This is a genomic window from Streptococcus sp. S1 (assembly GCF_034137685.1).
GTDB lineage: Bacteria > Bacillota > Bacilli > Lactobacillales > Streptococcaceae > Streptococcus > Streptococcus dentalis.
In genome coordinates this window covers 57,672-173,014 of the sequence record NZ_CP139418.1, presented here as the reverse complement: position 1 = coordinate 173,014, position 115,343 = coordinate 57,672, and the positions used below count along the sequence as shown (strand labels likewise).

Genomic DNA, 115,343 nt, shown 5'->3' with positions numbered 1-115,343 from the left:
TGCGATAGATGGCTTGTTGGAAGTGGACAAGTACGGGAACTTAATCCCATCGCTTGCTAAAGACTGGACTGTTTCCAAGGATGGCTTGACCTATACTTATAAACTCCGTAAAGGGGTCAAATGGATGACTTCTGAAGGGGAAGAATATGGAGAAGTCAAGGCCCAAGACTTTGTCACAGGTCTCAAGCACGCAGCAGACAAGAAATCACAAGCAATTTACTTGGTCCAAAAATCTGTCAAAGGCTTGGATGATTATGTTTCAGGGAAGACAACTGATTTTTCAACAGTTGGTGTAAAAGCTATTGACGATTACACCGTTCAATATACCCTGAGCCAACCAGAAAGTTTCTGGAATTCTAAGACTACGATGGGGATCTTGATGCCGGTTAATGGAGAATTCCTGAAATCTAAGGGAGATAACTATGGTCAAGGGACCTCTCCGTCTAGTATCCTCTACTGCGGTCCTTATTTGATCAAATCCATCACTTCTAAATCTTCTGCGATATTGGAAAAGAACCCAACATACTGGGATGCGGATAATGTTAAGATCAGTAAAGTGAAGCTGACCTATTATGATGGGCAAGACTCCGAGTCTCTGATCCGTGGATTTGATAACGGCGACTATACAGTTGCTCGTGTCTTCCCAAATGGTTCCAACTATAAGAGTGTAGAGAAGAAGCATAAGGACGACATTGTCTATACTGACCAAGGTTCCTCAACCTACAACCTTTCCTTCAACATTGACCGTCAGGCCTATGAAATCACAAAGAAGACTACTGATGCTCAAAAGACTTCAACTAAGAAAGCAATCTTAAATAAGGACTTCCGTCAAGCCATTATGTTTGCCTTTAACCGCAAGGCTTATGTAGCGCAAACTAACGGGGAAGCGGGTGCCAATAAGGTCATCCGTAATACCTTTACGCCACCAAACTTTGTCCAAATCGATGGCAAACAATTTGGTGATGCAGTAGAAAAAGACTTGGAAGCTTATGGGGATGAATGGAAAGGGGTCTCTGTCGCAGATGGAAAAGACACCCTCTACAATCCAACCAAGGCCAAAGAAGAGTTTGCCAAAGCCAAGGCAGATTTGCAAGCTCAAGGAGTTGAATTCCCAATTCATTTGGACCTTCCAACTTCTTCAACTTATACAGATGGGATCAAACAAGCTCAATCCTTTAAACAGTCAGTTGAATCTACACTAGGAGCAGAAAATATTGTCATCGATTTGAATATGATTTCTGAAGATGATCTGCAACGGGTTACCTACTTTGCTGAAAGTGCTTCGCAACAAGACTGGGATTTGAACAATAACTTGGGTTGGGGACCAGACTATACGGACCCATCTTCTTACATCGACATCACTAGTGGTAAATCCGGCGAAAACGCCAATTCTTACTTTGGATTCGATGCTGGTACGGATAATGCAGCCGCAAAAGCAGCTGGTTTTGATGAATATGATCAATTGATCGAAGATGCGCACAATGAAACCAAAGATGTGAACAAGCGTTACGAAAAATATGCTGCCGCTCAAGCTTGGTTGACCGATAGTGCCCTCTTGATTCCGATCCATTCAGATGGAGCTTCTCCAGTCGTTCGTAAGACTGTACCATACTCTGCAGCCTTTGCTTGGACAGGCCACAAGGGTCAATCCTTCAACTATAAATATTTAGAAGTTCAAGACAAGGTCGTATCGGCTAAAGACTACGACAAAGCGCGTGATCAATGGAAGAAAGAAAAAGAAAAATCCAATAAAAAAGCGCAAGAAGAACTTGAAAAGCATGTGAAATAGACTTTTCTTGAAGAAAACAGGAGAGACAGGTCCCGTATGGGACCTGTCTTTTTCTTTGTCTGAACCTTTAAAAATCGCCTAAAAATGGTATAATAGGAGCATCACGAAAATTGGAGAGACGCTATGAGTTTTTACAATCATAAAGAAATCGAGCCTAAGTGGCAAAAATACTGGGCTGACCATCACACCTTTAAGACAGGAACAGATGCTTCAAAACCTAAGTTTTATGCATTGGACATGTTCCCTTACCCATCTGGAGCGGGTCTTCACGTAGGACACCCAGAAGGCTACACAGCGACTGATATCCTTAGCCGTTTCAAACGTGCGCAAGGTTACAATGTCCTTCACCCAATGGGATGGGATGCTTTTGGTTTGCCTGCTGAGCAATACGCTATGGATACAGGGAATGACCCAGCGGAATTTACAGCAGAAAACATCGCCAACTTCAAACGCCAAATCAATGCGCTTGGCTTCTCTTACGACTGGGACCGTGAAGTCAATACGACAGATCCGAACTACTACAAGTGGACGCAATGGATCTTCACTAAGCTTTACGAAAAAGGCTTGGCTTATGAAGCAGAAGTGCCAGTAAACTGGGTTGAGGAACTAGGAACAGCTATCGCCAACGAAGAAGTTCTTCCAGATGGAACATCTGAGCGTGGGGGCTATCCAGTTGTTCGTAAACCAATGCGCCAATGGATGCTTAAAATCACGGCCTATGCGGAGCGCTTGCTGACTGACTTGGATGAGCTGGATTGGCCAGAGTCTATCAAGGACATGCAACGCAACTGGATTGGTAAATCAACTGGTGCTAATGTAACCTTTAAAGTTAAGGGAACAGATAAGGAATTCACCGTCTTTACGACTCGTCCAGATACCCTTTTTGGTGCGACCTTCACTGTTTTGGCGCCTGAACATGAACTAGTAGATGCCATCACGACACCTGAACAAGCTGAGGCTGTAGCGGACTACAAACACCAAGCCAGCCTCAAGTCAGACTTAGCTCGTACAGACCTTGCCAAGGAAAAAACAGGAGTTTGGACTGGTGCTTATGCGATTAACCCTGTCAATGGCAAAGAAATTCCAATCTGGATTGCCGACTATGTCCTTGCTAGCTACGGAACAGGTGCTGTTATGGCCGTACCTGCCCACGATGAGCGTGACTGGGAATTTGCTAAACAGTTTGATCTTCCAATCGTAGAAGTCTTGGAAGGTGGAAACGTAGCAGAAGCTGCCTACACAGAAGATGGCCTTCACGTCAACTCAGACTTCTTGAACGGTCTCAACAAAGAAGAAGCGATTGCTAAAATTGTAGCATGGTTAGAAGAAAAAGGATTTGGTCAAGAAAAGGTTACCTACCGTCTCCGCGACTGGCTCTTTAGCCGTCAACGTTATTGGGGTGAACCAATCCCAATCATTCATTGGGAAGATGGTACTTCAACAGCTGTTCCAGAAAGTGAACTCCCACTTGTCTTGCCAGTCACCAAGGACATCCGCCCTTCAGGTACTGGTGAAAGCCCACTAGCTAACTTGACAGACTGGCTGGAAGTGACTCGTGAAGATGGTGTTAAAGGTCGTCGTGAGACGAATACGATGCCACAATGGGCCGGTTCAAGCTGGTACTACCTCCGCTATATCGATCCACACAACACAGCGAAATTGGCTGATGAGGACCTTCTCAAACAATGGTTGCCAGTCGATATCTATGTGGGTGGTGCAGAACACGCCGTGCTCCACTTGCTTTACGCTCGGTTCTGGCATAAATTCCTCTATGACCTTGGTGTTGTACCGACTAAAGAGCCATTCCAAAAACTCTTTAACCAAGGAATGATCTTGGGAACTAGCTACCGTGACCACCGTGGTGCTCTCGTGGCAACTGACAAGGTTGAAAAACGTGACGGTTCCTTCTTCCATGTAGAAACAGGGGAAGAGTTGGAGCAAGCACCAGCTAAGATGTCTAAATCCCTCAAGAACGTGGTGAACCCAGACGATGTGGTGGAACAATACGGTGCCGATACCCTTCGTGTCTATGAAATGTTCATGGGACCACTCGATGCTTCTATCGCTTGGTCTGAAGAAGGTCTGGAAGGAAGCCGTAAATTCCTTGACCGTGTTTACCGTTTGATCACAAGTAAAGAAATCGTTGCGGAAAACAATGGCGCTCTAGACAAGGTTTACAACGAAACTGTTAAGTCTGTCACTGAGCAAATCGAGTCAATGAAATTCAACACAGCCATTGCTCAATTCATGGTCTTTGTCAATGCGGCTAATAAGGAAGATAAACTTTATGTAGACTACGCCAAAGGCTTTATCCAATTGATTGCCCCATTTGCGCCTCACTTGGCAGAAGAACTCTGGCAAACAGTCGCAGCAACAGGCGAGTCTATCTCTTATGTGGCTTGGCCAACATGGGACGAAAGCAAATTGGTTGAAGACGAAATTGAAATCGTCGTTCAAATCAAAGGAAAAGTCCGTGCTAAACTCATGGTCGCTAAAGATCTTTCACGCGAGGAATTGCAAGAAGTCGCTCTAGCTGATGAAAAAGTCAAAGCAGAGATCGATGGCAAAGACATCGTGAAAGTGATTAGTGTACCTAACAAGCTTGTAAATATTGTTGTGAAATAAAAAATGAATCCTTCAGAGTTCAGCTCTGGAGGATTTTTGTAAAAAGGCAAAGAGTCGGTTTGAAAATAGTTGTTGGTTGGATGCGTGATATCAAAAAAGCTTCGGTAGGAAGAAACCTACCGAAGCTTTTTAACAAATTTCATTCTGCATTACAGTGAACAGACTGCATTACAGTGAACAGATGTAAAACTCAGTGTTGTTTTACAAGGAGTTTAAATGTTTCTCTTCTTCCAAGGAAAATGTTATTTCTATATCGAAATAGTTGACAGATGTAACAGGCAGTGGTACAATTACTTTGATATTTCGATATAGAAATAAAAAGGAGACAAAATGGACAAGATGCAAGGGGGATACCAAGCTTTACAGATACGCTTATTGAACGGGCGACTTTTTCAAAAACTCTTGAGCAAGGAACCAGATGCCCAATACCGAAGTGAACAGGGGAAAATTTTAACGATTTTGTGGAAGCAAGAGTTGGGGTGCGCTACTGCGACAGATATCGCTCTTGCGACGGGTCTAGCCAATAATACATTGACCAGTATGGTTAAGAAATTGGAAGAACAAGGTTTGGTTACGATTCAACCTTGCACGCAGGATAAAAGGAAAAAATATATTTCTTTGACAGACCTTGGTTGGGCGCAAAAAGAAATCGGTGACCGTGTCAGCAAAGAACTGGGAGAGATTTTTTACCAAGGCTTTTCGGATCAAGAAATCCGAGAATTTGAAGCCTATCAAGAGCGTATTATCACAAATCTAAAAGCTAAAGAGAGTGAATTATAGTAGAGGGAAAATGCTTATGATTGGTATGACAGGTGTAACAGGGAAATTAGGTTCTTATGTAGCTGATCTCATAGATCAGAAGGGAATTGCTTCTATCCATTTGGCAAGAAGCCCAGAGCGCGCAAAAGTTTATGCGTCTGCGGAAATCCGTAGAATGTCGTATACCAATACTCCAGAGGTGGTTGAGGCCTTGAAGAGTATCGATACCTTGTTGATGGTCTCTGCTCGAGAAAATCCAGAGCGTGTCAAGGAGCACAAGGAGTTTTTAGATGCTGCAAAGCTGGCGGGGGTGCAGCATATTGTTTATACCTCCTTTTATGGGGCAGATGAGAAGGCAACGTTTACTTTGTCTCGAGATCATGCCCAGACGGAAGCCTATATCAAGGAGTTAGGATTCACCTATACTATTTTGAGAGATAATTTTTATTTGGATTTCTTGATTGATATGGCACTTGAAAATGGAGAAATTCGCGGTCCGGCTGGTAGTGGCCTGGTATCAGCTGTTGCCCGTAAGGACACATCTAGGGTTGCAGCAGAGATTCTTTTAAATCCTAAGGAGTGGGAAAATCAAACCTTGAATCTGACAGGGCCAGAGGATCTTTCCATGGAAGAAATCGTAGCGCTTCTCTCAAAAGAGACGGGTGTCGCCATCACGTATGTGGATGAATCAGTAGAAGAAGCCTATGAGTCACGGAAAAAATGGCCAGCACAAACTTGGGAGTACGATGCCTGGGTCAGCACCTATACAGCGATTAAAGCTGGGGAACAAGCTGGGGTTTCTACAGATGTCGAAAAAGTCCTAGGGCATCCAGCAAGTAGTTTATTGGATATTCTTAGAGACAGAAAACTTATTGAGGAAAAATATGATTGAATACAAACATGTAGTCTTGCGCTACACGGAAAAGGACATTTTGAAAGATGTCAATCTCCGCATTGAAAATGGAGAATTTATGGTACTAGTGGGTCCTTCGGGATCTGGAAAAACCACCATGATCAAGATGGTCAACCGTCTCTTGGAGCCGACAGATGGCAATATCTATATGGATGGAAAACGCATTAAGGACTACGATGAACGGGAGTTACGTCTCAGTACTGGCTTTGTCCTTCAGGCTATTGCCCTATTTCCAAACTTGACCGTTGCTGAAAATATAGCTCTGATTCCTGAGATGAAGGGCTGGAGCAAGGAGCAAATCGCTTCGAAAACAGAAGAACTCTTGGCCAAGGTGGGGCTTCCTGCGGCAGACTATGCTCATCGGTTACCAAGCGAGTTATCTGGTGGAGAGCAACAACGGATTGGCATTGTGCGAGCTATCATTGGGGAACCAAAGATTCTATTGATGGACGAACCTTTTTCGGCCTTGGATGCCATCTCCCGTAAGCAGTTGCAAACTCTTACCAAAGAATTGCACAGAGAATTAGGTATGACCACTATTTTTGTGACCCATGACACAGACGAGGCTTTGAAATTAGGCGACCGGATTGCAGTACTGCAAGAAGGAGAGATTGTACAGGTAGCGGATTCTGAGACTATTCTTGCCCAGCCAGCCAACGACTTTGTCGCAGATCTATTTGGAGGTGCTCACCATGTCTAAACTACTTGCAACCTTTCAAGAACGCTTTGGGGACTGGCTCGCTGCACTGGGGCAACATTTGCAACTGTCATTACTGACCTTGCTCCTTGCGATTTTTCTGGCTGTTCCTCTAGCTATTTATTTGAGTATCCACAAAAGAACAAGCAACTGGGTTTTACAGCTAGCTGGGATCTTCCAGACCATTCCTTCCATGGCTCTTTTGGGCCTCTTCATTCCTATTATGGGAATCGGGACGCTTCCGTCCTTAACAGCTCTTGTCATCTATGCCATTTTCCCCATCCTTCAAAATACCATCACCGGTTTACAGGGGATTGATCCAAGCCTTGAAGAAGCAGGAATCGCCTTTGGGATGACCAAGTGGGAGCGACTCAAGAAGTTCGAGATTCCCTTGGCCATGCCCGTCATTATGTCTGGGATTCGCACGGCAGCCGTGATGATTATTGGGACAGCTACCCTAGCTGCCTTGATTGGAGCTGGGGGACTCGGTTCCTTTATCCTCCTAGGGATTGACCGCAATAATGCCAGTCTGATTTTGATCGGTGCCCTATCTTCTGCCTTCTTAGCCATCGCATTTAACCTTCTTCTCAAATGGATGGAAAAGGCCAAATTGCGGACCATCTTTGCAGCCTTTGCTGTGATGGTTATTGGATTAGGAGCTTCTTATACGCCAAGTCTTCTTCCCAAAGCGAAAAAAGAAAATCTGGTCATTGCTGGGAAGTTGGGTCCTGAACCTGAAATTCTCGCCAATATGTATAAGATCTTGATCGAGAAAAATACGGATATGACAGTGACTGTCAAACCGAATTTTGGGAAGACCACCTTCCTCTATGAAGCTCTAAAAAAAGGGGATATCGCTATCTATCCAGAGTTTACAGGTACGGTGACCGAAAGTCTCCTCAAGCCGGCACCACAAGTCAGTCATGATCCAGAAGCAGTCTACAAAGCTGCTCGAGATGGGATCAAGCGACAAGACGACCTAGCCTTGCTCAAACCTATGGCTTATCAAAATACCTATGCTGTTGCAGTGCCTAAGAAGATTGCCCAAGAGTATGGACTCAAGACTATTTCAGATTTGAAAAAGGTGGAAGGACAACTCAGGGCAGGCTTTACTCTTGAGTTTAACGACCGAGAGGACGGAAACAAAGGCTTGCAGAAGATCTATGGTCTCAACTTACAAGTCTCCACCATGGAGCCAGCCCTTCGCTACCAGGCGATCCAGTCTGGGGATATTCAAATAACGGATGCCTACTCAACAGATGCTGAACTTGCTCGTTATGACCTGGTGGTCCTTGAAGATGACAAGCAACTTTTTCCACCTTATCAAGGGGCGCCCCTCATGAAAGAAGCTCTTCTTAAGAAACATCCCGAATTAGAAGCTGTTCTCAATAAGTTGGCGGGTGAAATCACAGCAGACCAAATGAGTCAGATGAACTACCAAGTCGGAGTAGAAGGTAAGCCTGCTGCTAAAGTAGCGCGTGACTTTTTGGTAAAAGAAGGGTTGATAAAAAATTAACAAACCATTCTCAAGTCTTTGCACTTGAGAATTTTTTAATAGAAAGCAATTTTATTTCCTTTCAGCAAGCTTTTGGGGTAGAAGGGGAGACCTTCCTTCAAAAACTCTCCATTGAGTCTGGCTTAAAATTGTGTTACAATAAGCCTTGAAAATGAATGAAAGCATATGGAAAATAGTATGAAAAAGCAACCAGTGATTGGAATTACAGGAAATGAAAGACCCTTCCCAGATGATCCGGACGCGAACATGAGCTATGCGGCGACTGGTTTTGTCGAAGCGGTCAAAGAGGCAGGAGGGATTCCCTTGATCTTGCCAATTGGAGATGCGGCCTTGGCCAAAGACTACATATCAATGATTGATAAGCTCATCATCACCGGTGGGCAAAATGTCTTGCCCAAGTTTTACGGAGAAGAAATCACCATCGACAGTGATGACTACCTCTTGAAACGCGATCTCTTTGAGTTGGCCTTGATTGAAGAAGCGCGTGCGGCTAAAAAAGCTATCTTTACCGTTTGTCGTGGGACCCAGCTCTATAATGTCGCTCTGGGGGGAACTCTGCATCAAGACATTGAACACCACTGGCAAGACAATCCAGGTCAGTACACCAGCCAAGAGTTGGTGACCAAGGATCAGACGGTCCTGCAAGAGATCTATGGTAAGACCAGTCGCATCAATTCTTTCCATCATCAAAGTATTAAAGACTTGGCAGATGGCTTAGAAGTGATCGCGCGGGATCCGAAAGATGACATCATAGAAGCCGTTCAATCCACAGATGAGATCCGTTTCCTCGGCGTTCAGTGGCATCCGGAACTGCGTTTTGATAAGAGCCCAGCAGATCGAAAACTCTTTGAATATGTCGTGAATGAATTATAAAGAGGACCAGCTCCCTTAGGAATTTTTCCTAAGGGACTTTTTCTTTAATCTGCGTAAGAAAGACTGTAAATTGTGCCTAGGTTTTGGGGGAGGATTCGCTACAATAGAGCTAGTAGAATGAGGAGGATTAGGACATGTATCAATTTCCAAAGGATTTTTTATGGGGAAGTTCGACCTCGGGCCCTCAAACGGAAGGACGTCTAGCCCAGGATGGAAAGGGAGACAATCTCTGGGATTACTGGTATAGGATCGAGCCCAACCGCTTTTATCAAGGGCAAGAACCGGACAAAACATCGACTTTTTATGAACACTGGGAAGAAGATTTGGACCTCTTGTTAGAAACTGGCCACACGGCCTTTCGGACCTCTATTCAGTGGTCACGTATTTTCCCAGAAGGACGAGGAGAGATCAATCAAGCAGGCGTTGATTTCTACCGGCGTGTCTTTGAAAAGATCAAAGAAAAAGGGATTCACCTCTTGGTCAACCTCTATCATTTTGATTTACCGATGGCTCTTCAAGAGCAAGGGGATGGTTGGGAAAATAAAGAAACCGCCTATGCTTACCAGGAATATGCGCGTTTTTGTTTCAAGACCTATGGGGATCTGGTCGATCAGTGGATCACCTTTAATGAACCCATTGTCCCTGTGGAGTTTGGTTATTTTTATGATGCCCATTTTCCTCATAAGGTAGACGCAGCAGCAGCAGTAAAAGTAGCCTACCACACCCAGTTAGCAAGCTCTCTAGCAGTGAAGGCCTGTCACGAGGTGGATCCTAATTACCGTATCGGGATTGTGCTCAATTTGACACCAGCCTATCCTCGGAGCCAGCATCCAGCAGATGTGAAAGCTGCGCGCATTGCCGAGCTCTTTCAAGCCAAATCCTTCTTAGATCCATCTGTTCTTGGTCATTATCCTGAAGAATTAGTGGAGATCCTACGGGAGCGTGATCTCTTACCAGATTATGATCCCTTTGAATTGCGCTTGATTGAGGAAAATACAGTGGATTACCTAGGGGTTAACTATTACCAACCACTCCGTGTGGCGGCTCCTCGTTATGCTCCAAATCCAGCATCTCCCCTACTCTTTGAGCAATTTTATGAACCTTATGTTATGCCAGGGCGCAAGATCAATCCCCACCGTGGTTGGGAAATCTATGAGCAAGGTCTGTATGACATTGCCCAAAATATCAAGGAAAACTATGGCAATATCGAGTGGATCCTGACCGAAAACGGGATGGGGGTTGAAGGAGAGGAAAAATTCCGAAAAGATGGAGTGATCCAAGACGACTACCGGATTGACTTTGTTAAAGATCATCTTCGTGAGCTCCACCGGGCTATTCAAGATGGTGCCAACTGTAAAGGCTATTTGATCTGGACCTTTATTGACTGCTGGTCATGGCTCAATGGCTATAAGAACCGCTATGGTTTAGTTGAGTTGGAGCTTGAAAGTCAAAAACGAACCCTCAAAAAATCCGGCCATTGGTTTAAAGAACTAAGCCAAGCCAATGGATTTAAAGACTAAATCGAGATCCGTAGCCCATCTTCAATTCGTATTGAGCCTCCTCGCATCATCATTTTAAAGCTTGGAGTCAAACAGTTCTCCAAACAGTTTGACTCTCAATTATTCCGAATGTCTGAAACCATTCTGTTTCAGGCATTTTTCTTACAGTGGAAATTTTCTTGGTTGACTTTATCTCTAATCTTAACCCTAACTTAACTAGACCAATTTTCTTGGATTTCCTAGTTGACAAACTAGAAGAAGCATTGTATACTGACTCCGCTGGTTGCTTTTTGGTCAAATTAGACTAGACCAATTTTAAAGTAACTGAGAAATCGACTATAGGTCGTTTGACTAAGTAAAGGGGAAAGTATAGCAAGGCTATATCGTAAAATCTATGTGCGGAATCGTTGGTGTTGTAGGAAATACAAATGCTACTGATATTTTGATTCAAGGACTTGAAAAACTCGAATACCGAGGCTATGACTCTGCGGGTGTTTTCCTGGCTAGTGAAGGCAAGAGCCAATTGGTAAAGGCAGTTGGCCGCATTGCAGAATTGTCGTCTAAGGCAGAAGGTGTCGAAGGGACAGCTGGGATTGGACATACCCGTTGGGCCACTCATGGAAAACCAACTGAGGACAATGCCCACCCACACCGCTCTGAAACAGGTCGCTTTGTTTTGGTCCACAATGGGGTGATTGAAAACTACCTTGAAATCAAGGAAGAATACCTAGCAGGTCACCATTTCAAGGGGCAAACAGATACAGAAATCGCAGCCCACTTGATCGGAAAATTTGCTGAAGAAGATGGCTTATCTACGCTCGAAGCCTTCAAAAAAGCCCTCCACATCATCCGTGGAGCTTATGCTTTTGCTTTGATGGATGCGGAAGATCCAAGCATCATCTATGTGGCAAAAAATAAATCACCACTCTTGATCGGTCTTGGCGATGGCTACAATATGGTCTGCTCTGATGCCATGGCCATGATTCGTGAAACCAACCAATACATGGAAATCCATGACCAAGAGTTGGTGATTGTCAAGGCTGATAGCGTTGAAGTGCAAGACTATGATGGAAACGTCAAAGAACGGGATAGCTACACGGCTGAACTCGACCTTTCTGATATTGGAAAAGGGACTTACCCATACTACATGCTCAAAGAAATCGATGAGCAACCAACTGTCATGCGTAAGTTGATCCAAGCCTATACAGATGAATCTGGTCAAGTAGTGGTAGATCCAGCTATTATCAAGGCTGTTCAAGAAGCGGACCGCATCTATATCCTTGCGGCTGGTACCTCTTATCATGCTGGATTTGCGTCTAAAAAAATGTTGGAAGAGTTGACAGATACCCCAGTAGAACTCGGTATCTCCTCTGAGTGGGGGTATAGTATGCCACTTCTTAGCAAGAAACCACTCTTCATCTTTATCAGCCAATCTGGTGAAACAGCCGATAGCCGCCAAGTATTGGTCAAGGCCAATGAAATGGGCATTCCAAGCTTGACAGTGACCAATGTTCCAGGTTCAACTCTTTCACGTGAAGCAGACATGACCATGTTGCTCCATGCTGGTCCTGAAATTGCGGTAGCTTCTACTAAGGCCTATACGGCTCAAATCGCAGCTCTTGCCTTTCTTGCTAAAGCTGTTGGGGAAGCCAATGGTAATGAGAAGGCCAAAGCCTTTGATTTGGTGCACGAATTGTCTATCGTTGCCCAATCAATTGAATCAACCCTTTCAGAAAAAGAAGTGATCGACGAAAAAGTTCGTGGCTTGTTGGAAACAACCCGCAATGCTTTCTATATCGGACGTGGCCAAGATTATTATGTTGCTATGGAAGCCAGTCTGAAACTAAAAGAAATTTCTTACATCCAATGTGAAGGCTTCGCTGCGGGTGAGTTGAAACACGGGACCATCGCTCTGATCGAAGACGGTACACCGGTCATTGCCCTATTGTCTGATCCAGTCCTAGCCAGCCACACACGTGGGAACATCCAAGAAGTGGCAGCACGTGGGGCTCATGTTTTAACCATTGCAGAGGAAAATGTCGCTAAAGAGACAGATGATTTGGTCTTGACAGCGGTTCACCCTTACCTCTCTCCAATCTCAATGGTGGTGCCGACCCAATTGATTGCCTACTTTGCAACCCTTCATCGTGGGCTCGATGTTGATAAACCACGGAACCTTGCTAAGTCTGTAACAGTTGAATAAATTTGTTTATATAGAAAAAAACATCCTCGTTAGGTTTTTCCTAGCGAGGATGTTTGCTTTTAAGGGGCACAGCCGAATCCACAGCCCATGATTGGTTAGAGGATGGGGAAATCATGATCATTGGTCTCAAAATAAGCCGATCTTTCCAGCTCAAGTCATTAACTGGGCGGACCCATCGTGAAGGCCTTAGCCTAGCCGCAGGTCGTAAACTTTTCGGCGATCGTGCCGTCTTGGGTGGCTTTGTCAATGGCAAGAAAGGTTTGCTCTACCAAGGGAAACGAGAAGCTATCGAGCAAGAAACTCGTCGCTTGGTGGCAGAAGCCGGAAGTCGTGGTTTGATCCTTGGAGCAGACTGTACTGTGCCAGATGATTTCCAATTGGAACGCTTAGATTGGGTACGTCAAGCAGCTGTATTGTAAGAAGAAAGGAGAGGGAGATGAAAAAGATCAATGTATGGTGCATCCTGGTAACCGTTTTGTTTTTGCTTCTAGGGCTTAGTAAAGCTGCTCTAGCAAGCAGTCAGGGGAAAGCAAAAAAAGATCCAGATATGGCAAGACTGGAGAAAATTCCAGCCCATAGCCTCTCCCTCATCCGCCCATCTGATCTAGCAGGAATTCTTCTTCTTGAAGATCAGTGATAAAAAAAGATGAAGAGCTTGATAAAAAATATATATTAGTCAAAGCATCATTGAAGTGATAAGATAACAAACAAGAAAAGATAGAACGAGGTAAGAACATGTCATCAAAAAGAGAATTAGTCTTAAAAGCTTTCAAAGGAGAAGCAGTTGACCGTGTGCCAGTTGGATTTTGGCATCATTTTACAACAGAAGAAGAATGGTTGAAAGGATTTTCTAATCCGGAAATTATTGAAAAAAACCTCAATGGCCATAAAAACTTCCTTCACAAGGTCAAACCAGACTTTGTCAAACTCATGAGTGATGGTTACTTTGCTTATCCAAATCCAGCCATTCACAAAGGCCTTGAAAATATCTCTGACTTAGCAGGGATTGAACCACTCGGAGCAGATCATCCATGGATCACAGAGCAAGTAGAGCTCGTTAAAAAAATCCGTGCTGGTTTTGAAGAAGACATTGTGGCTATCTACAATATCTTTGCTCCGGTGACCTACTTCAAATGGTTGGTCGGAGAAGTTTCAGGAGGAGATGACTTGATCGCCAACTTCATCGATCAAGATGCAGCAACTCTTAAAAAAGTATTGGATACGATTGGCCAAGATATTGCAAGTTTGAGCCAACGAATCATCAAAGAAGCAGGGGCAGACGGGATCTACCTCAGTGTTCAAAGCATCCAAGATGCGCGGGTTACACAAGAAGTCTATAAAAACATTATTGCACCGAGTGAACTCCATGTCTTAGAGGCAGCCAATGAAGCCGGTGGCGTAAATATTCTTCATATCTGTGGCTACGAAGGAGCTCGCAATGATATCCATCTCTTTACAGACTATCCAGCCCAAGTCATTAACTGGGCAGTCGGACCAGAAGGAATCAGCCTAGCAGAAGGACGCGAAATCTTCGGTGGACGCACTGTTCTAGGTGGCTTTGAAAATGGCAAAACTGGTCTTCTCTACACAGGAGACAAGGCTGCGATCCAAGCAGAAACCAAGCGCATTATCGCAGAAACAGGAACGACAGGCTTGGTCATTGGTGCCGATTGTACCATTCCAAGTGACATTGATGAAGAACGAATCGAATGGGTTCGTGAAGCTGCAGCAGAATAAGGAAAATAGAAAGAGGGAGAACAGAGTATGAGTAAAAAAACATGGATTATCGGTGGGGTGGCAGTACTTGCCATTGCAGGTGCAACCATTCTTGGACGGAGCTTGAACCATGCAAACGACAGCAAAGGCTCAACAGGATCGAACAAGGTAACAACCTTGAAAGTAGCCCACACTCAAAACTATGTACCGTATGATTTCGTCGATGAAAAAGGGGAATCTGATGGCTATGAAGTAGCCGTTCTCAAAGCCATTGATGAAAAACTACCGGACTACAAGTTTGAGTACACTGGAACAAGTGATGACGATCTCTTGATCGGTCTAGAATCTGGTAAATACGATATCGGAACCAAAGGAGCTTGGTATACCGAAGAACGTGCCAAGAAATTTATCATTCCAAAAGAACCAATTGGAGCAAGTATCATCGGATTTACCGTACGAAAAGAAGATGCGGATAAATACAAGAACATCGATGACTTCGCCAAAGAAAAAGGAAAATTGGTTCCAATTTCACCACAAAATGCACAATGGAATGTTATTAAAGAATACAATGAAAAACATAAGGACCAGCAAATCGAATTAACAGCTGCGGAATCTTTCAAAGTCGCAGATGCCTATGCTTGGGTGCTTGAAGGACGTTACGATGCCTTCTTTGATATCAAACTTTCCTTTGAAAAAGCTGTCACAGATAAAGATGGTTCTTATCACCAATATGCGGACAAACTGAGCTGGTTTGCCTACAAAGGAATTCCAACTTACCCATTGATCCATAAGGATAAGAAAAACGAAAAATTTGCGGAAGCCTACAGCAAGGCTATCAAAGAATTAGAAAAAGATGGCACACTTGCTAAATTGTCGAAAAAATATTTCGGTGAAGATGTCTTCAGTTATGTAGATAAAGAGAAATAAGATGGAACTGGGTGCGCATAGCCCCAGCTTCCTTATTTCTATACGGATACAGAAAGGAAAAGAAACATGGTCTCATACGACACTTCCAAGGTCTGGTCTTTTCTCCCAACCTTGGTCCAAGCCCTACCAGCGACCCTAGCTTTGATGGTGTTAACGACGCTTCTAGGTTCGGCATTTGGCTTGGTTTTGACCTGGGCACAAGTATCAGAAGATAAGGTAGGAGCAGGTCTGGCAAAAGGCTATGTCTTTACTTTGCGTTGTACCCCTCCGATTGTCTTGCTCTTTTTGGTCTTTTATGGACTGCCCCAATTTTTGAACTGGTGGTTGGGAGTAGATATTGACCACTGGTCCAAGTTTGTCTTTGTCCTGGTTGCCATGTTTCTTCTCTTTGCCGCGATGATTTCTGAGGTCTTCAAGGCAGCCTATTTGGCCATTCCAAAAGGTCAGATGGAAGCAGGCTTGAGTATCGGATTGACACCAGCTCAGACCATTTGGCGGATTGTCCTTCCCCAAGCCTTTCGCGTGGCTCTTCCAAATATGACGACTGCCATCTTGAACCTCATGCGTGATGCCGCTTTGGCTTATACCATTGGCTTTATCGATATCATGGGAGCAGGCAACAACTTGATCAGCCGCAATCTTGGAAATTATTCCCTCGAAACGTATACAGCTGTCGCAGTGATCTACTGGGGAATTGCCCTTGTGATCTCCTTCTCCGCTCAACTCCTTGAGAAACGACTCAGTGTAACAGAAAGGTAGCTTATGGATTTCAATTTTATTAGTAAAGCATTTCTAGCCACCTTGGGTGGTGTTCCAGTGACCCTTCTGATCATGGTCGTGTCGATCCTTTTGAGTTTCTTTCCAGCCCTCTTTTTGGCACTCGGTCAGATCTACAAGGTCAAAGGGGTTCGCAGTTTCTCAGTGGTTTACTTAGCCTTTATCCGCGCGACGCCTCCGATTCTCTTGATTCTCTTCTTTTATAGTCTCTTCCCTAGTCTCTTAAATAGCTTTTTTAAGAGCATTGGTAGTCACTTTAATGTCTTTGAGATCAATCCCATTTACTATGCCTTTATCATCTTTAGCTTGATGACGATGGGGAGTCTGGCTGAAATTCTCCGGTCAGCCATTCTGACCGTGGATAAGGGCCAGCTAGAAGCAGCGCAAGCCATTGGTTTGACTAATCGCCAAGCCTACATCCGCATTGTTTTTCCACAAGCCCTGCGTGCGGCCCTGCCCAATCTGTGTAACCTGGTTATCAACTTGGTCAAAGGAACTTCCCTTGTCTTTGTCATGACCATCAAGGATATCACCGCCATTGCCAAGGTAGAAGCCTCTTATGGCTATCAATATTTTGAATCCTATCTAGTGATTTTTATTCTTTATATTGTCATTTGTGGGGTGATTCAGTGGGGATTCAATCGCTTAGAAAAACGCCTGACACTCGCATAGAAGAAGGAGAAATAAGAAGATGTTAGAAGTAGAACACGTATCGAAAAAATTTAAGGACCACCAAGTCCTGGTAGATGTCAATCTCAAGGTCAACCAAGGGGATGTGGTCGTTATTTTGGGTCCATCTGGATCAGGAAAAACAACCTTCCTTCGTTGCCTCAACCACTTGGAAAAGGCAGATACAGGGCACCTAACCCTAGGTGGAAAAGAGTATGACCTCTCAAATCTCAGCAAAAAAGAGATTCAAGAAATCCGCCAAAAGACAGCCTTTGTCTTCCAGCATTACAATCTCTTTGCCAACAAAACAGCGCTTGAAAATATCTTAGAAGGCTTAGTTGTGGCTCGTAAGATTCCAAAAGAAGAGGCCATCCAACGGGCAGAATCAGCCCTTGAAAAAGTTGGTCTCCTCGCTTACAAGGATTACTATCCTTCGCAATTGTCAGGGGGCCAGCAGCAACGGATCGGAATCGCGCGTGCCATCGCAGTGAAACCAGACGTGATCTTGCTGGACGAGCCGACTTCAGCGCTAGACCCAGAGTTGGTCGGTGATGTCTTAGATGTCATGAAGCAATTGGCCCAAGAAGGAGTAACCATGGTTGTGGTGACGCATGAGATGGGCTTCGCGCGTGATGTGGCCAACCACGTTATCTTTATGGACGGCGGACACATCATCGAAGAAAACGAACCCCATGAATTCTTCAACAGTCCAAAAGAAGAACGAACCAAACAATTCCTTTCACGGATTCTATCCGACGCCACTTATAGCGTCGAATACATGATTTAACAGAGACACACCCAGTAAGGGTGTGTTTTTTTGAATTCTGGAAAAAATTTTTAAAAATTGGCTCATTTTTTAAGAATCATTACGAATAATATAAGTGAGAGGGAAATATGACTGATAAAAAACAAGGATTAATGCTACTATTTTTACTGACTTTGTTTCTAGGAGGTTGTGGCCTTTTTACGGATCAATCTGCTGAGAGAAGGAAAATGATTCAGATTGCAGAAAGCACGAAAATGGAGCGAGCGATAAAACACTTTTTAATTAGTATCGATCCTAAAGCTTTCACTTCAGAAGGGGTCATTCACTCCTATACCCTGATAAAAGGTGAATTGGAATACAATCCAATGGGGGGGATGAATGTCTATCTCGTTATCAATGGCGATAAAAAGTTAACGATCGATACGACTGTTCAAATGGAAGATTCAGGACAGTTCGAAGCAGGTAGTTATGGTATTTCAGCAAAATTAGATGATCTGTTAAGTAAAGCAGAAGAGACTGGGAAATAAACTCATTCAGGTAAATACCCCTAATATAGGAAAATAGAAACATTTCTGGATCAAAACCAATATGTTACATTAATAGCTAGTGCTTGTAACGATTTGGCAACATTTTTTAACAAAAGTAACATTTCAGGTTTCTTAGAATTTTGTATAATAAATTCTAAGAAACCTGAAGAAAGAATGGGAAGAAGATGAAAAAAAGTAAATTTATTGTGTTGATAATGGTAGTATTTAGCCTGAGCTTAGGAGGCTGTAGCTTTTTTAATGGACAATCTGCCAAAAAACAAGAAATGATTCAAATTGCAGAGAGTAAGAAAGCTAAAGATGTGATTGAAAATTTATTAAGGCAAGAAGATCCAAACGCATTTACAGATAAAGGAGTTATAAAAAGTTACAAGATAAATGAAAATTCATTGAAGTATAATCCAATGGGAGGATTAATAATAAAAGTTATAATCAATGATGATAATAACCTAACAATTACAACAACTTTAACAGAGGAATCAGATGGCAAATTTGAACAAAATGGTTATGTCATCTCAGGAGAATTATCAGATGAATTAAGAGGTAAATAATGGCTTTTGATAAATCATTTTCAGATGAAATGAAGAAAGAAATTGCGTATAAAGAGTATGAGATAGAAAGCTATAATCAAGATGTACGATTGAAAACCGGGGAATACATTGGCAATGTCGCTCACATCTATGATAGTGTAAATGGCAATGAAGAGCAGGTCTTCGTTATTACTAACAATGGCCAAGGCGAAAAACAAAAAGCAGTCCCTTATTCTGCTTCTGATGAAGATCGTTCCCAAATTCATGACGTGACAGTTTTGATGAAGGGATCTGAGACTGAAATAAGTACACAAAAATTACTCCATGATACATTTACGGATTGGGTAAAGACAGATCTGCCAGCAGCTTCCAATATTTTGAACCCTGTTGGAGCAAGCGAGTATGCAACAGATTATGCGAAGAATTATGCGCGAGATAAGGCCAAGGATAGTTTTAATAATGCAGTAGAAGCTTTTGAAGATGCGATTATTCCTACTTCTGTTAATCTTCCGCCGGAGGCCACTCCCGTTGGCAGGTTCATACAAAAAGCGCTGGATAATCCTGTCAGCAATTTTGTACAGGAAAAAGCATCAGATGTAGCCGGCTTTTTTGCAGAAAGAACAGCCGAAGAACAGGTTAAATTTCCTACTTTAATGGGAGCTGCTTTTTTAAAAAAATACAATGAATTAACCGGGACTTTCCCGCCTCCACAATTTAAAGATGCTGCAGCTCATTTGAAAGAGGTAATCCGAAAATACCCCAATGCTAAGATCGACCTATACGGTCACTCTCTGGGGTCTATGGATATTCAGTATGCTCTTGCCTGCTTGACAGAAGAAGAAGCTTCTCATATTGGGACTGTCCATCTATACAATGGTCCTAATGCCTATTCCATCTTAACACCCGAGCAAAAAGCGCGTATAGATTCGCTGAAGTACAAGATCTACAACCATATTGACCATAAAGATTTGGTTAGCTTGGGCTATCAGGATTCTGGAAGCAAGGAATCCAGTGGGATTGTCAAGCACCTCAAAACTAAGAATTTGAAAAATACGGGCCTGCAGCACATGATGCATGGTTATATCTATGATAAGAATGGGAATTTGGTTCTTGAAAAGGGAACGGAAGCCATCACTCGGAAGGAAATCATTGAAGAGCGGATGAAGGTTTACTATCGCCTAAAGGATAAATTGCAAAAAACAGGTGGTGGACTGAGCTCAAGTGAACGGATCTATCTGGATGCTTTGCAGGCTCGTTTGGCTTCTGATGAGCTGATTCGAGTAGTGGATGAAGGGCTGGAGCAAGCTCAGAAATCTAAGGCACAACTGGATACAGATTTAGAAACTTTGGAGAAAGTATTACAGACCGTTCCGAAAGGCTTCATTCTTAATCTTGCGGAAGTAGAAGAGGCCTATGCACAGGCTGGTGCAACAAGGCAAACAGTTGTCACTGAAGTAAGAGAAAGGTTCGACAATCGTTTGGCTGCATATCAGTCCTTATCGAATGAATTCCATGCTTTAAGCGAGCAAGTGAATGCAGGAATTGAGCTCTTAAAAGCAAAAGATCAAGAAATAGCAGGAGAAATGAACCAGTGGGAACAACTAGCTTATTAATTTCATCTACTCATTCGAAAAAGGAAAAGAAACTAGATCACTTGGAAATAGAGTTCCGAAAAGCGCGCTTGGAGCTAGATGAAAAGCGTTGCCTAGTGGAAAGAAAACAGCAGCTCTTCACCCAGATGCTGGAAGAAGAGTATGCGATGGCAGCTTCCTTTTTACAAAAGCAGGAGGTTGATGTCAGTTGTGGATGGGAGTCCCTCCATCGCTGTATAGAAGAGTATGATCTCGAAGCTAGAGAAGCTGCACAAGTAGCCTTCAAACAGATCGAAATCGAGGAAGAGAATTTATGGCAATCCTACCGGAAAGATAGACGCCAACTGGAAGAGGAGTTTGCACAAGATAAAGTTTCATAGTATAGAAGAGGAGGAAGTATGGGTGATAGTCCAGTCAAAGATTTCTTTGATTTAGATATGAAAGATAAGATGAGGATCATCGAAAGCCGAAAGAAACTTGAAAAAGATTTAATCCGGGTTGTCTATGCGCCCGTTTTATTGACCTGCAAGGCAGGAGTTGAGAAACGTTACAATGATGGCTTGACTGCGATTGCAACAGTAGCCGAAGAAGACGTCCAGGTCGTTGGAAAGCAACTGGATCAGTCCATGGTGGGTCAATTTGCTAAAAATGTACAGATATCTATTCAAGAAAAAGCTGGGAAATTTAAATCTATCTAGCCAAGAACATCCATTTAAATATGGAATCTGGAGTGACGTCCAGATTTTTTTAATAAATTTAAAAAATTATGTAAAAAAGTGTTGACAAAGAAATTGGTCTGCGTTATAATAATTTATGTAAACGAAAAGAGGTTGGAGAAACCTAGTGGTTTACAAGATCAATAGTGGAAAGGAGATGGTAATATGCTATTTCCAGAATTAAGACAACTAATTGATAAAAGGAAAAATAGAAACTGTTAGCCTGTAGGGCTATTATTAAATAAATGAATTAAAATTATGTAAACAATCAAATAGCAGCCAATTGGTCTGCTAATTTTCAAGAATGAATTAAAATTATGTAAAATAGAGGTATACAATATGAATAACAACTTTAACAATATGGATGATCTTTTCAATCAACTAATGGGAAATATGGGTGGTTTTCGTTCTGAAAGCCGTCGCTACATGATCAACGGTCGTGAAGTGACACCTGAAGAATTCGCTATTTACCGCCAAACTGGTCAACTTCCAAATGAAGGGAGTGATCAAGTGCAACACCATCAAGGTAAAGGAATGAAACAAGATGGGATCCTTGCAAAACTTGGTCGCAACTTGACCGAAGAAGCTCGTGAAGGAAAATTGGATCCGGTCATCGGACGTAATAAAGAAATTCAAGAAACTGCTGAAATCTTGTCTCGTCGCACCAAGAACAACCCTGTCCTTGTAGGGGATGCCGGTGTTGGTAAAACAGCAGTTGTAGAAGGTTTGGCACAAGCTATTGTGAACGGGGATGTTCCAGCTGCTATCAAGAACAAAGAAATCATCTCGATTGATATTTCTGGTCTAGAAGCTGGTACACAATACCGTGGTAGCTTTGAAGAAAATATTCAAAATCTGATCCAAGAAGTCAAGGCTATGGGAAATGTTATCCTCTTCTTTGACGAAATCCACCAAATCCTTGGTGCAGGTAGCACAGGGGATGGTCAAGGATCTAAAGGTCTTGCGGATATCTTGAAACCAGCTCTTTCACGTGGGGAATTGACCGTGATTGGGGCAACCACTCAAGATGAATACCGCAACACCATCTTGAAAAATGCAGCTCTTGCACGTCGTTTCAACGAAGTCAAGGTTAATGCTCCATCTGCTGAAGATACCTTCAAGATCCTCCAAGGAATCCGTGAATTGTATCAACAACACCACAATGTGGTCTTGCCTGATGAAGTCTTGAAAGCGGCAGTTGATTATTCTGTTCAATACATTCCACAACGTAGCTTGCCTGATAAGGCCATCGACTTGGTCGATGTGACAGCTGCTCACTTGGCAGCCCAACATCCGGTAACAGATGTTCATGCTGTGGAACATGAAATTGAAGAAGAAAAAACCAAACAAGAAGAAGCTGCGGCTAAAGAAGATTACGAAGCAGCTTTGAAAGCAAAAGTTCGTATCGAAGAACTTGAAAAGAAAATTGAAAACCATACAGAAGACCATAAGGTAACTGCAACAATCAACGATGTGGCTGAATCAGTAGAACGGATGACGGGTATTCCAGTGTCACAAATGGGTGCAACTGATATCGAACGTTTGAAAGATATGGGTCACCGTTTGCAAACTAAGGTTATCGGTCAAGACAAGGCTGTTGAAGCAGTGTCACGTGCTATCCGTCGTAATCGTGCAGGCTTTGACGAAGGAAATCGCCCAATCGGTAGCTTCCTCTTTGTAGGTCCTACTGGTGTTGGTAAAACTGAGTTAGCTAAACAATTGGCGCTTGATATGTTCGGAACCAAAGATGCCATCATCCGTTTGGACATGTCAGAATATAGCGACCGTACAGCCGTTTCTAAATTGATTGGTACAACAGCTGGTTATGTTGGTTATGATGACAATAGCAATACTTTGACAGAACGTGTTCGTCGTAACCCTTACTCAATCGTCCTTCTTGACGAAATTGAAAAGGCGGATCCTCAAGTCATCACCCTTCTTCTCCAAGTTTTGGATGATGGTCGTTTGACAGATGGTCAAGGGAATACGGTCAACTTCAAGAACACTGTAATTATCGCCACTTCAAACGCTGGCTTTGGTTACGAAGCCAACTTGACAGAAGATGCGGATAAACCAGAACTCATGGATCGTTTGAAACCTTACTTCCGTCCAGAATTCTTGAACCGTTTCAACGCTGTCATTGAATTCTCACACTTGAGCAAGGAAGATCTTTCTAAGATTGTTGATTTGATGTTGGTAGATGTCAATAAGACCCTTTCTAAGAAAGAAATCGACTTGGCAGTGAGCGATGCAGCTAAAGAATATATGACTGAAGAAGGTTATGATGAAGTGATGGGTGTTCGTCCACTCCGTCGGGTAGTTGAACAACAAATCCGTGACAAAGTCACAGACTTCCACTTGGATAACTTGGATGCTAAACACCTGGAAGCTGACATGGAAGATGGTGTCCTTGTGATCAGAGAAAAAGACACAAAGAATGAAGACAATACTGATAAACAAGCAGAATAAGGCGAATGAGTTTGTGAAAAGTAGAGGCTGCTATCATATAGCAGTCTTTATTTTTTCTTCCCACCTGGGGGAAATTATTCGTCGTATAAGGCCAAAATCTTCCTATTTGGACTAAAAAACATCAATAATTAGTGAAATTACCCCAATTTGAGCAAATTTATTAATAAATAAAGAAAAAAAGTATATAATCTATACAAGAATAAAATTTGAGGAATGGAAGTAAGATGAGCAATACAATTGATATCTACTCAACTCCCGAATATAAAAAAGTGGAAGCTGTTGTTCAACTGATGGTTGATGGTCGCTTGACGAGCTATCGTGTTGCAACTGAAACAAACATCAGCAAAATGAGCTTGGCGACTTTGACGAAGGGTACGAGTAAAATCAAAAATATTACCTATCAAACGGCTTTGGCCTTGATTGATTGGTATGATGAGAATCATGAAAAGTATGGCATTACGATTGACTAGTCAGTAGCCCACTTTTCGTGGTTTTTTTCTTTCTCATCAAAACTTGCCCCCTCTCTGAGACTGGAGTCTGATTTTGCTTGAAGAGGATGGGAAAACTTGAAAAGACGGGCGAAATTTGATATAGTATAGCATATATGAAAATTAAAGGAGAAACATATGCAAGGCGGAAGTTTGCTAATTATGCTCGTTCTTATGGTCGGTTTGATGTACTTCATGAGCCGTAGCCAAAAGAAACAGTACCAAAAACGGATGGAAAGTTTGAATAAACTTCAAAAAGGAAATGAAGTCATCACGATTGGTGGTTTGTACGGAACCATCGATGAAGTCGACACAGACCGCAAGACGGTTGTCTTGGATGTTGATGGTGTCTACCTGACCTTTGAATTGGGAGCGATCAAAACAGTTCTTCCTGTATCTGAAGGAATCTCAGCCACTGCTACAGAAGGTGCTAGCTCAGATGCTGATTCAGCCATCGAAGAATAATCATCAAGGAAGAGGCAAGGGCCTCTTTTTTGGTGGGCAAATAGGACGATGTGATGAAGGAAAGCCTTGCTGGTTCAAAAAAGAGGCCAGAGTCCCTATTTTAGGGGGATTTATGGTATAATGAAGCGATAAATATTGAAATAGGTAGAAAAACATGTTTCGTTTTAAGAAAAAAGAAAAAATCGAGATACCTTTAGAAGTCCCGAAACACATTGGGATCATTATGGATGGCAATGGTCGCTGGGCGAAAAAGCGGATGCAACCGCGCGTCTTCGGTCATAAGGCAGGGATGGAAGCTCTCCAAGAAGTGACGATTGCAGCAAAAAATATGGGGGTTCAGGTCTTGACTGTCTATGCCTTTTCTACGGAAAACTGGACACGCCCTGAAGATGAAGTCAAGTTCATCATGCACTTGCCGGTCGAGTTTTATGATCGTTTCGTCCCCGAATTGCATCGCAACAATGTCAAGATTCAAATGATCGGTGATACCAAGAAATTACCAAAAGAAACGCTGGAGGCTTTGGAAAGAGCAGAAGCGATGACCCATCTCAATACAGGCTTGATCCTCAATTTCGCACTCAATTATGGTGGACGTGCTGAGATCACTCAGGCCGTGAAGCGGATCGCCCAAGAAGTCTTGGATGCGAAGTTCAGCCCAGAAGATATCACAGAAGAGATGATCGCAGATTCTCTCTATACTGAGAGTTTACCACGTGCCCTAAGGGATCCAGATTTGATTATCCGTACCAGCGGAGAGATCCGTTTGAGTAATTTCCTTCCTTGGCAGGCTGCTTATAGTGAGTTGTATTTCACAGATGTGATGTGGCCAGATTTTGGAGAGGAAGCACTACGAAGTGCCATAGTAGAATATAGCCATCGCCATCGGAGATTTGGTGGTGTTTAGGAGAAGATGATGACGAAAGATTTACAAAAACGTGTGATTTTTGGAGGAATTGCCCTGCTCTTTTTCATTCCAACAGTAATGGTTGGAGGGGTGTTCTTCCAGATTGTTATTGGCTTGATCGCCATGCTAGGGGTTCATGAATTGCTCAAGATGAAGGGGCTTGAGACAGCTACTTTTGAAGGAGCGCTAGCCATGTTAGCGGCCTTTGTCCTGACTTTGCCGATCGAGGACTACCTCCCTTACCTTCCAGCAGATGGCAATATGATTGCTTATGGTTTGGTTGTCTTGATTCTCATGGGAACAACTGTTCTTGCTCAGAATTACAATTATGAAGATGTGGTCTATCCCATTGCGTCTAGCTTTTATGTTGGACTTGGTTTCCATTCCTTAGTAGATGCGCGAATTGCTGGTATTGATAAGGTCTTATTGGCACTCTTTATTGTCTGGGCTACAGATTCAGGTGCTTATCTGGTAGGAAGTCGGTTTGGGAAACGCAAGCTCATGCCTGCGGTTTCTCCTAATAAAACGATTGAAGGCAGTCTTGGGGGAATCTTGTCTGCAGTTGCGGTAACTGTGATCTATATGATCGTGGATCGTTCTGTGGCGGGTGGACATGGTTTTCTCGCTATGATCTTCTTTACCATCCTCTTTAGTATTGCAGGTCAGTTTGGCGACCTCGTAGAGAGTGCGATTAAACGCCACTTCGGTGTGAAAGATTCTGGGAAATTTATCCCAGGACATGGTGGTGTTCTAGACCGCTTTGATAGTTTGATTTTTGTCTTTCCCTTGATGCATTTCTTGGGCTTGTTCTAAGACAGAAGAGATAGAAAGGAAACCACGTATAGAACGATGCAGTTTATTGCCTTTATTGTTATTTTTGGAGTGATCGTTCTCGTTCACGAGTTTGGTCATTTCTATTTTGCAAAAAAATCGGGCATCCTGGTGCGAGAATTCTCGATCGGGATGGGTCCCAAGATCTTTGCCCATATTGGTCAAGATGGAACAGCTTATACGATTCGCATTCTACCTTTAGGTGGTTATGTGCGTATGGCTGGCTGGGGTGAGGATACAACTGAGATTAAAACCGGAACGCCTGTCAGCTTGACGCTAAATGAGGCTGGTAAGGTCGTCCGGATCAATCTTTCAGGAAAGAATCTGGATCAGACAGCCCTTCCCATGAATGTTACCCAGTTTGACTTTGAAGACAAACTGGAAATTACGGGCTTGGTTCTCGATGAGACCAAGACCTATAGTGTTGATCATGATGCGACCATCGTTGAGGAAGATGGGACAGAAGTGCGGATTGCGCCGAGAGATGTTCAGTATCAGAATGCCAGCATTTGGGGACGGTTGATCACCAACTTTGCGGGTCCTATGAACAACTTTATCCTCAGTATTGTCGTCTATTCACTCTTAGCTTTTATGCGTGGTGGTGCGATTGACTACTACAGCAACAATGTTCAGGTGGCACCTGATGGGGCGCTGGCTAAGGTCGTCGGTGTCAAAAGCAATGTTCAGATCCTTCAAGTCAACAACGATACCGTTAGCAACTGGGATGAGCTGACAGATGCTGTCGAGAAAGCAACCAAGGACAGCAAGACGGCTCCTGAATTGACCCTGAAAGTCAAAACAGACGGCCAAGAAAAAGAAGTCAAAGTGAAGCCAACCAAGTCAGGGAATCGTTACTATCTGGGTGTGACAAATGGCCTCAAGACAGGATTTGTGGATAAACTCTTGTCTGGTTTTACAGATACCTGGAATACAGCGACACGGATTCTTGGAGCTTTGAAAGATATCATTTTCCACTTTAGTCTCAATAAACTGGGTGGTCCGGTCGCTATTTACAATGCCAGCTCACAAGCTGCTCAATTAGGTATTCCAGCAGTCTTATCTCTTATGGCCATGCTCTCTATTAATATTGGGATCTTCAATCTAATCCCGATTCCCGCTTTGGATGGTGGGAAAATCTTGATCAATTTGATCGAGGTCGTCCGGAGAAAGCCACTGAAACAGGAAGTAGAAACCTATATGACGCTTGCAGGTGTAGCTGTAATGGTTATTTTAATGATTGCTGTCACCTGGAATGATATTATGAAATTATTTTTGAAATAGAAAAGGATATTGTCCATGAAACAAAGTAAAATGTTGATTCCAACGCTTCGCGAAATGCCAAGCGATGCCCAAGTCATTAGCCATGCTTTGATGTTGCGTGCAGGATATGTTCGCCAAGTATCAGCGGGTGTCTATTCTTATCTGCCCTTAGCAAATCGAGTCATTGAAAAAGCAAAAGGCATCATGCGCCAAGAATTCGAAAAAATTGGAGCAGTAGAAATGCTAGCTCCAGCTCTTTTGAGTGCGGATCTTTGGCGTGAATCTGGTCGTTACGAAACTTACGGGGAAGACCTCTATAAGTTGAAAAATCGTGAAGGCTCTGACTTTATCTTAGGTCCAACTCACGAAGAAACCTTTACCGCTATTGTGCGCGACTCAGTAAAATCTTACAAACAATTGCCGTTGAATCTCTACCAAATTCAACCAAAATACCGCGATGAAAAACGCCCACGGAACGGTCTTCTGCGGACCCGTGAGTTCATCATGAAAGATGGTTATAGCTTCCATGCTAACTACGATAGCTTGGATGTCACTTATGATGAATACAAGGCAGCTTATGAGCGGATCTTCACCCGCAGTGGCATCGACTACAAAGCCATCATCGGTGATGGTGGTGCCATGGGCGGAAAAGATAGCCAAGAGTTTATGGCTGTTACACCTGCTCGTACAGACTTGGACCGTTGGGTTGTTTTAGACAAATCAGTGGCTTCCTTTGATGAGATACCAGCAGAAGTCCAAGAAGAAATCAAAGCAGAATTGCTCAAATGGATGGTCTCTGGTGAAGATACCATTGCCTATTCAAGTGAATCCACCTATGCTGCGAACTTGGAAATGGCTACTAACGAATACAAGCCAAGTAACCGTGTTGTAGCAGAAGAAGAAGTGAAGCGCGTAGAAACACCAGGTGTCAAATCGATTGATGAAGTAGCTGCATTCTTGAATGTTCCAGAAGAAGCTACGATCAAGACTTTGGTTTACATTGCAGATGGTGAGCCAGTTGTTGCCCTTCTTGTAGGTAATGATCAGCTCAATGAAGTGAAGTTGAAAAACCATCTCGGCGCAGACTTCTTTGAACCTGCAACCGAAGTGGAAGTGAAAGAATTATTAGGAGCTGATTTTGGCTCTCTCGGTCCAGTAGATCTTCCTGAAAATGTTAAGATTATCGCAGACCGCAAGGTTCAAGATAGCCGCAATGCAGTAGTCGGTGCCAATGAAACAGGCTACCACTTGACTGGTGTCAACCCAGGACGTGACTTTACTGCAGAATACGTTGATATCCGTGAAGTTCGTGAAGGCGAAATCTCACCAGATGGGAAAGGGGTCTTGAACTTTGCACGTGGGATCGAAATTGGTCACATTTTCAAACTCGGCACACGCTACTCCGCTAGCATGGGAGCAGATGTCTTGGACGAAAACGGTCGTGCGGTTCCAATCATCATGGGCTGCTACGGAATCGGTGTTAGCCGTCTTCTTTCAGCCGTTATGGAGCAACATGCTCGTCTCTTTGTCAATAAGACTCCAAAAGGGGAATACCGTTACGCTTGGGGAATTAACTTCCCTAAAGAATTGGCGCCATTTGATGTGCATTTGATTCCAGTTAATGTTAAGGATGAAGCGAGTCTTGCTTTGACCAATCAGATCGAAGAAAGCTTAGTCAATAAAGGCTACGAAGTCTTGGTGGATGACCGAAATGAACGGGCCGGTGTCAAATTCAGCGATAGCGATTTGATTGGCCTTCCAATCCGCGTAACAGTTGGTAAAAAAGCAGCTGAAGGCATCGTTGAAGTGAAAATCAAAGCGACAGGAGATACCATCGAAGTTCATGCGGATAATCTCCTTGAAACCCTTTCAATCTTGAACAAATAAGAAAAAGCTTTCTGAGCTCTCACCAGTGTGGTGATGAAACTCAGGAAGCTCTTTTTATTTTTCTTCTTTGAGGCCTTGATCTTTGAAATAGGTAAAGAGATCTTGGGGCTTGCCATTGAGGTATTTCTTGAACTCGGCTCTTTCTTCCTCCCCTTGATCTCCGTAGATGGTAGCAAACTCATCTTTCTTGATTTTTGAGAAGTCAGCCTGTAAGACTTTAGCATAGGATTGTTTATCTTTTGAAATTTGAATGCGGAAGCTAAGTCCAGGCTTACCATTTAAGGTTTTATAGATATCGCTATGTTCTAATTCTTCTTGGTAGATTTCCTTTAATTCAGGAAGATCCATGTCTTGCAAATCTGAGGAAATGGGTTCAAAACTAAGGAAAGTAAAAGAGACAATTTCCTCTTTCTTGTAGCCAATTTGAATTTTGTTTTGGTGGTGATCGCCAAGGTCACGAACAAAGGTCTTGGTTTGGACTTGCTCCTTTTTGGTTTGAGTGGTCTCTTGCTTGGTAGAAGCGGCAGTAGTTCCTTTGCCTTGTTGACCTTGGCTACAAGCGGTAAGGGCTAGTAGACAGACAGAGGCAAGTAGAAATTTTTTCATAGATAACTCCTTATAGGTTAATGGTGTCCGATCTTGTATGAAATAAGTTCTAAACAGTTCTCATTATACCATAAAAACTTAAAAAATGAAAAAATATACAAAAATTATCAAAAACCGCATCTAAAAATGCCTAAAATCAACAATTTTTATATATGTGTTGAGTTAATGAGAAAAGCCAGAGTGTCTTCTTTTCTTTCTTAAAATAATACTAGATGGAGACTACTGGGGCAAGGAATTCAGAAAATAAATTACAATTCTATGACAAAATGTTACACATTCGTAACAAGGTTACAATGTTTTATCAGTTAGCCATCTAAACTTGACATTCTAGCAATATTTCATTAAGATATTTTTAAGTAAATAATACAAACAGGGAGAAAAAGGTAAAATATACAGTTATCTGGCATTTTACTAATTCGTACTAAATGTATTGTTTATGAAAAAATATAAGGGTATCAGCCCAAAAGGAGAAAAATATGACTCAAATTAAATTAACTCCAGATGACCTACGTCAATCAGCACAACGCTATGCGCAAGGTTCTCAAGACATCGATCGTGTTCTTACTACTTTGACTCATGAACAACAAGTCATCGATGCAAACTGGGATGGATCTGCATTTGATAGCTTTGAAGCACAATTCAACGAATTGTCTCCAAAAATCAAACAATTTGCTCAATTATTGGAAGATATCAACGGTCAATTGATCAAAGTTGCTGATATCGTTGAACAAACTGACCAAGATATCGCTGCACAAATTCACTAAGATAATCTTGAAGGTGATCTTACTTCTTGTTGGTAGATCACCCTTTTGTCTTTTGATATATAGAAAATAGGGGTTAGATTCTTAATCCCTAACCCCTATTTTGTGTCTATGAATTAGAAAAAGGAAAAGGTATGGAAGTTAAAAATATAAAATGGTTAAAATACATTGGTCAGAGTGCAGTTGTGCTCCTTTTGATGGGGTCCGTAGTGGGTCTTTATACCACGGTTCAAAAGGACCAAAAGCAAAACGAAGCCAAGACCGTGCAAACGACAGAAAACACCAAGCTCAACATTGCGGTTGTCAATGAGGATAAAGCGGTTAAGCTGAATGATAAAGAATACAACCTTGGGGCTAGCTATGTTAAGAATATCGAACGGGATAATTCGCAAAACTGGTCTGTAGTTCCTCGTGGAGCCGCTGAGTCAGGGCTTGCAGATGGCAAGTATCAGTTGATGATCGTCATTCCAAGTGACTTCTCAGAGAAGATCTTGGAAGTGAACGCGGTTAATGCAGAGAAGACTACGGTGACGTATAAAGTCAATGCGGCTGGGAATTCTCAGGTTGAAAACGAGGCCAATAAAGTCGCTAAAGATATCGTTTCAGACTTGAATAGCCAATTGGTTGATATGTATATGGTCAGCATTCTAAGCAACCTTTATACAGCTCAGAAAAATGTGGAAACAAGTAACAAAATTCAATCCACTAACATTGGTTCTTATCGAACTAACTTGCTGGATTCAGCCTTGGATTCGAAAAATATTTTCCCGAGTCTCTATAGCTTGTCTACGTCATCTGTCGAGTCTAACAACGCCTTGAAGACAGTCCTTGAGTCTTATACACAAGCATTTGATCAATTGACCCAATCTCAGGGTCAGTACGGTCAAAACTTTGACTTACTGATAAAACAACGTTCTGAGGATAAGATCAGCCAAGAAGAATTCATGAACCAGCTGATGTCCATGAACCAGTCTGTTGTCAGTGAAAAGACCCAAGAGTTGTATAAGAATCTACAACTAAATCAAGAAGCGATTACCAAACAATTGAGTCAGCCAACTGAAACAGCAGGGGATTCTTCAGGTACCAAGACCTATGCTAGCTTGACAAAAGAGGTGAATGATCGTGTGGCAGACCTCGAAAAAGGGATCAAGGCAGAACGCGACAAGTTAGATGAGCACGAAAATAACATCGAGTCTTCTGTAAAAGCGAAGATCCTTGACTACTATGGTCTAAAAGAAGGAGAAAAAGTTACTCTTCGTACCTTGCTTGGAAAGACAAGTATCAAGACGCTAAGTGAGGCACGTAATAAAGCGGATGATGACATTCGTCAAGCGATTGAAAAACTTCCGTCTTTAGATCCAGCTAGTCTTGATCTGAATAAGTATGGGAATCTTAACGCAGCGATTGATTTTGATAGTGCTTTTGCTGGAACGAAGGCACATCCAAAAGGGAATGCTGATGCATTAAAAAAATTGGCGCAAGAAGTGGATGCCAAATCAACGGCAGTTGCGGATGTCCTTAATGCTAAATCTGGAAAACAGAAAGTTAGTATTCATGTCCCTGCAGGAGTCAAGGTGGATACCTGGACCTATGATGGACAGACTTATGCAGGCAGTGGTGAACAGGAAGTCGAACTGAAAGATGGCAAACAAATTCAAATTCACCTTGTTGAAGATGGAGGAGCTATGCCAAGTGCGATTGATGTTGAAGTTCTTGTGAATGGAGTTTCTTCAACCAGTGTGACTGTATCTGCAGAAGATTTGAAAACAGCTGTCGCTAACTATGCATCGAAAGCTAGTGAAATCGCCTTGGATTATCAACGCGCAGGAGCATTGATCGATGCCTACTATCCAAAAGATGACAAGGGAGATCGTCATTCGCTCTATGATCCGATTGAAGATATGGATTTGACAAACGCTTTGGTCGATATCGTGAAGGCTGCTGTTTCAAGTAACATAAAGGACTACCGTAAGAGTATTGAAACGGATGAATCTGGGGATGCAACGAAGGGTGTGAAAGCCCAGTTAGATGGTACCCTCCAACAGTTGCAAGACTTGGGACCACAATTGCAGGCCAATCTTCAAGCAATTGAAAATACTAACAAAGATCTAACCCAAAATATCAATGATCAATTGACGCAGTATGCAGATCTTCAAAAACGTTTAGAAGAGATCTCAAAAACACAGGAAACAGTGACACAGGCTCAAACTAAGACCGATGCAGATTTGTCAGCCCTTGGTTCTGAATACACCTCATTATTGAGTTCGACAGAAAGTGTCAAGAACTCATCTCGTAGCAATGTAGAAGCTGCTAACTCTACCAATGAAATCTTTAGCCAATTGAACAAAGAATTGGAAAAAGCCCAAGGCAATACAGAGAAATTGTCTAGCAATGCGGAAAGTTTGATGGGTGAATTCGACAAGGAATTGTCTGAAAATGGGAACTTTGTCGAAGCCTTCCGTAAGGTCTTCAACAATGCCTATGAAAACGGGGTACCGAATGAAGTCTTGCTTGACTTCTTGTCAAATCCAGTTGCAGAGAAATCTTCTTCTGTGAAAGCGACCATCAACGTCTACCGTCCATTTATTTGGATCTTTATGTTGGAAGTCTTGAGCCTCTTTACAGCTTATCTCTTTGCGACTCAACCAATCATTCGCAAGGTTAAGGATCGTTTCAAATTGGATCGCTTGCAAGAATCAGATCTCTTATCTGTCGGTGTCCTTGTGGGACTTTCTCTCATCCTTGGACTGGTGATCGGAATGATTTCAAGTATTCAACTCTCTGTCGGTCGTGAATATATACCTTCATGGGTATTTTTAGCAGTTCTAGCAAGCTTTGTCTTGGTACAACTACAATACCTTCTTTTGAAACACTTCCGTGTGATTGGAATGGGACTGGCCTTCTTCATGTTGATCAGTTATGTCTACCTATCTAGCGCGATCGGAACAACCGCAACCTTGTCAGGCCTTCCAGCACTGGTGAAAAATGTCAACCTCCTTTCTATTTTGGAAGGACAGTTTGCGGGTTACTTTGATGGACAAACAGCTGGTATCGTCGTCTTCTTCGGATTGTTGGTTCTCTTCGGTCTTTTGGCGGTTGCCAATATCTTCGTCCCAAAGAAGTTTACTCAAACAAAGGAAATTGAATCAAGCATATGAAAAAAATGATGTATCTTCTCTTTGTCTTTAGTCTCTTGCCAGTAGCTGTTGTTTCTGCAGATGATTTTATTGATAATCGTCTTCAGGTCAACAACTCACGTCTTGAGACAGAACAGGAAAAGACACTTGGTGGCCAATTGGATGCCACTGAGTCTCTTTTCAATGAGAAGGATCAGAAAAAATTAATAGATGAAAAACGCAAGCAAGAGAAACAATTGACCGATTCAGACGGCCAGTTGTTTTCTGCTATAAAGGGAAAGAAAAAAACAGAGCCTGAAGCGGACCTGTTCCAGCCTGAAAATCAAAAATTATCTAAATTTGAGTCCAATGTAGAGGACAATTCGGCTAGTTTGTCGGATTTTATTCCAGCCTTGCAAATGCTGGCTTGGAGTGCCCTTCTCTTTGGGATTGCTGGCTATATTTCCTATCGAATTTATAGAAAAGAGGCCTAAATGGACCAACATATCAATGTCACCTTCCGTATGAATGGTGCAAGCCATGACCTCCGAATCCCAACGCGGATGGAGGTGCGACGCTTGATTCGGGAATTGGATCAGATCTTTGGGTCTACCATGGAGCCTAGAAGTAAGTATCAGTTGCGCGTGGTAAATAAGGGCATCTTGCTAGATGAAGGCAAGGTAGTACAAGAGTATCCGATCACAAGTGGTGATCTGATCGAGATTGAGGAGTGGTAAGGTGAAAGAAGAACAATTTACACTGGAAGAACAAGTCTTCCGCTTTGAAAAAGAAGAAACGAGCTGGCGATTGGACCTCAAGCGTTCAGAAGTGGATAGCCAGGATTTACGCAATTTATGGATTTTGGATCTCCATCATCCCTTGTTTTTAGAGCAGAGCATGACAGCTGATCAAGACCAGATTCATCTGACCTATCAGACAGATGCGCTAGGCTTGAGTGCTGAAGAAATCCAGGCATTACCGGTTTCAGACCGTCTGCGTCTAGCCATTAATGTCTTGGATTTGGCGCCAGCCTTGGAGCTTCCGGTGACCTTTATGTTGCATCCTATCAATTTGTTTGTGACCAAGGATGCGCAAGTCAAGATCGCTTATCGCGGGGTTCCGGGAATGATGGTGCCACGCAAGTGGGATCAGGTTGAATTCTTGCGTCAGGCCAAGTGCTATGCTGTCACTCTTTTTGGGGACTGGGATTTCATGGAGCTCTATCAAGGTACACTCGAATTAGAAGATCTACCAGATTTCTTGGTAGAAATCCGTGATGCTACTAGCTTAGAAGAGATGAAAGCTCTCTTAGAGAAAGCCTACCAGGAACGCAAGGAAGAGGAAGAAAAGACCTTAACCTTGGTTTCAAGCCGTCAACACCGAATCTTTAAGTTGGCAACAGTGTGGCTTTCAACTGTAGTGGCCTTCCTCCTCTTGCCTTTGATCTATTTGGTCTTTTTCCAAGCACCCTTTAAAGAAAAGTTGCTTCAAGCGGATACAGCCTATCTCAAGGTAGACTATACCGGTGTGATCGATGAATTGGAGGGAGTGGCTCCAAGTAGTCTTCCAATGACACAGAAATATGAGTTGGCGACGTCTTATTTGCAAGGCTTGAATTTCTCAGAGGACCAAAAGAAGGTCATCCTTAACAACGTCACGCTCAAGTCAGATAGCCTCTATCTCCACTACTGGGTCTATATCGGCCGTCATGACTTTACCCAAGCGCTGGATACAGCCAAGCGGATCGACGATTCAGACTTGATCATCTATGCCCTTCGTAAAGAAATCAAGGCGACGCGTGATAGCGAAAAACTCTCTGGTGAACAGCGCGAGAAGAAACTTTCTGAGCTCGAGGGCGAATACAAAAAATACTGGGATGCTCGCTCTAAACTCTTGGAAGCAGAGATAGATGAAACCAAAGAATCCACCAGCAACTCAACAACGGCTTCGTCTACAAAAGGCTCCTCAACAGAAAGCTCGTCTTCTACAGCTGCAAGCTCAACAGAGTCTAGCGAACACAAGGAGTAGTCTATGAAAAAACGTATCATACTCTATAAAAGAGGTTTTCGCTATGAGCTAGCGCTAGAAGAGGGAAAAACAGCCACCGTATCGAATCAAGAAACAGCTCAGTTGACCTTGGCTTTACAAGAAAATCCCCTTCATTTCCAATGGAGTCAAGGAGAAATCTTCTACCAGTATGGTGAAGACAAGGGTGTGCTCGAAAATAGCAAGATTCTTGGGGATGTGGTCTGCTACTTAGCGACAGGGGAAGTCCATACCTATGAACTGCTCGACAAGGAAGAAATCCTCGTAGCAGATGAAAAGGGTGCGGATGTGCGCTTGCACTATCCAGTACGCTTTCTCCTTGTGAAAAAAGATCAGACTTGGACTTGTCAGCTCTTATCCGGAAAACTCTACCATAACCACAAACTCGTTAGTGAAGCGACTTTTCCACTGGCCTTTGGGGATGAGCTGGCTATTGGAGATGTGACCTTTAAGCTCTATCCAGAAGAATTTGGCGTGGAAGGGGCTGTCGAAGTAAGTCCTTATCTGGTGCCACGCTTGCATTCGCGTTACGACTTCTACAAGGACTATCCCGAGTACCACCGGTCTCCGCGGATCATCTACCGGAGTTCGGAAGACAAGATCTTGATCAATCCTCCGGGAGCGGAGCCTCAAAAGCCATCAGATGAACTCTTGAAGTTAATCATGCCACCCCTCATCATGGTTGGGGTGACTCTCTTGATCACCATTTTCCAACCGCGGGGGCTCTATATCATCGCGACAGTATCCATGTCTGTGGTCAGTGTGATCTTTTCGGTCCAAGGATTCTTCAAGAATCGTAAAAAATACAAAGAAGACAAGAAAGAGCGCGTGGAGCTCTACCATCTCTATCTCAAAGACAAGGCCAAGGACTTGGAACAGCTATCTCGGAAGCAGCGAGAAGGCATGTTTTACCATTTCCCAGCGATCGAGGACTTGACCAAGATGGTCAAACGCTATGACTCGCGGATCTACGAAAAAACACCCCTTCATTTTGACTTTTTGGCCTATCGTTTGGGCTTGGGCAAGGTTCCAACCAGCTATGAGCTCAAATATGGTCAGGAAGAGCGCAGTGGGAAGAAAGATGCCTTGGAAGAAGAAGGCTATGCTCTGTTCCAAGCTCATCAAAAGATCGACAATCTTCCGATTGTAGCCAGCCTCAATCGGGGACCTGTAGGGTATGTTGGCCCTCGTCCTATCGTGCTAGAGCAGTTGCAAATCCTGGTTGCCCAATTGGCTGTCTTTCACTCTTACCATGATCTGACCATTATTCCGATCATTCCAGAAGAGGAAAAAGAAAGCTGGGATTGGATGCGCTGGTTGCCTCATGCGACCCTACAAGATATGAATGTCCGTAGCTTCGTCTACAATCAGCGGACACGCGATCAGGTCTTGAACAGTCTCAACCAAATCCTCAAGCTCCGCAAGGCGCAAAAAGAGGAAGAAAAAGCCAATGATACCAAGATCTTCCACCCTCACTATGTGGTGCTCATCACCGATGAAACCTTGATTTTGGACCATGTCATTATGGAGTTCTTCCGTGAGGATCCGACAGAGCTAGGATGCTCCATTATCTATGTGGCAGACGTACTCTCATCTCTTTCTGAAAATATCCAAACCGTTATCTCCATCAAGGACCGCAACCAGGGGCAATTGCTCTTGCAAGAAGGGGTTCTTCGGGAGCTCGACTTCCAATTGGATCACTTCCCTGAAGGTTATGACAAGGAAGCCATCTCGCGTGGCCTAGCCCCACTGAAACATATCCAACAGCTCAAGAGCTCAATTCCGGACTCGGTGACCTTCCTTGAAATGTATCAAGCGGAAACCTTCAATGATCTTAAGGTCTTGAGTCGTTGGGAGAGCCATGCTCCTTACCAAAGTTTGGCAGTGCCGATTGGTCTGCGCGGGAAGGACGATTTGGTCTACCTCAATCTCCATGAAAAAGCTCATGGGCCACATGGTTTGATCGCAGGTACAACTGGTTCTGGTAAGTCTGAAACCATTCAGTCCTATATCCTGAGCCTTGCCGTCAACTTCCACCCACATGATGTGGCTTTCCTCCTCATCGACTACAAGGGTGGGGGAATGGCCAACCTCTTCAAGGATCTGCCTCACTTGCTTGGAACCATTACCAACTTGGATGGTGCCCAGTCCATGCGGGCCTTGGCCTCTATCAATGCGGAGATCCATCGTCGGGAGCGGCTCTTTGGTCAATATGGGGTTAACCATATCAACCAATACCAAAAGAAATTTAAACTCGGTGAAGCGACAGAACCGCTACCTCACCTCTTCTTGATCAGTGATGAGTTCGCCGAACTCAAGGTCAACCAACCAGACTTCATCAAGGAATTGGTCTCTATCGCGCGTGTCGGGCGTTCCCTCGGGGTGCACTTGATCCTTGCAACGCAAAAACCTTCTGGGGTCGTGGATGACCAGATCTGGTCCAACTCCCGCTTCAAGCTAGCCCTCAAGGTGGCAGACCGTGGCGACTCGATGGAGATGCTGCGGACAGCAGATGCGGCTGAGATCACCCAGACCGGTCGGGCCTACCTCCAAGTCGGGAATAACGAAGTCTATGAACTTTTCCAAACCGCTTGGTCAGGAGCAGACTACCAGCCTGAGAAGGATCAGCTAGGGATCGAAGACCATACCATCTACTTGATCAATGAACTGGGCCAATACGAAGTCCTCAACCAAGACCTCTCTGGTCTGGATATGGCAGAAGAAATCAAGGAAGTGCCAACAGAGCTAGATGTGATCGTACAAGAGATCAATCACTTGCACCAACAAGAAGGCATCGCAGCTGTGGCCCAACCATGGTTGCCACCGCTCAAAGAGCGGATCACGCTGGATGAGTTGGACAAAGTCGTACCGATCGAGGCTTGGCAAAAACGGACAGCTCCAAGCGTCCTGATCGGGGTCGCCGATATCCCGCAAGCGCAAAAGCAAGAAGCTGTCGCCATCGATCTGTCAAAAGATGGAAATATCCTCCTTTACGGAAGTCCAGGTACAGGAAAGACCACTTTCCTACAGACAGCCGCAATGGATCTAGCTCGCAAGCAGAGTCCAGAAAATCTGACCATGTACCTGCTGGATTTCGGAACCAATGGTCTGGCACCCTTGACTCAATTGCCACATGTGGCCGATAGCTTGCTACTCGATCAGACAGAGAAAATCCAGAAATTCATCCGGATCATCAACCGCGAGTTGGATCGCCGCAAGAAACTTCTCTCTGAGCATGGTGTTGGCACCATCGCTCTCTACCGTGAAGTGACCGGTAAGCAAGAGCCAACCATGGTCATCCTCATGGATAGCTATGAGTCTATGAAGGACGAGCCTTATGAAACAGACCTCTTCAAGCTCTTCATGCGGATCTCTCGTGAAGGTCTCAGCATTGGTGTGCACTTGATCATCACAGCTAGCCGTCAGAACAACCTACGGGCTCAGCTCTATTCAAACTTCAAGCACCAGCTGACCTTGCCACAAAATGATATCTCTGAAGTCCGCGGTATCGTGGGAGCAACCCCACTAGCAGCTACGATGGAAGACATCAAGGGACGGGCACTCATGAAACGTGACGAAGTCGATGTTGTCCAGTTCGCCCTACCAGTCGCTGGAGATAATGATATTCAAATCATCAACAACCTCCGCGACCAAGTCCAAAGCCTCAAAGAGATGTGGACAGGCCACACCCCAGCAGGCATTCCAATGGTGCCAGATGAGTTGACAGAAGCAGCCTTCTATGGACGTGAGGATGTAGCAACTTTGCTGGAGGAAGGTGAAATTCCTGTTGGGTTAGACATGGAAACTGCGAAGGCAATGGGATGGAATGTAAAACGAGGTCATTTGGCTTATATTCTTGAAAAAGAAGAACAAATGTCACAAATTACAAAACATCTTGCTTCGATGAGTGTAAAACTTGGTAAAAAGACAATTATACTCGCACCAGAATATCATCAAATAAATAATATTGATTCTTCTGTAACACTAATTTCAGATAAAGAGAAATTACATGAAATGATTCAAACTATTTCGGTTAAAATGGATGATCGATTTGCGGAAAATGAGACAAATTACACAACAACTTTTATTGTGTATAACTTATCTGAAATTGTTGATTTGTTAAATGATGAGGACATTAGAATTCTTACTAAACTTTTTGAAAAAGGCCATCAGGTTGGTTTCCTAACCGCAGTATTAGCTACACCAGCTCTAGTGCGTAAGATTGATATAGCATCAAAAGCAATTAGAAATTATAAACAGGCTATTTTAGCAGTGAGACAAAATGATCAACAACTTATCAATATTTTAAATAAAACTTTAAGAGAGCCAGTGTTACCAAAACAAGTGAATTATTTTGTTGTAGATGGTATAGCTCAAACTATAAAAGTATTTATTGACTAAAGAAAGGAAAGTGAAAATGAGTGAAGCAAGTAATCTCAAAAGCCAGATAGCACAGGTTGATCAAAAGGTTCAAGCTTTGAGAAGTGCACTAACTAAAGTTCAAGGTGTGGATCTTAACGTAGATGATGTAATGGAAGGCTATGAAAAGTTGCATGTGTTTGGAACAAAATATGACGAACAAAGACTTCAGGAAAGTAAGGTTATCGTTGACGGAAGAGAGGATCTTGATAAAACATATAAACAAGCTACAATTGATGCTATCAATGCAGAGATTATAAGATTGGACGCAGTGAGGAGATCATTAGATACACAACTTACAGATGCAATTGCTCGAAAAGAATATGAAAAAATGGATAGGAAGAAAAGTAGGAGGTAATTTATGACCGTTACAGTTATTTCAAAAAGTGGATTACTTGATCACGGTAATAAAACAAAAGAAGCTGCAGTAGAGTACCGAAGTCAGATATCATCTGTTCAGAGGAAAATTGAAGCAAAAGTGACGGGACAAGAGGCAAATGCCATTAAAGCCTTTATAGCAAAGTTGAATTCTTTATCACAAACATTACATGATTCATATCCATTAACATTAGAATTATATAGTGAGGCAGTCCTTAAATATGAAACAGGATTGACGGCGGCTGGTTTTTCTTCTGAAGTGGTAAAGACAAAAGCAGCAGATATCCAAAGTATTAAGACATGGTTAGGGGAAACAAAAAGTAAAGAGTTTTTGGAAAAAAGTGAAGATCTTGATGCTGCAATTCAAGTAGCAAGTAAAGCACTAGCCCTAGAACCAGGAGCAGTTGAATTTACAAGAGATGCGGGAGCACGTGCACACTCCATAGCAATGAATTTAGCAAAACATGGAGATGAACGTCAAACAACTCATGATGAATTAGAGAATAATTTAAAGCAATTTATTAGTAGTTTAACTGTGGTAAGTGAACGTTTGGTTGGTGTGAAAGCAACATTAGATAACGCAAGATTTATCAGTAGTTTTAGTTTAAATACAGCAATGGATTTAATCTCCAAAGGTTATTTGAACGAACAAAATATGGATTTTCTGGATTCCATTCAAAATGAGGGGGATGCTAAAGTTCTTAAGGTTATTTTAGGAGAACATGGATATAGCGCTCCAACAGGATTTTTTACAGCATTGGGGAGTGTAGATACGACAAAAGTTAGCCATGCGATGATGGATATTGTTTATAACCGAGTTAATAAAGAATTTTCAAATGTGGAAAAAGATAAGAGTCCTGCAATGGAAAATCTTCGTACTTATATTCAAGCAATTTCTAATCAAGACCAAGAAAAAGCAAAAGCCTATTTTGAGAATTTAGTCTTGGCTGGAGATAGGTATGCTCAAACAATAACTGAATTGGCAAAGGCTCTAGTTCCTGATTTTCCTAAAACAAATGATAGTGAAAGTAAATTTAAGAATTATGAAGCGGAGAAACTTAAAATCCAACCTCAACTTGAAGGATTTAATGAACACATAAAACGTGCTGGAGTTTTAACAAGTTTATTTGAATCACTGTACGCAGTTGGCATTGGAAAGTCAAAGAAGGTTTATCCTTATATGGGCCATATGTCACTTGATACATCTATTGTTTTAAGTGGATTAACATTTAATGGGAAAAACGGTTTTGAATTTAATGTATCAGCACCTGATTCTGTGGGGATTCGTAGAGATAAAAGTTATTCAACAGAATTTTTCAATACAGGGGATGGAGTTCAAGATGCTGAAGCGATATCTGAAATTCGTGAGTTAAGAGAAAAACGGGATAAAGAGGCGGCTTTATTTGCAGTTGATTTAGCAAAAATGGCTTTAGGTTCTTTTATTCCTGGTTCGGATAAAATACTGGATTTAATTTCTTCCGGCGTTAAAATTGATAATAATCTAAGTTCAAGTCTAAATTTTGGCGATAAAGCAGGAGCTGTAACTTTTTCAGATCTTTACAAGAAAAAAGTTGGAGAAAAAATATCAGATTCTTCAACGCTTTCAGATCATTTAGAAAAATATTATGAGTATGATCAAAGAATAACAAAACGTGAGCAATATTTAGCTGGCAGTATCTTTGGTACAGGGGGACGTCGGCTATCAGGTGATTCTAAAGATGAATTTGTAAAATATGATCTAACTTATGACTTGCAAGCAAATATGAAGATTTACGATTTAGAAAAGAATGGATTAAAAACATTTGTATACCACAATACAGATGGTGAACTTTCATCTAAAATAAATTCGGTAAAAAACTATGATAAAATAATGAAAAATATTGCTTCTGAGAATAAAATTGATAATTCAGATGATAAAAAACATTATAGAATATTAACTAAAAATACTTATAATTTGTTTATCAATGGAGATGATACACGAGTATCTGAAATTCCTTCTTCAAATATTTATCAAGGATTAAGGAAGTTAGATAAAGAGTTTGAAAATAGAGATAAATCTAAAATATTTCAGAGCCAAAAATACCACAAGTGGGATCCGTCTGGTTTAAGCTCGAGTGATTCTGATTTTGGAACCGAATAGGAGAAAATAATAATGAAAAACAAAAAGGCCAGCATAATAATAGCTATCATAATGCTTATTGTTGGTGGTATAATTTTTATGAGACTTAAAAAATCATCTGAGAAGATATATATAGATGATATGCCGTCTAAAATTAGAAAAATACAATTATTTGATAACGATAAATTTGTTTTTGTTGCCGTAAATAATTATTTGGATGGTGTTGTTTTATATGGAGAAAATTATGTTACAACTGTTTCTTCGCATACACTTTATACAGGCAATTTGGAGAAGATTCCTCCGATTGGAAATGAAGAATATTATCAAATTATTAGTTATGATATACAAAGTGATAAAGAAAAAATTATTAAATTTGACTTATATAAATTACTTGGGAAAAATAATTTGTACCGTGCACCAAATAATGCTCCTCAAACCTATTTACAAAACGGAGACGATTATCTTACACTTAATTTGGAAAAATTAAGTGATCACGACTTGATGGGTGATAATATTAGACCTATCCTGTTTTTAGCTAATGGGGGAGGATATAATGACATTTCTGAAAAAGAGATGCAGAAGATCAACCAAAAGCAACAACAATATTTTAAAAACAAATATGATTGGTATAGGGGTGGGATCTCTGAACAGATCGACGCGAATCTAGCAAAGTATAATCTTTCAAGAAACGAAAATTCACTTTATCCAATGAATTATAAACCGTCTCAAATAAATGTCTCTGGTTCTAACTTTTCTAAATTATATCCAGAATTAGAAAAAAATATAAAATATCTAAATGCATTATATTTCCGTCCGAAACAATACAATGAGCGCGAATGGTTTGATAAAATCATTCATTGGTTTGCGCCAGCAGGTCAAGAAGTCATGGAACTGTATGCTACAGACGAAACAACTGGAGAGAAAACACAAATTCACTCTTATGATGAGTTTGTAGCCTGGATAAAGGCCCATCCAAAACAGGAGGAGGAAAATGAGTAAAAAGAATATTAAACCTGAAAATATAAAAGGTGTTAAGGCTAAATTTGATGCTGCATTTATCAATTTTGGATCTGGGATTGGACTGATTGTTGAAGATGATTCTAAAGCGAAATTAGAAGAATGTTTCAATGGATTTAAAGAAACTGCTGGCACTATTCAAGAGACAATTGTAAGTTTTAACGACTATTTAGATCAAGTAGCTACAGCATTTGAAGATACAGATTCATTCTTAGCATCAAGAATTGAAGGAAAAGGTGATGTAAAAGACTATAGAGAAGGACAAAATTTTAGGTCAAAAATGAGTGACGAAGTTCGTAAGAATATTTTCTATGGTCAGATTTAATTTTACTGCATCCTATACTCAAAGAATAGCTAGCCAAATTAAACTCTTAAATGAGCTGACTGAAAAAGAAGGGAAGTAAAAAGAAATAAGCTCTTTCTCAACTGTGTTGGTTGATAAAAGTTACAATTTGGAGAGGACCAAAATAGGTTCTCTTTTTTAATATTCTAAGCAATAAAACTTATCCCCTACTTACAAGTTTCCCCTTAAAATAAAGTGTATTTTAAGAGAAAACATTATAAATGAGAAGGAAGGTCTGTGATAAATTTCAAAGTACTGTATACTGACCTTAGTTTATCCAAATTGCCTTTTGACCATGTTATGAAACGAAGTCTCCTCCGGTTTTTTATAATTAGTGATTAACTTGATCTTTAAAGTAAATTCCGATATGATAGTAGTATTTAATGGAGTTTTTATCACTTCCAGATGACTATGACAAGGAGAGTACCTCGCGTGGCCTTGCCTCACTAAACTGTCTCCCGCAAGCGCAAAAGCAAGAAGCTGTCGCCATCGATCTGTCAAAAGATGGGAATATCCTCCTTTACGGAAGTCCAGGTACAGGAAAGACCACTTTCCTCCAGACAGCCGCAATGGATCTGGCTCGCAAGTAGAGTCCAGAAAATCTGACCATATACCTGCTGGATTTCGGAACAAACTCAATTGCCACATGTGGCAGATAGCCTCTTGCTGGATCAGACGGAGAAAATCCAGAAATTCATCCGGATCATCAACCGCTAGTTAGATCGCAGGAAGAAGCTCCTCTCCGAGCATGGTGTCGGCACCATCGCCCTCTACCGTGAAGTGACCGGCAAGCAAGAGCCAACCATGGTCATCCTCATGGATAGCTATGAGTCTATGAAGGACGAGCCTTATGAGACAGACCTCTTCAAGCTCTTCATCAGGAATGGTTTTGGAATCTTTTATATAATAACAGAAAAATGGATGATATTTTTTTCGCTGTTATAAGCTCCCCTGAAGCTGCAAAAAAAGCTCCAGCAAAAATTGCTGAAAATTGTATAATAGCGATTGGTTCTTCGATGCATTAGGGAAAGTAATGGCTTCAGTCTAAAGTTTTTAGATGCTATGGTTGCTGCAGAAGATGAAACTTTTTGGTCAAAATTGATTAAAAGTCCTTTAGCTAAGAAATTATTTGCAAATGTTCCTAAGTTGGAATGGTTTGGAGAAAGGAGTTAGAAAATGAAGCTATTTAATTATTCATTTGAACAAAGTCAGTCCTTTGTAAATGAAGATATTGTAAACAAATTAAATCAAAAAGGGAATTGGAAACGTTACATAGGCTTATTGATCACCTCAGTTGTTCTTTACTTTTTTTTGGTTGCTATTCCGATGTTTATAAGTAGGCATACAGTGGATCAAGCTCCTAATTATAGATGGCTACAGTGGCCTGCAATCTTTTTGTTCCTAATCATGTATTTGGTATATCTTTTCTTTTCAATCAAGTATAGAAATAGCCCCATGAAATTAAAATTTTGTACTTATTTTTATATGGTGATTTTGCTTTCAATGTTTACAGTGTGTTCTGGAATTATGATGATGACACGTCGTAATATGGCTAGTATAGTAGCGGGTGTCACGTTTGGTCTTGCAATTTTTTACTTGATTCGAACGGTACCTCGTAAGATGAAAGAAGCTGTTTGTAATCGGACTGAATTTAGTCCGATGTCATCTATACTGACAGATAGAATTTCAGATGGTTTGATCTTTTTAGGTGGAACAGGGATTACAGCTGGTCTAGTTCTATTTGATCGCTCAACTGGAAGTAATACGAGAGGTGGTATTGATGCAGTTTTGATGCCTTTAATGCCTGCAATATTTGTGTTTGCCACTTATGTATTTTCGATTGATTTGTTAAGGGGATATTATCTCTTCAAATACTCAGAGGAGTATCGAGAGCAATTTGGTTATTCGTCCAAGACTTGGTATGGTGAAAAGTCAAAGGAATATAGACAATCACTGAATAAGGAAACAATTTAATCGTTCAGATACATACATAGAGCCAACGATATGAATTGAGATATCAATTTAGCTATAATAGAGAAAAAGTTGAACGTTACTTTTTAGATAATGATAGAATGCCATTCAGGATAGATAAGAAATAATGTTTGAAAAAATTATTTAATATCCTAAGATATACGTTTTGGTAACGATTCTTAATAGCCAACGATTAATGGTTGATTTTGTAATGTACTTGATTATTTTCTTTAAGGTTGTTTGAATAATTCTATTTATCTGGTAACTAATTAATAAAAACAATGGCTCTTTGTCAACTGTATTGGGTTGATGAAAAGTTATAACTTAGAGAGAATCGCCTGGTTCTCTCTTTTTCATTTTCTCAACTCTCTCCACCCAGCGTCTAATTTGCTATTCATAGTAAATTCCGGTATGATAGTAAGGAATAAATTTTGAAACTACTCGATTATAAAAGGAGGGAACAATACATGAAAAAAAGCATGGTATTGCTGGTGAGTGTGCTTGTTTTAACAGCCTGTGCTCAGCCTAAAAAAGAAGCCAAGGAATCAACAGAAAACAAAACGGAGCAAAGTACAAAAGCTTCCTCATCTGCTAAAGAGGAGAAGGGCTTGAAATTTGTAGTCGCACCTCAGAATGAAGGAAAGACATCGGACTTGATTGAACTGGGTAAGAAGTTAGTTACGGAACATCCGGAAATCGGCGCTCAAGGAGAGATTACTGTGTATTTTACAGGTGGTACCTATACTTTTAAACAACAGGAATATGCAGTTTTTATGTTGGTCAACAAAACTACAACGAATCTTGATCGTGATGCCACCTTTAAAATTAGTTGGAGTTATGATGGCCACTCTATTTATCAAGATCAAGTGGTCCAGTATAGTCTATCTAATAACCCTAAGTTACCGACACAATCAGCGACACTTTTACTGCTCCCTTTGACGAGTGAACAGAGCTCGATCGTAGAAACAATGGCTGATGAAACGAAGATGAGTCTAAGTATCACAGATGTTTTAATGAATTAGGTGTAGCCGATATCTAAAGAAACGTATTTACAAGTAAAATAAGAGTTTTAAATGCGTTTTATTTTTAATGTGGGGATTAAGGTGATCGGTCTTGTGTTATTGATCATTATGCGCCTCAAACAATCGCGTTATATTCCCTACTTGATCGTGGTCATCGGGCCTTTCTTTGCCATATTCCGTCCAACCCTCCAAGCGTAAAAAGAACAAGAGGAGAAAGTGGAAATCCGGCAGAAGTTGCAGTCTGTCATGGAGGATATCCAAAAGCAAGAACAAAGCTTGAGAGAAACCGTCTAGTTACAGATGAAGGATCTACTTTGGACACCGCGTTCAAGCTCAGTGACGGATACGACGGGACAATGATCAGGATTGCCTGCTGTTGGCCAATCATCGAGAAATCACCTCTAGTCCGGTGATTTTTTTGTCTTCACTTCTCTCTCGAATTAATCCTTAAATTGTGATAAAATAAAAGTTACGAATGTTTTTGACTGGTCTGTTTTTGCTTAGAAGCGGGCCACTCAAAAGCGAGCAAAAGAATCAAGATCAAGGGAGAAACAATGTCCAACACCTTTGAAATTTTAATGGATCAGCTGGATATGCCGCTGGAAATGCGATCTTCCAGTGCCTTTTTGCATGCGGAGATTCAAGAAGTCGTGGTGCACAAGGTCAGTCGGGTCTGGGAGTTCCGCTTTGATTTTGCGGAAATCTTGCCCATTACTTTGTTTAAGGAATTGCGCCAGCGCTTGAAGGACGAATTTTCAAAGACAGGAAACCAGGCGACCTTTACCATCCAAGTGGCCAATCAGGATTTTTCTGCTGATTTATTGCGGGCCTACTACCGGGAGGTCTTTGAGGAAGGACCTTGTGCTAGTCAAGGCTTTAAGGGACTTTACCAAGACTTGCAGGTGCGAGCAGAAGGACAGGAATTGATCATCTCTGGTCCTTCTTCGGTTGATACGGAGCATTTTCGTAAGAACCATTTGCCCAACCTTGCTAAGCAGTTGGAAGCCTTTGGTTTTCCGCACTTCACCTGTCGGGTGGAGTCTGATGAGGAATTGACAGAGCAAGAAGTGGCGCGCTTTGAGGAGGAAAATGAAAAGATTTTCCAAGCAGCCAATGAAGAGACCTTGCGGGCTATGGAATCCTTGGCTCAGATGGCTCCGCCACCAGCAGATGAAGAAAAACCTGCCTTTGATTTCAAGGCTAAGAAGGCTGTGGCTAAGCCCAAGCTAGACAAGGCCGAGATCACTCCGATGATCGAGATTACGACAGAAGAGAATCGGATTGTCTTTGAGGGTGTGGTCTTTGACGTGGAGCACAAGGTGACACGGACCGGTCGCGTCTTGATCAGCTTTAAGATGACTGACTATACCTCGAGTTTTTCCCTTCAGAAATGGGTTAAAAATGAGGAAGAAGCTCAGAAGTTTGACATGATCAAGAAAAACAGCTGGCTCCTGGTGCGGGGAAATATCGAAATGAACAATTTCACGCGCGACTTAACCATGAATGTCCAAGACATCCAGGAAGTCGTGCACTACGCCCGCAAGGACCTGATGCCAGAAGGTGAGCGCCGGGTGGAGTTCCACGCGCATACCAATATGTCGACTATGGATGCTCTGCCGGAAGTCGAAGAGCTGATCGCTAAGGCAGCTGAGTGGGGGCATAAGGCTGTGGCCATCACCGACCATGGCAATGTGCAGAGCTTCCCGCATGGCTTTAAAGCAGCCAAGAAGGCTGGAATTCAGCTGATCTATGGGATGGAAGCCAATATCGTAGAGGACAAGGTGCCCATCACCTATAACGAGGTGGATCTGGACCTCAATGAAGCGACTTATGTGGTCTTTGACGTGGAAACAACGGGACTTTCAGCCATCTACAATGACTTGATTCAGGTCGCTGCTTCTAAGATGTACAAGGGCAATGTCATTGAGGAGTTTGATGAGTTTATCAATCCGGGCCATCCTCTGTCCTCCTTTACGACCCAATTGACAGGGATCACCAATGAGCATGTCCGGGGGGCTAAGCCTTTGGTACAGGTCTTGAAGGAGTTTCAGGCCTTCTGTGAGGGGACCGTTCTTGTCGCCCACAACGCTACCTTTGACGTGGGCTTCATGAATGCTAACTATGAGCGCCATGGCCTTCCCAAGATCACCCAGCCAGTCATCGATACCCTGGAATTTGCCCGCAACCTCTATCCAGATTTTAAACGGCATGGCTTGGGGCCATTGACCAAGCGCTTTGGGGTAGGCTTGGAGCATCACCACATGGCCAACTACGATGCGGAAGCGACGGGGCGCCTGCTCTTTATCTTCATCAAAGATGTCGCTGAAAAGCATGGGGTGACCAATCTCAAGGACCTGAATATCGATTTGATCGATGAGAATTCCTACAAGAAGGCGCGGGTCAAGCATGCGACCCTCTATGTCAAGAATCAGACCGGCCTTAAGAATATGTTTAAACTAGTCTCACTTTCTGGGACCAAGTATTTCGAAGGAGTCCCACGGATTCCCAAAACCGTGCTGGACGCCCACCGTGAGGGCTTGATCCTCGGATCGGCCTGCTCAGAAGGGGAAGTCTTTGATGCGGTCATGTCGCAAGGTGTGGATGCGGCAGTCGAAGTAGCCAAGTACTACGACTTTATCGAGGTTATGCCACCGGCTATCTATGCACCCCTCATTGCCAAGGAGCAGGTCAAGGACATGGAGGAGCTCCAGACCATTATCAAGAGCTTGATCGAAGTGGGGGATCGTCTCGGCAAGCCTGTTCTCGCGACAGGGAATGTCCACTATCTGGAGCCGGAAGATGAGATTTATCGGGAGATCATTGTCCGTAGTCTCGGTCAAGGGGCTATGATCAACCGGACCATTGGGCACGGAGAAGATGCCCAGCCAGCGCCACTTCCAAAAGCGCATTTCAGAACTACCAATGAAATGCTAGATGAATTTGCCTTTCTGGGAGAAGACTTGGCGCGCAAGATTGTTATTGAAAACACCAATGCGCTTGCAGAGACCTTTGAGCCGGTCGAAGTGGTCAAGGGCGATCTCTATACGCCATTTATCGACAAGGCCGAAGAAACAGTTGCGGAATTGACCTATAAGCGAGCCTTTGAAATCTATGGTAATCCGCTCCCTGATATTGTCGATCTGCGAATTGAAAAGGAATTGACTTCCATCTTGGGGAATGGCTTTGCCGTGATTTATCTGGCTTCACAGATGCTGGTGCACCGTTCCAATGAGCGGGGCTACCTGGTTGGATCGCGTGGATCTGTCGGATCCAGCTTTGTCGCGACCATGATTGGGATCACCGAGGTCAATCCACTTTCGCCTCACTATGTTTGCAGCCAGTGCCAGTACAGTGAATTCATCACAGACGGTTCTTATGGATCTGGTTTTGATATGCCGGACAAGGATTGTCCAAACTGTGGTCACAAGCTTAGCAAAAACGGGCAGGACATTCCCTTTGAAACCTTCCTTGGTTTCGATGGGGACAAGGTACCCGATATCGATTTGAACTTCTCTGGGGAAGATCAGCCGAGTGCCCACTTGGATGTTCGGGATATCTTTGGGGAAGAATATGCCTTTCGGGCAGGAACGGTAGGTACGGTCGCAGCTAAGACCGCCTACGGTTTTGTCAAGGGTTATGAGCGGGACTATGGCAAGTACTACCGCGATGCCGAGGTCGAGCGCTTGGCTCTTGGTGCAGCTGGGGTCAAACGGACGACCGGTCAGCACCCAGGGGGAATCGTTGTTATTCCAAACTATATGGATGTCTATGACTTTACTCCGGTCCAGTATCCAGCAGATGATGTGACAGCTGAATGGCAGACCACCCACTTTAACTTCCACGATATCGATGAGAACGTCCTCAAGCTCGATGTCCTTGGTCATGATGATCCGACCATGATTCGGAAACTTCAGGACTTATCAGGCATTGATCCAAATGATATCCCTATGGATGATCCAGGGGTCATGGCCCTCTTTTCTGGGACAGAAGTGCTAGGGGTAACAGCCGAGCAGATCGGAACGCCGACAGGGATGTTGGGGATTCCAGAGTTTGGGACTAACTTTGTCCGGGGCATGGTCGAAGAGACCCATCCGACGACCTTCGCAGAGTTACTTCAGCTCTCTGGTCTGTCTCACGGTACCGACGTGTGGTTGGGAAATGCCCAAGACTTGATCAAGGCGGGCATTGCCGATCTATCGACCGTTATCGGGTGTCGGGACGACATCATGGTTTACCTCATGCACGCGGGGCTCAAGCCTAAAATGGCCTTTACCATCATGGAGCGCGTGCGGAAAGGCATGTGGCTCAAGATCTCAGAAGAAGAGCGCAATGGCTACATCCAAGCCATGAAGGAAAACAATGTCCCTGAATGGTACATCGAGTCCTGTGGGAAGATCAAGTACATGTTCCCTAAAGCCCATGCGGCGGCCTATGTTATGATGGCCCTTCGTGTGGCCTACTTTAAGGTGCATCATCCACTTTATTACTACTGTGCTTACTTCTCGATTCGTGCCAAGGCCTTTGACATCAAGACCATGGGAGCCGGCCTTGAAGCCGTGAAAGCGCGGATGAAGGAAATCGCTGAGAAACGCAAGAATAATGAAGCTTCCAACGTAGAGATTGATCTCTACACCACCCTTGAGATTGTCAATGAGATGTGGGAGCGGGGCTTCAAGTTTGGCAAGCTAGACCTTTATCGCAGTCAGGCGACAGAATTCTTGATCGATGGGGATACCCTGATTCCACCATTTGTCGCTATGGATGGTCTGGGAGAGAACGTTGCCAAGCAGATCGTGCGGGCGCGTGAAGAAGGAGAATTCCTCTCTAAGACCGAGCTCCGGAAGCGTGGCGGTGTTTCGTCCACCCTGGTTGAAAAGATGGATGAGATGGGCATTCTTGGCAATATGCCAGAGGATAACCAGTTGAGCCTCTTTGATGATTTGTTTTGATGGAGAGAATCCATTCATAAAAGTTGATCCAGTTTCATCTAATGAAAAATGAATACCAATTAGAAGGCTATTGTATATCTAATGGATTTACAACAGCCTTCTTTTTTGTTACAATAAAAGCTAGAAAGAAGGTGAGAAGATGTCAAAGACGAGCATGAGTATCCGTTTGGATAGCGAGGTTAAGGAGCAGGCCCAACTGGTGTTCAATCATTTGGGGATGGATATGACAACAGCTATCAACATTTTTCTTCGTCAGGCTATTCAATATCAGGGCTTACCTTTTGATGTTCGATTAGACGATCATGGGAAGTTGCTTCAAGTAGTAACGGATGTAGAGCAAAATCGGAATATGAGTCAACCCTTTGAATCAGTCTCAGACTTGATGGAGGACTTGCGTGCTTAAGATTCGTTATCATAAACAGTTTAAAAAAGATTTTAAGTTAGCAATGAAGCGAGGTTTGAAGGCAGACTTGTTAGAAGAAGTCTTGAATTTTCTGGTTCAAGAAAAAGAACTTCCTGTCAGATATCGTGACCATCAATTGACCAATTCCAAGCATTTCCAAGGTGTTCGGGAGTGTCATATCCAGCCGGATTGGCTTTTGGTTTACAAAGTAGATAAGGACGAATTGATTTTAAACTTGCTGAGGACGGGAAGTCACAGTGATTTGTTCTAGAAACAAAGGAGGAGAACATGAAGTTAGAAATTTTTGCAGAAGACAAACCAGCTGAAAAAGTCTTTGAGTACAAGCTAGAGGTGGCAGACAATGTGCTGCTCCTTTCCACCGCCCTACTCTCAGGAGCAATTGCTTTAGCCGGCTTATTTTCAGCCTTGAAAGATTAACTGACAGCCTCTATTTTTCTTTTGAAAATAGAGGTTTTTCAGTCCTTTCAGATCTGATAAGTGTTTTCTTTGGCACTGGATTGTGTTACAATTTTTAGTAACGATTGTTTGTGACAAGGAAATAGAATAGATGAAACAAAGGAGAAGAGCGTGGCAAGATATTTAGTAGGGCCTTACAACAATAGTTGGAACTTTATGGATGCGGTTGAAAAAGCGCAGGATGGAGATACCATCGAGTTTGAAAATGGATATGTGTTTCAATGGCCGACAGATGAGGTGATTGTGATCAACAAGAGCCTTCATTTTGTGGGGCATGTAGTTCCAAATCCAAATGGTAATGGGCGCATGTTTAACAACACGATTGAGGCTTCTTTCCGATTTGTAGAGGGAGCACAGGTGACATTTGAAGATCTGTGGTTTAAAGTTAGTGGGAACTATACTGCCTTGACCTTATGGAATGAGTCGGCTATCACCTGTAAACAGGTCTATTTTGAAATCACCACTCCGACAAATAGTGAATTTTTTATCTATATGGATACACATTCGAAAATGACATTGGATGGAGTTGGGATGAAGGTTCCGGAAAAACACCAAAGTGTCATCGGAATGTCAGCATCAGAATTGTCCATTCAAAATTCAACGATTTTTTCTAAGATAGATCTGTCAGAAGGATCTAAATTGACCTTAGAAAATGTCCATATTGAAAAATTTGGGAATAATACGATCCATGCCAAGGACTCAGAAGTGATCGCAAAAAATTCAACGATTACAGGCGGGGATCTGGAAAAGGACTTTCCACCAGTTTGGTTGAGGAATGTCATCTGGGAGTCTGAAAACTGTAAAATTGAGTTGCCTACTGGAACTGGAGTCTGTCTTGACAATAATGTTCAATTCAATTCGGATTCGGATCGTATAACCTCCATCAATTCATTCAATAGTATGATCCGAGCTCACCAGGCTACATTTACAGAATTTTTATGCGTCTATGAAGAGTCCTTTGCTTCCCTGACTGGAGAAACGACCTTCTTGAATGAGAATGCCCAAACCATTTCATTTGGCGTTTTTGATGATGGTGTGCTGATGGCTGAGCATATGATTTGTCATAAGATTGCGGATCCTAATATACGGCTTCAAGGTGGAGCCTTTGTGAAGGTGGGCATCGTGACCTATAGGCAGGGCGATGCGCGTGATCTGACCAAGGAAATCGAGGATGACTGTGACTATCTTGTCGGTAGAGAAGTGGCTAAGGGCAATGCGCAAGTAGTTCCTACGGGACAGACGACGGATGCAACGGTGGCTCCAACCACTGCAAGAGACTCTGGACCAGAGAAGAAACAAGATGCTCTTCAAGAACTCAATAGCCTGATTGGTCTTGAAAAAGTCAAACATGAGATCAAGAAAATGATCAACATGGTGGAATTTAACAAGAAACGAATCGCTAGTGGCAAGGCTCCTGAAAAGCAAACCTTGCATGCTGCCTTTATGGGAAATCCTGGTACAGGGAAAACGACTGTAGCCCGTCTGTTGGGACAAGTGCTCTTTGATGCAGGTGTTCTCTCAGGGGAAGAATTCCGTTTTGTGGAAGCAACGGAGTCCGATCTGATCTCTTCGAATATTGGAGGAACAGCTGAACAGACCCAAGCCCTGCTTGAAAAAGCGCGAGGAGGCATCCTCTTTATTGATGAAGCCTATAGCTTGGATAAAAAAGACAGCGGTGCGGACTTTGGGATCGAGGCGATCAATACCATCCTCAAATTTATGGAGGACAATCGCGACGACATCATGATTATCTTTGCTGGCTATACCAAGGAAATGGAGGAGTTCTTAAAGACCAATCCAGGCCTTCGTTCTCGGGTGCCAAATAATTTCATCTTTGAAGATTTCACAGGAGATGAGATTGTCCAACTAGGTGAAATGATCCTAAGCAAAGGGGACTACAAACTCGAAGACCGGGATTACTATGCGCGGCACGTTAAGCGGGCTTATGATGGCTCGCTAGATAAGAGCAATGGTCGCTGGATTCGTAACCTGGATGAGCAATTGACCAAGACCATGGCAGATCGGGTGGTGGCCCAAGGTTCCGATGATATTGAGACCATCCTCAATAGCGATATCGATGCTGTCCTTAACCAAGGTAAGTATCAAGCAGGAGCCGACAAGGAAGAAGATGGGATGGCTGCCCTCAACCGTTTGGTTGGAATTGCTAAGGTGAAAGAGCAAGTCGAACAATTCGTGGCCATGGCTGAGTTCAATCAAAAACGGGCTGAACAAGGTGGCATCGTCGAAGACACGACCTTGCACTCTCTCTTTCTTGGAAATCCTGGTACAGGGAAGACCACCGTGGCCCGCATTTTGGGCAATATCCTCTTCCAAAAGGGGGTTATCAAGCAGAAGAAATTCATCGAAGTATCCCGGAGCAATCTGGTTGGAGGCTACCAAGGTCAAACAGCCTTGAAGACGCGCGAAGTCCTAGAAAGTGCACTGGGTGGAGTCCTCTTTATCGATGAGGCCTACACGCTCTATACCGGTTTAAATGATGATTTTGGGAAGGAAGCCTTGGATGAAGTCCTCAAATTTATGGAGGACCACCGCCGCGATATCGTTATTATCTTTGCTGGTTACACGAAAGAGATGCACGACTTCTTGCAGGTCAATTCAGGTCTGCAAAGCCGGATCCCAACTACATTTGATTTTGAAGACTACAGCCCAGATGAGATCGTTGAGATTGGTCTGTTAGGATTGCGTAAGCAAGGTTACCAAGTCAATGAAGCCCTTTACGGAGAGATTGTGAAAGGAAATTATATGTGTGCCAATGACCATAGTAATGGTCGCTGGGTTCGCAATCTCAATGAAAAACTCTTGCGCCAAGTATCAACTCGGGTAACCCGTGAAGGTAGTACAGACTACAATTCCATTTTGGATCAAGATTTGGAAGCTTTGAGAGAGAATAGAAGTTCTGAACAACCTCATACCGTGGATGATCAAGGCTATGTTCTTCCTTAAGTTGAAGACAAAGTCTTCTTAGAAACTTTCCTTAGGTGAGTACGGACATCAGCGAACTTCTACGAAGTTCCATGACTAAATCAAGATACAAAGGGCGTCTGCGGATAAAGTCAAAATAGGAAGTTTGACGCAGAATCTTTTGATTCTAGGAGATCTTATCTTTTTGACACCATCCGCAGCCCGTGTTCAATTTGTTTTGAGCCCCTTCGCTTTTCAATTTTTGGGCTCAGGCTAAAACAGTTTCCCAAACTGTTTTACTCTCAATAATTCCGAGTGCCTGAAACTATTAAGTTTCAGGCACTTTTCTCACAGCAGAAAGTTTCGGTATTTCTTGATTCGTTCTAAAAAGAACTTATTTTTATTTCTTTTCAGAATCACTTAACCTATTTTATATTAAAAAAGGTTGTTTACGTTCAAAAAGAATTCTACATGGACTTATGGTATACTAGGAGAAGATTATTCACTTATGAAGGAGAATGCAATGGTTTTACCAAATTTTAAAGAAAATCTCGAAAAATACGCTAAATTGTTAGTGGCGAACGGTATCAACGTGCAACCTGGCCATACCTTGGCTTTGAACATCGATGTGGAGCAAAGAGAATTGGCCCACTTGATTGTGAAGGAAGCCTATGCCTTGGGGGCACATGAAGTGATTGTCCAATGGGCAGATGATTTTACTACCCGTGAAAAATTCCTCCATGCACCGATGGATCGCTTGGACAATGTGCCTGACTACAAGATTGCAGAGATGAACTACCTCTTGGAACACAAGGCTAGTCGCTTAGGTGTGCGTTCATCTGATCCAGGTGTTTTAAACGGTGTCGAGGCAGAGAAGCTTTCTGCTTCTGCTAAGGCTTTGGGCATGGCCATGAAACCAATGCGCATCGCTACTCAATCTAACAAGGTCAGCTGGACCGTTGCTGCTGCAGCGGGTTTAGAATGGGCGAAAAAGGTCTTTCCAAATGCGGCTAGTGATGAAGAAGCAGTGGATCTCCTGTGGGATCAAATCTTCAAGACCTGCCGGGTGTACGAGGAAGATCCAGTTAAGGCTTGGGAAGAGCATGCAGCTATTCTCAAGAGCAAGGCAGATACACTTAATAAGGAACAATTCTCAGCCCTTCACTACACAGCACCAGGAACAGATTTGACTCTTGGCTTGCCGAAGAACCACGTCTGGGAATCTGCGGGGGCTATCAATGCCCAGGGCGAAGGCTTCTTGCCAAACATGCCGACAGAAGAGGTCTTCACAGCTCCTGACTTCCGTCGTGCAGAAGGATATGTAACGTCTACAAAACCGCTTAGCTACAATGGGAACATCATCGAAGGCATCAAAGTGACCTTTGAAAATGGAGAAATTGTGGATATCACAGCTGAAAAAGGCGATCAAGTCATGAAAGATTTGGTCTTCAAAAACAAGGGAGCGCGTGCCTTGGGTGAATGTGCCCTCGTCCCAGACCCAAGCCCAATTTCCCAATCAGGCATTACCTTCTTTAACACTCTCTTTGATGAAAATGCCTCTAACCACTTGGCCATCGGAGCAGCCTATGCAACCAGCGTAGAAGGTGGTGCAGAGTTCACAGAAGAAGAACTCGAAGCAGCCGGCCTTAACCGCTCAGACGTCCACGTCGACTTCATGATCGGTTCAAGCCAAATGGATATCGACGGCATCCGAGAAGACGGCACCCGCGTCCCGGTCTTCCGTAACGGAGATTGGGCAATATAGGGAGCAGGACAGAAATCGGTAGACGCAGTCTCGATTTCGTAGTCCTGCCCCCGCACAGTTGATTAGGAAGTACGAGTACCGTAGGAAGGAGTAGTTCCAATCAACCACTGCGCCGAGAGACAGAAATCGGTAGACGTAGTCTCGTAAAAAAAGTAAGGTAGTAGTGAATCATCACTACTACCTTACTTTTTTGTCAGTTACGCTATTCTAATATCAAAAGTCCTTCTTTGATTTCAAATGGGTTGTTTGGGTTGATGCGGTCATAGAACACGATGCCGTTGGTGTGGTCGATTTCATGTTGAACGACGATGGAGTTGTAGCCTTTGAGTTTGATGCGTTTCTTTTCCCCATCTTTTGTGAAATACTCAACAGTCACGCGGGCATGGCGAACCACATAGCCTGGGACGTTGCGGTCTACAGAGAGACAGCCTTCCCCGTCGCCAAGAGCCGCGTCTTGCACAGAATGGGCGACAACCTTTGGATTGTACATGACTTCTTGAAGGCTATAGGCTTCTTTTGGTGGGTTGCCATCGGCATCTTCTGGATTGGGAACCAAAACAGCGATGATTCGTTTAGAGATATCCAGCTGAGGGGCAGCGAGTCCCACTCCTCCACGGAGGCCAAGTTTTTCAGCCATAACAGGGTCTTGAGAATGGTGCAAGAATTGCATCATTTTTTCACCCAGGATAATTTCCTGATCAGACAAAGGGAAGGTCACGTCTTCTGCAACAGCTCGAAGTGTTGGATTTCCTTCGCGGATAATGTCATCCATATCAATCAAATGGGACGCTCTTGTAACTTTTTCAATTGCTTTCATCGTTTTACTCTCACTTTCTTTCTACCCTCCATGATAACACAAAAGAGCCTAAAATTAAAGTTATCTGTCGACGGTTTCCGCATGTTTAATGGACAAATCATTCATCCTTTTTGCATCTAAAATCGTATAGATCCGTCCTTCTCTTTGGACTAAGCCCTCTTCGATCATCTGCTTGATGACGCGGCTAAGGTGGCGGTAGCTGATCCCAAAACGCAGAGCCAGCTGATTCATCTTGGGCTTGAGGGTCCCATTTTCATCGCAATGTTCCAGAAAATGCGTAGCGAGGCGTTCCTTGACCGAATAATGAAAGTTAGCAGGAGCTAAATAGTTGATCTGGTGCAATTTCTCAGCTAAGGTCTTGGCCGTAGAGCGCAAAAAGGTTGGATCAAGTAGGAGGCGCTTCTTAAAGTGCTGGGCTGGGAGCTGAACGACTAGCGAGTCTTGGTCTGCAATGACCGATGTGATACAGACCCGATCGAGCAGGAGCTCAATCTCTCCTAAGAGTCCAGGTTTTTCTTGGATTTCAAGGATGGTGTCGCTGCCATTCTCAAGACTGTGGATAATCTTGAGCCGGCCCTTGAGAAAATAAGGAATGACATCTTGTTCAGATCCTTGGCGGCAGATATACTCTCCAGCCTGATAGAGAACGAGGTCCAGCTGACTAAGACAGTCGCCTGGAAATATCTGATCCAATTGGTAGTCTGTGATGATTTCCTTGAGTCTTGTAGATGGGGAAATTTTTTTCATCTCAACCTCCTAAAATAGGACAAATGTCCTATTTTTCTCTTTCTAAATTGATTATACTAGGATTCTATTGAAAATTCTAGTTTGAATCTTTTCTAAAAAAACTAGTAAAGTCAAATGTTACCAGTAAAGTGTAGGAAATAAAAAAATGAAAAAAACAATGGAAAGAATCAGTCTCTTGAGCTTGTCGCTTATGCTGATTTCATCCTTTTCAATTACAGCCGGTTTGCCAGCTATGAAGGCCTATTTTAGCCACTTAGGATATTCAGCAGGCCAGGTGGAACTCTTGGTTTCCCTGCCGGCCTTTGCGGTAGTGGCCATGCTCTTTTTAAATAGCCTGATCGAGCGGTGGATGAGTGAGCGCCAGATGATTGTCGCAGGGCTCTTGCTCTTTTCAACTAGCGGGCTTTTGCCTTTGGTCGTGCAGGACTATCCTCTCATCTTTCTGAGTCGTTTTCTCTTTGGTTTGGGGACAGGAATGATCAATGCCAAGGCTATTTCAATTATCAGTGAGCGCTACTCAGGCAATGACAAGACCCGGATGCTGGGCTATCGGGGGTCTGCTGAAGTGGTGGGATCTGCCATCTTGACCTTTATTGTTGGACAACTCTTACCCCTAGGCTGGCCAGCGATCTTTGCCGTATATGGAGGTGGTTACTTGATTTTACTCCTCTATATCCTTTTTGTCCCCTATCCTAAGGAGAAAAAACAGGCTAGCTTGAAAGAGAAAAAGAAAGGTTCCGCACGCCTTCGCGCCCCTCAATGGCGTTTTAGTCTGATGCTAGCCGTGATTGCTGGTATCATCATTTGTTTCAATTCCATCATTAGCCTGCGCGTGCCGGATATCATTGTTGACGCTCGTATGGGAACGGCGACAACAGCTGGAACAGTCCTAAGTCTTATGCAATTGACAGGGATTGTAGCGGGAGTGGGATTTGCTAGTTTGACACATGTTTTCAAAAAGAACTTGCTCATGATCATGTGCTTTGGTTTCAGTCTAGCGTTAGCCTTGATTGGCTTGTCTGGACAGCTGTGGAGCCTGGTTCTAGGAACCCTCTTGGCCGGATTTACCTACAGTACAGGAGTAACCAGTATCTTCTATCACTTATCTGAAAAAATTCCGACTAATCTCCTGAATCTTGCGACCTCGCTTGTCTTGATTGGCTGCAATCTCGGATCAGCCCTCTCTTCTTTCTTCATCCAGTTGGTGACGCCACTAGCTCCTTCCAATCATCTGCTCTTTGTCTTGATTGGTGCTTTGATGCTCCTAACAGGAGTCTTCGCCTCACAATTACTAGCACGAACGAAATGAATTAAAAAATCATTTCGTTTTTTTAATTCAATCTATTGCGTCCTGTCACTAGCTCGTGTTATCATAGGAGGAGTGTGAAAAAAAGAATAGTTTAAAGGAAAAAATAATGAAAAGAATCATGGAGAAAGTGAGTATTCTCGCGCTTTCATTTATTTTGACGACCTCGTTTTCGATTTCGAGTGCGCAGTCGGCCATGTTTGCCTATTATAAGGGAATTCCTCACAGCATGATTGAGCTCTTGGTCTCGCTTCCTTCTGCAGGGATCATGGTTTCACTCATCTTCAATAAATGGATTGGGCGCCTATTTTCAGAGCGTCAGATGATTGTGACAGGCCTAGTCGCTTACGCTCTATGTGGCTTTATTCCCTTAATCAGTCCAGCCTATCCAGTTGTCTTTTTGTCTCGGATTATTTTCGGGATGGCGGTTGGCTTGCTCAATGTTTCTGCCATTGCCATTATCAGTGAGCGCTATAAAGGAAAAGAACGTGTCCAAACCCTTGGCATTCGGGGTTCTGCAGAGGTTGTTGGGACAGCTGTTTTGACCTTTGGAGTGAGTCTCTTGATTCGCTTTGGCTGGCAGGCTGCCTTTCTCGTCTACGGTATCAGTATTCCAATCTTACTTTTGTATCTCTTATTTGTGCCATATGGATCTACAACGGAAGCAGTGGAGGAAAAACACAAGGATTTGAAGATGACGGGGGGACAATGGCGGACAGCGCTCGGCTTAGCAGTTGTTGCGGCAGCGATCGTCTTGTCCAATGTCATGATCACCGTTCGGATTCCAAGTGTGGTCGAGCAAGTAGGGCATGGTACTGCCCAAACTGCTGGGATTATTTTAGCAGCCATGCAATTTGTTGGGATCTTGGCAGGTTTGGCCTTCTCGCCCTTGACCCAGCTCTTCCGCGATCGTTTATTATTGGTTTCGGGTGTAGCTTTTGGTATGGGCCAACTGTTGATCGGCGTCTCTCCAAATCTGTTGATTCTTGCCCTTGTAACCATCGCTTCTGGCTTCGCCTACAGTGTAGCCTTGACAACGGTTTACAATGTCTTATCAGATAAGATGCCAGCAGGGGTCTTGAGCCAGGCAACGTCCATGGCGGTTTTGGGATGTAGTACAGGTTCGATCGCAACGACCTTTGTCCTTAGTCTATTAGGGATGATCTCATCTGCTCCAGCCTTCATTTTTGGATTTTCTGGTATCCTCATGATCCTGATTTCCTTTTTTGGCCTTTGGATTGTGCGAAAGAGCGGGAAGTAATCATGCGTCTAGATAAATTTTTAGTGGATTGTGGCGTGGGGAGTAGGACCGAGGTCAAGCAGCTTCTCAAGCAAAAGAAAATCGTAGTGAATGGAAAAAAAGAGACAGCAGGGAAGCTACAGATTGATCCAGACAAGGATCAGGTGACCTTTATGGGAGAAAACCTGGTCCATGAAACCTTTGTGTATTATCTGCTTAATAAACCAGCTGGGGTTATCTCAGCGACTGAAGATGACCACCACCAAACGGTGTTAGATCTATTGGATGAGACAGCCCGTCACAAGGAAGTCTTTCCTGTCGGGCGTCTAGATATCGATACCCATGGCTTACTCCTTTTGACCAATAATGGCAAGCTCGCTCATGCCATGCTTTCGCCGAAGAAGCATGTGTCGAAGATCTACCGTGCCCAGGTGGCTGGGATCATGGATGAGGCAGATGTGGCCCGTTTTGAAGCAGGCATTGCCCTCAAAGACTTCACGACTTTGCCTGCGAGATTACAGATCTTAGAGGTAAATGAGGCAAACGATAGCTCCTATGTCGAAATTGAAATCGCAGAAGGAAAATTCCATCAGGTCAAGCGCATGGTTGCTGCTTGTGGCAAGGAAGTGGTGGATTTAGAGCGGATTTCTATGGGACCTCTAACGCTAGATCCAACTCTTCAATTGGGAGAATGGAGGAGGCTCCATCCTTCTGAACTCAAGTCCCTAGAGGTATTCGGAGTTCCCTTATAAGCAAAAAAAGCGGTCTGATTCTTACAGGCTGCTATTTTTTATTTGTATCAAGAAAATGAACTGAAAAGACAAAAAAGAATTAATTTGCTTGTGATATCAAAGCAAATTGTTTATAATGAAAAAAGATGGGTTGTGTGAAAATTCACAATATGTAGTGATAATTTTTTCGCTCGCGTACTTTATCTAGTAAACGCAGAAAAAGGAGAAAAATCGTTTATGAAAAAGTGGCTTTATTCTGTTGTAACAACAGTTGCCCTATTTTTACTAGCGGCTTTAGGATTTGCCAAACCCAATAGTCTTACTAATGTCCATGCGGATACGATCAATGATGTTGTGACATCTGTAAACATTTCTAAATCAACTGGTGGAGCGATTACAGATCCACTCGGTGTTTGGGATAGTTTTCAAGTTGAGGCAAAGTTTGTTTTACCGAATGGGCGTGTAAAAGCTGGGGATCAGACCGTTATCCAACTTGGAGATGACTTTAAGGTTTTTGAAATAGATACCATTGACCTTCTGGATCCAAGTGGTCAAAAAGTTGCGACAGCAACGGTAGATGATCAAAGAAAAATCATCACAGTAACCTATACAGATTATCCTGAAAGAATGGCCAATGTAACAGGGAAACTGCGTTTCTTTGCTCGTGTGGATCACCAAGTCGTCAAAGGACAAAAAACGATTGATTTCACTCTCAAAGTTAATAAGGATATTATTTCAGGTGGAAAGATCGATTATAAAGGAGTCAATCCAGGCAAGTATCCACCGACTCCAGAAGTCTTTAGCAAATGGGGATGGACTAATTCATATGATAAATTAAAATTGACCTATACCTTGAATATCAATCAAGGCCACACAGCCCTTCATAATATTGATATTAAGGACAAATTAGCTTTCACTGATGGCAAAATCAAGGTAGATTCTGTTAACATCCATACAGGAACTTGGAAGATCAGTGATGGAGATGGTGCCTATCATCTGCGGAATACTACAAATGTAACCAAGAATTATTCCCCTGTTGTCAGTGCTGATGGTCGTTCTTTAACCGTTCATATCGGAGATCTAGCTCCAGAACAAGGGATGACGATTCGCTATGATGTCTATTTGGACAAGGTCCCAGCCATCAATACATCCTACAAAAACAATGCTACTATGACAGCCAAAGAAATCAAGGAGCAAAATAAGGTTGCAGACGTTCTGTATCAGTTCCTTGATGGAGACTTCAATGGTGAGAAATACTCCTTCACTATTCACAAAAAAGGTGAAAATGGTCAAGCGCTTGCAGGTGCTATCTTTTCAGTGACAGCAGATGATACAGGCGAGCAAGTGGGAACCATCGAAACTGATGAGAATGGTGTTGGCACCATTACTGGTTTGATCAAACAAGCTTATACGGTTCAAGAAATTCAAGCTCCAACAGGCTATGTTCTCTCTGAAGAACCTATCAAGATCAGCAAGGATGATTTTGGAAATGACCTCGCGATTTCTCGTGATCTTGTGAACCAAAAAGAAAAGACAAGTGTCTCAGGCCAAAAGACATGGAATGATAATGACAACCAAGATGGCAAGCGTCCATCAAAAATCACAGTCAATCTCCGAGCAAATGGTGTCAAGGTCGCTTCTAAAGAAGTGAAACCAGATGCTACAGGAACTTGGGCCTATCATTTTGATAATCTCGATGTGGTCGATGATGCTGGAAATGTCATTGCCTATACTGTTTCAGAAGAACCTGTTGAAGGCTATGAAACAACTATTGAAGGAACCAATATTACCAACACTCGTACACCAGAAGTTACAGAAGTAGCGGTCAAGAAGATCTGGGATGATGCAGACAATAAAGAGGGTCTTCATCCTGAAAAAATCACAGTTCGTCTCCTTGCAGATAGTCAAGAAGTGGCTGTAAAAGAAATCACGGCTACTGATAATTGGCAGGCAAGCTTTACAGATCTACCCGTATACAAGGAAGGTAAGAAGATTGCCTACACGATTACAGAGGATCCAGTAGCTGCTTATACAAGCGACATTGATGGTTTCACGGTAACGAATCGTCATACACCACCGACGACTCCACCGACAACTCCACCGACAACTCCTCCTACAACGCCGCCAAGCACACCGGAAAAACCTGAAACTCCAACCACACCAAAAGAAGGAAAGAAAAAAATTCTCCCATCAACGGGTGAAGTAGTGGCTTATGGGTTGATCATACTCGGTGCACTCTTAGCAGTTTTTGCTCTAGTTTTGCTCTTGCGTGGAAAACGGAAAGATAAATAGATGTATATAGTTAAAAGGCAAATATCCTAGAGATATTTGTCTTTTTGAATAACTTGCTTGAAGAATGATCCATCAAACCGTTCAAATTCCCAAGGTTCTTTTTAGAAAAGAGAAAAGCACCCCTCTTAAACATTCATCTTGAAGGAAACATAAGTGTTTGACAGAAAGATGAAATCTTGGTAGAATAAGAAGGTCGAATAGACAACTAACTCTTTCTTGGTAGCAGGATATGCCAAACCTGCCACTCGGATAGAGCATAAAGAAAAGGAGCTTATCATGGCAATCTCAAAAGAGAAAAAAAATGAAATCATTGCACAATACGCACGTCACGAAGGTGACACTGGTTCAGTAGAAGTACAAGTTGCTGTCCTTACTTGGGAAATCAACCACTTGAACGAACACATCAAACAACACAAAAAAGACCACGCTACTTACCGTGGTTTGATGAAGAAAATCGGTCGCCGTCGTAACTTGTTGGCTTACCTTCGTACAAACGACGTTAACCGTTACCGTGAGTTAATCAACTCTCTTGGACTTCGTCGTTAATCTGCTCTATTTTCCACTTACGCTGCGTTGTCACCTTGCCTCGATATACTCGAGTATAATCTTCGGCTACGGTTCCTAGCATCGTAAGGTAAAATAGACCAGAACTATCTCTCTTCGGGGAGATTTTTTGTTTTCAGAAGAAATCCGGTACAATCTTCGGTTTATCGCCTTGTCTAGAAACGTTTTATACAGCAAGAATGGAGCCCTCTGAATTCAGAGGGCTTTTTTCTTGTCTTTTCCTTATCGACAAGATCTATCATTCTGAGGAAGTCGTTTTGTTTGACAGATGTAATATCTAGAGTTACAATTGATGCATCATAAGAAATAGAGGTTATCGATATGATTGATATTACATATCTAGACGGTGCAAAACAAGAAAGAGTCATGCATTTTGATTCCTATGAAGAATTTGAACGCTCCCAACAAGCTTGCTTGATTGGGGTAGCAGATTTTTATCCTGTTGTGAAACTGACCTATAATGGGCATGAATTGGATTACCAAGGAACTTACGGAGATGTCTTCTTCTATTTGATGAAGCAAGATTTGACGCAGTACCAAAACTAAAGGAGAAAGAAAATGACAAAAGCAATTACAGACGCAACATTTGAAGCAGAAACAAAAGAAGGTTTGGTCTTGGTAGACTTTTGGGCAACCTGGTGTGGTCCATGTCGCATGCAAGCTCCTATTTTAGAAAAATTATCGGAAGAACTTTCGGAAGATGAGTTAAAAATCCTAAAAATGGATGTGGATGAAAATCCAGAAACAGCGCGTGCTTTCGGCATTATGTCTATCCCAACCTTGCTCTTTAAAAAAGATGGACAGGTTGTTAAACAAGTAGCAGGAGTGCATACCGCAGCACAAATTAAGGCCATTGTGGCGGAGTTGAGTTAGTAAAAAAGAGTAAGATAGAAACGATTCGTTTCTATCTTACTCTTTTTGTATGACCTTTTAAAATTGGCTTATTGAGTCAAGAGATCCATAATCTCTTCGATACTTGATTTGCTACCTTTTTTTAGATAGTTTTCTTTACTACCTTTTTTAAAAGTTGACAAATTTGGTACCGTCTTGACATTCATATCATGTGCAAAAACTGTGATGTCTTTTCGCTCCTTTGAGTCGTTATCCAGGTAATAAACGGTCTGATTTGTTTTTTGAATAGCAACTGCTAATTTGGGAGCGAATTTTTGACAGTATGGACATGATTCTCGACCGATATAGAGGATGAAATCTTCTTTATTGTCGATTTTCTCTTGTACCTCAGATAGATGAATCTTTTTGACGTAAGTCATTGCTTCCTGGTATGTATTTGGGGTAATAATTTCTTTCTTTTTAAAATTCATATATAAAATAGCAAGCAAAGACATTGTGCAAATGAATAAAATGAGAATAGATAATTTCTTATTCACAAGCAACACCGTCACCATCTCTATCTAAACGAGGGTTATAACCAGCTTGTCCTCTGTATAGCGGTGCAGCACCTGCAGCGCGTGCTTCACGACAATTTCGATAGCCCCCTTGTTGAGGTTGTGAGACAAATCCTTGTTGTTGCTGCGCTTGTTGGGCAGCTGCAGCTTGTCTTGCCTGTTCAGCAGCTGCGGCTTGTCGAGCTTGTTCAGCTTGTTGTTCTCTGACAGTAATGGCATTTTGTACTAATCCAACACGATGAGTTAAGCGATCTTTTGTTCCTTGGTCAGCTACATTTGCGATGGCAGCTTGGGCTGGGGCAATATTTTCTGTTACTTGATTGTTTTCTAAGGCTTGTACGGCAGCTTCAGCTTGAGCAGCAAGTTGTTTTGCTTCAGCCTCTTTCTTTTCACGCTCTTCTTTTTCTTTTCGTTCCTGTTCTTCTTTCGCCTTTTTCTCGCGCTCTTCTTTTTCTTTTCGTTCTTGCTCCTCCTTTGCTTTTTTTTCTTTTTCTGCTTTTTCCTGTTCGTCGCGTTCTTTTTTTGCTTTTTCTTCTTTTTGAACGAAACCTACCTGTTTTTCAGTTTCTTTTTGAGAAGCTTCATTTTGATTTGAGCAAGCTCCAAATAATAACGCAATTAAGATTGTTAAAATCAACCGTTTTTTCATAATGTTACTCCCTTCGGATATTTATCCAAGAATAATCATACCATAATATAAAAGCGCTTTCAATTACTAACTGGTAATATTTAAATAAAAAATCAGACTTAGAATAAACTAAGTCTGAAAATTGTACTTATTCTCCCAATTCTGCACTGTAGGTAATAATTTGATCCACAGTGTCTGAAAGGAATTGGATGGTATCGCGAAGTGGTTTGTCAGTTGAGATATCTGCTCCGATGATCATGGCTGACTCAAGTGGGGTCTTGCTACCACCTGATTTGAGGAGGTCCAGCCAATCTTTAGCTCCATTTTCGGAGTTCTTCAAATGCAGGTAACCCACTGTTGAGATAACCAAGCCTGCTGAGTAGGTGTAGCTGTAAAGCCCCATGTAGTAGTGGCTTTGACGCATCCAGGTCAATGCTGCGTCATCATCGATTTCAACGGCGTCGCCCCAGAATTCGGTCAAGACTTCCTTCATGATGCTATTGAGCTTGCTAGCGCCGAAGGTACCACCTTCTTCGATCAGGGTGTATACCTTGCGTTGGAAGGCTGCTTCCAACAAGTGGGTGATGAAGTTGTGGAAGTAGGTATCTGTCAAACGGTGAGCCAAGGCAAAGCGTTTTTGACGAGGATCGTCAAACTGGTGTTCCAAATAGTCGCTGAGGAGGAGCTCGTTAAAGGTAGAAGGAGCTTCTACATAGTAGGTCGACATGTGGGCGTTGAAGTAGCTTTGGTTGTTGTCTGAGAAGATGAATTGACCAGAGTGTCCGATTTCGTGGATCAGGGTGTAGACATCGCTCATGCGTCCTGTCCAGCTCATGAGGACATAAGGGTGGACACGGTATGGGTCAGCGGCATAACCACCGGAATCCTTGCCTTCATTGGCCGCAAAGTCGACCCAGCGTTCGGTTTGGTAGCGAGCAATTTCACGGGAGTATTCTTCTCCAAGAGGTGCTACAGATTTCATGACCAAATCATAGGCATCATCAATGGTAACATCTGGGTTGAGCGCACTGTCCAAGTCCAACTTCCAATCAGCAAAGGTCATTTTTTCAAGGCCGTTGACCTTGGCCACGTGTTTGAGGAATTTTTGAGCGACTGGAGCGAAGTCCTTCATGATCAGGTCAATCTGACGGTCAAACATGGCACGATCTACTTCCTGCTCAGCCAAGAGATAGTCAAAGACAGAATCGTAGCCCCGCATATCTGCAATCAGTTTTTCAGACTTGACTTGGGCTAGATAGGTAGCAGCAGCCGTGTTTTGGTGCTTGCGGAGACCTTCTGAGAAGGAACGAAAGGCTTTTTCACGAACTTCCGCATTCTCATGGTTTTGGTAGAAGTTTTCATAGGTGACAAAACTATTCTTGTAAACTTTTCCATCCACTTCGAAATCAGCCATTTCAAAGTCGCCCGCCCGCATCTTGGTATAGATGTCTTGTGGTCCGTAGAAGACTTCACCTAGGTTGGTCAAGGTCTTTTCCACATCAACTCCCAAGTAGTGAGCTTTTTTAATTTTAGCCTGGCGAATGGCAAAAGTGAGGTGAGGGAGTTGCCCCAAGCGTTCGAGGACATCTTCATCCGCTTCGACCAAAGCATCGTCAAAGAAGGAAAGTTCGACGCTCGCCCAAGTTTCGAAATCCATCCCCGCTTGGGCAATTTCCGCAAAAGCTTCATCGCCAAAGTCAGTGGTTTGGGGCATAAAGCTGTAGTTGCCAATGTGGCTGAGTTGGATCTGAATTTGCTCAAAGATCGCAAAGGCAACTTCAAAGTCTTCAAAGGTGTGGAGCTTGCCCTTGTAGTTACGGACAAATTCATTGATTTCTTCACGTGTTTTTTCAATGGCGCGCAAAAAGTCTTCCTGGTCTTGGTAGAGGGCTGTGAGGTCCCAGAGTTCGTTCTCAGGAAATTCAGAACGTTTTTTTAATTCCATAATGTTCTCCTTTTGATCGGTATTCTTCCTTAAGTATAGCAGAAAAAAGGACAGAAACATAGAGGGAGAGGGGAAAATGCTTGTGTAAAAATCTTGACAAGAGCTGGAAAAATTGACCATTTTTGATATACTAGGATAGATATGAGGAGGTTTTTATGAAAAAGGTTATGATTACACTATTAGCAGGTGCATCCGTGCTATCTCTAGTCGCTTGTGCGCCCAAACGCTATGAACGCCAAAGTAAACCAAAAACGGCAAGCTCTTCGTCGGTTAAAAAAGAGAAGAAGGATACAGGTCAGAAGTATTATCAAGAGGTTTTGGAGCGGTACAAAGCTTATGCAGCCGCAATTAATGCCAAAGATCAAACGGCTTTACAAAATGAACTGAAGAAGATCGAAGCAACTTCAGAAGAATATGCGTATGTCTTTAATCTTCAAACACTTGGAAGTACCAATGAGTGGCAATATTCTTTTGAGGATCTTAATCGTGATGGTAATGACGAGTTACTGATTGGGGATGGCAAAACGATTGCTGCTGTGTATTATTTGAAAGATAACCAGCCAACCTTGCTCCATGTAGCCTATGTAGCTTCTGCAGGTGGCTATCGCTCCAGTTTAGAAGTTTTTGACAGTGGACAAATCGTTTATGCTACTTGGCAATCCCTTAATCCAGACCAGGAATTGACCCTCTATTCACTAGGAAAAGGGGAAGCCAAGGAAGAAAAGAAAGCAACCATTCAAATCGGTGGGAAGGAAACAGCAGAACAAGCTCTTGGGATTTCAGCCAAGAAGTTGGACCTCACTAAGCTTGACTGGAAAACTTTTGACGGTTCAGGGGATTCCAAATCAACAGCTAAAGCAAAAGAGAAAAAATCAGAAAGCTTCCAAGTGCAAGTTAGCGTAGCCGATCTTCGTATTCGAAAAGAGCCCTCAACCTCAGCTCCATCTGCAGGAATGATCGCAAAAGGAACTCACACCATTACGGAAACAGTAGAGGCAGATGGCCATACCTGGGGCAAATTGGAATCTGGACAAGGTTGGATCGCCCTTGACTATACAACGCGAGTGAGTGGAAATGTCGAATCAGCTCCTGCCCCTGCCAAAACAAAGACTGGTATGAATTTAGATGAAATAAAAGCTGGAAATTTCTCAAGTGTAGCGGGAGTTTGGGAAAATAAGTATGGCACTAGTATTGAGTTTGATGCGCAAGGAATTGTGAAGGTCAATGGTAGTGCTGTCAATGGTGTTCAATTTTCTGGTTTTTACTTCAAGGAAGGCAATTTACACGGAGTTAGTCGGATGCCTGGGGCAACGAATGACACACCTATTCTTTTCATTCCTTCAAGAGAAGGTGGCAGTGAATCCATTTACTGGAGTAAGAGTGATGCTACAAATGGGAACGATTTGTACTACCGTGTGAACTAAAAAATAAGGAGACAAACATGAAAAAAATTGGAACATATTTGCTAGCTGCAGCCCTCTTGCTTTCCCTAGCAGCTTGCGCCCCAAAACGCTATGAGCGTAAGCACAGTCCGGTAGGAGCTTCATCGGTCAAAAAATCATCTGACAAGGCCCAAGAAAAAGAGCAAACAGAAGAAGCTAAGTCAGATGAACATGATAAAGAAGCCATTGGAACCTTGTCAAAAGCAGACCAAGCGGATATCTATTCGATTATTGAAAACAGTGCGTCTTTGACCTATTCACTTCAGGTGCAACCGACTCGTTTACTGGAGTTGAACAATGATCACGGTGCAATTGATGGTTACTCGCAAGATATGTTCATTGATTACTACAATACCTACACGCCGGGAACTTATAATGTACAAGATGTCATTGATAAATTGAATGCAGAAGAGACATCGGACTCTATCCGCAGTCTTTCACAAGACCAGCTGATCCAACTAACAAATGAAAAAAAGGACGGCTGGATCTATTCGACAAAAGACAAGGCTTTCTACGAAATTGTACCTGGTGGTCGTGGTGGAGCGATGCTGCCGATGAACATTCCTTCATCTGATGAATGGGTGATCAATAAAGATTCGGTTGAAGTGACAACGACTATTCAAGGAACTTCTGATCCATACAGACGCTTTGTCTTGAAACGCAACAACAAGAACTACAAGGGTGGAACCCACAAAACACGCTTTTATGTCGACAGTACTGAATTCGTGAAATCGTAAAAATAATCAGAAGCTATATCTAGCTCTAAAATTTTTATATAGAACTTGCTGAAGAATCAAAGAAAAAGGCCCTCAAAGCCTTTTTCTTTTGGGCTTGAATATGTTAAAATAAAAGGTATACGTGCTTGGATACAAAGATGAGGATATAACAAATAGATGGGCTCTTGAAATTCCTATCTCGTTGAGTTGGGTAGCCTTAGTATTTTGAGTAATTGAATTTTGGCCTCATTTCTTAGGAAAAAAGATAAGCTTCCTAGCACTCATCGAGTGCGGCGTCACCTTCCTATTTTTCTACAGAAATGTTCGGCAAGCCGAACCGTCCAAAATATCTTGATAGTTGAACACGGGCTAAATCCCTAGTGAAAAAGATAGATTTCCTGGTGTGCGTGGCACACTGCGTCAATCTCCTATTTTCATACGGGATTCTTCACGCCCTTTGTATCCTGATTTTTGTAGGCAAGTCGTATAATTTTATCAATCCAAAGGGGATTACAATGACAAAACAAGTGTTTCAAACGACTTTTGCGGGTCGTGAGTTAATCGTAGAGACTGGTCAGGTTGCCAAGCAAGCCAATGGGGCTGTTGTCGTACGTTATGGTGAGTCAACTGTCTTGACGGCAGCTGTCATGTCTAAGAAGATGGCAACTGGGGATTTCTTCCCACTTCAAGTCAACTACGAAGAAAAAATGTATGCGGCTGGGAAATTTCCTGGTGGCTTTATGAAACGGGAAGGTCGTCCTTCTACAGATGCGACGTTGACAGCGCGTTTGATTGACCGTCCGATCCGTCCAATGTTTGCGGAAGGTTTCCGTAACGAAGTGCAAGTGATCAACACAGTCCTTTCTTACGATGAAAATGCATCTGCACCAATGGCAGCGATGTTTGGTTCATCTTTGGCACTTTCTATCTCAGATATTCCGTTTGACGGACCAATCGCTGGGGTACAAGTAGGCTATGTGGACGGGGAAATCATCATCAACCCAACGCAAGAGCAAGCAGAGCGCTCGCTTCTTGAATTGACAGTAGCTGGTACCAAACACGCTATCAACATGGTAGAGTCTGGTGCCAAAGAATTGTCAGAAGAAATCATGTTGGAAGCTCTTCTGAAAGGGCACGAAGCTGTTAAAGAGTTGATTGCCTTCCAAGAAGAAATCGTTGCGGCAGTTGGGAAAGAAAAAGCAGAAGTGGAATTGCTTCATGTGGATGCTGAATTGCAGGCTGAAATCATCGCAGCCTACAACAGTGACCTTCAAAAAGCGGTTCAAGTAGAAGAAAAATTGGCTCGTGAAGCTGCGACTCAAGCAGTCAAAGACCAAGTCACAGCAGTTTACGAAGAAAAATATGCAGACCACGAAGAGTTTGATCGCATCATGCGGGACGTGGCTGAAATCTTGGAACAAATGGAACACGCAGAAGTGCGCCGTTTGATCACAGAAGACAAGGTTCGTCCGGATGGTCGTAAGGTCGATGAAATCCGTCCTTTGGATGCACAAGTTGACTATCTTCCTCGTGTGCACGGTTCAGGTCTCTTTACGCGTGGACAAACGCAAGCCCTTTCTGTCTTGACCTTGGCACCAATGGGTGAAACGCAAATCATCGATGGTTTGGATCCTGAGTATAAGAAACGCTTTATGCACCACTACAACTTCCCACAATACTCTGTAGGGGAAACAGGTCGTTACGGTGCGCCTGGTCGTCGTGAAATTGGTCACGGTGCTCTTGGTGAGCGTGCCCTTGCTCAAGTATTGCCAAGCTTGGAAGAATTCCCATACGCCATCCGTTTGGTAGCAGAAGTCTTGGAATCAAATGGTTCTTCATCTCAAGCATCTATCTGTGCGGGAACTCTTGCCCTTATGGCTGGTGGTGTGCCAATCAAGGCCCCAGTAGCTGGTATTGCCATGGGTCTCATCTCAGATGGAAACAACTACACCGTATTGACAGATATCCAAGGTTTGGAAGACCACTTTGGAGACATGGACTTCAAGGTTGCTGGGACTCGTGACGGGATTACAGCCCTTCAAATGGATATTAAGATCCAAGGGATTACTGCAGAAATCTTGACAGAAGCGCTTGCCCAAGCCAAGAAAGCGCGTTTTGAAATCCTTGACGTGATTGAAGCAACGATTCCAGAAGTTCGTCCAGAATTGGCTCCAACTGCTCCGAAAATTGATACCATCAAGATTGATGTCGACAAGATCAAGATTGTCATCGGTAAGGGTGGAGAAACCATCGATAAGATCATTGCTGAAACAGGCGTTAAGATTGATATCGACGAAGAAGGAAACGTATCTATCTATTCGAGCGACCAAGCAGCCATTAACCGCGCTAAAGAAATCATTGCTGGTTTGGTTCGTGAAGCCAAAGTGGACGAAGTCTACCATGCCAAAGTTGTTCGGATCGAGAAATTCGGTGCCTTTGTCAACCTCTTTGACAAGACGGATGCCCTCGTTCACATCTCTGAAATGGCTTGGACGCGTACCAACCGTGTCGAAGACTTGGTAGCGATTGGGGATGAAGTGGATGTTAAGATTATCAAGATTGACGAAAAAGGTCGTGTAGATGCTTCCATGAAGGCACTCTTGCCACGTCCACCAAAACCTGAACATTCAGAAGAAAAAGGTGAAAAGGGTCCTCGTCATGGCGATCGTCCTCGTCACCACAAAACTAGAAAAGACTTTGCCAAAGATGCAGGTGAAGCAACGAAAGAATAAGCATTTAAAAGAAAGGAGCACGGTATGGGATGGTGGCGTGAAACCATTGATATTGTAAAAGAAAATGACCCAGCAGCACGTACCTCGCTGGAGGTCCTTTTGACCTATCCAGGCGTCAAAGCGTTAGCTGCTCACCGTGTTTCTCACTTTTTGTGGAATCATGGCTTTAAGCTTCTAGCTCGGATGCACAGTCAGTTCTGGCGTTTTTGGACCCAGATCGAAATCCATCCAGGTGCGACCATTGCTTCGGGTGTCTTTATCGACCATGGAGCAGGCCTCGTCATTGGGGAAACAGCCATTGTTGAAAAAGGCGTTATGCTCTACCACGGGGTGACCCTTGGGGGAACAGGGAAAGATGTCGGCAAACGCCATCCAACGGTTCGTGAAGGAGCTTTGGTCTCCGCTCATGCCCAAGTCATTGGCCCGGTGGAAATCGGAGCCAAGGCTAAAGTCGGAGCAGGAGCTGTCGTGGTCTCAGATGTACCAAGTGATGTGACCGTTGTCGGTGTTCCTGCCAAGATCGTGCGGGTGCACGGTCGAAAAGACGAACCAGTCATTCACCAAGAAGAAGAAAAACGCGAATACTACATGAACAAGCTGGAGCATGCCAAGGAAGCCAGCCATCGGTCTTCGAGCCTGTAAGGAGATCCAATGAGTCGTGTCACCAATCCTTCGTCAACCAACTCATGGAGCAAAATGATAAGGCATTTCAGATTGCCGTGGAAGACAGCAATGTAGGTGCCAAACGCTTATATGAAAAGATAGGCTTTGTCAAACAGACTCAGGTGGTTTACTTGAAGCCAAAAGAGTAGAAACAGAAAGGAAATGAAGCGTGTTAAAAATTTATGATACCATGTCTCGTGATTTGCGAGAATTTATCCCCATCGAGGAAGGGAAGGTCCGCATGTATGTTTGTGGGCCAACAGTTTACAACTATATCCACGTTGGGAATGCCCGTTCAACGGTAGCCTTTGACACGATTCGTCGCTACTTTGAGTATCGTGGCTACGAAGTTGCCTATATTTCCAACTTCACCGATGTGGATGATAAGATCATCAACCGTGCCAAGGAAGAAGGCATTACTCCTCAGGAAGTGGCGGATAAGTACATCGCAGCCTTTCGTGAGGATGTGACGGCTCTTGGGGTGAAACCTGCAACCCGTCACCCTCGTGTGGTTGAGTTTATGGATGACATCATTCGTTTTGTCGCAGATTTGATCGAAAAAGGCTATGCTTATGAGAGTCAAGGTGATGTTTATTTCCGTGTGGAAAAATCCCATAACTATGCTAAGTTAGCCAATAAAACCTTGGAAGACTTGGAGCTAGGAGCTTCAGGTCGGACAGATGAAGAAACAGCCCGCAAGGAAAATCCAGTCGACTTTGCCCTCTGGAAAGCTGCCAAACCAGGAGAGATTTCTTGGGACAGTCCTTGGGGTCCTGGTCGTCCGGGCTGGCACATCGAGTGTTCGGTCATGTCAACGGGGATTTTAGGCGATACCATTGATATCCACGGTGGTGGAGCCGACCTTGAGTTCCCACACCATACTAATGAAATTGCCCAGTCTGAAGCTAAAACAGGCAAGACCTTTGCCAATTACTGGATGCACAATGGCTTTGTCAATATTGATAATGTCAAGATGTCCAAGTCTTTAGGCAACTTTATCACCGTGCATGATGCATTGAAGACTATCGACGGCCAAGTGCTTCGCTTCTTCTTTGCAACCCAGCACTACCGCAAGCCTATTAACTTTACAGAAAAAGCGGTGCGCGATGCGGAGACCAACCTCAAGTATTTGAAAAATACCTATGAGCAACCGTTCACAGGAGAAGTAGATCCAGCAGATTTGCAAGGCTTTGTGGATAAGTTTATCGCGGCGATGGATGAAGATATCAATGCGGCAAACGGCATCACCGTCATCTTTGAATTGGCTAAATGGATCAATTCAGGTCACTACAATCAAGACGTCAAGGATACCTTGACCAAGATGTTAGAAGTCTTTGGAGTGGTCTTTGTCGAAGAAGTCTTGGATGCAGATATTGAAGCCTTGATCGCTGAACGTCAGGAAGCGCGGGCTAAGAAAGATTTTGCGCGAGCAGATGCCATTCGCGATGAATTAGCTGTGCAAGGAATCAAGCTCTTGGATACAAAAGAAGGTGTAAGGTGGACACGTGATTGATGTCAATCTAATCAATGGGATTGCCCTTGCCTTTGAGGGAGATGCGGTCTATTCCATGTATATTCGCAGACACCTGATCTTTCAAGGGATGACCAAGCCCAATAAGCTTCACCAGGCTGCCACCCGCTATGTCTCTGCTAGGGCTCAGGCCAGCTTGATTGAAAGCATGCTGGAGCAAGAAATTCTGACGGAAAAAGAGTTGGAGATCTACAAGCGCGGTCGCAATACCAATAGCCATACCAAGGCCAAAAATGCGGATGTCGTGACCTATCGGATGTCGACGGGCTTTGAGGCTGTCATGGGTTATCTCCATATGACGGGGGAGCTCTCTCGTCTAGAAGAGCTGATTGACTGGTGCATCCAGCAAGTAGAAGAAGGAAGAAAGCAGTGAAAAATATCAGAGAGTGGTTTCCTCATGCAGAGGTGACGGATCAAGCCAATCCACCAGTAGGTTATGTAGCCATTCCCCTTCAGGCTCATCAATGGTTGCTGCTGAAGGAAGAAGAGCTAACCGAGCGAGAAAAACAATTGATTTCCTGGTTGGGCGATGAAGAAGAGGTTGCCCCTAATCCTTGGTACCAATACCTGATCGATGGAAAGGGAGAAGCCCCTCAAGTCATCAAAAAAATGCAGCTCGTCTATTGCCACATCTCGCATTCAACAGCGGAAGGGACGGCTTCTTGGCTAGAGATGATGCAGACACTCTTACCCAACTTCCGAGCAACCTTGCAACTGAGCGGACAAGATTATGTGCTCATTCTGGACCAAGACCAGTCTTTACCTGTGGCCGATATCTTAAAAGATACCGTCTCTGCCATGGAGTATGACTTCAATATTCGTTTATCTATTCTGGTCGGGCAAGTATGGACCGAGTCTAAAGACGGGAAAGTGTCTCCTGTCATCCGAGCAGAACAGGCTGTCTTTCGAGCTTGGATTCGAGAAGGCCATCAAGGTGTCTATCGCTTTTCTCAACTCTATCTGTGGGGAATCGAGCAGGCAGATCTGGATCTCACCCCAATCAAAGCAAGCTTGCATCAGTTGATTGAAAGTCAAGATCAATTGCAAGACATCATTGTTGCTCTTTGGGACAATGGGGCAGTCGTAACCAAGGCCTCCCAGCAACTCTATCTCCACCGCAATTCGCTCCAATACAAGATTGACAAGTGGGAGGAGTTGACGGGGCTTCAGTTGAAAAATCTGACAGATCTAGCCCTGTGCTATCATTTGGTCTTACAAGATGTGATTTAAACGGAATCAATCCAGAGTTTTGTGCAACTTGCACAAAACTCTTTTTCTTTTTTGTGAGACTTGCCATAGATTTGTAAAACGTTTTCATTTACAATAGAACTATAAAAATCAAAGGAGTACCATCATGGTAGAATTGAATCTGAATCACATTTATAAAAAATATCCAAATAGCGAACACTACTCAGTTGAAGACTTCAACTTGGACATCAAAGACAAAGAATTTATCGTTTTCGTAGGTCCTTCAGGATGTGGTAAATCAACTACTCTTCGTATGATCGCTGGTCTTGAAGACATCACAGAAGGTGAATGTTCGATCGATGGTACTGTTGTAAACAACGTAGCACCTAAAGACCGTGATATTGCCATGGTATTCCAAAACTACGCTCTTTACCCACACATGACTGTGTACGATAACATGGCATTTGGTTTGAAATTGCGTAAATACAGCAAGGAAGATATCGACAAACGTGTACAAGAAGCAGCTGAAATCCTTGGTTTGAAAGAATTCTTGGATCGTAAACCAGCTGACCTTTCTGGTGGTCAACGTCAACGTGTGGCCATGGGACGTGCGATTGTCCGTGACGCAAAAGTGTTCTTGATGGACGAACCTTTGTCAAACTTGGATGCTAAACTTCGTGTATCGATGCGTGCTGAAATCGCGAAAATCCACCGTCGTATCGGTGCTACAACCATCTATGTAACCCACGACCAAACAGAAGCGATGACACTTGCGGACCGTATCGTTATCATGTCTGCTACTAAGAACCCTGCAGGTACTGGTACAATCGGACGTGTGGAACAAGTTGGAACTCCTCAAGAAGTGTACAAAAACCCAGTAAACAAATTCGTAGCTGGATTCATCGGAAGCCCTGCAATGAACTTCATCAATGTGAAATTAGATGGTGATCACATCGTGGCTAAAGACCTTAACTTGAAAGTTCCAGAAGGTACTTTGAAAGTTCTTCGTGAAAAAGGATATGAAGGAAAAGAAATCATCTTTGGTATCCGTCCAGAAGACGTGAATACAGAATCTGCTTTCCTTGAAACATTCCCAGAATCAGTAGTAAAAGCAACCATCTCTGTTTCTGAATTGCTTGGTTCTGAATCTCACTTGTACTGCCAAGTTGGTGACAACGAATTCATCGCTAAAGTGGATGCGCGTGACTACCTTGGAACTGGTGAAACTATCGAACTTGGATTTGACTTGAACAAAGCTCACTTCTTCGACAAAGAAACTGAAAAAACAGTATACTAATACGTACTGACACTGTAGAGACTGAGACGATATGTCTCAGTCTCTTTCATTTTAAGGAGACAAAACATGGAAAAAGACTGGTGGAAGGGGAAGGTCGCTTATCAGATCTACCCAAAAAGCTTTAAAGACAGCAATGGTGATGGCGTTGGGGATTTGAAAGGAATCACGGAAAAACTCGATTACCTTCAAGACTTAGGGATTGACATTCTCTGGTTATCTCCTATTTACAAGAGTCCGTTTATTGACCAGGGCTATGATATTTCCGACTATTATGCCATTGATCCTATTTTTGGGACTATGGAAGATATGGAAGAGTTGATTGCGGAAGGCAAGAAGCGGGGCATTTCCATCATCATGGACTTGGTGGTCAACCACTGCTCCAGTCATCACGAATGGTTCCAAAAAGCTCTAGCGGATCCAGATGGCCCTTATGCAGACTACTTTTATTTCATCGAAAGTGACAAGGAACCCAACAACTGGGAAAGTTACTTTGGAGGCAGTGTCTGGGAGCCGGTTCCTGGCACCAACAAATACTATCTCCATTCTTTCCACAAGGATCAGCCAGACCTTAATTGGCAAAATCCTGTCTTGCGCGAAGAAATTTACACCATGATCAACTGGTGGTTGGACAAGGGAATTGCGGGCTTCCGGATCGATGCCATTATCAACATTAAAAAAGATCTAGAATGGCGTTCACTTCCGTCTGATCGCAAAAATGGCTTGGTTCCAGTACCAGAATCGCTGGTCAATGCCCAACCGATTGAACCTTTCTTGCAAGAGTTAAAGGAGCGTACTTTTGCCAAGTACAATGCCTTCACAGTAGGGGAAGTTTTCAATGAAACCGACGAAGAGTTGCACTTTTTTATTGGAAAAGATGGTGTCTTCTCCTCGATCTTTGACTTCAAACAAACCATGCTGGGGCAAGAAGGAAAAGGCTGGTTTGACCACAGTCTTCCAACAGCAGATGAACTCAAGGAAAGTATTTTCCAAGCCCATGAGCGCGCGGATAGCATTGGGATCCTCTCTACCATTATCGAAAATCATGACGAACCTCGTGGTGTGTCCCACTATATCGCGGAAGGTTCAGTAAACAATACCAGTAAAAAAGCCCTGGGAACCATTCAAATCTTGCGCAAGGGAATTCCTTTTATCTATCAAGGCCAAGAAATTGGAATGGAAAACCAAGTCTTTGAATCGGTGGAAGATTTTGATGATATCGCGACCATCAATGGCTACCATGTGGCTAAAGAAGCTGGTTTGAGCGAGGAAGAAGCCTTAGCAGTTATCGCCAAATACAGCCGGGATAATGCACGGACACCCATGCAGTGGTCAAGAGAGCCAGGTCTGGGCTTTAGCGATGGGTCAGCCTGGTTGATCAGCCCAAAACCAGATGTTGCCATCAATGTGGAAGATCAGGAAAAGGATCCCAATTCCATCTTGAATTATTATCGCCAGCTGACCGCCTTGTACCGCCATCCCCTATACGGAAATACCATTCGGTTTGGAGATATGATCCCGGCTTATCGGGACCGTGAAAACATCATTGCTTTCGAACGCCGTGGGGACAAGCGTCTCTTGGTGATTAGCAATTTCCAAAATCGTGAGGCCACCCTGGAGTTGCCAACTCCGATTAAAACGGTCGTTTTAAATAATACTGCAGGATTATTCCAAGAAGGAGAGCAAGTGCTCGAATTGGCCCCTTACCAAACTGTTGTGTTGGAATTGGTGGAATAAGAAGAACCTTCGCATCTGCGAAGGTTCTTTTCATAGCATCCAAGTCTAAACCTGGAACTTACTCAACTTCCTTCTTTTTCAAGAGGAGGAGGCCACCGCTAACGGCTAGCAAGAAGCCTAAAAATTTTAAAATTAGAATTCTTATCGCTTTGAACATAAAAAATGAGAGAACTATTTTGGTTCTCTCATTTTTGTAACGTCTTATCAACCTACTACAGTTGACAAAGAGTCATTTTATCTAGTATTTATTGTTTATTTACGAGATGATTTACGTTTCAAAGAGACTGCACCTACTAACGCAAGTACTCCTGAGAATACAAGGCCAGTTGCCACAACTTCACCAGTACTTGGAAGAAGTGATTTGTGACCACCACCGTTTCCTGATGATTTGGCTAGGCTTTCTTCCTTACTATTTTGAAGTGCTTCTTGGGTTGTAGGGGATTTCCAATCATCTTTGCTACCTTGATTTTCTGACGTTGCAGGATTTTCTGTAGTTCCAGGATTTTCTGGCGTTGCAGGATTTTCTGGCGTTGCAGGATTTTCTGGCGTTGCAGGATTTTCTGGCGTTGCAGGATTTTCTGGCGTTGCAGGATTTTCTGGCGTTGCAGGGTTTTCTGTAGTTCCAGGGTTCTCTGTAGTTCCAGGATTATCTGGTGTTCCAGGATTATCTGGAGTTCCAGGGTTATCTGGTGTTCCAGGGTTATCTGGTGTTCCAGGGTTATCTGGTGTTCCAGGGTTATCTGGTGTTGCAGGGTTATCTGGAGTTCCAGGGTTATCTGGTGTTCCAGGATTATCTGGAGTTCCAGGGTTATCTGGAGTTCCAGGATTATCTGGTGTTTCTTCAGTTGTAGTTGTAGTCAAAGTAGTTGTAGGCTCTTCAGTCGTTGTTGTTGTTGTAGAAGTAGTCTTAGGCTCTTCAGTCGTTGTTGTAGTTGAAGTAGTTGTAGGCTCTTCAGTCGTTGTTGTAGTTGAAGTAGTTGTAGGCTCTTCAGTCGTTGTTGTAGTTGAAGTAGTTGTAGGCTCTTCAGTCGTTGTTGTAGTTGAAGTGGTCTTAGGCTCTTCAGTTGTTGTAGTTGAAGTAGTCTTAGGCTCTTCAGTTGTAGTTGTAGTCAAAGTAGTTGTAGGCTCTTCAGTTGTAGTTGTAGAAGTAGTTGTAGGCTCTTCAGTTGTTGTAGTGGTTGAAGTAGTTGTAGGCTCTTCAGTTGTAGTTGTAGAAGTAGTTGTAGGCTCTTCAGTTGTTGTAGTGGTTGAAGTAGTTGTAGGCTCTTCAGTTGTTGTAGTGGTTGAAGTAGTTGTAGGCTCTTCAGTTGTTGTAGTTGTAGTTGTAGAAGTAGTTGTAGGCTCTTCAGTCGTTGTTGTAGTTGAAGTAGTTGTAGGCTCTTCAGTCGTTGTTGTAGTTGTAGAAGTAGTCTTAGGTTCTTCAGTTGTAGTTGTAGTTGAAGTAGTCTTAGGTTCTTCAGTTGTTGAAGTTGAAGTAGTCGTAGTAGGCTCTTTAGTTGTTGTAGTTGTAGAAGTAGTCGTAGTAGGCTCTTCTGTTGTTGTAGTTGAAGTAGTCTTAGGTTCTTCAGTTGTAGTTGTAGAAGTAGTTGTAGGCTCTTCAGTTGTAGTTGTAGTGGTAGTGGTAGTGGTAGTTGCCTCTTCACTTGTTGTTTCTTCAGGCTGCCAAACACGTACGTAATCTACAAGCATATCAGAACGCGAACCGTCTAGATAACTATCAATATGTTTAGTAGCGTCGGTGAAGTTGCGTGGACTATTATTTCCATCTTTAAGAAACGATCCTCCAACAATATGAGTAAATCGAAGGGCCATAGTGTTATCTGGGTCTACAAAAGGAGTTTTCACATTCAGTTTATTATAATCAACCGTGTGAAATGGCTTACCGTCATAAATAAAAGTCATTTTATTACTTTGTTTTAGGACGCCATATGTATGAAAATCAGTTTGTGTGTCACCATTATTAGGGATACGCTTTGCGTTCTGTTGACTATAATCAGCATTAACTTTAAACGGTGAATGAACATTAGCTTGTAAGTAATTCGGATCATATCCTTTAGATTCTAGGATATCAATTTCACCACTAGCAGGCCAATCTGGATACTTTGTACCAAACATCCAGAATGCTGACCAGGAAGACTCACTCATAGGCAATTTGACACGAGCTTCAGCATAATAATCACCCTTAAACGCTACCTTAACATTGCCCTTAGAATCCACGGTTTGGATTGCGCCAGATGTGAATGGAGCAGGATATTCTTCTATAACCTTACCATTTTTATCCAATCTCGTGTTTGTTCGAGGGACGGTTTCCATTTGGTTTGTTTCTGAATTCCATTTTTCGCGCGTTGGTGAGTAGCGAGCTGTAAGATGCAAGACACCATCAGATACTGAAACATTTTCTGGTTTATCAGTAAAATGCATTTGAGTTTTAGCCCTAGTATCGAAAGAAGAATACAGATAACCCCATTTTGTTTGGTCTAACTCATTTCCGTTAAACTCATCATTCCATAACACGTTGTAATTAGTAGGTACTCCTTCAGGCAATGTATACTTAGGTAATTCACTATCTTTACCGGACTCAGCGTAGGCTGTATTTATTGAAGTAAAAAAGTTGCTACTTAAAATAGTGCTGGCACCTAAAATGATTAGTCCTATCCTAAGTTTTTTGTACTTACTAGGAATATTTTTCATAAATATCCTCCTATTTTCAAATTTTTAAATGATAAATTCATTTAAGAGAAGGTTTAAAATAAATATATACTACTTAATATAAATTAAAACTATACTCTCTACTCATTTTATCATAATTAAAGATATTTTCAATTATTAGTTAATAATAATTGTTAAATAATTTGATTTTTCTAATAAAATTATATCATATATACAAAAAAAAGAAGTGGTGTATTACATTAATGACGGGCAAGATCATTTCTATGTAATTTAATTAAGGGTTATAAAAAGAATAGCAAAAAGAAAAGTCCCATAAGACCTATAATGAAAAGTGACCAAACCATCATTGGAAAGATTCTTATGACAGCTATCGCAGAAAGTCTGTCTGTCTCTACTTCAACAGTCATTCGTAAATTGAAAGAATTCAAATTCAAGACAGATTTATCTTTCCTTCTAACTCACATGTCTTGGGATGAATACAGCTTCAAGAAAGGGTTGATGAGCTTCATTGCACAGGATTTTAATTCCAGAAAGATCGTAGCTATTCTGGATGGGCGGACTCAAGTAATTATTCGCAATCATTTCCTTCGCTATTCTAGACAGGTGAGAAGTCGAGTGAAAGTCATTACCATGGATATGTTTAACCCCTACTACGATATTGCCAGAAAACTTCGCTTTCGAATTTCAAGGCTCAGGCTGAAACAGTCCCCCAGACTGTTTCACTCCCAAACGCTAAAATCGTTCTGGATCATTTTCACATTGTACAACATCTAAGTCGTGCTATGAACCGTCTTCGCATCCAAATCATGAATCAGTTTGATCGGAAATCGCACGAATATAAGGTACTGAAACGTTACTGGAAACTCATTCAACAGGATAGTCGTAAACTCAGCGATAAACGTTTTTATCGCCCTACTTTTCGCTCACACTTGACCAATAAAGAGGTTCTAGAAAAGTTGCTTTCATACTCTCAAGAACTTAGACAGTACTACGACCTCTATCAACTATTACACTTTCATTTTCAAGAGAAACAAGCTAACCATTTCTTTGATCTTATTGAAGAAGCGATTTCTTGTGTAAATCCTATTTTTCAAACTGTTTTTAAGACCTTTTTGAAAGATAAGGACAAGATCATAAACGCACTGGAACTGCCATACTCAAATGCAAAACTAGAGGCTACTAATAACCTCATTAAGGTCATCAAGCGCAATGCTTTTGGCTTCCGGAACTTTGAAAACTTCAAAACTAGAATCCTCATAGCTTTGAACATCAAAAAGGAGAGAACCATTTTGGTTCTCTCCTTTTTGTAACGTCTTATCAACCTACTACAGTTGACAAAGAGTCATTTTATCTAGTATTTATTGTTTATTTACGAGATGATTTACGTTTCAAAGAGACTGCACCTACTAACGTAAGTACTCCTGAGAATACAAGGCCAGTTGCTACAACTTCACCGGTACTTGGAAGAAGTGATTTGTGACCTCCACCGTTTCCTGATGATTGGGCTAGGCTTTCTTCATTACTATTTTGAAGTGCTTCTTGGGTTGTAGGGGAATTCCAATCATCTTTGCTACCTTGATTTTCTGGTGTTCCAGGATTTTCTGGCGTTGCAGGATTTTCTGGCGTTGCAGGATTTTCTGGTGTTGCAGGATTTTCTGGTGTTGCAGGGTTTTCTGTAGTTCCAGGATTTTCTGTAGTTCCAGGGTTTTCTGTAGTTCCAGGGTTTTCTGTAGTTCCAGGATTTTCTGTAGTTCCAGGGTTTTCTGATGTTTCTTCAGTTGTAGTTGTGGTTGAAGTAGTCGTAGGCTCTTCAGTTGTAGTTGTGGTTGAAGTAGTCGTAGGCTCTTCAGTCGTTGTTGTAGTTGAAGTAGTCGTAGGCTCTTCAGTCGTTGTTGTGGTTGAAGTAGTCGTAGGCTCTTCAGTCGTTGTTGTGGTTGAAGTAGTTGTAGGCTCTTCAGTCGTTGTTGTAGTTGTTGTAGTTGTAGGCTCTTCAGTCGTTGTTGTAGTTGAAGTAGTCGTAGGCTCTTCAGTTGTTGTTGTAGTTGAAGTAGTCGTAGGCTCTTCAGTTGTTGTAGTTGAAGTAGTCGTAGGCTCTTCAGTTGTTGTAGTAGTTGTAGTAGTTTCTTCCGTGGAAATTGGCTGCCATACGCGTACATAATCTACAAGCATATCTGAACGAGAACCATCACGGTAACTGTCGATATGTTGAGTAGCATCAGTGTAGTCACGGCCACCAGGCGTTCCGTCTTTTAGGAATGAACCACCAACCATATGACTTAGACGTAAAGTCATACCATTTTCAGGATCAGCTAATGGATTTGGGTCCTTAATGTCCTTCATTAGAACAGTTCCCTTAAGCTCTCCATCATAATAGAAGTTGACACTATCCTTAGTCTTTAAGACTCCGTATGTGTGGAAGTCAGACTGTGTATCTCCATTATTAGAAATTTGCCTTTGGGTTTGTTTGCTATTTCTAGCTCCCTCTGATTTAGGTGTATGGGTATTGGCTTGTAGAACGCTTGGATCATATCCTTTTGATTCAAAGACGTCGATTTCACCATTACCAGGCCATTCCTTGCGATTCGTACCAGTTAACCAGAAAGAGGACCATGATGATTCACTCATTGGTAATTTGATACGAGCTTCAGCATAGAAATCACCTTTAAAAGATGCTTTTACCTTACCTTTGTCATTAAAAGTATTAATGGCTCCAGATGTAAACGGTGCAGGGTATACTTCTACTTTCCCGTCTTTGTCTTTTCTGGTATTTGTTCTTGGAATAGTTTCCATTTGTTTAGTAGCTGAGTTCCACCTTTGTCGTGTTGGTGAGTAAAGCGCTGTTAGATGCAGAACTCCATCGGACACTGAAACGTTTTCCGGATTATCAGTATTGTGCATTTGAGTTCTTGCAGCAGTGTCAAAACTTGAATAGGCATAGGCCCATTTTGATTGGTCAAGTGTTGTACCATTGAATTCATCGAACCATGTCAAGCTATAACTGTTAGGATCGATGTTGGGAGGAGTGATTGGTAGAGGTTTGTTTGTTGATTCATTACTTACGCTAGAATCAGCATTTACTGTACCAGATGAAGCTAAAAAACTAGTGCACAGAATTGTAGCTACTCCTAAAAAATTCAATCCTACACGAAACGATTTGTGTTTAGTAGGCATATTTGCCATGCGTAGTACTCCTATTTTATATTGTAGTTTTGAAGGATCTTTCAGATAAAAATCTGCAAAACAATTTTCAAAAATTGTTTTCTATATTACGTTACCGTTGTGTATATTTTTATGAAAAATATCTTATTTATATTATTGTAAAAATATATCACTACGTATTATCGAATACCCTCTTATTCTACCATAAAGAAATGTAATTTTCAATTATTTGTTTTTAAAATTTTAGGATAAGAATATGAATGCACGGAAACTTTCTTATCAATGCAACCATTCAAAGTTACGAATAGCCTCATCGCTTTGAACAACAAAAGAGGAGAGAAGCATTTTTGTCCTCTCCAGCTTGTCATTTTTCATCAACTCAATACAGTTGATAAAGAGCTGTATTTGATTGTCGTTATATTTTTTGTATTCATCTATTCTGTCTCCTGATGAAATTGTTGGTAAAAATCAACCTTGATCTGGATGAAATTTTCTAAGTCTCTTAACAACTGGAGCAAGGTGGCGCGTGTTTCAAATTCTTCACGGGTCTTGGGAAGAGGGCGTTCGCGAAAGATCGCCAAATACTGACTAATATCATCTAGAAGATCTTGGGCAGGATTTTCCTGACTTAACTGTTGGGCCGTCTTCTTAAAAAGTTGAGCAAGGATTATGCTTTCACTCGCAGCTAACAGACAACGGTTGACGTTTTCTGCCATATCCCGCAGGATATCATTTTGCCGCTTGCGCATTTCAAAGTAGTGAATATGGTAGTTGGTTTGGTGAAAGAGGTGGTTGGAATGGTCCAGATAAACTAGCTTCAAAGCGTCCTTTAGGATACCGTCCAATTCCTTGATCAAGCGAGCATCATTGCGACCATCCCCTTTACCAAGTAATTCCGCAAAACGACCAAGGATCTTTTTCAGTTGGTCTTCGACAACATCGTGGTAGTGATCGATTGCTCCCTGGTTAGAGGGCATATAGAGATTGGCCAGCAAGGCAAAGCTGGTCCCAATTAAAAAGAGAGCAAGTTCATTGAGCAAGAGTCCCCAGGAAGTAGACTGCTCAATTAAGAGATGGGTGACCAGCACCGTACTTGGCGTGATGCCGATTTGCCAGCCCAATAGAAAGGCACCAGGAACATAGAGAGCGATAAAGGCTCCCAATGCCCAGAGGTTGAACCCTAAAAAGGAAAAGGCGAGACTTCCGATAGCAAGGGCCAACAAGGTCGACATAAAGCGCTGGTAGGCCTGCTTGATGGTACTGCGACGCGTATCAGAGATACTCAAGATGGCAATGATGCCAGCTGAGATGGCATAGGTCAAGCCCAGAGCATAAGCAAGGGCAGCTGCTAAACAGGTGGCCAAGGTGAGCTTGATGGTTCGTTGAAAAAGAGGCATGGCTTCCTTTCTATTTTGTTGGTTTCGCTGAGATAGATTTCATTTCATTATATCATGAATTGGCCTCATCCTCCTTTCTTATGGTATACTAGTTCTATGGAAAAAAACGATATCGTATACGGTGTCCACGCAGTCACCGAGGCTTTACAAGCCAATACAGGCAATAAATTATATATTCAAGAAGACCTTCGAGGAAAAAATGTCGACAAGATCAAGGCCTTAGCAGCTGAGAAAAAAGTGTCGATTTCTTGGACGCCAAAGAAAACCCTGCAGGAAATGACGGAAGGAGCTGTTCACCAAGGCTTTGTTCTCCGTGTGGCAGCCTTTGCTTACACAGACTTGGCAGCGATTCTGAAACAGACAGCCAAAGAAGAGAACCCTCTTTTATTGATTCTCGATGGCTTAACAGATCCGCACAATCTTGGATCTATCTTACGGACAGCTGATGCGACCAATGTCTCAGGAGTCATCATTCCTAAGCACCGGGCGGTTGGGGTAACCCCAGTGGTTTCTAAAACTTCTACCGGAGCAGTGGAACACATTCCCATTGCGCGTGTGACCAATCTTAGCCAAACCTTAGACAAGCTAAAAGAAGAAGGCTTCTGGATCTTTGGGACCGACATGAACGGCACGCCATCGCATCAGTGGAATACGGCTGGCAAGTTAGCCTTGATCATTGGTAATGAAGGAAAAGGGATCTCAGCCAATATCAAAAAACAAGTTGATGAGATGATCACCATTCCCATGAATGGCCATGTTCAAAGCCTCAATGCCAGTGTGGCAGCAGCCATTCTCATGTATGAGGTCTTTCGCAACCGACTATAACTATACTATAATAGTAGAAAGGCAATGATATGAAACGAAAAATCTTATTGGTTGACGGCTATAATATGATTGCCTTTTGGCAGGAGACCCGCCAGCTCTTTCAAAAAAGTGAGCTCGATGCAGCCCGCAACATCCTTCTGCAAAAGCTGAGCCACTATGCTAGCTTTGAAGGGATCGAAGTCATCTGTGTCTTTGATGCCCAGTATATGCCAGGAGTGCGACAGACCTATGAGGAGTTCAATGTTCAGGTGGTCTTTACCGGCGAGGATGAGACGGCAGATGACTATATCGAGCGCTTGGCGGCAGAGCTTAACACGCCCCTCCACCAAGTATCGGTAGCGACCAGTGACTTAAATGAGCAATGGACCGTCTTTGCTCAAGGGGCCCTTCGGGTATCTGCCAGAGAGTTAGAAAAACGGGTCGCAGTTGTCAAAGGGAATCTCAATCATGCGCAGCGAGTGGTGAACGATCAAAAACCACCCATGCGACCGCTCGATCACGAAGTATTGCGACAATTACAAGAAATGATGGGAGACAAGTAATGACATTTGCTATTTTAACCGATTCGACCGCAGATTTAGATCAGAACTGGGCCAAGGAACACCAGGTGACCATTCTTGGATTGACCATTGAGTTAGATGGGACGGTTTACCAGACAGTAGGCCAAGGTCAATTGACCAGTCCTGAGCTTTTAGAAGCCATGAAAAATGGGGCCAAACCTACAACCAGTCAGGTCAATGTGGGCCAATTTCAGGAAACCTTTGAACAATTTGCCAAAGAAGGGAAAGACCTGCTTTATGTAGCCTTTTCATCGGTCTTATCTGGGACTTATCAGAGTGCAATCATGGCACGAGACCTGGTTTTAGAAGACTACCCGGAAGCCGTGATCGAGATTGTCGATCCGAAGGCGGCTGGGATTGGAGAGGGCTACCTGGTTATGCGATCAGTAGCTGCGCGTGATGCAGGCCGTTCATTAGCAGAAGCCAAGGAAGAAATCATGGACTTAGCGCCAAAACTGCGGACTTATTTCCTCGTCGATGACCTCTACCACCTCATGCGTGGAGGCCGTCTCTCAAAAAGTGCCGCGATCATGGGAAGTTTGGCCAGCATCAAACCCATTCTCTGGATTGATGCGGAAGGGAAATTAGTGCCAATTAGCAAGGTTCGGGGACGCAAAAAAGCTGTCCGGGAATTACTGGAGCTGATCAAAGCAGATATCGGTGAAGGTACAGCCTTGGTATCTTATACCAACGATCTAGAAGGAGCCGAAGTACTGAAGGAAGAAATGCTTGCGCTTGAAGGCATCGATGAAGTCCTTGTGATGCCTCTTGGACCAGTTATTTCAGCTCACGTCGGCCCGAATGCCTTGATCGGATTTGTCATTGGAAAAGAAAATCGTAAATAATTTTCCAAATCGGTTGACTTTTATCTTAGAATTTTGATACAATAGTAGGCGGTATTGTTTACCCCATTTGTAAGGCCCCGGAACCTTTCAAATAACTCGCGGACCGGAACATCCGCCCTGTAAACAAAAACGACATTCATATAGGAGAAATCATGAACAAAACTACATTCATGGCTAAACCAGGCCAAGTAGAACGCAAATGGTACGTTGTTGACGCAACTGATGTACCTCTTGGACGCCTTTCAGCAGTTGTTGCTAGCGTGCTTCGCGGAAAAAACAAACCAACATTCACACCTCACACTGATACAGGTGACTTCGTAATCGTTATCAATGCTGAAAAAGTTAAATTGACTGGTAAAAAAGCAACTGATAAGATCTACTACACTCACTCAAACCACCCAGGTGGATTGAAATCAATCTCTGCTGGTGAACTTCGTTCTAAAAATGCAGTACGTTTGATCGAAAAATCAGTTAAAGGTATGCTTCCACACAATACTCTTGGCCGCGCTCAAGGTATGAAATTGAAAGTATTTGTTGGAGCTGAGCACACTCACGCTGCACAACAACCAGAAGTTCTTGATATTTCAGGACTTATCTAAGGAAAGGAACAATAAAGTATGTCACAAGCACAATATGCAGGTACTGGACGTCGTAAAAACGCTGTTGCACGCGTTCGCCTTGTTCCAGGAACTGGTAAAATCACTGTTAACAAAAAAGATGTTGAAGAGTACATCCCACACGCTGATCTTCGTTTGGTCATCAACCAACCATTCGCAGTTACTTCAACTGTAGGTTCATACGACGTTTTCGTTAACGTTGTAGGTGGTGGTTACGCTGGTCAAGCAGGAGCTATCCGTCACGGTATCGCTCGTGCCCTTCTTCAAGTAGATCCAGACTTCCGCGATTCATTGAAACGCGCAGGACTTCTTACACGTGACTCACGTAAAGTTGAACGTAAGAAACCAGGCTTGAAAAAAGCTCGTAAAGCATCACAATTTAGTAAACGTTAAAACTTATTTAAACTTATTGAAAGCATTTCGTATCAAAAATACGGGATGCTTTTTCTGTTCACCCCAAATTTTTGTAACTAGGTGATACTTGAAATTAATACAAATTTGGTTGTTTTTGATAAATCTAAGCAACACTAAATGATGAAGTGAAAGGGGATGAATCTTTGATAGTATTCATTTATTGTGAAATATGATATATTTATTAATTAGATGGATGAATACTTCTAGAGTTAAATATAGCATAATAGGGACAGACTTTTTGGTTTATTTTTGTTTGTAGTCGGATTATGAAAGAATATCCAATATTATGCGATAAGATAGAATGTTACAAAAAAGAAAGGGGATGCAATCCGATGAAGAAAGACAGATTAATTGTATTGACAGATGCTGTTCTAGCAATTATTATGACCATCTTGATTTTAGAGTTAGAAAAACCAACAACACCAAGTCTTGAAGCTTTTTGGGATTTACGGCAAAATTTCTTTGCTTGTTTTCTTTCCTTTTTCTGGTTGGGATCGTTATGGATGGCACTAAACACATTATGGGAAAAGGTTGAGAAAATTTCCTCAGAAATTATTTGGTGGAATTTGTTTCTACTCTTGGAGCGGCAGGAGTTCTCTTTGGAGAATTTCATGCCATCCAAGATACCAGTCTGAATGATGTGGTGGACCGGATCTATATAAATGTCAAGGATTTACCGTTTCAGTCCTTGGGAGCTTTAGCTAATATCCTGTCTGATGTTAAGAAGGGACTGATTCAAGACAGTCATATCTGGTCTTTCTTCCAGTCATTTTTCAAACAATATCAGTTGATAATCAGCTTAAATCAGATCTATCAGTTTGTCTATCTTTCTCTGATGGAGATCATGTCCTATCTTCACTTTGATTATTGGAAAAAACGGCTCGGTCAGGAGCTAGTATGAATAAGGAGAACAAATGAGACGTTTAAAAATGTTATGGCATATTATACAGGTTACGGGTTTTACTCGGTTTGCTCTGAGTTTTGTGACCTTTGTTTTTGGGTCAGGAGGCGTGCTTTTCCTAGTTGAACCTGCTATCACAAATTACGGAGACGGTCTTTGGTATGCTTTTGTGACTTCGACGACTGTCGGCTACGGGGATCTCCTAGCTGTGACCTTGATTGGAAGGATTACCAGTGTCTTCTTGACGATTTATGGGCTCATATTTTTTGGCTGTTTATCAGCTGTTATTATTAATTATTATACCGATTTAAATAAGGAAAGAGGAGAGGACAAATGACTGCCAATTATTCAACACGGGAATACCGTGAGAAATTATACGATGACCTTCATGTTCGATTGAGAGATACAGCGATTTTGATGTGTGCAATTTTTATTGCCTCTATCGGTCTAAATATGAATTCAACAGCTGTTATTATTGGAGCCATGTTAATTTCACCTCTCATGACACCGATTGTTGGACTGGGATTCGGTTTAGCTATTTTTGATACGCGTTTAATCAAGCAATCTCTAGAGGTTTTATTGACTCAAGTGTTGGTCAGTTTGCTTGTCTCGACTCTGTATTTCTGGATTTCTCCCTTGTCTTATGCAAGTAGCGAGTTGATCGCACGAACCTCTCCAACCATTTGGGATGTTCTCATTGCTATTGCTGGTGGGATTGCTGGTGTGATCGGTTCAAGGAAAAAAGAAGCAAACAATATCGTGCCAGGAGTAGCCATTGCTACAGCTTTGATGCCGCCTATCTGTACTGCTGGCTATGGTTTAGCTAATGGGAATGTACGATTTTTATTGGGGGCTCTCTATCTTTTCTTGATCAACTGTGTCTTTATCATGCTAGCCAACATTGTTGGAACAAGAATTTTGATGAGAAAATCTCCTTTAACTTCATTTAAAGAGCTGAGCATTAAAATGAGAATTGGCTTGATTTCTTTGATTGTATTGTTGATTCTTCCAGCTAGCTATTCGGCAGTTACTCTGACAATAGAACAAGCGCGCAAAGAAGGGATCAAACAGTTTGTAGGAAAAGAGTTCGCCAATTATACGGTTATTAATCAAGTCTACAAGTCAAGTAACAATGAATTGGTCTTGACGGTTGTTGGAGATCCGATTTCAGAAGAAGAATTAGAAACACTCCACCAAAAACAAGCCTCTTACGGTATTCAATCTGTTCAATTGAAAGTGAATCAAGTTCAGAACTCGCCAACATTAGATAGTGAAGCGACCAAGGAATTTTATGAAAACATTGACAAGTATATTGATCAAAAACTCTCTGAAAAAGATTCACAAAACGATCTCGTAAAAGAAAATGAAGCAGACAAGGATTGAGGACAATGAACTGAATCGGTTTTTACGCCGTGTTTTTCTTGTATCTTCCTCTTTCTTACTTATAGCAGGTTGTTTTTGCTTGAATAAGAAATAAATTAGAAGTTCTATCATCTAAGAAAAATGATGAAAAAAATCATTTAACTAATGGTGTGAACGTTTAGTGTTTATCAGCTCCATTCTCTGTAATTTTGGGGGTAAAATCCACACCATTTAGATAAAATTAGTTGAATTTGATTGGAAAAACGCTTTTATAAAAGCGGAGAAAAGTCTTGATATTACGCTGTTTTTAGTCCAACTGAAATTCATACTTTCCAAACCAGGCTTGAAAAAAGCCCGTAAAGCGTCACAATTTAGTAAACGTTAAAACTTATTTATACTTATTGAAAGCATTTCGTCTAATACGAGATGCTTTTTTTCTGGTTTAATTTTACAAATTGGGAAAATTAAAAAGTACAAATTAATGAAGTGATTATTGATAAAAATAGTTAATAATTGGTTAAACAAAATATATAACTCGTTTATAAATTTATAGAAATGAACCATTATAAATCTCCTCTTAAATATTGAAAAAATCATTGGCAGTGGACATACTTTAAGACTATATATTTCTGAAACTAGTTTCACAATACAAATATTGACATGCAATTATTAATTGGTGGATTTTAAGTTGACATCTACAAAGTTTAATGTTAGAATACATTCAAAAATATATTTGAATGAGGTGTTTTATGATTCAAAATATTGTTACTTCAATAATCCTGTATTCTGGGACAGCCGTAGACTTACTTATTATCCTAATGTTATTTTTTGCCAAAAGAAAAAGCAGAAAAGACATCATTAACATCTATTTAGGACAATTTCTAGGCTCTGTTAGTCTAATATTCCTAAGTTTGCTTTTTGCATTTGTCTTAAATTATATTCCTAGTAAAGAGATTTTAGGTTTACTCGGTTTGATTCCAATTTTCCTAGGCCTCAAAGTTTTGCTTTTAGGAGATTCTGATGGAGAAGCTATTGCAAAAGATGGTTTGCGAAAAGACAATAAAAACCTGATTTTTCTAGTCGCTATGATTACTTTTGCAAGTTGTGGCGCTGACAATATTGGTGTCTTTGTCCCATATTTTACCACCTTAAATTTAGCGAATTTGATAGTGACTTTACTTACTTTTCTAGTCATGATTTATCTCTTGGTTTTTTCTGCCCAAAAATTAGCACAAGTCCCTTCTGTTGGAGAAACTTTGGAAAAATATAGCAGATGGTTTATTGCCGTTGTCTATTTAGGATTGGGGATGTATATCCTGATTGAAAACAACAGCTTTGACATGCTATGGGCTGTGTTAGGCTAGGAGAAAAAATTATGAAAAAAGATAGTATCTGTCAAGTGGATGTTATAAATCAACAAAATGTTACAACCGCAACGAACTACCTTGAAAAGGAAAAAGTCCAAAAATCACTTCGCATTTTATCAAAATTTACCGATAATAAACAGATAAATATCATCTTTTATCTCCTTGCCGTCGAAGAACTCTGTGTCTGCGATATAGCCTGTTTATTAAATCTCAGTATGGCATCTGCCTCCCACCATCTTCGTAAACTAGCCAATCAAAATATCTTGGACACTAGAAGAGAGGGGAAAATTATATATTATTTTATAAAGGATGAGGAAATCAGAGATTTTTTTAATCAACTAGGATAACAACTATTTTTACTACTTTTCCATGATTATAGGGAGATTATAATCGTTGTTGTTTCAACGGTAGCAAACTGGTTTTTACATAAAGTAATTGATAAACCCAATATAGATCAGAAAGAATTACTTGAAGCTACCGCACAATATAGAAAGTTATTGATACCTGACCTAATAATTAAATGAGTGGGATTGATTCTATCCTTAATTGTCTATCCTCCGATTATGATGTATAGTGTTTTAATTGCGGCATTTTATATCATAACTTTAAAAACACTATCTGAAAAAAGAGTGAATAACTAAAAAATGGTGATCAAAGTTAGGTGTATTATTTTAATGCTTACAGACCTAAACTATTCCCCTATTTATAATCTATTGATTCATATTTTATGAAATTAATCAGTAGATATCGTTCTGAAAAGCCTTGATAATACGCTGTTTTTAGTCCAACTGAAACCCATACTTTCCAAACCAGGCTTGAAAAAAGCTCGTAAAGCTAGCCAGTTCTCTAAACGTTAATTCGTTGCTGGACAGCAGAATACAAACGAAAACACTTTGCATCTTGCAAGGTGTTTTTTTCTATGAGAACTGGCGGTGCGCAATTAGGATAGCTCTAGCGACTTTAGTCGCGTAGAGATATGCTATGCACAGTTGCCCCAAGAAAACAAGCGAAGCGATGTTTGATTGGATGGCAACCACTGCACTCAAAACGTTAATTCGAAAGAATTACTATACTTACAAAGAGCACCTTTCGGGGTGTTCTTTTTGTATATTCATAGTAAATTGTGACAGTTGATGTAGTTGTTGTGGCTTCAGCTACTTGCAAATAGGGCTGCAATTTGATGGAGTTAATTACGTCTAATTTTTAATTGACAGGTTATATGATCATCATCTTAAAATGATTTGATTTTCTTATGTTTTTATATGAGGATAACTGAACTTTTGAAAATAGAATATGATGGATATTGATAGACGACACTTATTTGCTACTTCCTTTTATATAAGAAATTATTGCTGGTACATTAGTTGAAATAGAGGTTTAAGGGATTCTTATATTTTGTCAGGATTTCTTATAAATGTTGGCTATAAATTAATAATTCTGTCAATGGCCCCAGTTTCTATTAGATTATTAGTTGTTATAAAATATTTGCAATTATCTTTACGTAGTGCTATAATCAAGGAAATAATATAGTGACTATAATTAAAGGAGCTGCGCAATGAGACACAATTTTTTTGAAACAAAAGAACGTTTTTCTATCCGAAAGTATTCTATCGGAGTTGCTTCTGTTTTATTATCGACATTATTTTTTGCTGGTGGAACTGTTTTTGCTGATGAGATGAAGGATACAGTTGAAGTACAAAGTTCAATCGTGGCGGAAAGTAATGATACCAGAGTTGATAAAATTCAACAAGATGATAGTGAAAAAAGCGACTTAACGAAAATAGAGAAAAACGAGAATTCACAAAGTGATACTGTAGCAACTACTGATGAAAGTCCTATACCGACTGAATCTACTCCCGTGTCTTCAACAATTCATACAAGCAACTCTGAGTCTGTTCTAGGTGGGGAGGAAAGTGTGGAAGCTCAATCTTCAGTAAAACGAGTGCGTTCTAAAAGAGAGGTGTCTTCGTTAACTGAAGATAGTGCAACAACATTCGTTAAAACAGGTGATACGATTACAGTTCAAAACCCAAACGTTGAGGTAAATTTTCCAAATGGTAATAGTTTATATGCTCCAGCCGAAACTGTGCTACATATGGAACTGCCTGATGAATTAGAAATTAAACAAAATGATAAAATTGTTGTGGATATTCCAGACGCAATCAGAATTCCTACAAGTCTTCATTATGATGTGACTGGACCAAGTGGAGAAGTTATCGGAAATGCTTTTCTTGATTCAGTCAAAAATAAAGTAGTTACAACTTTTACAGATTACTTTGAGAAGAATAAGATTTCAAAACAATTTACTTTAACGTTTAGTACGGGATGGAAATCATATGTCAAACCAAGTGTTCCAACAGAGCTTAATTTTAGCGGTCGAAAAATTACAGTAACAGTGGGACCAGAGACTGCACCAGTACCAGTAGAAAAAACAAAGGTTACAAAGTACGGAGAAGCAGTTACTGGACATCCAGAATTAATTCGATGGACTATTCGTCTTAATTCTGGAAGCCTAGTAGCACCACAAATTTTAACAAATTACCAATTGATTGATACTCTACCAGATGATCAAGAGTTGGTTCAGGATGGGGATCCAGTATTAAATGAATTTGATGCAAATACAAAAGCAACATGGAGGTTGGGGCATGCGACGGATATTCCTTCCGACCATGTAGATTTGTGGAATGGAAAAGCTCTGAGAGCTGAAAAGGTTCAATCAATTTCGCCGTGGGTATCTAAAGGGAATGCGATTCAATTGCTAGAGAATATTAAAGAAAGTTCAAATGGATTTTCGTTTAAGATAGCACAATTGAATGAATTGGTTTACGTTCGTTATATGACTAGGCTGAAGCAAGTTCCAAATACAAATGAAGAGCTCCAACAACAGCATGGAAATGATATTAAAATTACTTACAACAGTGGAGAGGAACAGAGCTATCAGGCTACTTTTGCCTTTAAGGCCGATGGATCTGGATCTGCGACGAAAGCAAAGAAACCAGCAAGGGTTGATTTATCATTTACAAAACAATTGGATGGAAGAAAGCTGAAAGCTGGAGAATTCACTTTTAATTTAATTGATCAAACAGGTCAAGTGGTTGATTCTCAAACGAATGATAGTTTCGGTCATATTACTTTCATTCCACAGTTATTTAACCATGCTGGTGTTTACCACTACACAGTTGAAGAGACTCCAGGAACGCTGACTGGTATCAATTACGATAGGATGAAAGCTGAAGTGACCATCACGGTAAATGATAACGGTGATTCCTACGTAGCTCAAACAACTATGCCAGCTGATACCGAGTTCAACAATACCTTCACACCATCTCCTGTTAAAGTAAACCTGGAATTCAATAAAGCGCTTTCGAATGGCAATTTGAATGCAGGTGATTTCAGCTTTACGATAACTGGTGATAATAATGTGAATGAAACTGTGACCAACAAGGCTGATGGGAAAATTAATTTCAGCGAATTGTCATTCGATCAAGTGGGTGTCTACAACTATACTGTAAAAGAAGTGAAAGGTGACAAAACTGATGTAGACTACGATGATATGACCATTGCAGTGAAGGTGACTGTCACAAAAGATGAGGATTCAGGCCAGTTAACTGCGAAAACAGAGATAAATTCGACAGGTGGTGAAGCAACTGGTACTGATGACATAACTTTCAATAACCATGTTGTAGCGCCAGTAACAGCACAATTTGACTTTAGTAAAGCTCTTGCAGGACGTACCCTAAAAGATGGTGAATTCAGCTTCGTCTTAAAAGATGAGAATGGTAGAGTTCTTCAAACGAAAAAGAATGACGCCGATGGTAAAGTTGCCTTCGATGCACTAATGTATAAGAATAATGAAGTTGGTGTTCATAAGTACACCGTAGAGGAAGTCGCTGGTTCAGAAGCCGGAATGACCTATGACCCAATGAAGGCAGAGGTGACAGTGACTGTAACGAAAGATGGCCATACTCTTACAGCGATCAAAGCCCTTCCAACGGATACCGAGTTCAATAATACCTTCACACCGACAGCGACAAGTGCCCAATTTAATTTCACTAAGAAATTGGAAGGTAAATCCCTTGAAGCTGATGCCTTTACCTTTGAATTACTTGAAAATGGCAATGTGATTCAAACAAAGAAGAATGCGGCTGACGGAACGATTCAGTTTGATGCTATTTCATATGATAAAGAAGGGACTCACACCTACACTGTTCGTGAAGTAGCAGGAACAGATACAGACATTGACTATGATAGCATGACTACCACAGTTATAGTAACTGTTACGAAAGACGCTACTACAGGCCTTTTAAGTACTAAGACTGAAATGACTTCAACAGGTGGTGAAGCAACTGGAGCTGATGACACAATTTTCAATAATTACTTTGTAGCTCCAGTTAAAGCACAGTTCAACTTCACCAAGAAATTGGAAGGTCGTGAATTGAAGGCTGGTGAATTCAGCTTTGTTCTTAAGGATGAAAAAGGAAATGTGATCGAAACAGTAACGAATAATGCGGATGGTAAAATCCAATTTTCACCTCTTACATTTAAACGTGGTGAAGAAGGTACTTATGTTTATCATGTAGAAGAAGTGAAAGGTACTGAAGCTGGTGTCATTTTTGATCACATGATCGCTACTGTAAGTATCACAGTGAAGAAAGATGGTAAAGTGTTGACAGCGACGACTCAGTTACCAGAAGATACAGAGTTTAACAATACTGTTATTCCGCCAACACCGCCAACACCGCCAACACCGCCAACACCGCCAACACCGCCAACACCGCCAACACCGCCAACACCGCCAACACCACCAACACCACCAACACCGCCAACATCACCAACATCACCAACGCCACCAGCTCCGGCACTCCCTGAAACTGGTGAAGTACAATCAGCATCTGCTGTATTGTTAGGTGCTGCACTTGGTATGGTTGGCCTTGTGGGGATTGTGAAACGCAAAAAAGTTGAAGATTAAAGTTGATATGATCCCTATAAATTAATTAAAGAGTCAAAAATGGATGTTCATATTTGAAAATCTATATTATACAGTTTTCTAATCTTTGATTAATAGAGATATATCAACGTTTATAGACATTCAAGAGAACTCTCTTGGATGTCTTTTTTTGTTTCGCTTAAACATTTTAAAACGATGGGAAACCGCATAATAGCAGTACTTATCAGAGTTTCATCGTGTAGTCGTCAAATATCTAAAGCTGCGATATTACTATTTTTGAGAAGGTTTGTATGCATTCTAAATGCACCAAAAATGGTTCATTTTTTATGCTATAATAGGAAATAATTAAAGCAGTGCTTTTTTCTTGGAGAGGATATTAAAGTATAACATCAATAGATGATCTAACCAAATTTGGGCCTGCAAAGATTGGTGATATTTTACAAAATCGTCAATTTCGATAGACTGAATAGACTGTATCAGAGAGAAGTGTAAGTTTTTATGCAGTGAGGATTTAAGGTACACAGTAAGGGAAATGTATGAGAAAAATTTTAATTGGGCTAACTCCACCTACCTGTTTGATAGCTGATCTAGTAAGTTACCATATAAGCAAAGATGGACTTCTAAATGTCAGAGTCCTACGTCCATTCAATAGAATAACAAACATGACAAAGAACACCCTTCGGGGGTGTTCTTTTTGTATAACTGAATTTGAAGCAAATATAAAACCACCCTATCTTCCACGGTCAAACATGACTGTAGAAAATAGAGTGGATCTAGGATGTTAAAGACTATTTGTCGTCTTTATGAAAGATATTTTTAACGCCCTTGATCGCTCCTTCAACAGCTTCTTTTGCATCTTCAGCAACTTCTTTTGCTTTTGAAGCAACTTTTTCAGCAGTGCCTTCAGCTTCTGTTTTTGTATCGCCGGTTAATTTACCAAGGCCTTCTTTAACAGAGCCTTTTACTTGGTTCAATTTTTCTTCTAATGACATAGCGTCACCTCCATGAAGTTAGTCGTTTATTTCTCTGAATGCAATACTGTTGATTTTAAAAAATAAAAAATATTTGTCTCAGATTAGAATGAGTATATTCTTTTTAAAATAGAAAGTCAAATTTTTGCTACGGCTAAAAAACAGGATCGCTTTCCGGTCACGAATAATGACCGACTAATAAGTCACGATATTTCGTTTTTCCGGCAAAGATTTGAAACAAAAGAAGCAAAAAACTTTTCTGTCTCCATTGAATTAAATGGTATAATGGTCGTGAATGGAGACATTGTAACGCTGTTTTTTGAAAAAGAGAAGATGAACATGAAAAGAATCCTCACAACCTCCCCTGTTATCAGTACGATAGCTCTAATCTGTTTGTTGCTAGCTCTATTGACTTCCTTTTATAGGGATGCTATGTATGACCTATTGGCTTTTCATTCAAAGCCGGTCTATGGTTGGCAATATGTTAGTGGGACCCTGATGCACGGTAGTAAAGGAGCCCCAATCTGGTTTTTATGGGTTCATTTGTTGTTAAATGGACTCATGATCCTTCCCTTCGGAGGACTGTTAGAAAGAAAAAGAGGCTCCAGACAAGTCTTGCTCGTTTTTGTGACAGCGACAGTCTTCTCTTCCATCGTTTTTCACCTCTTAACCCAGGGGCAGGACATTCAGGCAACAGGGATCTCTGCTGTCGGCTACGCCTTTGTAACCGGAGGGATTATGCTCCTGCCAAACGTGTGGAAAGAATTTTCACGCACCGTAAAATGGCTTTATCTATTCTTAATTTTTCTATCTGGGCTCATGCTCTTACCAGCAATCACCGGATGGATCTCAACGCTATTGCATCTTTCAGGGATTGTGAGTTATCTATTGGTCTTTATAGGAAGTAAAGGCTTGAGGGGGAGGAGCTAACTATTAAGACGGCTCCTCAGTAAGGTTTTCATCGTACTTCCTTGACTCTTCCTCTACCAGGCCGTATAATATTCTATATTAATGAAGAAATCACCTTTTGTCATTGTGCAAAGGGTGATTTTATAACGGTAAAAAGGAGACACAATGGGGTATATCTCTACTATTAAAACAGCTGTTCAGCTCTTTCCTTTTCTGGCATTTTTGCTGACCTTGCCCTACATGATTTTGAATTATCGAAAATATGGTTCGGTCAATAAATTGCGGGTGCTGATTTTCTATTCTTTTATGCTTTACTTGATGACGGTCTATCTGCTGGTGATCTTGCCTCTGCCGGATCCAAGTAAGATTCATACTAGCTACTCAGAAATGGTCAATCTTCATCCCTTTGCTTTTGTGGTGGATTTTTTCAAGGAGAGCCCCTTTGATCTAGCGCAGACTGGTACTTGGATTCAAGCCCTTAAGCATCCAACTTTTTATGTGCCTGCCTTTAATGTTCTGATGTTGATTCCTTTTGGGATGTATCTACGCTATTATTTCAAGTGTGGTTTTAAGAAAACGATTCTTCTGACAGCCCTCTTTAGTCTCTTTTTGGAGCTGACCCAGTTATCAGGTCTCTATTTTCTGTATCCGGGTCCTTACCGCCTAGCAGATGTCGATGATATTATTCAAAATACCACCGGTGGTGGAGTGGGTTATCTGCTCGGTTGGTTCCTGGTATGGTTATTGCCAACACGAGACGAAATTGACGAGCATTCTTTCCGAGTAGGGACCAGAGTATCTGGTTTTCGGATGGGTCTTGCCTTCTTGATCGACTTTGTGATGCTATCCTTGCTTTACGCGGTAATCGAGCGTTTAGAGACGATTCCTTATGTAGCGGTTTTGGCTGTTTATTTTGCCTTGATTCCTTTGTGGCGGGGCAAGACCTTGGGAATGGCTTTACTGAAATTCCGCTTGCGTTTTGACAAGCAAAAATGGCTTCGCACCATCTGGCGAGGAATCCTAGTGGTAGGCTATTTCTACTGGATTCCCCAAGGGTTGTTCTATTTGATCTCGCTTTTGAATCAGGATTTGACGGATAATTCCCTTTTGACTCTATCTATGATTTTATTGCTCTTCTTTGTGCTCTTATTGTACCTGATCCTCACCCTTGCCATCATCTTGCTCAGTCGTCGCTTTCCGTTTGACCGTCTAGCTGGAGCCGAGTATGAGAGTACCGTGCGCGTGAAGAAAGAGCTCTTAAAGGATGAAACTGAATCGTCAAAATAGAGAGAGTGGGACAGTAATCGGTAATTCGTTAGAATTCGATTTCGTCGTCTCACCTCCGCACAGTTGAGTAGGGCTGTAAAAGCTGATGAAATCAGCGTAGTAGAGCCCACTAAACCACTGCGTCTTACTCGACAATCCAAAAACAATTAAGAGGATAGGACTTTTGTCCCAGCCTCTCTATTTTTTATACACGTAAAAATATCCGAACGTTCCCAGTTGAGAAGGGCGATTTTAAGGGGATTGTGCTACAATGGAAGCAAATAGATAGAATGGAGCAGTGAAATGAAAGCAATTATTACAGTCGTTGGTAAAGACCAAAAAGGAATCGTAGCGGGTGTTGCAACGAAAGTGGCAGAATTAGGACTCAATATCGATGATATCTCTCAAACCGTATTGGATGAATACTTTACCATGATGGCGGTCGTATCGTCAGATGAGAAAAAAGATTTCACACAGCTTCGTTCAGAGTTGGAAGAATTCGGTCAGTCTCTGCATGTGAAAATCAATATCCAAAGCGCAGCGATTTTTGATGCCATGCACAATTTGTAAGATAGGGGTTGAGAATTTATGGACATTAAACAGGTAACAGAAACCATTGCCATGATTGAGGAGCAGAACTTCGATGTTCGGACCATCACCATGGGGATCTCCCTTCTAGATTGTATTGATCCGGATATCGAAAAGGCAGCTGAAAAAGTCTACCATAAGATTGTGACAAAGGCCAAAGATTTGGTGGCTGTTGGGGATGAGATTGCGGCAGAACTTGGCATTCCCATTGTGAATAAGCGGGTTTCGGTCACTCCGATTTCTATTATCGGAGCCGCAACAGATGCGACAGATTATGTACCCTTTGCCAAGGCACTAGATCGTGCGGCCAAAGAAGTTGGGGTCAACTTTATCGGTGGTTTCTCAGCCCTTGTTCAAAAAGGCTACCAAAAAGGGGATGAAATCCTCATTAATTCCATTCCTCGCGCCCTTGCAGAGACGGATTTTGTCTGCTCTTCAGTTAATATTGGATCGACCAAGACGGGGATCAATATGACCGCTGTCCGAGACATGGGCCGTATCATTAAAGAAGCATCCCAAGCAGATCCAATGGGGCCTGGTAAGCTCGTAGTTTTTGCCAATGCAGTAGAAGATAATCCTTTTATGGCGGGTGCCTTCCACGGTGTCGGTGAAGCGGATGTTGTCATCAACGTTGGGGTTTCAGGACCTGGTGTCGTCCAACGGGCGATTGAAAAAGTTCCGGGAGCAAGCTTTGATGTATTGGCTGAAACAGTCAAGAAGACAGCTTTCAAAATCACTCGTGTCGGCCAATTGGTAGGTCAAATGGCTAGTGAACGCCTAGGAGTAGAGTTTGGAATTGTCGACTTGTCTCTCGCACCAACGCCAGCTGTTGGGGATTCGGTTGCCCGCGTCCTCGAAGCGATGGGGCTTGAAGTAGTAGGAACCCACGGAACTACCGCAGCCTTAGCTTTACTCAATGACCAGGTGAAAAAAGGTGGAATCATGGCTTGTAACCAAGTCGGTGGTTTGTCAGGTGCCTTCATTCCGGTCTCAGAAGATGAAGGGATGATTGCGGCGGTCCAATCAGGTCATATCAACCTGGAAAAATTGGAAGCCATGACAGCTATCTGCTCCGTCGGTCTGGATATGATTGCCATCCCAGCTGATACTCCAGATACAACCATTGCGGCCATGATTGCCGATGAAGCAGCTATCGGGGTGATCAACCAAAAGACAACAGCCGTTCGGATTATTCCTTATGGAAAAGAAGGCGATATGTTAGAGCTCGGTGGACTTCTTGGGTCTGCTCCGGTAATGAAGGTCAACAAAGCTTCATCAGCTGACTTTATTGCCCGTGGTGGTCAAATTCCAGCTCCAGTTCATAGCTTTAAAAACTAATAGAAATCTAGTATAATAGTAGAAAATAGAAAAGTCTGTGATGATAAAACTCCAGACTTTTTTCTTGCAAAAGGAGACAAGATGGCTAAAACAAGATTATTTGTGATTCGTCATGGGAGAACCATGTTTAATACCATTGGCCGTGCTCAAGGTTGGTCAGATACACCCTTGACAGCAGAAGGAGAACGAGGGATTCAAGCTCTAGGAATCGGCTTGCGTGAGTCCGGTTTGGAGTTTACTCGAGCTTATTCCAGTGATTCAGGCCGTGCCATTCAGACCATGGGGATCATTCTTGATGAATTGGGCTTGAAAGACCAGATTCCTTATCGCTTTGACAAACGGATCCGCGAGTGGTGTTTTGGTAGCTTTGATGGGGCATACGGTGGAGAACTCTTTCACGGTGTCGTGCCACGCGTGCTGGATGTAGAAGACTATAAGACTTTGACCTTGGAAGACTTGGCCAATGGAATTTGCCAAGTGGACACAGCAAATTGGGCTGAACCATGGGAAGTCTTGAAAAACCGAATCCTAGAAGGTTTTGAAGCCATTGCCAAAGAAGTAGAAGAAAATGGTGGAGGCAATGCCTTGGTGGTCAGCCATAGTTGGACCATTCAGACCCTGGTCTGCTTGATCGAAGGAAAACCAAATCTTAATCTGCCTCTTTCAAACGGTAGTGTAACCCTTGTAGAATATGAAGATGGGAAATTGACGGTTAAGGGGTTCGGAGATAGCAGTTACCGTGAGGTCGGTGAAAGCTTGCAAGAATCCTAGTCCGTCCTGAAAGGCTGACCCCTTTGGTCATGGCCTTTTCTTTTTCTCAAAACTTGTAAGAGCTTTCCTACTTTCTTTTTGCAAAAAATGATATAATGAAAGAGATACATACGGAGGTAATACAATGACAAAAACCAGATTATATATTGCTCGTCATGGAAAAACCATGTTTAATACCATTGGACGGGCACAGGGCTGGTCAGACACTCCGCTGACAGAAGCAGGAGAACGTGGAATTCGAGAATTAGGACTTGGTCTCAAGGAAGCTGGGCTTTCTTTTGAAGAGGCTGTTTCGAGTGATTCTGGACGCACCATTCAAACCATGGGAATTATTCTTCAAGAACTTGGTCTGACAGGAAAAATCCCTTATCGTTATGACAAACGGATCCGCGAGTGGTGTTTTGGTAGTTTTGACGGTGCTTATGATGGTGATCTCTTTATGGGGGTCTTACCTCGTGTCTTTAAGGTCGATGATTTCCATCAGTTGAGCCTGATGGAGTTAGCAGAAGGAATCGTCGAAGTGGATACCACTGGTTGGGCTGAATCCTGGGGAGCCTTGAGTAGTCGGATCAAAGAAGGTTTTGAAGCCATCGCAAAAGAGGTAGAAGCAGCTGGCGGTGGCAATGCTATTGTGGTCAGCCATGGTATGACGATTACGACCTTGATTTATCTCATCGATCCTAAGGCTGTCGAAGAATTAGTCTTGGACAACGGAAGCGTGACGGTTTTGGCCTATAAAGATGGTGCCTTTCATATTGAAAAGATTGGGGATCTGTCCTATCGTAAGGTGGGAGCAAAACTTCTAGAGGGTGGCCATGACGAATAAGTATAGACGCGCACGAAAAAAACGTAAGAAGTGGTGGCCTTACCTATTGAGTTTCTTTCTTCTTGTGGTCCTTGGATCGGGAATTGGTGTTTACTTAGCCAAGCCGAGCTTGTTTTCAGGGCTTCAGTTTTGGAAGGCTAAAAAAACAGCTGTAACGACTCCCTCTTCTTCTAAGAAAAAGAAAGAAAAATCAGATTTACCAGCCGTTTCGACCAAAGACTGGCAGTTGATCTTGGTCAATCGTGATAATGTGAAGCCTGAGCTGAACCCACAATTGACAGATGTGGATGCTATCAAAGTGGATAGTCGGATTGTAGAACCAACTCGTCAATTCTTAGAAGCGGCTCGAAAAATTGCCCCAGAAGAAACCTTGATATCAGGCTATCGAAGTGTGGCCGAGCAAACAGAGCTCTATAATGAGCGTGTTGCGCAACTAGAGGCTAGTGGTCTTTCGCACGAAGAAGCTGAAAAGCAGGTGCAGACCCAGGTACAGGTCCCTGGTGCGAGTGAACACCAGACGGGGCTTGCGATTGATATGAGTGTCGAAGCTGGTCAAAGTGATGAGTTGGGCATGCAGCTGGCTGCCATCGCACCGCAATATGGCTTTGTCCTTCGCTACCCAGATGGGAAGAGCAACATCACGGGTGTGAATTTTGAGAATTGGCATTTCCGTTATGTTGGCGTAGAAAACGCTCAGTATATGGCCAACCATCAGCTAGTGTTGGAAGAATATATTCAACTCTTGAAAAAAGCTGGCAAATAAGAGGAGATTCATTTCTCTAGGTCTTAAGAATGATTTTTAGCACTCTTTAAAAAAGAGTGCTAATTTTTTGGTTTTTTCTCTTGACTTTCTTTTGGATGGGTGTATAATAGAATCATGGTTTAGCACTTGAGTGTTTAGAGTGCTAAAAAATGAAAGAGAGGTGAGGTCATGGTTACAGAACGTCAAAATGAGATTCTTAATCTTGTCGTTGATATCTTTACCAAGACCCACGAACCAGTCGGTTCAAAAGCGCTACAAGATGTGATTCAATCCAGTAGTGCGACCATTCGAAACGACATGGCTGCCCTCGAAAAACAAGGCTTACTAGAAAAGGCCCACACTTCGAGTGGCCGCATGCCTAGCCAAGCTGGTTTTCAATATTTTGTTCAGAACTCGCTTGATCTAGAGTTGATTGATGAACAGGATGTCTACCAGGTGGTGAAAGCCTTTGATTTCGAAGCCTTTAAGTTAGACGATATCTTGGATGCTACGGCCAAGTTGCTAGCCCAGATGACGGGTTACACCGCAGTGATTCAGGATGTGGAGCCGACACGTCAGCGCTTGACCGGTTTTGAGATTGTTCCATTGTCCAATCACGATGCCTTAGCGGTGTTGACCTTGGAAGAATCAAAGCCTGTCACCGTCCAGTTTGCCATTCCAAAGAATTTCTTAACCAGTGACTTGGAAATCTTCCACCAGCTGGTTCAAGAACGCTTCATTGGAAATACGGTTTTGGATATCCACTACCGCTTGCGAACGGAGATTCCACAGATTGTACAGCGCTATTTCAAGACGACAGACAATGTGCTGGATCTCTTTGATTACGTCTTCTCGCAACTGTTTCAAGAACTGGTCTTTGTAGAAGGAAAGGTTTCATCCTTAACCTACGCCGATCTTCAGACCTATCAGTTCTTAGATAATCCCCAACACGTAGCCTTGGAGTTACGAGGGGGAATGCCAGAAGACCAAATGACCCAGATCCTGGTTGCGGAATCCCAAGAGAAGGCTTTGAAAAATGTGACGGTCATTAGTCACAAGTTCCTGGTTCCTTATCGTGGGATGGCCCTCATGCATGTGATCGGTCCCGTAGAGATGGACTACAGGCGTGTGATTAGCCTGGTCAATGTCATCGGCCGGGTACTGGTTATGAAGTTGACGGATTACTACCGTTACCTCAACAGCAACCATTATGAAGTAAATTAAGACCAAATGAAAGGGGTGTATGCCTTGACAGAAGATATCAAAAAAGAAGACGTGAAAGAAGAGGAAGTTGCCCAAACAACCGAAGAAGTTGTAGAGGAGTCCAACCAACCTTCTGAGTTAGAAGAAGCACAAGCGCGTGCCGAGGAATTTGAAAACAAATACCTTCGTGCTCATGCAGAAATGCAAAACATTCAGCGCCGTGCCAATGAAGAACGTCAACAATTACAAAAATACCGTAGCCAAGATTTGGCAAAAGCGATCTTACCATCACTGGACAACCTCGAACGTGCCCTTGCCGTCGAAGGGTTGACAGATGATGTGAAGAAGGGCTTGGAAATGGTCCAAGAAAGTTTGGTACATGCTCTGAAAGAAGAAGGAATCGAAGAGATTCCAGCGGACGGAGCCTTTGACCATAACTACCACATGGCCATCCAAACCTTACCTGCAGATGACGAACATCCAGCAGACACCATCGCACAAGTCTTCCAAAAAGGCTACAAACTCCATGACCGCATCCTGCGCCCAGCCATGGTAGTAGTATATAACTAGGCTACCTTGTCCGAAACGACACTAAACTATGAAAGAAAGATAAAACGCAAGCCGGAGGCTTGCAAGGAAGATATTTCCCGCCGTGGTGAAAGTTTCAGTAGCTTGTGCTACTGAAATAGGGGATTTTTGAGACAGTAGGCTCAAAAATAAGTGATGAAATCCCGAAGGGAGTTGCTCACGTCGTCACCACTTAAGGGAAATATCAAAAAGAAAAAAAGAAGATAAAACTTAAGGAGAAAAACATATGTCTAAAATTATCGGTATTGACTTAGGTACAACAAACTCAGCAGTAGCAGTTCTTGAAGGAACTGAATCAAAAATTATCGCAAACCCAGAAGGTAACCGCACAACTCCATCTGTTGTGTCATTCAAAAACGGTGAAATCATCGTTGGTGATGCTGCAAAACGTCAAGCAGTCACAAACCCAGATACGATCATCTCTATCAAATCTAAGATGGGTACTTCTGAAAAAGTTTCTGCAAACGGTAAAGAATATACACCACAAGAAATTTCAGCTATGATTCTTCAATACTTGAAAGGTTACGCTGAAGATTACCTTGGTGAAAAAGTAACGAAAGCAGTTATCACAGTTCCAGCTTACTTCAACGATGCGCAACGTCAAGCAACTAAAGACGCTGGTAAAATCGCTGGTCTTGAAGTAGAACGTATCGTCAACGAACCAACAGCAGCAGCCCTTGCTTATGGTTTGGATAAGACTGATAAAGAAGAAAAAATCTTGGTATTCGACCTTGGTGGTGGTACATTCGACGTATCTATCCTTGAATTGGGTGATGGTGTCTTTGATGTATTGGCAACTGCAGGGGATAACAAACTCGGTGGTGACGACTTTGACCAAAAAATCATCGACTACATGGTTGAAGAATTCAAGAAAGAAAATGGTATCGACTTGTCAACAGACAAGATGGCGCTTCAACGTTTGAAAGACGCAGCTGAAAAAGCGAAGAAAGACCTTTCTGGTGTGACTTCAACTCAAATCAGCTTGCCATTCATCACTGCAGGCGCTGCTGGACCTCTTCACTTGGAAATGACCTTGACTCGTGCAAAATTCGACGATTTGACTCGTGACCTTGTAGAACGTACGAAAACTCCAGTTCGCCAAGCCCTTTCAGATGCAGGTTTGAGCTTGTCAGATATCGACGAAGTGATCCTTGTCGGTGGTTCAACTCGTATTCCTGCCGTTGTTGAAGCAGTTAAGGCTGAAACTGGTAAAGAACCAAATAAATCAGTGAACCCTGACGAAGTTGTGGCTATGGGTGCTGCGATCCAAGGTGGTGTGATCACTGGTGATGTGAAAGACGTTGTCCTTCTTGACGTAACACCATTGTCACTTGGTATCGAAACAATGGGTGGAGTCTTCACAAAACTCATCGACCGCAACACAACCATTCCAACATCTAAATCACAAGTCTTCTCAACTGCAGCAGACAACCAACCAGCCGTTGATATCCACGTTCTTCAAGGGGAACGCCCAATGGCAGCAGATAACAAGACTCTTGGACGCTTCCAATTGACTGATATCCCAGCTGCACCTCGTGGTATCCCACAAATTGAAGTAACATTTGACATCGACAAGAACGGTATCGTATCTGTTAAAGCAAAAGATCTTGGAACTCAAAAAGAACAAACAATTGTGATCCAATCAAACTCAGGTTTGACAGACGAAGAAATCGACCGCATGATGAAAGATGCAGAAGCAAACGCTGAAGCAGATAAGAAACGTAAAGAAGAAGTGGATCTTCGTAACGAAGTAGACCAAGCTATCTTTGCGACTGAAAAAACCATCAAAGAAACTGAAGGCAAAGGCTTTGATGCAGAACGTGACGCAGCTCAAGCAGGACTTGATGATCTTAAGAAAGCTCAAGAATCAGGTAACCTTGAAGAAATGAAAGCGAAACTTGAAGCCTTGAACGAAAAAGCACAAGCATTGGCTGTTAAACTCTACGAACAAGCCGCAGCAGCGCAACAAGCCCAAGCAGGAGCAGAAGGCGCACAAGCATCAGGCAACGCAGGTGATGACGTCGTAGACGGAGAGTTTACGGAAAAGTAAAACAATCCAGTGGATTGTTTTAGCGGAACCTCCTGAAATAAAGAAAGGTTCCGAGATTTGAGGATTCCTTTAAGCCGAAACTCAATTCAGCCTAACTAGTAAATGATAAAAAGAAATCCAGAGGTTGCAACCCAGCCTCTGTTTTTCGGTAAAATAGAGGATGTTGCCTATGAAAAAAGTACTTTGTATCATTTATCCTAATTTTTCTCTTTATGAGATAACCGCTTTAACAAGTACTTTAGCTCTGTCTTTTGATAGTACGATTGATTATGCCGCTTCAGATCATTCGATGGTGGTCTCTGAGGATGGCTTGCCCTGTCAACCGACCAAAACACTAGATCAAATCTGTATAGAAGAGTATTCTTGTGTGATTTTGCCAGGAATGGTCAATATAGGGCCTGCCCTACAAGATGAGAAATTGATTTCGTTCTTGAGGGACCTTGGTGAGCAAGATATCCTCATTGCAGCCATTTCTTCAGCACCTCTTTTATTAGCGAAAGCAGGTCTGTTGAAGGACACGAAATTTACAGGTGGAATTTGGCAAAACTTCTTTGACTATTTTGAATTTCTTCCACGTGAGAATTTCCAACCGAAAGTGCTTGTGCAAGATAAACAGATCATTACGGCTATCGGTTTTGCCCATCAAGAGTTTGCAAGAAGAGTGATTCTAAGTTTAGGCTTGGAAGAGAATACGGACAACTATTTTAAAGAACAAAACGACTACTCAGAAGAGGATTTGATATTTACTCTATCGGACAAAGAGTTTGATCAAGTAAAGCGAAGCATAGAAAATGCCCTCTAAAGATTACATGAAAATTATAGAAAGGAACAAAGAGTGTTCGGGGAATTGAACCCGAGCGGAAAGCTTGGAAATTAGATAAACCGCCTAAGAAATCAGGATTTCTTGTCGGTTTCCTAAATTTCAGTCGCTTTCTGTTCGCTCTTAGTATCTTGTATGAACAATACTGAATTTTATGACCGTTTGGGCGTTTCAAAGAATGCATCTCAAGATGAGATCAAGAAAGCCTATCGGAAATTATCTAAAAAATATCACCCAGATATCAACAAGGAGCCTGGTGCTGAGGTAAAGTACAAGGAAGTTCAAGAAGCTTATGAGACTTTGAGTGACGAGCAAAAACGGGCTGCTTATGACCAATATGGTGCTGCGGGTGCCAATGGTGGCTTCGGTGGCGGAGCAGGTGGTTTTGGTGGCTTTGATGGTGCTGGTTTTGGTGGCTTTGAAGATATCTTCTCTAGTTTCTTTGGTGGTGGTGCAAGTCGTAATCCGAATGCACCTCGTCAAGGGGATGACCTCCAATACCGCGTCAATCTCAAGTTTGAAGAAGCGATTTTTGGTGCAGAAAAAGAAGTCAAGTACCATCGGGAAGCTAGCTGTCATACCTGTCATGGTTCTGGGGCTAAGCCAGGGACTAGTCCGGTAACCTGTGGACGCTGTCATGGTTCTGGGGTCATCAATGTGGATACGCAAACCCCTCTTGGGATGATGCGCCGTCAAGTGACCTGTGATGTCTGTCATGGTCGTGGTCAAGAAATCAAAGATCCATGTACGACTTGTCGTGGAACAGGTCATGAAAAACAAGCCCATAGCGTGAACGTCAAGATTCCTGCAGGAGTTGAAACGGGTCAACAAATCCGCTTAGCTGGTCAAGGAGAAGCTGGCTTTAACGGTGGACCATACGGGGACTTGTATGTTGTTGTCAATGTTGAGCCGAGCGACCGCTTCGAACGAGATGGCTCAACCATCTACTATAAGTTAGATTTGAACTTTGTCCAAGCAGCTCTTGGAGATACGGTCCATGTGCCAACTGTTCATGGAGATGTCGATTTGGTCATTCCTGAAGGAACCCAAACCGGTAAGAAATTCCGCCTCCGTGGAAAAGGGGCTCCAAGCTTACGTGGTGGTGCCATGGGAGATCAATATGTATCTGTCAATGTCGTCACCCCAACTGGTTTAAATGACAAGCAAAAAGAAGCCCTTCAAGCCTTTGCGGAAGCAAGTGATTTGAAGGTCAACCCAAAGAAAAAAGGGTTCTTTGACAAGGTCAAAGATGCTTTAGATGATTTATAAAAATGAACGAGTTTCCTTTTGAGTAAGGAGCTCGTTTTATTTTGGATCGAATCCAAGGACTTCCTCTCCTAATTAAAGAATAATGAGAAGCCTCATTGAATTTATTAAGATATCGTGGTAAATTTAAGAAAACGATTACAATGACAATTTAGGAGGTCCTGATGAAATCACATCAACCACGTTATGCGATCCGCAAGTATGCAGTAGGAGCAGCTTCGGTGCTCATAGGATTTTTTGCTGGCGCAAATGTTGTAGCAGCTGATACGCCAACGGCTACAGACAGCACTTCAACGACAGTTCCAACTCAGCCAAACGAGGGTGAGTCAACTATTTCCCTTAATGAGGAAGCTTCTCAGCCAACAGTAGAAAAACCAACGGCTCCTGCCCCAATAGTCGATCAAAGTCAACCGACACTGCCTGATCGTGAATTGCGAGTATCAGATCTTGACCGTTTGATTCGCGAAGGAGCGAGCTCGGTCGCAGCGTCGGATGTGGCAGCTCAACCAGCGACAGCAGCGACGGAAACGCCTGCCAAAGATCCTGACCAGGAAGAAAAATTAGCCAAGAAAAAGATTGTATCGATCGATGCCGGTCGCAAGTACTTCTCGCCTGACCAAATCAAGGAAATCATTGATGAAGCTAGTAAGACGGGTTATACAGACTTGCATCTTCTAGTTGGAAATGACGGCTTGCGCTTTGTGCTGGATGATATGTCTTTGAAAGTGGGAGATACTTCTTATTCTAGCCAAGCCGTGACGGATGCGGTTGAAAAAGGAACGAAAGCTTATTACGATGATCCGAACGGGACAGCCTTGACCCAGGCTCAAATGGATGATATTTTGGCCTACGCCAAATCGAAGAAAGTAGGTGTCATCCCAACCATTAATAGTCCAGGTCATATGGATGCGATTCTGACGGCCATGGAACAATTGGGCATCGAAAACCCTCACTTTAATTATTTTGGTACAAAGAAATCAGCTCGGACAGTTGATTTGGACAACCAAAAAGCCTTAGACTTTACTAAGGCTTTGGTAGACAAGTATGCGGCTTATTTCAGCGGCAAGGCAGATATTTTCAATATTGGTTTGGATGAATATGCCAACGATGCTACAGATGCCCATGGTTGGCAGGTTCTCCAAGCCAGCAAGCATTGGCCAGGTGAAGGCTATCCAGAAAAAGGCTATGAAAAATTCATCCAATATGCTAATGATCTAGCAGCTATTGTGAAAAAACACAAGATGAAACCAATGGCCTTCAATGATGGAATCTACTACAATGGCGATACTTCCTATGGTACTTTTGACAAGGATATCATTGTGTCCTACTGGACAGGTGGCTGGAATGGCTATGATGTCGCTTCTTCAAAACTCTTGTCTGAACTAGGTCATCAGATTCTTAATACCAATGATGCTTGGTATTATGTGCTTGGACGGGACAAGGCTGGATCTGGTTGGTACAACCTTGATCAAGGTCTCGAAGGAATTTCCAAGTCAGCGATTGATGTGGTTCAAAAAAATGATGGAGCTAAGGTACCTTTCATCGGTGGCATGGTAGCTGCCTGGGCAGATACGCCATCTGCAACCTACAAAAAAGACCTTCTCTTTAAGCTCATGCATGCCTTCGCGGACAAGAATGCGGACTACTTTGTAGCAGATCCTGAAGTGGTCGAAAAAGCTCTTTCGGAAGCTCCAACTGATTTGGATCACTATACACCGGAATCTCTAGTAGCCTTTACGGCAGCTAAAAAAGCTTTAGAAGGGGCAGGAGCAAATACCACTCGAGCAGAGGCCAAAACCTTGATCGATCATCTCAAAGCAGCTCAAGATGCTTTGGTGTATACGGAAAGCTACGCGAAAGAAGTTGCTGCAAAAGAAGCAGCAGAAAAACTAGCCATGAAGAAGGTCATCTCGATCGATGCAGGCCGCAAATACTTCTCACTGGATCAGTTGAAACGAATCGTAGATAAGGCCAGTGAGTTGGGTTATTCTGACTTGCACCTCCTTGTCGGAAATGATGGCATGCGCTTCGTCCTCGATGATATGACGGTGGAAGCCAATGGCAAGACTTATGCTAGTGACGATGTGAAAAAGGCCATTTTAGAAGGTACCAAGGCCTATTACGATGATCCAAATGGCCAAGCCTTGACCCAAGCGGAAATGGATGAACTCCATGCTTATGCGACTGCTAAAGGAATCGGCTTGATTGCGGCAGTCAATAGTCCTGGACAC

The 115,343-nt window shown here is 42.4% G+C and carries 97 protein-coding genes and 4 pseudogenes (2 of these 101 cut by a window edge); 91 read left to right on the top strand and 10 right to left on the bottom strand.

The genetic code is table 11. From position 1 onward, the window contains the following. The 28 genes and pseudogenes from SM121_RS00800 to SM121_RS00665 all read left to right on the top strand — a co-directional run. On the top strand, positions 1-1,789 hold the 3' portion of the coding sequence (locus SM121_RS00800) for a peptide ABC transporter substrate-binding protein (RefSeq protein WP_003004166.1). It extends 188 nt beyond the left edge of the window; 1,789 of the gene's 1,977 nt are visible here — the last part of the coding sequence; the start codon falls outside the window, past its left edge; the stop codon is at positions 1,787-1,789. Between the two features lie 123 nt (positions 1,790-1,912). Then, a complete protein-coding gene (gene leuS, locus SM121_RS00795; RefSeq protein ID WP_003004499.1) occupies positions 1,913-4,414 on the top strand; it encodes a leucine--tRNA ligase in 2,502 nt (833 codons plus the stop codon). Between the two features lie 330 nt (positions 4,415-4,744). Continuing rightward, positions 4,745-5,194 carry a MarR family winged helix-turn-helix transcriptional regulator gene (locus SM121_RS00790; protein ID WP_003013716.1) on the top strand — a complete coding sequence of 150 codons (450 nt, stop codon included), beginning with the start codon at positions 4,745-4,747 and terminating at the stop codon, positions 5,192-5,194. A gap of 16 nt (positions 5,195-5,210) precedes the next feature. Continuing rightward, on the top strand, positions 5,211-6,065 hold the full coding sequence (locus SM121_RS00785) for an SDR family oxidoreductase (protein ID WP_151379113.1): 855 nt from the start codon (positions 5,211-5,213) through the stop codon (positions 6,063-6,065). Beyond that, positions 6,058-6,786: an ATP-binding cassette domain-containing protein gene (locus SM121_RS00780; RefSeq protein WP_151379114.1), complete on the top strand. Its 729-nt coding sequence runs from the start codon at positions 6,058-6,060 to the stop codon at positions 6,784-6,786. The genes SM121_RS00785 and SM121_RS00780 overlap by 8 nt, the downstream gene beginning before the upstream one ends. Beyond that, a complete protein-coding gene (locus SM121_RS00775) occupies positions 6,779-8,299 on the top strand; it encodes an ABC transporter permease/substrate-binding protein (RefSeq protein WP_320910965.1) in 1,521 nt (506 codons plus the stop codon). The genes SM121_RS00780 and SM121_RS00775 overlap by 8 nt, the downstream gene beginning before the upstream one ends. Positions 8,300-8,476: 177 nt before the next feature. Then, entirely contained in the window at positions 8,477-9,172 is a 696-nt protein-coding gene (locus SM121_RS00770) for a gamma-glutamyl-gamma-aminobutyrate hydrolase family protein (RefSeq protein WP_151379115.1), read from the top strand. 134 nt (positions 9,173-9,306) lie between these two features. Further along, the gene (locus SM121_RS00765) at positions 9,307-10,692 is read left to right on the top strand and encodes a glycoside hydrolase family 1 protein (RefSeq protein WP_320910964.1); all 1,386 of its coding nucleotides are present in this window, start codon (positions 9,307-9,309) and stop codon (positions 10,690-10,692) included. 373 nt (positions 10,693-11,065) lie between these two features. After that, entirely contained in the window at positions 11,066-12,874 is a 1,809-nt protein-coding gene (gene glmS / locus SM121_RS00760; protein WP_320910963.1) for a glutamine--fructose-6-phosphate transaminase (isomerizing), read from the top strand. Between the two features lie 142 nt (positions 12,875-13,016). Then, positions 13,017-13,293: pseudogene (locus SM121_RS00755) on the top strand (uroporphyrinogen decarboxylase family protein); the annotation flags it as partial. A gap of 17 nt (positions 13,294-13,310) precedes the next feature. Further along, complete coding sequence (locus SM121_RS00750) at positions 13,311-13,511, top strand: hypothetical protein (protein WP_151379118.1); 201 nt, start codon at positions 13,311-13,313, stop codon at positions 13,509-13,511. Between the two features lie 98 nt (positions 13,512-13,609). Beyond that, positions 13,610-14,611 (top strand): uroporphyrinogen decarboxylase family protein, encoded by a 1,002-nt coding sequence (locus tag SM121_RS00745; RefSeq protein ID WP_151379119.1) that lies wholly within the window; start codon positions 13,610-13,612, stop codon positions 14,609-14,611. Positions 14,612-14,638: 27 nt separating this feature from the next. Continuing rightward, on the top strand, positions 14,639-15,517 hold the full coding sequence (locus SM121_RS00740; RefSeq protein WP_155127235.1) for a transporter substrate-binding domain-containing protein: 879 nt from the start codon (positions 14,639-14,641) through the stop codon (positions 15,515-15,517). A 66-nt stretch (positions 15,518-15,583) separates the two neighbouring features. After that, positions 15,584-16,276 carry an amino acid ABC transporter permease gene (locus SM121_RS00735; RefSeq protein ID WP_320910962.1) on the top strand — a complete coding sequence of 231 codons (693 nt, stop codon included), beginning with the start codon at positions 15,584-15,586 and terminating at the stop codon, positions 16,274-16,276. A 3-nt stretch (positions 16,277-16,279) separates the two neighbouring features. After that, positions 16,280-16,966, top strand: a complete 687-nt coding sequence (locus tag SM121_RS00730; RefSeq protein ID WP_320910961.1) for an amino acid ABC transporter permease — start codon at positions 16,280-16,282, stop codon at positions 16,964-16,966. Between the two features lie 19 nt (positions 16,967-16,985). Continuing rightward, on the top strand, positions 16,986-17,750 hold the full coding sequence (locus SM121_RS00725; RefSeq protein ID WP_320910960.1) for an amino acid ABC transporter ATP-binding protein: 765 nt from the start codon (positions 16,986-16,988) through the stop codon (positions 17,748-17,750). Between the two features lie 107 nt (positions 17,751-17,857). Continuing rightward, positions 17,858-18,256, top strand: a complete 399-nt coding sequence (locus SM121_RS00720; protein ID WP_320910959.1) for a DUF1310 family protein — start codon at positions 17,858-17,860, stop codon at positions 18,254-18,256. 185 nt (positions 18,257-18,441) lie between these two features. Continuing rightward, positions 18,442-18,825, top strand: coding sequence for a DUF1310 family protein (locus SM121_RS00715; protein ID WP_320910958.1), 384 nt, complete (start codon positions 18,442-18,444; stop codon positions 18,823-18,825). Then, positions 18,825-20,417, top strand: coding sequence for a hypothetical protein (locus tag SM121_RS00710; protein ID WP_320910957.1), 1,593 nt, complete (start codon positions 18,825-18,827; stop codon positions 20,415-20,417). Before SM121_RS00715 ends, SM121_RS00710 begins: the two co-directional genes overlap by 1 nt. Then, entirely contained in the window at positions 20,396-20,776 is a 381-nt protein-coding gene (locus tag SM121_RS00705; protein WP_320910956.1) for a type III secretion protein, read from the top strand. The genes SM121_RS00710 and SM121_RS00705 overlap by 22 nt, the downstream gene beginning before the upstream one ends. Positions 20,777-20,794: 18 nt before the next feature. After that, positions 20,795-21,094 carry a hypothetical protein gene (locus SM121_RS00700; RefSeq protein ID WP_003013728.1) on the top strand — a complete coding sequence of 100 codons (300 nt, stop codon included), beginning with the start codon at positions 20,795-20,797 and terminating at the stop codon, positions 21,092-21,094. Positions 21,095-21,451: 357 nt separating this feature from the next. Continuing rightward, positions 21,452-23,581 carry an ATP-dependent Clp protease ATP-binding subunit gene (locus SM121_RS00695; RefSeq protein WP_320910955.1) on the top strand — a complete coding sequence of 710 codons (2,130 nt, stop codon included), beginning with the start codon at positions 21,452-21,454 and terminating at the stop codon, positions 23,579-23,581. A gap of 224 nt (positions 23,582-23,805) precedes the next feature. Beyond that, on the top strand, positions 23,806-24,051 hold the full coding sequence (locus SM121_RS00690) for a hypothetical protein (RefSeq protein ID WP_003004069.1): 246 nt from the start codon (positions 23,806-23,808) through the stop codon (positions 24,049-24,051). Between the two features lie 156 nt (positions 24,052-24,207). Beyond that, the gene (gene yajC / locus SM121_RS00685; protein ID WP_003004444.1) at positions 24,208-24,534 is read left to right on the top strand and encodes a preprotein translocase subunit YajC; all 327 of its coding nucleotides are present in this window, start codon (positions 24,208-24,210) and stop codon (positions 24,532-24,534) included. A 154-nt stretch (positions 24,535-24,688) separates the two neighbouring features. Next, positions 24,689-25,438 carry an isoprenyl transferase gene (locus tag SM121_RS00680; protein ID WP_320910954.1) on the top strand — a complete coding sequence of 250 codons (750 nt, stop codon included), beginning with the start codon at positions 24,689-24,691 and terminating at the stop codon, positions 25,436-25,438. 9 nt (positions 25,439-25,447) lie between these two features. After that, positions 25,448-26,251, top strand: a complete 804-nt coding sequence (locus tag SM121_RS00675) for a phosphatidate cytidylyltransferase (RefSeq protein ID WP_023919527.1) — start codon at positions 25,448-25,450, stop codon at positions 26,249-26,251. 36 nt (positions 26,252-26,287) lie between these two features. After that, positions 26,288-27,550 (top strand): RIP metalloprotease RseP, encoded by a 1,263-nt coding sequence (gene rseP / locus SM121_RS00670; protein ID WP_320910953.1) that lies wholly within the window; start codon positions 26,288-26,290, stop codon positions 27,548-27,550. Between the two features lie 15 nt (positions 27,551-27,565). Further along, a complete protein-coding gene (locus tag SM121_RS00665; RefSeq protein ID WP_155127259.1) occupies positions 27,566-29,416 on the top strand; it encodes a proline--tRNA ligase in 1,851 nt (616 codons plus the stop codon). Between the two features lie 54 nt (positions 29,417-29,470). Here SM121_RS00665 and SM121_RS00660 read toward each other — a convergent pair whose 3' ends face one another. Further along, a complete protein-coding gene (locus SM121_RS00660) occupies positions 29,471-30,022 on the bottom strand; it encodes a hypothetical protein (protein ID WP_155127262.1) in 552 nt (183 codons plus the stop codon). A gap of 476 nt (positions 30,023-30,498) precedes the next feature. On the opposite strand from SM121_RS00660, the gene SM121_RS00655 reads away from it, so the two are divergent. The 20 genes and pseudogenes from SM121_RS00655 (at position 30,499) to SM121_RS00560 (ending at position 57,730) form a co-directional block, all read left to right on the top strand. Continuing rightward, positions 30,499-30,786, top strand: coding sequence for a WXG100 family type VII secretion target (locus SM121_RS00655; RefSeq protein WP_155127265.1), 288 nt, complete (start codon positions 30,499-30,501; stop codon positions 30,784-30,786). A gap of 131 nt (positions 30,787-30,917) precedes the next feature. Then, positions 30,918-33,941: a type VII secretion protein EsaA gene (gene esaA / locus SM121_RS00650; protein ID WP_320910952.1), complete on the top strand. Its 3,024-nt coding sequence runs from the start codon at positions 30,918-30,920 to the stop codon at positions 33,939-33,941. Then, positions 33,938-34,393: a type VII secretion protein EssA gene (gene essA / locus SM121_RS00645; RefSeq protein ID WP_155172935.1), complete on the top strand. Its 456-nt coding sequence runs from the start codon at positions 33,938-33,940 to the stop codon at positions 34,391-34,393. The genes esaA and essA overlap by 4 nt, the downstream gene beginning before the upstream one ends. After that, a complete protein-coding gene (locus tag SM121_RS00640; RefSeq protein WP_118228561.1) occupies positions 34,394-34,636 on the top strand; it encodes an EsaB/YukD family protein in 243 nt (80 codons plus the stop codon). 1 nt (position 34,637) lies between these two features. After that, positions 34,638-35,927, top strand: coding sequence for a type VII secretion protein EssB (gene essB, locus SM121_RS00635; RefSeq protein ID WP_320910951.1), 1,290 nt, complete (start codon positions 34,638-34,640; stop codon positions 35,925-35,927). A 3-nt stretch (positions 35,928-35,930) separates the two neighbouring features. Continuing rightward, entirely contained in the window at positions 35,931-40,346 is a 4,416-nt protein-coding gene (gene essC, locus SM121_RS00630; protein ID WP_320910950.1) for a type VII secretion protein EssC, read from the top strand. A gap of 16 nt (positions 40,347-40,362) precedes the next feature. Next, on the top strand, positions 40,363-40,722 hold the full coding sequence (locus tag SM121_RS00625; RefSeq protein ID WP_320910949.1) for a hypothetical protein: 360 nt from the start codon (positions 40,363-40,365) through the stop codon (positions 40,720-40,722). Between the two features lie 3 nt (positions 40,723-40,725). Further along, entirely contained in the window at positions 40,726-42,882 is a 2,157-nt protein-coding gene (locus tag SM121_RS00620) for a hypothetical protein (RefSeq protein ID WP_155172943.1), read from the top strand. Between the two features lie 12 nt (positions 42,883-42,894). Beyond that, positions 42,895-43,860 carry a hypothetical protein gene (locus SM121_RS00615; protein ID WP_155172945.1) on the top strand — a complete coding sequence of 322 codons (966 nt, stop codon included), beginning with the start codon at positions 42,895-42,897 and terminating at the stop codon, positions 43,858-43,860. Next, positions 43,853-44,203 carry a hypothetical protein gene (locus SM121_RS00610; protein ID WP_155172947.1) on the top strand — a complete coding sequence of 117 codons (351 nt, stop codon included), beginning with the start codon at positions 43,853-43,855 and terminating at the stop codon, positions 44,201-44,203. Before SM121_RS00615 ends, SM121_RS00610 begins: the two co-directional genes overlap by 8 nt. Before the next feature lie 473 nt (positions 44,204-44,676). Next, positions 44,677-45,103: pseudogene (locus SM121_RS00605) on the top strand (FtsK/SpoIIIE domain-containing protein); the annotation flags it as partial. Between the two features lie 294 nt (positions 45,104-45,397). Beyond that, positions 45,398-46,195 (top strand): hypothetical protein, encoded by a 798-nt coding sequence (locus SM121_RS00600; protein ID WP_155127292.1) that lies wholly within the window; start codon positions 45,398-45,400, stop codon positions 46,193-46,195. A gap of 464 nt (positions 46,196-46,659) precedes the next feature. After that, positions 46,660-47,214, top strand: coding sequence for a hypothetical protein (locus SM121_RS00595; protein ID WP_155127295.1), 555 nt, complete (start codon positions 46,660-46,662; stop codon positions 47,212-47,214). 51 nt (positions 47,215-47,265) lie between these two features. Continuing rightward, positions 47,266-47,412, top strand: a complete 147-nt coding sequence (locus SM121_RS00590; protein WP_155172952.1) for a hypothetical protein — start codon at positions 47,266-47,268, stop codon at positions 47,410-47,412. A 356-nt stretch (positions 47,413-47,768) separates the two neighbouring features. Then, the gene (locus SM121_RS00585; RefSeq protein ID WP_320910948.1) at positions 47,769-52,163 is read left to right on the top strand and encodes a PolC-type DNA polymerase III; all 4,395 of its coding nucleotides are present in this window, start codon (positions 47,769-47,771) and stop codon (positions 52,161-52,163) included. A gap of 139 nt (positions 52,164-52,302) precedes the next feature. Then, positions 52,303-52,566, top strand: coding sequence for a type II toxin-antitoxin system RelB/DinJ family antitoxin (locus SM121_RS00580; protein ID WP_009732165.1), 264 nt, complete (start codon positions 52,303-52,305; stop codon positions 52,564-52,566). Beyond that, positions 52,559-52,837, top strand: coding sequence for a type II toxin-antitoxin system YafQ family toxin (locus SM121_RS00575; RefSeq protein WP_003013623.1), 279 nt, complete (start codon positions 52,559-52,561; stop codon positions 52,835-52,837). The genes SM121_RS00580 and SM121_RS00575 overlap by 8 nt, the downstream gene beginning before the upstream one ends. Before the next feature lie 17 nt (positions 52,838-52,854). Next, a complete protein-coding gene (locus SM121_RS00570) occupies positions 52,855-53,004 on the top strand; it encodes a hypothetical protein (protein WP_003013786.1) in 150 nt (49 codons plus the stop codon). Between the two features lie 150 nt (positions 53,005-53,154). Continuing rightward, on the top strand, positions 53,155-56,007 hold the full coding sequence (locus SM121_RS00565) for an AAA family ATPase (protein WP_320910947.1): 2,853 nt from the start codon (positions 53,155-53,157) through the stop codon (positions 56,005-56,007). A gap of 481 nt (positions 56,008-56,488) precedes the next feature. Further along, positions 56,489-57,730 (top strand): aminopeptidase, encoded by a 1,242-nt coding sequence (locus SM121_RS00560; protein WP_024056306.1) that lies wholly within the window; start codon positions 56,489-56,491, stop codon positions 57,728-57,730. 202 nt (positions 57,731-57,932) lie between these two features. On the opposite strand, the gene def is transcribed toward SM121_RS00560, so the two are convergent. After that, entirely contained in the window at positions 57,933-58,547 is a 615-nt protein-coding gene (gene def, locus SM121_RS00555; protein ID WP_320910946.1) for a peptide deformylase, read from the bottom strand. 60 nt (positions 58,548-58,607) lie between these two features. Then, positions 58,608-59,294, bottom strand: coding sequence for a cyclic nucleotide-binding domain-containing protein (locus SM121_RS00550; protein ID WP_151379137.1), 687 nt, complete (start codon positions 59,292-59,294; stop codon positions 58,608-58,610). A 145-nt stretch (positions 59,295-59,439) separates the two neighbouring features. Here SM121_RS00550 and SM121_RS00545 point away from each other — a divergent pair, with 145 nt between their 5' ends. The 7 genes from SM121_RS00545 to trxA all read left to right on the top strand — a co-directional run bounded on the left by SM121_RS00545 (position 59,440) and on the right by trxA (position 66,300). Further along, entirely contained in the window at positions 59,440-60,603 is a 1,164-nt protein-coding gene (locus SM121_RS00545; RefSeq protein ID WP_151379138.1) for an MFS transporter, read from the top strand. Between the two features lie 106 nt (positions 60,604-60,709). Further along, on the top strand, positions 60,710-61,861 hold the full coding sequence (locus tag SM121_RS00540) for an MFS transporter (protein ID WP_003013735.1): 1,152 nt from the start codon (positions 60,710-60,712) through the stop codon (positions 61,859-61,861). Between the two features lie 2 nt (positions 61,862-61,863). Then, on the top strand, positions 61,864-62,592 hold the full coding sequence (locus SM121_RS00535; RefSeq protein ID WP_151379139.1) for a pseudouridine synthase: 729 nt from the start codon (positions 61,864-61,866) through the stop codon (positions 62,590-62,592). Between the two features lie 216 nt (positions 62,593-62,808). Continuing rightward, positions 62,809-64,863, top strand: a complete 2,055-nt coding sequence (locus SM121_RS00530; protein ID WP_320910945.1) for a Cna B-type domain-containing protein — start codon at positions 62,809-62,811, stop codon at positions 64,861-64,863. A gap of 276 nt (positions 64,864-65,139) precedes the next feature. Continuing rightward, positions 65,140-65,409 carry a 30S ribosomal protein S15 gene (gene rpsO / locus SM121_RS00525; RefSeq protein WP_003004251.1) on the top strand — a complete coding sequence of 90 codons (270 nt, stop codon included), beginning with the start codon at positions 65,140-65,142 and terminating at the stop codon, positions 65,407-65,409. 339 nt (positions 65,410-65,748) lie between these two features. Next, positions 65,749-65,973 (top strand): DUF4649 family protein, encoded by a 225-nt coding sequence (locus SM121_RS00520; RefSeq protein WP_003004724.1) that lies wholly within the window; start codon positions 65,749-65,751, stop codon positions 65,971-65,973. Between the two features lie 12 nt (positions 65,974-65,985). Then, positions 65,986-66,300 carry a thioredoxin gene (trxA, locus tag SM121_RS00515; RefSeq protein WP_070665117.1) on the top strand — a complete coding sequence of 105 codons (315 nt, stop codon included), beginning with the start codon at positions 65,986-65,988 and terminating at the stop codon, positions 66,298-66,300. 68 nt (positions 66,301-66,368) lie between these two features. Here trxA and SM121_RS00510 read toward each other — a convergent pair whose 3' ends face one another. From SM121_RS00510 to pepF, 3 genes are all read right to left on the bottom strand, one after another. Next, complete coding sequence (locus SM121_RS00510; RefSeq protein WP_320910944.1) at positions 66,369-66,698, bottom strand: thioredoxin domain-containing protein; 330 nt, start codon at positions 66,696-66,698, stop codon at positions 66,369-66,371. Positions 66,699-66,807: 109 nt separating this feature from the next. Beyond that, on the bottom strand, positions 66,808-67,482 hold the full coding sequence (locus SM121_RS00505) for an excalibur calcium-binding domain-containing protein (RefSeq protein WP_320910943.1): 675 nt from the start codon (positions 67,480-67,482) through the stop codon (positions 66,808-66,810). A gap of 127 nt (positions 67,483-67,609) precedes the next feature. After that, a complete protein-coding gene (gene pepF / locus SM121_RS00500; RefSeq protein ID WP_320910942.1) occupies positions 67,610-69,406 on the bottom strand; it encodes an oligoendopeptidase F in 1,797 nt (598 codons plus the stop codon). Positions 69,407-69,561: 155 nt separating this feature from the next. Between pepF and SM121_RS00495 the strand changes: the two genes are divergently transcribed. From SM121_RS00495 to SM121_RS00450, 10 genes and pseudogenes are all read left to right on the top strand, one after another. Next, positions 69,562-70,830, top strand: a complete 1,269-nt coding sequence (locus SM121_RS00495) for a DUF6287 domain-containing protein (RefSeq protein ID WP_151379143.1) — start codon at positions 69,562-69,564, stop codon at positions 70,828-70,830. 17 nt (positions 70,831-70,847) lie between these two features. After that, the gene (locus tag SM121_RS00490) at positions 70,848-71,585 is read left to right on the top strand and encodes a hypothetical protein (RefSeq protein WP_151379144.1); all 738 of its coding nucleotides are present in this window, start codon (positions 70,848-70,850) and stop codon (positions 71,583-71,585) included. Between the two features lie 494 nt (positions 71,586-72,079). Further along, positions 72,080-74,296: a polyribonucleotide nucleotidyltransferase gene (gene pnp / locus SM121_RS00485; protein ID WP_003013620.1), complete on the top strand. Its 2,217-nt coding sequence runs from the start codon at positions 72,080-72,082 to the stop codon at positions 74,294-74,296. A gap of 24 nt (positions 74,297-74,320) precedes the next feature. Beyond that, positions 74,321-74,938, top strand: coding sequence for a serine O-acetyltransferase (gene cysE, locus SM121_RS00480; protein ID WP_003013745.1), 618 nt, complete (start codon positions 74,321-74,323; stop codon positions 74,936-74,938). Between the two features lie 23 nt (positions 74,939-74,961). Continuing rightward, positions 74,962-75,108, top strand: a pseudogene (locus SM121_RS00475) (GNAT family N-acetyltransferase); the annotation flags it as partial. A gap of 20 nt (positions 75,109-75,128) precedes the next feature. Beyond that, entirely contained in the window at positions 75,129-76,472 is a 1,344-nt protein-coding gene (cysS, locus tag SM121_RS00470) for a cysteine--tRNA ligase (RefSeq protein WP_003013775.1), read from the top strand. Further along, on the top strand, positions 76,465-76,863 hold the full coding sequence (locus SM121_RS00465) for a Mini-ribonuclease 3 (protein WP_003004765.1): 399 nt from the start codon (positions 76,465-76,467) through the stop codon (positions 76,861-76,863). The genes cysS and SM121_RS00465 overlap by 8 nt, the downstream gene beginning before the upstream one ends. Next, entirely contained in the window at positions 76,860-77,720 is an 861-nt protein-coding gene (locus tag SM121_RS00460) for a helix-turn-helix domain-containing protein (RefSeq protein ID WP_003013556.1), read from the top strand. Before SM121_RS00465 ends, SM121_RS00460 begins: the two co-directional genes overlap by 4 nt. 124 nt (positions 77,721-77,844) lie before the next feature. After that, positions 77,845-78,975, top strand: a complete 1,131-nt coding sequence (locus SM121_RS00455) for an ABC transporter ATP-binding protein (RefSeq protein ID WP_003004342.1) — start codon at positions 77,845-77,847, stop codon at positions 78,973-78,975. Positions 78,976-79,041: 66 nt separating this feature from the next. After that, the gene (locus SM121_RS00450) at positions 79,042-80,709 is read left to right on the top strand and encodes an alpha-glucosidase (RefSeq protein WP_151379145.1); all 1,668 of its coding nucleotides are present in this window, start codon (positions 79,042-79,044) and stop codon (positions 80,707-80,709) included. Positions 80,710-80,961: 252 nt separating this feature from the next. On the opposite strand, the gene SM121_RS00445 is transcribed toward SM121_RS00450, so the two are convergent. Next, the gene (locus SM121_RS00445) at positions 80,962-83,400 is read right to left on the bottom strand and encodes a glycoside hydrolase family 16 protein (RefSeq protein ID WP_320910941.1); all 2,439 of its coding nucleotides are present in this window, start codon (positions 83,398-83,400) and stop codon (positions 80,962-80,964) included. Between the two features lie 306 nt (positions 83,401-83,706). Here SM121_RS00445 and SM121_RS00440 point away from each other — a divergent pair. Next, positions 83,707-84,689 (top strand): annotated as a pseudogene (locus tag SM121_RS00440) (transposase); the annotation flags it as partial. Between the two features lie 55 nt (positions 84,690-84,744). Here the strand turns inward: SM121_RS00440 and SM121_RS00435 are convergent. Together SM121_RS00435 and SM121_RS00430 are read right to left on the bottom strand one after the other, a co-directional pair. Beyond that, entirely contained in the window at positions 84,745-86,559 is a 1,815-nt protein-coding gene (locus SM121_RS00435; RefSeq protein WP_320910940.1) for a glycoside hydrolase family 16 protein, read from the bottom strand. 413 nt (positions 86,560-86,972) lie between these two features. Then, positions 86,973-87,935 carry an aromatic acid exporter family protein gene (locus tag SM121_RS00430; RefSeq protein WP_320910939.1) on the bottom strand — a complete coding sequence of 321 codons (963 nt, stop codon included), beginning with the start codon at positions 87,933-87,935 and terminating at the stop codon, positions 86,973-86,975. A 96-nt stretch (positions 87,936-88,031) separates the two neighbouring features. Here SM121_RS00430 and rlmB point away from each other — a divergent pair, with 96 nt between their 5' ends. From rlmB to SM121_RS00365, 12 genes are all read left to right on the top strand, one after another. After that, positions 88,032-88,760 carry a 23S rRNA (guanosine(2251)-2'-O)-methyltransferase RlmB gene (rlmB, locus tag SM121_RS00425; protein ID WP_320910938.1) on the top strand — a complete coding sequence of 243 codons (729 nt, stop codon included), beginning with the start codon at positions 88,032-88,034 and terminating at the stop codon, positions 88,758-88,760. Between the two features lie 29 nt (positions 88,761-88,789). Further along, entirely contained in the window at positions 88,790-89,302 is a 513-nt protein-coding gene (locus SM121_RS00420; RefSeq protein WP_320910937.1) for an NYN domain-containing protein, read from the top strand. Beyond that, positions 89,302-90,165 (top strand): DegV family protein, encoded by an 864-nt coding sequence (locus SM121_RS00415; protein ID WP_320910936.1) that lies wholly within the window; start codon positions 89,302-89,304, stop codon positions 90,163-90,165. The genes SM121_RS00420 and SM121_RS00415 overlap by 1 nt, the downstream gene beginning before the upstream one ends. A 152-nt stretch (positions 90,166-90,317) precedes the next feature. Beyond that, a complete protein-coding gene (gene rplM, locus SM121_RS00410) occupies positions 90,318-90,764 on the top strand; it encodes a 50S ribosomal protein L13 (protein ID WP_002876943.1) in 447 nt (148 codons plus the stop codon). Between the two features lie 18 nt (positions 90,765-90,782). Beyond that, on the top strand, positions 90,783-91,175 hold the full coding sequence (rpsI, locus tag SM121_RS00405; protein ID WP_000075969.1) for a 30S ribosomal protein S9: 393 nt from the start codon (positions 90,783-90,785) through the stop codon (positions 91,173-91,175). Positions 91,176-91,528: 353 nt separating this feature from the next. Further along, a complete protein-coding gene (locus SM121_RS00400; protein WP_004240734.1) occupies positions 91,529-91,831 on the top strand; it encodes a TMEM175 family protein in 303 nt (100 codons plus the stop codon). Then, positions 91,756-92,097, top strand: a complete 342-nt coding sequence (locus SM121_RS00395) for a hypothetical protein (protein WP_000397556.1) — start codon at positions 91,756-91,758, stop codon at positions 92,095-92,097. Before SM121_RS00400 ends, SM121_RS00395 begins: the two co-directional genes overlap by 76 nt. A 13-nt stretch (positions 92,098-92,110) precedes the next feature. Beyond that, a complete protein-coding gene (locus SM121_RS00390) occupies positions 92,111-92,434 on the top strand; it encodes a potassium channel family protein (RefSeq protein ID WP_001253404.1) in 324 nt (107 codons plus the stop codon). Further along, positions 92,431-93,480 carry a DUF389 domain-containing protein gene (locus SM121_RS00385; RefSeq protein ID WP_000126416.1) on the top strand — a complete coding sequence of 350 codons (1,050 nt, stop codon included), beginning with the start codon at positions 92,431-92,433 and terminating at the stop codon, positions 93,478-93,480. Before SM121_RS00390 ends, SM121_RS00385 begins: the two co-directional genes overlap by 4 nt. Before the next feature lie 728 nt (positions 93,481-94,208). Then, complete coding sequence (locus tag SM121_RS00380; RefSeq protein ID WP_002911684.1) at positions 94,209-94,823, top strand: CadD family cadmium resistance transporter; 615 nt, start codon at positions 94,209-94,211, stop codon at positions 94,821-94,823. An 11-nt stretch (positions 94,824-94,834) separates the two neighbouring features. Next, positions 94,835-95,173 carry a Cd(II)/Zn(II)-sensing metalloregulatory transcriptional regulator CadX gene (gene cadX / locus SM121_RS00375; protein WP_000711078.1) on the top strand — a complete coding sequence of 113 codons (339 nt, stop codon included), beginning with the start codon at positions 94,835-94,837 and terminating at the stop codon, positions 95,171-95,173. Between the two features lie 1,208 nt (positions 95,174-96,381). Next, a complete protein-coding gene (locus SM121_RS00365) occupies positions 96,382-99,795 on the top strand; it encodes a Spy0128 family protein (RefSeq protein WP_320910935.1) in 3,414 nt (1,137 codons plus the stop codon). Between the two features lie 767 nt (positions 99,796-100,562). On the opposite strand, the gene SM121_RS00360 is transcribed toward SM121_RS00365, so the two are convergent. Next, entirely contained in the window at positions 100,563-100,766 is a 204-nt protein-coding gene (locus tag SM121_RS00360; RefSeq protein ID WP_049489171.1) for a CsbD family protein, read from the bottom strand. 318 nt (positions 100,767-101,084) lie between these two features. On the opposite strand from SM121_RS00360, the gene SM121_RS00355 reads away from it, so the two are divergent. The 13 genes from SM121_RS00355 to SM121_RS00295 form a co-directional block, all read left to right on the top strand. Beyond that, positions 101,085-101,675 carry a rhomboid family intramembrane serine protease gene (locus SM121_RS00355; RefSeq protein ID WP_270300084.1) on the top strand — a complete coding sequence of 197 codons (591 nt, stop codon included), beginning with the start codon at positions 101,085-101,087 and terminating at the stop codon, positions 101,673-101,675. A gap of 144 nt (positions 101,676-101,819) precedes the next feature. Continuing rightward, entirely contained in the window at positions 101,820-102,941 is a 1,122-nt protein-coding gene (locus SM121_RS00350) for a VanZ family protein (RefSeq protein ID WP_151379263.1), read from the top strand. Positions 102,942-103,223: 282 nt separating this feature from the next. Continuing rightward, positions 103,224-103,490: an ACT domain-containing protein gene (locus tag SM121_RS00345; RefSeq protein WP_003004214.1), complete on the top strand. Its 267-nt coding sequence runs from the start codon at positions 103,224-103,226 to the stop codon at positions 103,488-103,490. Positions 103,491-103,508: 18 nt separating this feature from the next. Next, a complete protein-coding gene (locus SM121_RS00340; protein WP_070660752.1) occupies positions 103,509-104,846 on the top strand; it encodes a PFL family protein in 1,338 nt (445 codons plus the stop codon). Positions 104,847-104,927: 81 nt separating this feature from the next. Then, positions 104,928-105,617 (top strand): histidine phosphatase family protein, encoded by a 690-nt coding sequence (locus SM121_RS00335; RefSeq protein ID WP_320910934.1) that lies wholly within the window; start codon positions 104,928-104,930, stop codon positions 105,615-105,617. A gap of 124 nt (positions 105,618-105,741) precedes the next feature. Next, entirely contained in the window at positions 105,742-106,443 is a 702-nt protein-coding gene (locus tag SM121_RS00330; protein WP_201090063.1) for a histidine phosphatase family protein, read from the top strand. Further along, on the top strand, positions 106,433-107,206 hold the full coding sequence (locus SM121_RS00325) for a M15 family metallopeptidase (protein WP_320910933.1): 774 nt from the start codon (positions 106,433-106,435) through the stop codon (positions 107,204-107,206). Before SM121_RS00330 ends, SM121_RS00325 begins: the two co-directional genes overlap by 11 nt. A 168-nt stretch (positions 107,207-107,374) precedes the next feature. Further along, positions 107,375-108,409, top strand: coding sequence for a heat-inducible transcriptional repressor HrcA (hrcA, locus tag SM121_RS00320; RefSeq protein WP_320910932.1), 1,035 nt, complete (start codon positions 107,375-107,377; stop codon positions 108,407-108,409). 24 nt (positions 108,410-108,433) lie between these two features. Further along, the gene (gene grpE / locus SM121_RS00315) at positions 108,434-108,958 is read left to right on the top strand and encodes a nucleotide exchange factor GrpE (protein ID WP_301355021.1); all 525 of its coding nucleotides are present in this window, start codon (positions 108,434-108,436) and stop codon (positions 108,956-108,958) included. A 244-nt stretch (positions 108,959-109,202) separates the two neighbouring features. Then, positions 109,203-111,026 carry a molecular chaperone DnaK gene (gene dnaK / locus SM121_RS00310; RefSeq protein WP_003014055.1) on the top strand — a complete coding sequence of 608 codons (1,824 nt, stop codon included), beginning with the start codon at positions 109,203-109,205 and terminating at the stop codon, positions 111,024-111,026. A gap of 169 nt (positions 111,027-111,195) precedes the next feature. Then, positions 111,196-111,828: a DJ-1/PfpI family protein gene (locus SM121_RS00305; protein WP_303470137.1), complete on the top strand. Its 633-nt coding sequence runs from the start codon at positions 111,196-111,198 to the stop codon at positions 111,826-111,828. 153 nt (positions 111,829-111,981) lie between these two features. Next, positions 111,982-113,115, top strand: coding sequence for a molecular chaperone DnaJ (dnaJ, locus tag SM121_RS00300; RefSeq protein WP_320910931.1), 1,134 nt, complete (start codon positions 111,982-111,984; stop codon positions 113,113-113,115). A gap of 161 nt (positions 113,116-113,276) precedes the next feature. Then, positions 113,277-115,343: the 5' portion of a family 20 glycosylhydrolase gene (locus SM121_RS00295; RefSeq protein WP_320910930.1), read on the top strand. The gene runs 1,470 nt beyond the window's last position; only the first 2,067 of its 3,537 coding nucleotides appear in the window; its start codon is at positions 113,277-113,279; the stop codon falls past the right edge of the window.

What these genes read in the sequence shown, in the direction of transcription:
- SM121_RS00745 (WP_151379119.1), top strand. Translation starts at nt 13,610, where the DNA reads ATGTCATCAAAAAGAGAATTAGTCTTAAAAGCTTTCAAAGGAGAAGCA.
- SM121_RS00780 (WP_151379114.1), top strand. Translation starts at nt 6,058, where the DNA reads ATGATTGAATACAAACATGTAGTCTTGCGCTACACGGAAAAGGACATT.
- essC (WP_320910950.1), top strand. Translation starts at nt 35,931, where the DNA reads ATGAAAAAACGTATCATACTCTATAAAAGAGGTTTTCGCTATGAGCTA.
- SM121_RS00600 (WP_155127292.1), top strand. Translation starts at nt 45,398, where the DNA reads ATGAAGCTATTTAATTATTCATTTGAACAAAGTCAGTCCTTTGTAAAT.
- SM121_RS00790 (WP_003013716.1), top strand. Translation starts at nt 4,745, where the DNA reads ATGGACAAGATGCAAGGGGGATACCAAGCTTTACAGATACGCTTATTG.
- SM121_RS00560 (WP_024056306.1), top strand. Translation starts at nt 56,489, where the DNA reads ATGGTTTTACCAAATTTTAAAGAAAATCTCGAAAAATACGCTAAATTG.
- SM121_RS00490 (WP_151379144.1), top strand. Translation starts at nt 70,848, where the DNA reads ATGAAAAAAATTGGAACATATTTGCTAGCTGCAGCCCTCTTGCTTTCC.
- SM121_RS00345 (WP_003004214.1), top strand. Translation starts at nt 103,224, where the DNA reads ATGAAAGCAATTATTACAGTCGTTGGTAAAGACCAAAAAGGAATCGTA.
- SM121_RS00535 (WP_151379139.1), top strand. Translation starts at nt 61,864, where the DNA reads ATGCGTCTAGATAAATTTTTAGTGGATTGTGGCGTGGGGAGTAGGACC.
- trxA (WP_070665117.1), top strand. Translation starts at nt 65,986, where the DNA reads ATGACAAAAGCAATTACAGACGCAACATTTGAAGCAGAAACAAAAGAA.
- SM121_RS00710 (WP_320910957.1), top strand. Translation starts at nt 18,825, where the DNA reads ATGGCTTTTGATAAATCATTTTCAGATGAAATGAAGAAAGAAATTGCG.
- SM121_RS00660 (WP_155127262.1), bottom strand. Translation starts at nt 30,022, where the DNA reads ATGAAAAAATTTCTACTTGCCTCTGTCTGTCTACTAGCCCTTACCGCT.
- SM121_RS00700 (WP_003013728.1), top strand. Translation starts at nt 20,795, where the DNA reads ATGGGTGATAGTCCAGTCAAAGATTTCTTTGATTTAGATATGAAAGAT.
- SM121_RS00360 (WP_049489171.1), bottom strand. Translation starts at nt 100,766, where the DNA reads ATGTCATTAGAAGAAAAATTGAACCAAGTAAAAGGCTCTGTTAAAGAA.
- rlmB (WP_320910938.1), top strand. Translation starts at nt 88,032, where the DNA reads ATGGAAAAAAACGATATCGTATACGGTGTCCACGCAGTCACCGAGGCT.
- SM121_RS00365 (WP_320910935.1), top strand. Translation starts at nt 96,382, where the DNA reads ATGAGACACAATTTTTTTGAAACAAAAGAACGTTTTTCTATCCGAAAG.
- SM121_RS00545 (WP_151379138.1), top strand. Translation starts at nt 59,440, where the DNA reads ATGAAAAAAACAATGGAAAGAATCAGTCTCTTGAGCTTGTCGCTTATG.
- SM121_RS00735 (WP_320910962.1), top strand. Translation starts at nt 15,584, where the DNA reads ATGGTCTCATACGACACTTCCAAGGTCTGGTCTTTTCTCCCAACCTTG.
- SM121_RS00720 (WP_320910959.1), top strand. Translation starts at nt 17,858, where the DNA reads ATGACTGATAAAAAACAAGGATTAATGCTACTATTTTTACTGACTTTG.
- SM121_RS00450 (WP_151379145.1), top strand. Translation starts at nt 79,042, where the DNA reads ATGGAAAAAGACTGGTGGAAGGGGAAGGTCGCTTATCAGATCTACCCA.
- SM121_RS00725 (WP_320910960.1), top strand. Translation starts at nt 16,986, where the DNA reads ATGTTAGAAGTAGAACACGTATCGAAAAAATTTAAGGACCACCAAGTC.
- SM121_RS00400 (WP_004240734.1), top strand. Translation starts at nt 91,529, where the DNA reads ATGAAGAAAGACAGATTAATTGTATTGACAGATGCTGTTCTAGCAATT.
- SM121_RS00695 (WP_320910955.1), top strand. Translation starts at nt 21,452, where the DNA reads ATGAATAACAACTTTAACAATATGGATGATCTTTTCAATCAACTAATG.
- SM121_RS00390 (WP_001253404.1), top strand. Translation starts at nt 92,111, where the DNA reads ATGAGACGTTTAAAAATGTTATGGCATATTATACAGGTTACGGGTTTT.
- SM121_RS00740 (WP_155127235.1), top strand. Translation starts at nt 14,639, where the DNA reads ATGAGTAAAAAAACATGGATTATCGGTGGGGTGGCAGTACTTGCCATT.
- SM121_RS00775 (WP_320910965.1), top strand. Translation starts at nt 6,779, where the DNA reads ATGTCTAAACTACTTGCAACCTTTCAAGAACGCTTTGGGGACTGGCTC.
- SM121_RS00455 (WP_003004342.1), top strand. Translation starts at nt 77,845, where the DNA reads ATGGTAGAATTGAATCTGAATCACATTTATAAAAAATATCCAAATAGC.
- SM121_RS00585 (WP_320910948.1), top strand. Translation starts at nt 47,769, where the DNA reads ATGTCCAACACCTTTGAAATTTTAATGGATCAGCTGGATATGCCGCTG.
- SM121_RS00625 (WP_320910949.1), top strand. Translation starts at nt 40,363, where the DNA reads ATGAGTGAAGCAAGTAATCTCAAAAGCCAGATAGCACAGGTTGATCAA.
- SM121_RS00445 (WP_320910941.1), bottom strand. Translation starts at nt 83,400, where the DNA reads ATGAAAAATATTCCTAGTAAGTACAAAAAACTTAGGATAGGACTAATC.
- SM121_RS00355 (WP_270300084.1), top strand. Translation starts at nt 101,085, where the DNA reads ATGAAAAGAATCCTCACAACCTCCCCTGTTATCAGTACGATAGCTCTA.
- SM121_RS00570 (WP_003013786.1), top strand. Translation starts at nt 52,855, where the DNA reads ATGAAGTTAGAAATTTTTGCAGAAGACAAACCAGCTGAAAAAGTCTTT.
- def (WP_320910946.1), bottom strand. Translation starts at nt 58,547, where the DNA reads ATGAAAGCAATTGAAAAAGTTACAAGAGCGTCCCATTTGATTGATATG.
- SM121_RS00330 (WP_201090063.1), top strand. Translation starts at nt 105,742, where the DNA reads ATGACAAAAACCAGATTATATATTGCTCGTCATGGAAAAACCATGTTT.
- rpsO (WP_003004251.1), top strand. Translation starts at nt 65,140, where the DNA reads ATGGCAATCTCAAAAGAGAAAAAAAATGAAATCATTGCACAATACGCA.
- SM121_RS00505 (WP_320910943.1), bottom strand. Translation starts at nt 67,482, where the DNA reads ATGAAAAAACGGTTGATTTTAACAATCTTAATTGCGTTATTATTTGGA.
- SM121_RS00415 (WP_320910936.1), top strand. Translation starts at nt 89,302, where the DNA reads ATGACATTTGCTATTTTAACCGATTCGACCGCAGATTTAGATCAGAAC.
- SM121_RS00715 (WP_320910958.1), top strand. Translation starts at nt 18,442, where the DNA reads ATGAAAAAAAGTAAATTTATTGTGTTGATAATGGTAGTATTTAGCCTG.
- SM121_RS00730 (WP_320910961.1), top strand. Translation starts at nt 16,280, where the DNA reads ATGGATTTCAATTTTATTAGTAAAGCATTTCTAGCCACCTTGGGTGGT.
- SM121_RS00750 (WP_151379118.1), top strand. Translation starts at nt 13,311, where the DNA reads ATGAAAAAGATCAATGTATGGTGCATCCTGGTAACCGTTTTGTTTTTG.
- SM121_RS00510 (WP_320910944.1), bottom strand. Translation starts at nt 66,698, where the DNA reads ATGACTTACGTCAAAAAGATTCATCTATCTGAGGTACAAGAGAAAATC.
- SM121_RS00620 (WP_155172943.1), top strand. Translation starts at nt 40,726, where the DNA reads ATGACCGTTACAGTTATTTCAAAAAGTGGATTACTTGATCACGGTAAT.
- SM121_RS00680 (WP_320910954.1), top strand. Translation starts at nt 24,689, where the DNA reads ATGTTTCGTTTTAAGAAAAAAGAAAAAATCGAGATACCTTTAGAAGTC.
- SM121_RS00590 (WP_155172952.1), top strand. Translation starts at nt 47,266, where the DNA reads ATGCGTTTTATTTTTAATGTGGGGATTAAGGTGATCGGTCTTGTGTTA.
- yajC (WP_003004444.1), top strand. Translation starts at nt 24,208, where the DNA reads ATGCAAGGCGGAAGTTTGCTAATTATGCTCGTTCTTATGGTCGGTTTG.
- SM121_RS00335 (WP_320910934.1), top strand. Translation starts at nt 104,928, where the DNA reads ATGGCTAAAACAAGATTATTTGTGATTCGTCATGGGAGAACCATGTTT.
- pnp (WP_003013620.1), top strand. Translation starts at nt 72,080, where the DNA reads ATGACAAAACAAGTGTTTCAAACGACTTTTGCGGGTCGTGAGTTAATC.
- SM121_RS00640 (WP_118228561.1), top strand. Translation starts at nt 34,394, where the DNA reads ATGGACCAACATATCAATGTCACCTTCCGTATGAATGGTGCAAGCCAT.
- SM121_RS00520 (WP_003004724.1), top strand. Translation starts at nt 65,749, where the DNA reads ATGATTGATATTACATATCTAGACGGTGCAAAACAAGAAAGAGTCATG.
- SM121_RS00550 (WP_151379137.1), bottom strand. Translation starts at nt 59,294, where the DNA reads ATGAAAAAAATTTCCCCATCTACAAGACTCAAGGAAATCATCACAGAC.
- glmS (WP_320910963.1), top strand. Translation starts at nt 11,066, where the DNA reads ATGTGCGGAATCGTTGGTGTTGTAGGAAATACAAATGCTACTGATATT.
- SM121_RS00665 (WP_155127259.1), top strand. Translation starts at nt 27,566, where the DNA reads ATGAAACAAAGTAAAATGTTGATTCCAACGCTTCGCGAAATGCCAAGC.
- SM121_RS00770 (WP_151379115.1), top strand. Translation starts at nt 8,477, where the DNA reads ATGAAAAAGCAACCAGTGATTGGAATTACAGGAAATGAAAGACCCTTC.
- hrcA (WP_320910932.1), top strand. Translation starts at nt 107,375, where the DNA reads ATGGTTACAGAACGTCAAAATGAGATTCTTAATCTTGTCGTTGATATC.
- SM121_RS00765 (WP_320910964.1), top strand. Translation starts at nt 9,307, where the DNA reads ATGTATCAATTTCCAAAGGATTTTTTATGGGGAAGTTCGACCTCGGGC.
- SM121_RS00340 (WP_070660752.1), top strand. Translation starts at nt 103,509, where the DNA reads ATGGACATTAAACAGGTAACAGAAACCATTGCCATGATTGAGGAGCAG.
- SM121_RS00385 (WP_000126416.1), top strand. Translation starts at nt 92,431, where the DNA reads ATGACTGCCAATTATTCAACACGGGAATACCGTGAGAAATTATACGAT.
- SM121_RS00580 (WP_009732165.1), top strand. Translation starts at nt 52,303, where the DNA reads ATGTCAAAGACGAGCATGAGTATCCGTTTGGATAGCGAGGTTAAGGAG.
- SM121_RS00690 (WP_003004069.1), top strand. Translation starts at nt 23,806, where the DNA reads ATGAGCAATACAATTGATATCTACTCAACTCCCGAATATAAAAAAGTG.
- SM121_RS00655 (WP_155127265.1), top strand. Translation starts at nt 30,499, where the DNA reads ATGACTCAAATTAAATTAACTCCAGATGACCTACGTCAATCAGCACAA.
- SM121_RS00675 (WP_023919527.1), top strand. Translation starts at nt 25,448, where the DNA reads ATGACGAAAGATTTACAAAAACGTGTGATTTTTGGAGGAATTGCCCTG.
- leuS (WP_003004499.1), top strand. Translation starts at nt 1,913, where the DNA reads ATGAGTTTTTACAATCATAAAGAAATCGAGCCTAAGTGGCAAAAATAC.
- SM121_RS00430 (WP_320910939.1), bottom strand. Translation starts at nt 87,935, where the DNA reads ATGCCTCTTTTTCAACGAACCATCAAGCTCACCTTGGCCACCTGTTTA.
- SM121_RS00540 (WP_003013735.1), top strand. Translation starts at nt 60,710, where the DNA reads ATGAAAAGAATCATGGAGAAAGTGAGTATTCTCGCGCTTTCATTTATT.
- SM121_RS00380 (WP_002911684.1), top strand. Translation starts at nt 94,209, where the DNA reads ATGATTCAAAATATTGTTACTTCAATAATCCTGTATTCTGGGACAGCC.
- rplM (WP_002876943.1), top strand. Translation starts at nt 90,318, where the DNA reads ATGAACAAAACTACATTCATGGCTAAACCAGGCCAAGTAGAACGCAAA.
- SM121_RS00785 (WP_151379113.1), top strand. Translation starts at nt 5,211, where the DNA reads ATGATTGGTATGACAGGTGTAACAGGGAAATTAGGTTCTTATGTAGCT.
- SM121_RS00420 (WP_320910937.1), top strand. Translation starts at nt 88,790, where the DNA reads ATGAAACGAAAAATCTTATTGGTTGACGGCTATAATATGATTGCCTTT.
- SM121_RS00595 (WP_155127295.1), top strand. Translation starts at nt 46,660, where the DNA reads ATGAAAAAAAGCATGGTATTGCTGGTGAGTGTGCTTGTTTTAACAGCC.
- pepF (WP_320910942.1), bottom strand. Translation starts at nt 69,406, where the DNA reads ATGGAATTAAAAAAACGTTCTGAATTTCCTGAGAACGAACTCTGGGAC.
- esaA (WP_320910952.1), top strand. Translation starts at nt 30,918, where the DNA reads ATGGAAGTTAAAAATATAAAATGGTTAAAATACATTGGTCAGAGTGCA.
- SM121_RS00610 (WP_155172947.1), top strand. Translation starts at nt 43,853, where the DNA reads ATGAGTAAAAAGAATATTAAACCTGAAAATATAAAAGGTGTTAAGGCT.
- essA (WP_155172935.1), top strand. Translation starts at nt 33,938, where the DNA reads ATGAAAAAAATGATGTATCTTCTCTTTGTCTTTAGTCTCTTGCCAGTA.
- rseP (WP_320910953.1), top strand. Translation starts at nt 26,288, where the DNA reads ATGCAGTTTATTGCCTTTATTGTTATTTTTGGAGTGATCGTTCTCGTT.
- SM121_RS00350 (WP_151379263.1), top strand. Translation starts at nt 101,820, where the DNA reads ATGGGGTATATCTCTACTATTAAAACAGCTGTTCAGCTCTTTCCTTTT.
- dnaJ (WP_320910931.1), top strand. Translation starts at nt 111,982, where the DNA reads ATGAACAATACTGAATTTTATGACCGTTTGGGCGTTTCAAAGAATGCA.
- rpsI (WP_000075969.1), top strand. Translation starts at nt 90,783, where the DNA reads ATGTCACAAGCACAATATGCAGGTACTGGACGTCGTAAAAACGCTGTT.
- SM121_RS00615 (WP_155172945.1), top strand. Translation starts at nt 42,895, where the DNA reads ATGAAAAACAAAAAGGCCAGCATAATAATAGCTATCATAATGCTTATT.
- SM121_RS00495 (WP_151379143.1), top strand. Translation starts at nt 69,562, where the DNA reads ATGAAAAAGGTTATGATTACACTATTAGCAGGTGCATCCGTGCTATCT.
- SM121_RS00435 (WP_320910940.1), bottom strand. Translation starts at nt 86,559, where the DNA reads ATGGCAAATATGCCTACTAAACACAAATCGTTTCGTGTAGGATTGAAT.
- SM121_RS00305 (WP_303470137.1), top strand. Translation starts at nt 111,196, where the DNA reads ATGAAAAAAGTACTTTGTATCATTTATCCTAATTTTTCTCTTTATGAG.
- SM121_RS00530 (WP_320910945.1), top strand. Translation starts at nt 62,809, where the DNA reads ATGAAAAAGTGGCTTTATTCTGTTGTAACAACAGTTGCCCTATTTTTA.
- cysE (WP_003013745.1), top strand. Translation starts at nt 74,321, where the DNA reads ATGGGATGGTGGCGTGAAACCATTGATATTGTAAAAGAAAATGACCCA.
- SM121_RS00325 (WP_320910933.1), top strand. Translation starts at nt 106,433, where the DNA reads ATGACGAATAAGTATAGACGCGCACGAAAAAAACGTAAGAAGTGGTGG.
- dnaK (WP_003014055.1), top strand. Translation starts at nt 109,203, where the DNA reads ATGTCTAAAATTATCGGTATTGACTTAGGTACAACAAACTCAGCAGTA.
- cadX (WP_000711078.1), top strand. Translation starts at nt 94,835, where the DNA reads ATGAAAAAAGATAGTATCTGTCAAGTGGATGTTATAAATCAACAAAAT.